General features: G+C 52.9%; 84 protein-coding genes and 1 pseudogene (1 of these 85 running past the window's edge). 7 read left to right on the top strand and 78 right to left on the bottom strand.

Annotation, left to right across the window (positions count from 1 at the left end; genetic code table 11):
- From C162_RS02325 to C162_RS02285, 9 genes are all read right to left on the bottom strand, one after another.
- On the bottom strand, positions 1–210 hold the 5' portion of the coding sequence (locus C162_RS02325; protein WP_063828970.1) for a GntR family transcriptional regulator. Its footprint begins 243 nt before the window's first position; 210 of the gene's 453 nt are visible here — the first part of the coding sequence; its start codon is at positions 208–210; its stop codon lies off the left edge, out of view.
- Positions 211–538: 328 nt separating this feature from the next.
- Positions 539–2110 (bottom strand): glycoside hydrolase family 3 protein, encoded by a 1572-nt coding sequence (locus tag C162_RS02320; protein ID WP_036690828.1) that lies wholly within the window; start codon positions 2108–2110, stop codon positions 539–541.
- A gap of 30 nt (positions 2111–2140) precedes the next feature.
- A complete protein-coding gene (locus C162_RS02315; RefSeq protein ID WP_036690826.1) occupies positions 2141–4075 on the bottom strand; it encodes a DUF4838 domain-containing protein in 1935 nt (644 codons plus the stop codon).
- Between the two features lie 326 nt (positions 4076–4401).
- Positions 4402–5568, bottom strand: a complete 1167-nt coding sequence (locus tag C162_RS02310; protein ID WP_036690825.1) for an N-acetylglucosamine-6-phosphate deacetylase — start codon at positions 5566–5568, stop codon at positions 4402–4404.
- The gene (locus C162_RS02305) at positions 5565–6341 is read right to left on the bottom strand and encodes a glucosamine-6-phosphate deaminase (protein WP_036690823.1); all 777 of its coding nucleotides are present in this window, start codon (positions 6339–6341) and stop codon (positions 5565–5567) included. The genes C162_RS02310 and C162_RS02305 overlap by 4 nt, the downstream gene beginning before the upstream one ends.
- 46 nt (positions 6342–6387) lie before the next feature.
- Entirely contained in the window at positions 6388–9444 is a 3057-nt protein-coding gene (locus C162_RS02300; protein ID WP_051493154.1) for a CBM96 family carbohydrate-binding protein, read from the bottom strand.
- 75 nt (positions 9445–9519) lie between these two features.
- A complete protein-coding gene (locus C162_RS02295) occupies positions 9520–11088 on the bottom strand; it encodes an extracellular solute-binding protein (protein WP_036690822.1) in 1569 nt (522 codons plus the stop codon).
- Positions 11089–11131: 43 nt separating this feature from the next.
- Complete coding sequence (locus tag C162_RS02290; RefSeq protein WP_036690819.1) at positions 11132–12001, bottom strand: carbohydrate ABC transporter permease; 870 nt, start codon at positions 11999–12001, stop codon at positions 11132–11134.
- Positions 12002–12016: 15 nt separating this feature from the next.
- Entirely contained in the window at positions 12017–12982 is a 966-nt protein-coding gene (locus tag C162_RS02285; protein WP_084648785.1) for an ABC transporter permease, read from the bottom strand.
- Positions 12983–13243: 261 nt separating this feature from the next.
- Between C162_RS02285 and C162_RS02280 the strand changes: the two genes are divergently transcribed.
- Positions 13244–15538, top strand: a complete 2295-nt coding sequence (locus C162_RS02280) for a helix-turn-helix transcriptional regulator (RefSeq protein WP_036690818.1) — start codon at positions 13244–13246, stop codon at positions 15536–15538.
- Between the two features lie 525 nt (positions 15539–16063).
- Here the strand turns inward: C162_RS02280 and C162_RS02275 are convergent.
- From C162_RS02275 to C162_RS02180, 20 genes are all read right to left on the bottom strand, one after another.
- Positions 16064–18739: an ABC transporter permease gene (locus C162_RS02275; RefSeq protein ID WP_036690815.1), complete on the bottom strand. Its 2676-nt coding sequence runs from the start codon at positions 18737–18739 to the stop codon at positions 16064–16066.
- Positions 18736–19419 (bottom strand): ABC transporter ATP-binding protein, encoded by a 684-nt coding sequence (locus C162_RS02270; RefSeq protein ID WP_036690812.1) that lies wholly within the window; start codon positions 19417–19419, stop codon positions 18736–18738. The genes C162_RS02275 and C162_RS02270 overlap by 4 nt, the downstream gene beginning before the upstream one ends.
- Positions 19420–19501: 82 nt before the next feature.
- The gene (locus C162_RS02265) at positions 19502–20491 is read right to left on the bottom strand and encodes a sensor histidine kinase (RefSeq protein ID WP_036690809.1); all 990 of its coding nucleotides are present in this window, start codon (positions 20489–20491) and stop codon (positions 19502–19504) included.
- A complete protein-coding gene (locus C162_RS02260; protein WP_036690807.1) occupies positions 20478–21164 on the bottom strand; it encodes a response regulator transcription factor in 687 nt (228 codons plus the stop codon). Before C162_RS02260 ends, C162_RS02265 begins: the two co-directional genes overlap by 14 nt.
- A gap of 36 nt (positions 21165–21200) precedes the next feature.
- Entirely contained in the window at positions 21201–22445 is a 1245-nt protein-coding gene (locus C162_RS02255) for an MFS transporter (RefSeq protein WP_036690806.1), read from the bottom strand.
- A 123-nt stretch (positions 22446–22568) separates the two neighbouring features.
- Positions 22569–24062, bottom strand: a complete 1494-nt coding sequence (locus C162_RS02250; RefSeq protein ID WP_036690804.1) for an N-acetylmuramoyl-L-alanine amidase — start codon at positions 24060–24062, stop codon at positions 22569–22571.
- 155 nt (positions 24063–24217) lie between these two features.
- On the bottom strand, positions 24218–25210 hold the full coding sequence (locus tag C162_RS02245) for an alpha/beta fold hydrolase (RefSeq protein WP_051493153.1): 993 nt from the start codon (positions 25208–25210) through the stop codon (positions 24218–24220).
- 122 nt (positions 25211–25332) lie between these two features.
- Positions 25333–26940 carry a bifunctional metallophosphatase/5'-nucleotidase gene (locus tag C162_RS02240; protein WP_036690913.1) on the bottom strand — a complete coding sequence of 536 codons (1608 nt, stop codon included), beginning with the start codon at positions 26938–26940 and terminating at the stop codon, positions 25333–25335.
- A gap of 22 nt (positions 26941–26962) precedes the next feature.
- On the bottom strand, positions 26963–27790 hold the full coding sequence (locus tag C162_RS02235) for a carbohydrate ABC transporter permease (protein WP_036690803.1): 828 nt from the start codon (positions 27788–27790) through the stop codon (positions 26963–26965).
- Positions 27791–27802: 12 nt separating this feature from the next.
- The gene (locus C162_RS02230) at positions 27803–28687 is read right to left on the bottom strand and encodes a carbohydrate ABC transporter permease (protein WP_036690801.1); all 885 of its coding nucleotides are present in this window, start codon (positions 28685–28687) and stop codon (positions 27803–27805) included.
- Positions 28688–28772: 85 nt separating this feature from the next.
- Complete coding sequence (locus tag C162_RS02225) at positions 28773–30068, bottom strand: ABC transporter substrate-binding protein (protein ID WP_036690797.1); 1296 nt, start codon at positions 30066–30068, stop codon at positions 28773–28775.
- A gap of 630 nt (positions 30069–30698) precedes the next feature.
- Positions 30699–31544, bottom strand: a complete 846-nt coding sequence (locus C162_RS02220) for a response regulator transcription factor (protein WP_036690794.1) — start codon at positions 31542–31544, stop codon at positions 30699–30701.
- Entirely contained in the window at positions 31541–33391 is a 1851-nt protein-coding gene (locus tag C162_RS02215; RefSeq protein ID WP_084648784.1) for a cache domain-containing sensor histidine kinase, read from the bottom strand. Before C162_RS02215 ends, C162_RS02220 begins: the two co-directional genes overlap by 4 nt.
- 162 nt (positions 33392–33553) lie before the next feature.
- On the bottom strand, positions 33554–34360 hold the full coding sequence (locus C162_RS02210; RefSeq protein ID WP_036690789.1) for a 4'-phosphopantetheinyl transferase family protein: 807 nt from the start codon (positions 34358–34360) through the stop codon (positions 33554–33556).
- Positions 34347–35330: an acyltransferase domain-containing protein gene (locus tag C162_RS02205; protein WP_036690785.1), complete on the bottom strand. Its 984-nt coding sequence runs from the start codon at positions 35328–35330 to the stop codon at positions 34347–34349. The genes C162_RS02210 and C162_RS02205 overlap by 14 nt, the downstream gene beginning before the upstream one ends.
- A gap of 27 nt (positions 35331–35357) precedes the next feature.
- Positions 35358–36035, bottom strand: coding sequence for an MBL fold metallo-hydrolase (locus C162_RS02200; RefSeq protein ID WP_036690782.1), 678 nt, complete (start codon positions 36033–36035; stop codon positions 35358–35360).
- Positions 36036–36233: 198 nt separating this feature from the next.
- Positions 36234–37649, bottom strand: coding sequence for a 6-phospho-beta-glucosidase (locus C162_RS02195; protein WP_036690779.1), 1416 nt, complete (start codon positions 37647–37649; stop codon positions 36234–36236).
- A gap of 13 nt (positions 37650–37662) precedes the next feature.
- Complete coding sequence (locus C162_RS02190; RefSeq protein WP_036690777.1) at positions 37663–39540, bottom strand: glucose PTS transporter subunit IIA; 1878 nt, start codon at positions 39538–39540, stop codon at positions 37663–37665.
- A gap of 26 nt (positions 39541–39566) precedes the next feature.
- Positions 39567–40118: a DJ-1 family glyoxalase III gene (locus C162_RS02185; RefSeq protein ID WP_036690762.1), complete on the bottom strand. Its 552-nt coding sequence runs from the start codon at positions 40116–40118 to the stop codon at positions 39567–39569.
- 14 nt (positions 40119–40132) lie between these two features.
- Positions 40133–40690, bottom strand: coding sequence for a DJ-1 family glyoxalase III (locus tag C162_RS02180; protein WP_036690746.1), 558 nt, complete (start codon positions 40688–40690; stop codon positions 40133–40135).
- A 221-nt stretch (positions 40691–40911) separates the two neighbouring features.
- On the opposite strand from C162_RS02180, the gene C162_RS02175 reads away from it, so the two are divergent.
- Together C162_RS02175 and C162_RS02170 are read left to right on the top strand one after the other, a co-directional pair.
- The gene (locus C162_RS02175; RefSeq protein WP_036690744.1) at positions 40912–41874 is read left to right on the top strand and encodes a LysR family transcriptional regulator; all 963 of its coding nucleotides are present in this window, start codon (positions 40912–40914) and stop codon (positions 41872–41874) included.
- A gap of 146 nt (positions 41875–42020) precedes the next feature.
- Positions 42021–43397, top strand: coding sequence for an MmgE/PrpD family protein (locus tag C162_RS02170; RefSeq protein ID WP_235218332.1), 1377 nt, complete (start codon positions 42021–42023; stop codon positions 43395–43397).
- A gap of 29 nt (positions 43398–43426) precedes the next feature.
- Here C162_RS02170 and C162_RS02165 read toward each other — a convergent pair whose 3' ends face one another.
- From C162_RS02165 to C162_RS02030, 28 genes are all read right to left on the bottom strand, one after another.
- Positions 43427–43924: a DinB family protein gene (locus C162_RS02165; RefSeq protein WP_036690741.1), complete on the bottom strand. Its 498-nt coding sequence runs from the start codon at positions 43922–43924 to the stop codon at positions 43427–43429.
- 73 nt (positions 43925–43997) lie between these two features.
- A complete protein-coding gene (locus C162_RS33995) occupies positions 43998–45773 on the bottom strand; it encodes an ABC transporter ATP-binding protein (RefSeq protein WP_051493152.1) in 1776 nt (591 codons plus the stop codon).
- Between the two features lie 23 nt (positions 45774–45796).
- Positions 45797–47581, bottom strand: a complete 1785-nt coding sequence (locus C162_RS02155; protein ID WP_036690740.1) for an ABC transporter ATP-binding protein — start codon at positions 47579–47581, stop codon at positions 45797–45799.
- Positions 47582–47778: 197 nt separating this feature from the next.
- Positions 47779–49311 carry a methyl-accepting chemotaxis protein gene (locus C162_RS02150; RefSeq protein ID WP_084648781.1) on the bottom strand — a complete coding sequence of 511 codons (1533 nt, stop codon included), beginning with the start codon at positions 49309–49311 and terminating at the stop codon, positions 47779–47781.
- 190 nt (positions 49312–49501) lie between these two features.
- Entirely contained in the window at positions 49502–51058 is a 1557-nt protein-coding gene (locus tag C162_RS02145; protein WP_051493151.1) for a stalk domain-containing protein, read from the bottom strand.
- 241 nt (positions 51059–51299) lie between these two features.
- Positions 51300–52886: an FAD-dependent oxidoreductase gene (locus C162_RS02140; RefSeq protein ID WP_036690739.1), complete on the bottom strand. Its 1587-nt coding sequence runs from the start codon at positions 52884–52886 to the stop codon at positions 51300–51302.
- A gap of 27 nt (positions 52887–52913) precedes the next feature.
- On the bottom strand, positions 52914–53831 hold the full coding sequence (locus C162_RS02135) for an ROK family protein (protein ID WP_036690738.1): 918 nt from the start codon (positions 53829–53831) through the stop codon (positions 52914–52916).
- Between the two features lie 236 nt (positions 53832–54067).
- On the bottom strand, positions 54068–54901 hold the full coding sequence (locus C162_RS02130) for a MurR/RpiR family transcriptional regulator (RefSeq protein ID WP_036690736.1): 834 nt from the start codon (positions 54899–54901) through the stop codon (positions 54068–54070).
- Entirely contained in the window at positions 54888–55625 is a 738-nt protein-coding gene (locus C162_RS02125) for an N-acetylmannosamine-6-phosphate 2-epimerase (protein ID WP_083677642.1), read from the bottom strand. The genes C162_RS02130 and C162_RS02125 overlap by 14 nt, the downstream gene beginning before the upstream one ends.
- 98 nt (positions 55626–55723) lie before the next feature.
- Positions 55724–57253: a DUF4127 family protein gene (locus C162_RS02120; protein ID WP_036690734.1), complete on the bottom strand. Its 1530-nt coding sequence runs from the start codon at positions 57251–57253 to the stop codon at positions 55724–55726.
- On the bottom strand, positions 57246–58982 hold the full coding sequence (locus C162_RS02115) for a protein O-GlcNAcase (protein ID WP_051493150.1): 1737 nt from the start codon (positions 58980–58982) through the stop codon (positions 57246–57248). The genes C162_RS02120 and C162_RS02115 overlap by 8 nt, the downstream gene beginning before the upstream one ends.
- 18 nt (positions 58983–59000) lie before the next feature.
- Positions 59001–59819, bottom strand: coding sequence for a carbohydrate ABC transporter permease (locus C162_RS02110; RefSeq protein WP_083677643.1), 819 nt, complete (start codon positions 59817–59819; stop codon positions 59001–59003).
- The gene (locus tag C162_RS02105; protein WP_036690731.1) at positions 59819–60700 is read right to left on the bottom strand and encodes a carbohydrate ABC transporter permease; all 882 of its coding nucleotides are present in this window, start codon (positions 60698–60700) and stop codon (positions 59819–59821) included. Before C162_RS02105 ends, C162_RS02110 begins: the two co-directional genes overlap by 1 nt.
- An 85-nt stretch (positions 60701–60785) precedes the next feature.
- Positions 60786–62108 carry an ABC transporter substrate-binding protein gene (locus C162_RS02100; RefSeq protein ID WP_036690729.1) on the bottom strand — a complete coding sequence of 441 codons (1323 nt, stop codon included), beginning with the start codon at positions 62106–62108 and terminating at the stop codon, positions 60786–60788.
- A gap of 240 nt (positions 62109–62348) precedes the next feature.
- On the bottom strand, positions 62349–62873 hold the full coding sequence (locus C162_RS02095) for a TlpA family protein disulfide reductase (RefSeq protein ID WP_036690725.1): 525 nt from the start codon (positions 62871–62873) through the stop codon (positions 62349–62351).
- The gene (locus C162_RS02090; protein WP_036690724.1) at positions 62870–63589 is read right to left on the bottom strand and encodes an ABC transporter ATP-binding protein; all 720 of its coding nucleotides are present in this window, start codon (positions 63587–63589) and stop codon (positions 62870–62872) included. Before C162_RS02090 ends, C162_RS02095 begins: the two co-directional genes overlap by 4 nt.
- Complete coding sequence (locus C162_RS02085; protein WP_036690722.1) at positions 63582–64403, bottom strand: ABC transporter permease; 822 nt, start codon at positions 64401–64403, stop codon at positions 63582–63584. Before C162_RS02085 ends, C162_RS02090 begins: the two co-directional genes overlap by 8 nt.
- 2 nt (positions 64404–64405) lie before the next feature.
- Entirely contained in the window at positions 64406–64954 is a 549-nt protein-coding gene (locus C162_RS02080; RefSeq protein ID WP_036690720.1) for a nitrous oxide reductase accessory protein NosL, read from the bottom strand.
- Positions 64951–66318 carry a right-handed parallel beta-helix repeat-containing protein gene (locus tag C162_RS02075; protein ID WP_036690719.1) on the bottom strand — a complete coding sequence of 456 codons (1368 nt, stop codon included), beginning with the start codon at positions 66316–66318 and terminating at the stop codon, positions 64951–64953. Before C162_RS02075 ends, C162_RS02080 begins: the two co-directional genes overlap by 4 nt.
- A gap of 221 nt (positions 66319–66539) precedes the next feature.
- Complete coding sequence (locus C162_RS02070; RefSeq protein WP_051493149.1) at positions 66540–67931, bottom strand: erythromycin esterase family protein; 1392 nt, start codon at positions 67929–67931, stop codon at positions 66540–66542.
- A 96-nt stretch (positions 67932–68027) separates the two neighbouring features.
- Complete coding sequence (locus C162_RS02065) at positions 68028–68858, bottom strand: phosphoenolpyruvate hydrolase family protein (protein ID WP_036690716.1); 831 nt, start codon at positions 68856–68858, stop codon at positions 68028–68030.
- Positions 68859–68884: 26 nt separating this feature from the next.
- Positions 68885–70102, bottom strand: a complete 1218-nt coding sequence (locus C162_RS02060; RefSeq protein ID WP_036690714.1) for a Tm-1-like ATP-binding domain-containing protein — start codon at positions 70100–70102, stop codon at positions 68885–68887.
- Positions 70103–70176: 74 nt separating this feature from the next.
- Positions 70177–71376 carry a phosphoenolpyruvate hydrolase family protein gene (locus C162_RS02055; protein ID WP_036690713.1) on the bottom strand — a complete coding sequence of 400 codons (1200 nt, stop codon included), beginning with the start codon at positions 71374–71376 and terminating at the stop codon, positions 70177–70179.
- Positions 71377–71387: 11 nt separating this feature from the next.
- A complete protein-coding gene (locus C162_RS02050) occupies positions 71388–72140 on the bottom strand; it encodes an energy-coupling factor transporter transmembrane component T family protein (RefSeq protein ID WP_036690711.1) in 753 nt (250 codons plus the stop codon).
- Between the two features lie 3 nt (positions 72141–72143).
- The gene (locus tag C162_RS02045; RefSeq protein ID WP_036690709.1) at positions 72144–72992 is read right to left on the bottom strand and encodes an ATP-binding cassette domain-containing protein; all 849 of its coding nucleotides are present in this window, start codon (positions 72990–72992) and stop codon (positions 72144–72146) included.
- The gene (locus C162_RS02040) at positions 72968–73777 is read right to left on the bottom strand and encodes an energy-coupling factor transporter ATPase (protein WP_051493160.1); all 810 of its coding nucleotides are present in this window, start codon (positions 73775–73777) and stop codon (positions 72968–72970) included. The genes C162_RS02045 and C162_RS02040 overlap by 25 nt, the downstream gene beginning before the upstream one ends.
- 29 nt (positions 73778–73806) lie before the next feature.
- The gene (locus tag C162_RS02035) at positions 73807–75297 is read right to left on the bottom strand and encodes a class I adenylate-forming enzyme family protein (protein WP_036690706.1); all 1491 of its coding nucleotides are present in this window, start codon (positions 75295–75297) and stop codon (positions 73807–73809) included.
- A 7-nt stretch (positions 75298–75304) separates the two neighbouring features.
- Positions 75305–75856: a biotin transporter BioY gene (locus C162_RS02030; protein WP_036690703.1), complete on the bottom strand. Its 552-nt coding sequence runs from the start codon at positions 75854–75856 to the stop codon at positions 75305–75307.
- A 250-nt stretch (positions 75857–76106) separates the two neighbouring features.
- Between C162_RS02030 and C162_RS02025 the strand changes: the two genes are divergently transcribed.
- On the top strand, positions 76107–77084 hold the full coding sequence (locus C162_RS02025) for a biotin--[acetyl-CoA-carboxylase] ligase (RefSeq protein ID WP_036690700.1): 978 nt from the start codon (positions 76107–76109) through the stop codon (positions 77082–77084).
- Between the two features lie 111 nt (positions 77085–77195).
- Here C162_RS02025 and C162_RS02020 read toward each other — a convergent pair whose 3' ends face one another.
- From C162_RS02020 to C162_RS01940, 16 genes are all read right to left on the bottom strand, one after another.
- Positions 77196–78908, bottom strand: coding sequence for a beta-L-arabinofuranosidase domain-containing protein (locus C162_RS02020; RefSeq protein ID WP_036690699.1), 1713 nt, complete (start codon positions 78906–78908; stop codon positions 77196–77198).
- 20 nt (positions 78909–78928) lie between these two features.
- On the bottom strand, positions 78929–82051 hold the full coding sequence (locus C162_RS34950; RefSeq protein ID WP_063828969.1) for a family 43 glycosylhydrolase: 3123 nt from the start codon (positions 82049–82051) through the stop codon (positions 78929–78931).
- A gap of 85 nt (positions 82052–82136) precedes the next feature.
- Positions 82137–82484 carry a hypothetical protein gene (locus C162_RS02005; protein ID WP_036690693.1) on the bottom strand — a complete coding sequence of 116 codons (348 nt, stop codon included), beginning with the start codon at positions 82482–82484 and terminating at the stop codon, positions 82137–82139.
- Positions 82485–82840: 356 nt separating this feature from the next.
- Positions 82841–84664, bottom strand: coding sequence for a cache domain-containing sensor histidine kinase (locus tag C162_RS02000; RefSeq protein ID WP_036690690.1), 1824 nt, complete (start codon positions 84662–84664; stop codon positions 82841–82843).
- Positions 84661–86127: a response regulator gene (locus C162_RS01995; RefSeq protein WP_036690686.1), complete on the bottom strand. Its 1467-nt coding sequence runs from the start codon at positions 86125–86127 to the stop codon at positions 84661–84663. The genes C162_RS02000 and C162_RS01995 overlap by 4 nt, the downstream gene beginning before the upstream one ends.
- Positions 86128–86228: 101 nt before the next feature.
- Complete coding sequence (locus tag C162_RS01990) at positions 86229–87833, bottom strand: extracellular solute-binding protein (RefSeq protein ID WP_156949516.1); 1605 nt, start codon at positions 87831–87833, stop codon at positions 86229–86231.
- A 114-nt stretch (positions 87834–87947) separates the two neighbouring features.
- Positions 87948–88853 carry a carbohydrate ABC transporter permease gene (locus C162_RS01985; protein WP_036690685.1) on the bottom strand — a complete coding sequence of 302 codons (906 nt, stop codon included), beginning with the start codon at positions 88851–88853 and terminating at the stop codon, positions 87948–87950.
- Positions 88847–89797, bottom strand: a complete 951-nt coding sequence (locus C162_RS01980) for an ABC transporter permease (RefSeq protein WP_083677646.1) — start codon at positions 89795–89797, stop codon at positions 88847–88849. Before C162_RS01980 ends, C162_RS01985 begins: the two co-directional genes overlap by 7 nt.
- A 138-nt stretch (positions 89798–89935) precedes the next feature.
- Positions 89936–90154 (bottom strand): hypothetical protein, encoded by a 219-nt coding sequence (locus C162_RS01975; RefSeq protein WP_036690677.1) that lies wholly within the window; start codon positions 90152–90154, stop codon positions 89936–89938.
- Between the two features lie 47 nt (positions 90155–90201).
- A complete protein-coding gene (locus C162_RS01970; RefSeq protein ID WP_036690673.1) occupies positions 90202–91380 on the bottom strand; it encodes a Ger(x)C family spore germination protein in 1179 nt (392 codons plus the stop codon).
- A gap of 18 nt (positions 91381–91398) precedes the next feature.
- A complete protein-coding gene (locus C162_RS01965) occupies positions 91399–92502 on the bottom strand; it encodes a GerAB/ArcD/ProY family transporter (protein ID WP_051493147.1) in 1104 nt (367 codons plus the stop codon).
- 34 nt (positions 92503–92536) lie between these two features.
- Positions 92537–93961 carry a spore germination protein gene (locus tag C162_RS01960; protein ID WP_036690672.1) on the bottom strand — a complete coding sequence of 475 codons (1425 nt, stop codon included), beginning with the start codon at positions 93959–93961 and terminating at the stop codon, positions 92537–92539.
- Between the two features lie 74 nt (positions 93962–94035).
- Positions 94036–95001, bottom strand: coding sequence for an NAD(P)/FAD-dependent oxidoreductase (locus tag C162_RS01955; protein ID WP_084648779.1), 966 nt, complete (start codon positions 94999–95001; stop codon positions 94036–94038).
- A 246-nt stretch (positions 95002–95247) separates the two neighbouring features.
- The gene (locus C162_RS01950; RefSeq protein ID WP_036690668.1) at positions 95248–96057 is read right to left on the bottom strand and encodes an AAA family ATPase; all 810 of its coding nucleotides are present in this window, start codon (positions 96055–96057) and stop codon (positions 95248–95250) included.
- 400 nt (positions 96058–96457) lie between these two features.
- Positions 96458–97207 (bottom strand): AIR synthase related protein, encoded by a 750-nt coding sequence (locus tag C162_RS01945; protein ID WP_036690665.1) that lies wholly within the window; start codon positions 97205–97207, stop codon positions 96458–96460.
- Complete coding sequence (locus C162_RS01940; protein ID WP_036690657.1) at positions 97204–98094, bottom strand: AraC family transcriptional regulator; 891 nt, start codon at positions 98092–98094, stop codon at positions 97204–97206. Before C162_RS01940 ends, C162_RS01945 begins: the two co-directional genes overlap by 4 nt.
- A 136-nt stretch (positions 98095–98230) precedes the next feature.
- Here C162_RS01940 and C162_RS01935 point away from each other — a divergent pair, with 136 nt between their 5' ends.
- Positions 98231–99529, top strand: coding sequence for an alpha-glucosidase/alpha-galactosidase (locus C162_RS01935; RefSeq protein ID WP_036690655.1), 1299 nt, complete (start codon positions 98231–98233; stop codon positions 99527–99529).
- 495 nt (positions 99530–100024) lie between these two features.
- On the opposite strand, the gene C162_RS01930 is transcribed toward C162_RS01935, so the two are convergent.
- The 4 genes and pseudogenes from C162_RS01930 to C162_RS37420 form a co-directional block, all read right to left on the bottom strand.
- Positions 100025–100798 (bottom strand): ABC transporter ATP-binding protein, encoded by a 774-nt coding sequence (locus tag C162_RS01930; protein ID WP_036690652.1) that lies wholly within the window; start codon positions 100796–100798, stop codon positions 100025–100027.
- Positions 100799–100843: 45 nt separating this feature from the next.
- Positions 100844–103465 (bottom strand): annotated as a pseudogene (gene ppsA / locus C162_RS01925) (phosphoenolpyruvate synthase).
- A gap of 313 nt (positions 103466–103778) precedes the next feature.
- Positions 103779–105086 (bottom strand): BNR-4 repeat-containing protein, encoded by a 1308-nt coding sequence (locus C162_RS01920; RefSeq protein WP_200869163.1) that lies wholly within the window; start codon positions 105084–105086, stop codon positions 103779–103781.
- A gap of 956 nt (positions 105087–106042) precedes the next feature.
- Positions 106043–112438: a rhamnogalacturonan lyase family protein gene (locus tag C162_RS37420; RefSeq protein ID WP_036690650.1), complete on the bottom strand. Its 6396-nt coding sequence runs from the start codon at positions 112436–112438 to the stop codon at positions 106043–106045.
- Between the two features lie 260 nt (positions 112439–112698).
- Here C162_RS37420 and C162_RS01910 point away from each other — a divergent pair, with 260 nt between their 5' ends.
- Positions 112699–113598 (top strand): DUF1835 domain-containing protein, encoded by a 900-nt coding sequence (locus C162_RS01910; protein WP_051493146.1) that lies wholly within the window; start codon positions 112699–112701, stop codon positions 113596–113598.
- A gap of 287 nt (positions 113599–113885) precedes the next feature.
- Here the strand turns inward: C162_RS01910 and C162_RS33990 are convergent, their stop codons facing one another.
- A complete protein-coding gene (locus C162_RS33990; protein ID WP_051493145.1) occupies positions 113886–114497 on the bottom strand; it encodes a lysozyme inhibitor LprI family protein in 612 nt (203 codons plus the stop codon).
- Between the two features lie 244 nt (positions 114498–114741).
- Between C162_RS33990 and C162_RS35850 the strand changes: the two genes are divergently transcribed.
- Positions 114742–115343, top strand: a 602-nt coding sequence (locus tag C162_RS35850; protein WP_036690886.1) for a TrmB family transcriptional regulator, incomplete at its 3' end; no start/stop codon positions are given.

Raw genomic sequence — 115343 nt, 5'->3', positions numbered from 1 at the left:
CAACCGCTGATCCTCCATTTCTTTGTAAGCTCTCTGCGCAGTATTTGGATTAATCTTTAGCAGGGCAGCCAGCTCTCGCCTAGACGGTATGGTCTGGCCAGACTGGAGAACGCCGGTTACGATCTTCTCCTTAAACAGGCGAACGACTTGAAGATATACAGGATCACGACTATTGAAGGGGATTGCGGCCCATTCGTTGACTTTGCTCACAAGCGACACCCTCTTATCTTCACATGTGTGTGTACTAAGTGGTGCATACACTACAAGATGTATTATGTGGTTAATACACTCGTTTGTCAATCGGTTGTGGTTCAAAAAAAACCGTTGAATCTTTTCAGATCAACGGTTTCCCCAAAACTCAATTTTTGCCCTATACCTTTTAAAGTGGCGTAATTAACAATTGTGGCTTCTTCCCTGCAGAAGCCGCATTTCCTGGGCAACCTCCTCTGGCTTCGCGGTTACGGGAACTGTCGCTTCTACGCTCACTTCACACTTCAGCGGTACGAGCTGGCTGTTCACTTTACGGAGACGTTCTTCATTAACCGGCTGTTTCAGGCCTCTGAATAAGCACTTCCGCTAGAGCCTGAAGCGAATAATCGGAGGTGGAGCATAGCAGAATGCTTCCGGCGTTATGCGGCAGGTGAGCATCGTCATACGGGTTACGCAGCACCAGGTTCAGCAGCGGTCCTGCAGCGGCAAGCTGTGCGGCAAGTTCGAGCTGTCCCTGGAACAGATGGGCATTCAGCGTTCCTTGAATCACGAAATTTCCGGCGGCCTTGGCAGATAAGTCTGCAATCTCCGCAGCTTCAGGCTTCATGCTGCAATACGCAACCTGCACGGATAAGCCCCGGGCTTCCAGTAACGCAGCCAAGCCGATGTCACTACCGCCGGAGTTATCGGCGATGGTGAGCTGCTCCTGGCGCGGCAATATTAGCATATATTGATGCGTGGCAGTCAGCGGCAGCAATTGCTGCGGATCGCGGCTGATCTTGACCGTGCGGCGTGCATATTGCAGGGCCGCCTCATTCCAGCTCTCACGCGGGATGGGACGGGCCGCCGCTTGATACTGCTGGAATTTGGTATAGAGCTGGAGGATACGGTTGACCGATTCGTCAATTCTGGACTCTTCGATAACGCCGTCCAGAACAGCCTTGCGGATGCCGGCCATGACACGCTCCTGGAATTCCGGGGTATGACACATCAGAATCATGTCATTGCCGGCCAGCACCGCCAGCACTCCCACCTCATCTGGATTGAAGTTCTTCTTGATCGCTCCCATCTCGATGTCATCGGTGCAGATGACACCCGCGAAGCCCAGACGCCCCCGCAGCAGCTCTCCGGCGAAGAACGGGCTGAGCGAAGCAGGCAGCCCCTGCGACTCGGGAATAGCCGGAAAGACGAGATGGCCCATCATGATCGAATCGGCCCCTGCTTCGATGGCACCGATGAATGGCAGCAGCGGCCCGTTCATTAATTCCTCTATTGTGAGTTCGCATTCTGGCAGGACAACGTGGGAATCCCCGCTAACTTGTCCATGACCGGGGAAATGCTTGGCCGTCACGGCTACCCCCGCCTCATGCATTCCGCGGATATATGCCTTACCGAAGGCGGCTACCGTTTCAGGGTCTTCGCCGAAGGAGCGCACGCCTACGACCGGATTATCTATATTCGTATTCACATCCAGCACCGGTGCCCAGTTCATCGGAATGCCGAGTGCGTGGAGCTGGCTGCCAATGATTTTACCCTGGAGATAAGCGCTCTCAGCATCCAGGCTTAATCCGGCGGCACGGTTGCCGGGGATGTAAGGATAAAAGGTCTTGAACTTGGAGAGCGTGCCTCCCTCCTCATCGATCGATACATAATAAGGCTGCGGAATGCCGGAGTCTCCGGCAATGGCCTGAACCTCCGCCATCAGCTTCAGCGTCTGCTGCTCATCCTTAACGTTATGGGGGAACAGGCCAATCCCGCCGAACCGGTTCTGGGACATCCGTTCACGGTACTCTGGCTCCGCCGCTGTGGAGGGGGTTCCGACCACACACATCAGGGATATTTTGTCCTCCAGACTCATGGCTGCCGGATCTTGTAGTGAATTTACTTCATTCAGCTGCATAACTGCTCCATCCTCCTGTCGGTTTGTTTGCTAACCCTCGCTGTGGACAAGTCCCAGCTCTTGATAGAGCGTCTGCTCCAGATAATCATGCAGATAAAAGCGTGATTTCACGAAGTGCTCGGCCATATCCCGTGGCTGGTATTGCAAAAGAGCCTCCAGCATCCGGGGCCGGACCGCTTCGCGTCCGTTATGGTTACGTGTGTAATTGTTCAGCAGGGAGCGCCATTCCGCGCTGTCGCCCGGGTACAGCTCCCAGCGGTAGGCATACTTGTGGATTGCCCTGGAGCGGTCGGTCGCTACCTCGAAATCGTGCATGATTGCGATTAGTTCAGCGTAATCCTTATTCTTCTGGACATTATCAATCAGCTTCCAGATGATATCGTAGTAATCCTCCAACAGGTAATTGCCAAGCTGTGCATGGCCTGTATCTGGAGTTATTCCATGGAACAGCTCCAGGAAGCGGTCGATGAACGTATCGGCATCCGCATGCCGGTTCCAGGTGAGATCGGCATGAAGGAGCATCGGGTACCAGGTGGTCTCGAACACGCCATAAGGAACGCCAAGGCTGAAGGGACCAGTCCAGTTCGTTGCCACCATACAGCGGATATCCAATTGCTCTGCGGTCTCTGCCCACTGAAGGAGATTGTCGGTCCGGTTATCAATCACCGGGTAGTTCTGATGCTCCGCCCAGTCGAAGCTGCGGACCGCAGGAGCACCCATCACCTCAATGCCCAGCGCCCTGAACTTATTGGTCAGGGAAGTGACTTCCGCTTGTATGTTGCGGCCGTTATAGATCCAGATCATCGCTGCACTGCGCGGATCAAGCTTCGCCAGCTCTTCAGGCGGACACTTATCCAGCATGTCATGCCAAAAGATCGCCTGCCGTCCCCGGCTGGCCGTGAATTCGATTAGGCGGTTCAGGAAGGAGATAAAAGCCCGTTCCCGCACGCCGCCGAACGCTTCCCGGCACGCTTCACATTCACACAGGCTGTAGACCTCGTCACAGCCGAGATGGATATAACGCGATCCGGGATGGGCATCCATCATCTCCGCCAGCAGGCCGGTGATTAGTTCATAAGTCTGCGGATGGGACGGGCAGATCTCGCCGGTAGACTCCTCGGTCTCCCGCAGATGCTTCCAGGCATCATGGCGCAGCACATACTCGAGGTGGCCGAAGCTCTGCTGCAACGGGATAATCTCGATATAATGCTCATGGGCCGCAGCCTTGAGCGCCTCCAGCTGTTCCCGGCTAAGCGAGTGCTGCGGATGAGCGAATTCCCGGTGCGTGCTGAACGGGAACTTGTCCTCGTATTCTATGAGCACCGCGTTCGTCTTGTAGCGGGAGAACTCAGCCAGATATAGGGTCAGCCGCCCCGGCTTCGAGAAGGTCTGGCGCAGATCGAAATTCATCACTCGCAGCTCCGTATCCGGCCAATCTGAAATAGACACCGCCGGAATATCGCTATCACCATGCAGGCTCTGCAATTGGAGGAGTGTCTGCAGGCCGTAATAGAGCCCGGGGGCGTCCAATGCGCGGATAATGGCTCCGTTTGCACTAACCTCTAGAATGTAGCCTTCCCTCCGGCCCTTCAGCGCGGACAGCTCCGCCTCAGCAAGATTAGAAGCCGAAGCCCCGCCGTTATTCAGACCAGCTTCTCCAGGCGCGGCCCAGGCGGCATCCTGCCTGGAAGCTCCGGGTTCAGTGTGCGTTGAAGTGCTCCCAGTGATCCCAGTGCTTTCAGTTTCCTTGCTTTCCGCAAACCCCTCAATCAGCAGCGAGTATCCCTCACCTGCTTCCGGAGCGGCGGAGGTGACTTCCCGGCCGGGAAAAGCCCGCCGGCAATGAAGCCCCAGCCGGGGGTCTTCCACTTCCATAGCCAGCCGCAGAAGGACTTCCCCGCCTGCCCGCCATGGCTTCTTGTCTGTCATCCTTATCTGCTTCGGCTCGGGTATTAAGCTAAGCATCGCTCTCTCCTCCTAGTACCTCGTCTGGTTAATTTTATGGATCGGATCAATAAGGCGAAGCTACCGCGCCACCCCGGTCCGAATGTAATCGATTTTTCGATTACATTTGGCGTATGCGTCGCCCCCGGTCCGATTGTAATCGGTTTTTCGATTACATTTGGCGTATGCGTCGCCCCCGGTCCGACTGTAATCGGTTTTCCGATTACATTGGGCTCACGCGTCGCCCCCGGTCCGACTGTAATCGGCTTTTCGATTACAATGGGCCTACGCGCCGCTCAGAGTCCGACTGTAATCGGTTTTTCGATTACATTTAGCCCATGCGCCGCTTAACCCTTACCGGCCGCTGCAAGCCGGCCGTTCTTCCATACCGCCTGGATCTCCAGGTCTCCGCCGCCGTTCTTGCGGAAGCCGATCAGATCCGCTGGCCTACCTGCGGTAAGTCCGGCAGCCTGCGGAAGTTCCAGCAGTTCGGCCGGGTGAACCGAGGCGCAATCGATGGCGTCCGCAAGCGGCACCAGCCCGGCCCGGGCCAGGTAGGCTACCTGGTCCGCCAGCATCATCGCCGATCCGGCCAGCAGCCGTGGATGGCCGGCCAGATGCAGCCGCCCTTCCGGCGTCAGCACTACGTCGCCGCCGATATGCAGCCGGTAGGCCCCCGGTGCCATGCCGCTCAGCGAGACGGCATCGCTGACGAGAATCGCCCGGCTCTGCTTGACCCGCAGAATCACCTTCAGCAGGGCATCCGGCAGATGGCAGCCGTCGGCAATCATGCAGCCATACAGCTCATCGGCAGCCAGCTGCTCCCACAGATAGTGAGGATGGCGCGGGAGTGTAAGGTGTGTGCCGTTGCCCAGATGAGTGGACATCACCGCGCCTGCGGCCACTGCTTGCCGGATCTGATCCGGCGAGGCGGCCGTGTGTCCGATGGAGACCCGGATGCCGGAGGCGCTACACCGGGAGATGAAGGCTGCGGCTCCCGGCCATTCGGGCGACACAGTAATGATCCGGATCAGTCCCTCCGCCGCTTCCTGCCAACGGCAGAGTGACTCCCAGTCAGGCGGGCAGATATGCTCCAGGGGATGCGCCCCGCGCGGACCATCCTCCGGCGACAAGAAAGGCCCCTCCAGATGGATGCCTGCGATCTGCCCGGCGATATCCGGCTGTATCTGCACGGCTTCAGCAATCGCGGACGCCGCCTGGGTAAGCTGGTCCGGCCCATTGGTTATCAGGGTCGGGCAATACGAGGTGACTCCCCGGGCCAGCAGGCGGCGTGAGAGTCCGGCTACAGTCTCTGGTACAAGCGGCAGCGTATTGAAGTCCAGGCCCCAGCCGCCGTTCACCTGCAAATCGACCAGCCCCGGCGCAAGCCAGGGCCAATCTGCCATATGCGGGTTCTCGGCCAGCGTATGAACCGCTTCAATGACTCCACCGTTAACGTGGACCTCAATCGGCAGTCCGGTTCTGTAATGTCTTCCCGAGATCACACCGTTCATGAGCTGAAGGCATCCCGGTCCGTGAACAGCGTAATGGCGGGATGTGTCCGCAGTACGCTCGCCGGACACGCGGTACTTATCGGACCATGAAGCGCAGCCTGAAGCGCGGCCCGCTTAGCCAAGCCGGGAACAATGGCGAACAGATGGCGGCCTGCCATCAGGGCAGGCACGGTTAGCGTCAGCGCATGGGTAGGTACATCGTCCAGGCTGGCGAAGCAGCCGTCATTTACCTGCTGTGACCGGCAGGCTTCGTCTAATTCGACCGCTTTAACAAGCAGCCGATCGGCGAAATCGGCTACAGGCGGATCATTGAACGCAATATGCCCGTTCTCCCCGATGCCGAGACAGACGATATCAATAGGAGCTTCATTCAGCAGCGCCGCGTATCTCCGGCACTCCTCTTCAATATTGCCCGTCCGGCCTAGCAGCTCGATCCGTCCGGGATTGACTCTGCTGAACAACCGTTCCTGCAGGTAGTTGCCGAACCGCTGTGGCGCATCTTCCGGCAGGCCGATATATTCATCCATATGAAAAGCGTGTACCCGGGACCAGTCAATCCCCTGTTCCTTCACCAGCCCTTCATACAACTCATTCTGTGACGGAGCCGCTGCAAATACGATACGGACCGGAGTCGTGGACTGCTTCTGCAAGTCTCTGATGCTATGCCCGACCGCTCCTGCGGCCGCTGCTCCCATCTGGCTGCGCTCGTTATAGACGAGAACACGAATACGCTCTACTAAATGCTCCTCTGCCGGAATGAACCTCTCTTCCATGATGAGCCCTCCTCCTTATGGGGGCGGGAAGACCGCCCCCTTTCTGTTACATTCCGCTATTAACCAACAAATAAGGCTTGTTATCCGAATTCTCTGAACTGGCCAGCGTTACAACGATTCCCGATGTATTAGGATCACTCCACTGGAAGGTTGGTGTAAGCCCCGCTGCCGTTGCCGTAAGCACATAAGAAGTTACATCCGCACTGTACCACCCAGCCCCGGTGACCCGGACCGTTCCGAGGTTAGTTCCGCCGCTGACGGGACGTTTATTCCACGTAATGCCGTTCTCGGTCCACTGCGCTCCGGTGTACCCTTTCAGTGCAAGGGTAACCGGAGAAGCCGGGGCAGCAGTGACATACACGTTCATAGTTACGGTCTGCACCGCCGTCCCGGAGAGATTCAGCTCAGCCTTCATGAAGGCGATGCGGTCCCCTCCGCCCTGTCCATTCGGCAGATCGGCAATCTCCAGCACAGGCTCCTGCCCGAAATTAACGGAGGGCTGATGCTCATGGACATAAGCATCCATGGTCACCGGAACCACCGGATCTGCCAGAGCACTTTTCTCGATACGCAGCAGATACAGATCCACGGTTCCATCCTCGTGATAGACTAAGACCGGCACATCAACAGGCTCTGACCCGATCGTAACGGACGCAGCCGTTCCCGATGCCACGGTCATCCCGTTAATCCGTACTGCATCCGTTGCCTTGGCGGTAACCGGGGTGACCTGTAACGAAGATACATTGCTTTTGACTGTTACGGTATAGGCCTTGTCACCCGCCGCGAAAGGCTTGTCCCACTCTCCTACAGATAACGTTAATCCGCTAAGCCCGCCATGCGGCAGCAGCGCCGTGGTGTGAGGCAGGTCATGGGCGCTGGCGTAGTAATAACCGGGAGCCTGAACTCTTCTCGGCTCGAGCCCGGCTTGACGGCCGGTCGGAATCGCCTCCGAGGTGAAGGCTGCCCGTCCATCCGCGCCCGTAACTGCCGCTGCATAACGGCCCGCCGAATACGTGAAGCGGCCTTCTATTGCAGCTCCTGTAAGCACTTCCCCTGTCGCATAGTCACGCACCTTCATCGAAGCTTCCGCAGCGGCTCCAGTGTAGGAGAGCTGCATATCCGTCACAATCATCGGCTTAAGCGCCGTACTGCCGGTGACAGCAGACACTTCACCAGATAACGGGCCGATATTGCCCGCCAGATCGCGGGCAGCCACCCGGTAATAGTAGGTGGTGTCCGGGAGCAGTCCCTTGTCCTGATAATTCAGGCCCCGGGCAAGTCCGGCGATATCCGCAGAGGTTGGCGTGAAGCCGGAGACCGTGCTGCGGTAGATGATGTAGCGATCTACCTCTAAGTTGTCAGTCGCCATTCCGTAATTCAGCCGGATGCTCTGATACTCACTGGCAACAGCGGTTGGAGTACCCGCAGGTGCAGATGGGGCTTCATGGTCTTCCGGCGCTGTCCAGAATACGCCGCCCGGTCCCCAATACGAAGGCAATGCCCGGTAGGAATCATAGTGATGGACAGCAATTCCGCCGAAGGAGCTGCTTAGCCCGGAAGCTGCATTGACCTTATCCAGCTCGGCTTCCATATGGGTGCGGCCTTCCTCCTGGAAGGTAATCGTCTCCGGGTCGCCGCTGTTTGCGATATCCAGCGTCTCCACTCCGATGACTACAGAATTCGGCTTGCCGATGGCCTCGGCATAGGCCAGCTCACCGGCAGCCCCGGCAATGATGCCTGCGGTTCCGTCTGCGGAATCGCGGTAATCCATGATCGAGATATAATCGGAGATGTCCTGGATATGCTCAGACAGCCATTTCGTTGTGCCGTTCCACTGGATATTCGCTCCCTGCTCGGAAGAATCGTACCATTTGGGTACAGCCGGGCCGAAGGGCAGCCGGATACCGGCTGTATCCCGACGGTCAATCATTTTGCGCAGACCATCCAGGTATTCGTTCTGCAGGAACTTGCTTGGAGCTTTGAAGTCCGGGGAAATATACGGCTCGATGTCCACGTTGATCCCGTCAAACTTCTCATCCTCCTCCGCCGCTAGATTGTAGTTGATAATCTGCTCAATCTCCCGCACGGCATGATGGTGGTAGCGCTCATAAGCGCCCATATAAGCCGGGGAGGTTCCGCCCGCCACAAGGGCATGAACACTTAAGTTCCGCTCATGCGCCCAGCGCATGAAGGAGCGCAGCTCGTCCTCCTGCTCCTCCAGCGCCCGGTATCCGGCATAATTGCCCACAGCCAGATACAGGGTCGTGACCGGCTCTGATCCAAAGGTCGCGGTGTCCGTTACGAAGGACTCCAGCACCTCACGCGAGCCCGGATTCAGCAGCAGCTTATAGCTCTCCGGCTCCCAAATCCACATGGCCCGGTCCTGATCCGGCAGAGGAACCGCAGGCTCATGGGTACCGGCACCGACCTGCGCATAGACGGTCGCACTGTAGCCGTAGCGTCCGGGCGCATTCGCGGCCCGGGCCTCCAGGCTGATCGTGCGGTCAACGATGCCTGCCGTACTCCATGAATATACATATTCCGTGCCGTTATAGGCGGCTTGCTGCCACGGTCCCCGGTTCACCCGGACCTGCACGTCCGAGACCGGCGTAGCCGATTCTGCCTGAACGGTGACCGCCACCTGTCCAGTCACAGCAATCCCTTCGTCCGGACCGGTAATCGTCACTACTGGCGCAACACCTGCGGGGTTGTTGGCCTCAAGGGTTACGGAGGAACTCCACACTCCGTAGCGGGTGGTGGTATCCAGCCCGCGTGCCACCAGCTCCACCTCACCGCTATACCGGGAGGTGTCGAGCGTATAAGACCAGCTGCCGCTGTCATCCCCGTCCGGGTCCTCCAGCAGCGCTTCGAACTGGGCCGTCCCGTTCACATATAACCGGACATCATACAGTCCGGTATAGGTGCCGCTGACCTCCACCGGCCCGCCGGAGGAGACATATCCCCCGGGCGGTTCATCCAGTGTAATGGTGCCTGCGGCCCGGGCTGTGCCCGGGACCGCCACTGCTGAAAGAACCAGAATCAGACCTACCAAGGGTAGAATCCATCCAAACCGTTTACCAGAGCCGTGCAGCCATTGCTTCATAAGCGGCGCCTCCTTATAATGGTCAAGCGAATACCCTGAATGCCTTGCCTGTGCTTCAGCGGTTCTGCCCTGCAATTACTTGCTGCTTAATTGAATATTCTGAACGCGGTCATACGCCTCCTTGTAAGTCGAGAGCAGTTTGTCGACGCCCAGATTATTGATCTCCTCAACATATTTATCCCAGTCCTCCAGCTTGCGGGAGCCGGTCACGAACTTGGCGAAGCTCTCATCGCGGTGCTTCTTGATCGCCTGTCCGGTGATCGAGATGACTTCATTCTCCTTCTCGGTGAAAGCCGGACGCGGCTGCATGTTGGCCGGATCATACTTGACAGCCTCTTCATAAGCATGCTTCAGGTCAGCCGAGAACAGGGACAGATGGGCATTGAAGTCAATCCACGTATACGTTCCGCTGGTCTGAAGTCCCGTCTGCTTCCGCATTTCAATCACATCGGTGAATTCCGGCTTGAACTTGATCGTCTCGCCTTCCTTCACATACGTCTCGCCTTCCACACCCCAGCTGCTGAGCATCCGGCCTTCTTCCGAATAGAAAAAGTCCATATAACTCATGATATCTTCGATATTCTTGGAGGTTGAAGCTACCGTCAGGCCGCCCTCCATGTAATGGAAGTAAGGGTTCAGCTGCTTGCCGCCTTCAAGCCCTGCGGGAGGAGCCATGAACTGCATATTGAATTCCGGATTCTCCTTGCGCATCGCATTATTGAAGAAATCCACCCGGCTGATGTAATCCACGGTTACAAAAGATTTGCCGGTAGAGACCATATCCTGCCACTGCTTGGTCTGCAAGGACAGGAAGTCCGGCGGAATCAGCCCTTCGTCATAGAACTGCTTCCACATGCCGACCATTTCCTTGTAGCTGTCCTCAGTCGGCCCATAGCGCCATTCTTTTGCATCGAAATCGTAGTAAGCCCCTTCGCCTGTCCCATAGTTGACCGTCATATTCGCATTCATCTCATCCGGGATCTGGCCGTAACGGACCGACAGCGGGTAACTGTCCGGGTATTTGGCCTTCAGCGCCTTAAGGGCCGTATGCAGCTCATCATAAGTAGCAGGAGCCTTAATCCCTTCCTTGTCAAAAACATCCTGGCGGTACATCCAGATCATCCGGTTCGTCTCCCCGAAGCCCTGGTTAGGGAACATATACATTTTGCCGTCGGCGGAGAGTGCCGCCTTCGCCTCATCCGGGTACTGCTTCATCCAGGCGGTCAGATTCGGCAGCTTGTCCATGTACTCCATCAGGTCTACGAGTGCCCCCTGCTGGCCGAACTTGTTCGATTCCTTGCGGTTGGGCATGTACATCAGATCCGGCAGCGCATTGGAGGCCACCGCCAGGTTCAGCGCTTCAGCCAGCTTCCCGGAAGGCGTCTGCACCTCCAGGGTGGCGCCGGTCTGGTCCTTGATCCAGCCCCACACCGGCCAGTCCTTGGAATACGGAAAGGTTGGGTTGTTGTCCAGCAGTGCGGTGAAGGTATGTGCCTGCTTCGTTCCCGCAGTGGCGGCTCCAGCTTCTCCGCCCGGTGCAGCCGTGGCAGCAGGTGAGGCATTATTGTTATTGCCCCCGCTGCAGCCGCTCACCAATATTGCCGCTGCCGCGAGGGGCAGCAGTACAGACTTCCATGTGCTCATTCATCATCTCTCCCTTTAGTAGTGGTTATGGTTCAGGGCCGGATCAGCCCTTGACTGCACCGATCATGGCGCCTTTGACAAAATACTTCTGAACAAACGGATATACCGTGAGGATCGGCAGAGTAGAGACCATAATCGTTGCATATTTAAGCGACTCTTCAACCACCTGGTTGTCTCCCCCGATTCCGGTCACATCCCCGGAGCTTGCGCTTCCCGCCAGCACCAGATTGCGGAGCAGCACCTGGAGCGGGAACAGATCCGGGGTGCGCAGATACAGCAGCGGATAGATGAAGTTATTCCACATTCCCACGGCATAAAACAGGGCAATGGTGGCGAACGAAGCCTTCGACAGCGGAATGATAATGCGCATGAATATCCCGATATCATTCAATCCGTCCATTCGCCCGGATTCCTCCAGCTCCTTGGGAATGCCGGAGAAGAAGGTCCGCATCAGAATCAGATTCCAGGTGCTGACCGCGCCCGGCAGGACCATGCCCCACACGGTATCCACCATATCCAGGGAGCGGACCACAAGGAAGGTCGGGATCATCCCGCCGCTGAAGAACATCGTGACGACGATCAGCATGGTGAAGGTCCTGCGCAACGCCATATCGCGGCGGGAGAGCGCATAGGCTCCGGTAGACGTAACCACCAGCGAGATCAGAGTGCCGAGCACGGTGTAGATCAGCGTGTTTTTGTAGGCCGTCCAGATCTTCGGGTCTCCCAGCACCAGCTCGTACATCTTCACATTGAAGCCCTTGGGCCAGAACGAAACCGTGTTCTTGATGACATTGACATCGCTGCTCAGAGACACCGCAAGCATGTGCAGGAACGGGTAGAGCGTAATTATCACAACCATCAGCAGAAAGAACGTGCTGATCACATTAAACCAGGAAATTCTCGGTGATCTCATCACCACACCCCTCCTCTACCATAGACTTGTCTCACTGACACGGCGGCTGATGTAATTGGCGCTATAGATGAAGATCAGGCTGATGATGCCCATGAACAGGTCAATGGAGGCACCGTAGCTGAAGTTCCCCTGCTCCATCCCGACCCGGTACACATACGTGCTGATGATGTCGGCCGTATCGTAGATCGCCGGGTTCTGCATGAGGAACACCTTCTCGAAGCCAATCTCCAGCACCTTGCCGATATTCAGAATCAGCGTGATGACAATCGCCGGTGAGATGCCGGGCAGTGTGACATGCCATATTTTGCGCATCCGGCTGGCCCCGTCCATGTCGGCTGCTTCATAGAGCTGCGGATCGATTGCCGTCAATGCCGCCAGATAGATGATGGTCTCCCAGCCGATATGCTGCCAGATCTCCGACAGAACATAGATCCCCCGGAACATTCCCGGCTCATTCATGAAGTTAATGGGTCCGATTCCGAAGGTGCCGAGCAGATTGTTAATCAGTCCGCCCGTCGGTGACAGGAACATAATAACCATGCTCGCCACAATAACGTTGGAGATGAAGTGCGGCAGGTAGCTGACGGTCTGCACGAATTTTTTGAACGCGGCCTTACGGACTTCATTCAGCAGAATCGCCAGGATCACTGGAGCCGGGAAACCGAACACCAGCTTGTACAGGCCCAGGAGCAGAGTGTTCTTCATCAGCGGCCAAAAGTCAGGATTCTCAAAAAACATCCGGTAATACTTGAACCCCACCCAGTCGCTGGCCCAGATTCCTTTAAACAGATTATAATCCTTAAACGTAATGACGAGGCCGAACATCGGTGCATACCGGAAAATCAGATAGTAGAGCAGGCACGGCAGGAACAGCAGCCATAGCGTTTTGTTATGGTTCCAGGTCCGCAGCAGACGCCCTTGACGCCGGTATGGAGTTTTTTCCTTTCGCAGGTTGTCAGGTACTACACTCGTTTGAGCCATAGGCATTCCCCTCTTGTTCTTAATGATGCAGCTCACTTAATGTCAGCTTACTTCCCCTCTGCTTCCGGGGCTTGTCTCCGAATTATAGCGGCAACCCTTTGGAAAGCGCTATCAGCATGTTATATAACTTTTCTCCCGATCTGCATATTTCCCGGTTAAGGTGTATAAATCGGTAAAAGTGCATATTGTGCGTGTCAGCTTTGGGCCGCTATGATAGGATAAAACGATAACCAAGCGGCTGCACCTGAAGGGGGAATACATATGAAGAGACCGCTTACCAGCCAATTTGCCCTTAGCGGCCTGTTCGTTAAGCTCATGCTCAGCTTCCTGAGTGTCATCCTGCTGCTGGCTTCATTCAATCTGTTCTCTCATCTATATCTTAGCGGGAAGGTCTATCAGGAGGTGGTCCGGCAGAACGAGCAGAGTCTGAAGCAAGCGGTGGACGGGTACGAGAATCACTTCCGGCTGACCCAGAATATGATTCTGGCGCTGACCCAGTCGGATACGTGGACGGCCAATCTGGGCATTCTCAGCCATCTGAAGGAGAATCGGCGTTACGATATTGTCAGCGAGGTGAAGTCCGATCTGATGACGCTGAACGGGAACCCTTTTCTGCATATTGAGAATTTCATTCTGCATTTCAAGGCGGAGGGATATGTGCTTGAGAAAGAGGGGCTGAGTACCGCGGCCGATATGTTCGGCAAGTATTATTACAGCGGGGAATATCCGGCGGACTTCTGGAGCGCTCAGACCATGGACAACCAGTATCTGAAGGTCCTGCCCGCCGCCTCCTTCACAGAGACTACGATGAATTCCTCGCGTCCGCTCGGGCGGCTGATGCCGGTCATGATCAAGGCCATTCCTTATGAAGAGGTCTACGGCATTGTGATGCTGAACCCGCAGCGGCTGGAGCAGGCGTACGGGGATTCCGGGAAGAATCCCTTCTATATAATGGATGCGCAGGACCGTCTGCTCTTCTCCACCGCAGAGACGGAGCTGCCGGCTCTGGAGTATGCCGTTACTGCAAGCTCACATGAGCGGATCGGGGACAACTATTATTTCTATCAAAAAGGGGCGCAGACCGGCTTCACCTACGTCCGGGTCACCGAGGTTGCCGCCATCGCGAGCGGGCTGCGCGGCATGCGGGTGCTGCTCGCCGTTCTGCTCACTGCTGCGGTGCTGGTCAGTCTTCTCTTCTCCCTCCTGTTCAGCTACCGGCTGAACCAGCCGCTCCAGCGCCTGATCGCCGCGTTCGACCGCAAATCGGGCGGCGCTCCCGGCAAGGTGAGCAGCGTTAAGGAGTTCGCCATTATCGGCGACCGCCTAAGCTCGATTATGGAGAACAACCGGTTCATTCAGAACGATCTTGCGAATAAGAACTCGCTGGTCCGCCAGTATGCCTATACCCATAAGGTTAAGAATATTCCGTTGAACGCAAGCCTTGGTGAGCTGGAGGATGCCCTGCATTCCGAGCGCCCGTATGCCTCCATCCTGTTCAAGCTCAGCTTCACCCGCCTGCCGGAGGAGCCTGAGGAGCACACGCTGGCCCTATGGCAGTTGATTCAGCGGCTATTCACCGGGGAGGAATCCGAGAACGTCGCCTTGCAGCCGGAGCAGGATCTGCTCTTGCTGCTGCTCTTCGATCCCGGCCCGCAGAGCGGCATTCTTCAAGTGCTGGGCACGCTGCAGGAGCTGCTGGCAGATGAGCCTTCCCTCTACCTCACGATAGCAGTCAGCCCGGTATATTCAGGGGAAACACCGTTTACGGATGCTTACCATAACTTGTCCGGGTTGCTGAAGGAACGCAGACTGAACGGGGAGACACAGATTATTGTAGAGCCGCGGGCCTCGTCGGCCAAGGCCATTCATCTGAAGGTCACACACGGGGAAGAGCTGCATACCCTGCTGCAGTCCGGCAGCGAGGAAGCGGTGTTCGGCTGGCTGGACCGCCAGCTGGAGCAACTGCAGAATAAGGATGCCGCTGCGGAGGATTTCCGGGCTTTTGCTGCGGGTGTATCAGAACAGACAAGCAAAACAGTCATGAAGCTGAATCTGCCGGAGCTTGAAATAGGGCTGGTTGCGGCTCTGTCCGGTGAGCCGTTCGCCGCCTTCTATTCCTCGCAGCAGTATAGTGAATGGCTCCGGGAGATTGTGACTCCGGTACTTGCGGTGATCCGCAGCGGCGCGGAGACCCGGGACCCGGTCATCAGCTTCGTGCTAGAGTATCTGGACAAGCACTACGGGGAGGACATTAATCTGAACCTTGTCGCCGACAAGCTGAATCTGACCCCCGGCTATCTGTCGAGCATCTTCAAGGAGAAGACCGGCATCAACTTCAGCGAATATCTCAACACCCTGCGGATTGAACAGGCCAAGGCGCTGCTGATGAACATCGACCTGCGAATCCAGGATATCGCACTTCAGGTCGGCTACCAGAATGTGAACTCGTTCATCCGTATGTTCAAGCGTGCCTCCGGCTTAACGCCGGGTGAGTACCGCAAGCGGGCTGCCGGGGATCTGCCGGTACAGGCTCCGGCTTCGGGGGAGGAATTATAGTTCTTTCTGAAAATATAAGAATTCTATGTCTCGCTGAAACGGCACCGATTGTATTCGGATTTCCGCATACATTAGGCCCGCCCGTCTCTTCGATAGCAATTGTATTCACTTTTTCACATACAATCGAGTGTCTTAGAATTACGTGGAGGAATAAACAAGCGTGCCCCAATTACTGGCACGCTTCATGGAACAACGATTACGGGCAAGGATCTTCCCCGCCCATATAAATACGGATGACCGCATCGATATATTGCATAACCTCGGTAGTCGTTCCGTACACCCGCGTAGACTGTCCCTCCTGCTCCCATTGTAAACCCTTCACTATACGTCAGGGTCAAGCTTGAGAGTTATGGGATCACCTATCGTCACCTGATTTTTTAGCAAACAAGTGAAAAAACGTACCTTCATTTACCGCTTTCCGTCGGATTTACCGAAGCAAGTGGACAAAATCCAACTGTTTGCCGCTAAGCGTAACGACCCGCGTGCATGCCCCTACCCATGCATGGAGTTCTAATCTACTTGCTATCAAGTCATATCATCCCGCAGCGCATCAATGATATTCTCCCGCTTGATTGTGCTAACCGAATACAGCATGGTCACGAATACGATCAGGAGCACGCTGAACACACTGATGCCGATGCTGGCCCAGGGGAAGATATAGTCAATCTGGTCCGCGCCGCCAATGAACATCCCCCGGTAGATTAGCCAGGAGAAGACCAGCCCGATGGGAAGCCCGGATATAAGCGCCCTCATGCCATAAAAGGCACATTCGAAATTCATCATCCGCTGGAAATTGCGGTCAGACATCCCGATAGAGCGGAGCATCGCCAGCTCCCGGCGGCGCAGCTTGATGTTCGTCGAGATTGTGTTGAACACATTGGCAATCGCAATCAGCGAGATCATGATAATGAAGGTATAGGCAAACACGTTGATGATGAAAATCGTATTGCGGCTCTCATCCATCATCGCATACACATTATACAGCTTATATTCATCCGTAATTTGTGCACCTTGGATGGTTTTCTCCATCTCCGCTACCGACTGTGCCGGGTGCTTGGAGCGAAAGGTCAGGCCCTTCACTGCCGGCGGACTGTCCGCTGCTTCAAACTTGCCGATGAGTGAATAAGGAGCAATCACCCGGAAGAAGAAGGGCTGATTGGAACCGGGGCTTCCCGTAACCGGCAGCGTATCCGGCGGTACGGTCTCTACGAACGTAACCGATACGTCATGTCCCTGCTCTATCTTCGACCCGTCCTCTGATTTGGGGGTCAGGGTCAGGATAGAGGACGAACTTTTGAACAAATTACAGAACCCGTCAACCTCCTTCAGCCGTTTATCGTCGGCAGGACTCATCAATTTGGCAACGGCGATGAACTTGGCGTCCGGACCCGTATATTCCGCTGCGGGTAAGCCCAGCCCTTCAAGAATCTTCAGATAGGCGCTGTCATCCAGAAACTGCAGGTCGACGGGCAGAGATACCTGCTCATCCGAGCGGACCGGCGAAGGAACAACTGCATTTCCTGATTTTCCATCATTTCCCGCTTTCCCCGCGGCTCCCGAAGCCCCCTCTTCGCCCCAATAAGCATCCGAGAGATCGCTTGCCTGAGCTATCCCGGTCACTTTCATGAGCGTCTGGTAGGAGCTTTCCCAGATCCCGCCTGCGGTTCTGAGCTTGTCGTAGAGCGCCAGCATCTCACTGTCTTTCATAGATTGTGTGGCGAAGCCGATATCATAGGTGGTGAACGCAACTGCCCGCTCCGACATTTGCTTCATATATGTGACAAAAGCGCTGGCCGATATAAACAGCACGACGCTTAACATGAGCGACAGCACAATGCTGCGGTAGCGTTTCTTGTTTCTTTTGAAATTCTTAAGCGCAAGGGTGCCTTCGAGGCCGTAGATACGCTGCGCCCGCCCGGATGTCTTCACGGCCTTGGCTTCAACCTTAACCTCGTTCGACTGGCGGATACTCTCCATCACGGGAGTGCCTGCCGCCTTCCTGGCCGGAATATAGGCTGAGATCAGAATCGTGATCATGCTCAGCGCAGCTGCACAGGCAATGGCTGGAATGGACACCTGCAAGGTTAAAGGGACATGGGAATAGAGGATATTCCCGAAGTTCTTGGATACGACCGTTAGTACAAGTCCCATGCTGCCTATTCCCAAGAGAATGCCAACCGGTATTCCGGCAGCACCAATACACAGACCTTCGAACAACACGGCGTTACGCAGCTGCTTCGCTGTGGCTCCCACCGATGAGAGAATGCCGAACTGTCGTGTGCGCTCATTGAGGGAGATGGTGAAGGCGTTGTAGATCATGAAGATCGAACCGGTTACGATGATAAAAGCTACAATCCCCCCGACCGTGTACAGCAGAGCGGTGAGCAATTCATCGCTTGAGACGCCCATGAAGCGCAGCACATTATCGTTGTAGACGTAAGCATGGCCTGCGGCGGTGCTGTTTGCGTAAGCCTTCACTTCACGCGGGTGCTTCAGGCTAACATACAAGCTGAAGCTGTCCGCCCGTTCTGACGGATTAGCTCTGGTAATCAGGGTATAGCCTGGGGCAGCGGACTCCTCAAAAGCAGGTCTGGCGTAGATTCCTACAACCTTGTAGGTCTGCTCTGCCCGGGGCACCAAAGCTTCTGCGCCTTTCCCAGACTGGTCTCCCGCCAAAAAGACATCATGCTGGTTCAACTGCTGGTTGCCGTACATCCGGTCTCCGACAGCCAGTGTGAGCGTATCGCCCTCAGCGAACTTGATCCCGCCATTCGCCGCCAGATGGGAAGGGACTAGAATTTCTCTGCTGTTATCTGGCATTCGTCCGGAAACCATAGTGACAGGCAAGGTACCCGGGGAAGCTTCATCTTCATTAAAGCCTGCAATAAACAGATAAGGCTTATCCGGGTTCTTCCCGCCACTAAGTGCCGCGTAGCCGATATTCTCGAAGGATGCCGTACTGGATACGGCCTGATCGTGTGCCCGTTCCTGCACGAAGGCGGAATCTACAGCCGGGAACCCGATATGCCAGCCGCCGTATTTGGCGATGGAACCCTGGATCATATAGCTCTGCAAGGACACGGCGAAGGTGGAGACGGCAGTGATCATTGCGGTAGACAGGATGACTCCGATAATCGTTACGATGGTCCGCGTGCGGCTTTTTTTGAGGCTCTGGAGGGTAACCTTGTTGAAAATATTCATGTCCGTACCCGTTCGTCCCGCACAACCCTGCCGTCGGAGATGCCGATAATGCGGTCTGCCTGGAGGGCAATATTCTCGTCATGCGTGACGATGAGCAGGGTCTGCCGGTACTTCTGATTGCTTAATTTCAGCAGATTGATAATCTCATGTCCATTCCGGCTGTCCAGACTGCCCGTGGGTTCATCCGCCAGCATGACCGCCGGGGCATTCATCAATGCGCGTCCTATAGATACACGTTGCTGCTGTCCGCCCGAGAGCTGATTCGGCAGATGCGTTCTCCGGTCAGTCAGCCCCAGTAGCTCAAGCAAGTCGTTCAGCCGTTCCTCGTTGACCTTGCGTTTGTCCATCAGGATCGGCAAGGTGATGTTCTCCACCACATCCAGCGTAGGAATCAGGTTGTGGAACTGGTAGATCAGCCCGACCTGCCGCCTGCGAAAAATAGCCAGCTTGTCATTGCTCTGGGCATACACATCCTGTCCGTCCAAATAGACGTTGCCGCTTGTCGGCACATCGACACCGCCGATGATATGAAGCAAAGTGGATTTGCCGGAGCCGGAGGAGCCAATGATCGCCGTGAACTCCCCCTTCTCAATCGTCAGCGACACCTCGTCCAGCGCCGTAACCCGATTGTCTCCTTTCCCGTAGATCTTACTCAGCTTCTCAATTCTCAAAAACTCCATACTGCAATTCTCCCTTCACCTGATTTATCCCTATCATAGAGCCGCAAGCTTACATCTCTGTGACTTTCAGGTGAGAGATCTGTCACTTAGGGAAACGAAGCCTGAAGAGCGCACCGCCCTGCGGGTGATTATGTGCGGTAACGCTCCCTCCCTGCCGGGTGATAATCAGCTTGCAGAGCGCAAGGCCGATTCCGTAGCCGGTATGGTTAGGGCTGCTGCCGCGATAGTACCGGTCGAACAGCCGGGGGATTTCTTCCTTGCTAAAGCCCGGGCCGTTGTCATGCACCGTAAGCTCGGTGTACAGCGGATTGTCTGAGCAGATCAGCTCAATCTTCCCGTTCTCTCCTGCACTTTCCAGGCAATTCTTCAGGATATTCTGGATCGCTTCCGGGAGCCAGGCCGAATCGCCTTGGATCACTGCTCCAGCAGGGCAATCTATCCGTAAGTCTACATTGCGCAGCTCCATCTGGATTAGGAACGGACGAACAGCGGTGCGGAGCAGGCCGTTAACGGCGATAGGCCCGCTTTGAAATACAACAATGCCCGCATCCAAACGGGATAACTTAAGCAAGGAGGTAATCAGCCAATCCATCTGCATCAGCAGCTCCTCGGTCTCCCGTATAAAAGCTTTCCGCTCCTCTTCCGCAGGACTATTCGCAAGCAGCGTCATAATCAGGTTCACTGAGGTAAGCGGGGTGCGGAGCTGGTGGGCGATGTCAGCCAGTGAATCGGCAAGATGCCCCTTTTCCTTGATCAGCTCGCGGTTCTGATCCCGGATGCGCTGCGTCATTTTGGTAATCTCGCTATGTAAAATGGATAACTCGCCTTCTTCCGCATCAGCGATGAACAGATGGTCCGCATTATGCAGCACCCGGTCAATCTGATTAGAGATGCGCGCAATGCTCTTGTACCGGGCCCTGGTGAACAGCAAAAATGCTGTGCCGAAGGCAACAGCACAACCAGTGGCAAGGAACCCCGCTGCCGTATGTAAGGTGAACCCGATGGTAATCGCAACAGCAGACATGATGATATACAACAGGCTGAAGTGCCGGATCTCTTTATTCCGCAGCATCGCTGCACCCCAGCCGATATCCTGTTCCCCGCACCGTCAGAATGATCTGCGGACTTGCCGGATCACTCTCGATCTTCTCCCGCAAGCGCTTGATATAGACAGTTAGCGTGTTGTCATTAACAAATTCGCCCGCTGCGTCCCATAATTCGTCGAGCAGCCTGCTTCGCGTAATAATATTCCCGGGGTTGTTCACAAACACCAGCAACAGGCGGTATTCCAGAGCTGAGAGGTAGACCTCCTTGCCCTGCCGGGTTACAACACCGCTTGCCGGATCTAAATGAAGCCCGCCGATGTCAAAAGCAGACCCGGTCCGTCTGCTCTTCCGCAACGCCGTTCCAATCCGCGCAATCAGTTCACGCGGGCGAAACGGCTTGGTAATATAGTCATCCGCCCCCATGTTCAGCCCGGTAACCACACTTGCCTCATCCCCGGAGGCCGTCAGGAAGATGACAGGCACCTCCCTTGTGGCCTTGATCTCCGTGTACACCGTAAAGCCGTTCCCGTCAGGCAAAGCAATATCGATCAGTGCCAGGTCAAACGGATTTCCGCCAAGCATGGCCACAGCCTCACTCCGCGTAGCGGCATGGGTAACTGTGAAGCCTTCTGAGCGGAGCAGCAGCACGAGATTTCTGGCTATGGCCTGATCATCCTCAACCAGTAATATTTGCGGCATTCTTCAGGGCCTCCATTTTTTTAGTCTGCTTCCTATTTATTGTGCAGCCTGTGCCTGATCCGGCGCCTTGTGCTTCATAATCGGCAGCATCATGAGTGCACCCAGAAGGAACAGAATTCCGGCTCCACTGTAGATGGTACTAAGCGGAAAGGCGCTCTTCAGCGCACCCGCCAGCGACATAGACACCACCATCATCCCGACGAACATCGGATTCAGCACCCCGTTGACCCGGCCGACAATCGAGCTATTAGACCATCTCAGAATCATCGTGCTGATCCCGATATGAATGCAAGGGAACATCAGCCCGTTCAGGAACTGGATCGTGAGCGTAAGCGGAACGCTTGTTGAGAACCCGACGATGGTGGTGCATACGGCACCTGCCAGCATCCCCATGGCGAGCAGCAGCTGGGGCGGAACTTTTTTGGCGAAGGCGGCCACCAGCCCTCCCCCGATCAGCATGGCTGCACCGTTAACCATAAGCATGTACTGGAGGAACTCCTTGCTTCGGCCCAGCCGCTCGGTGACGATGAACAGATTCAGTGCCTGGGCTGCGCCCACGGCAAGTCCCGCCAACACAAACGCAAGTCCGAGCATCCGCAGCACCTGACTCTGCCAGACATACCGGAAGCCCTCGGTGAAGTCCTTACGGAATTGCCCCTTCGCGGTAACTGTCCCTGCTTCCATATGATCCTCCGGCAGACGAATAAGCACAAGTGCTGACAGCAGAAAAGCCACGCCCATTACAGCGATGGAGATCTCAAGGCCGAAGGTGCTGTATACGAAAGTGCCTAACATTGGTCCGAGGACCATGAAGATAGCCATCAGTGATTGGAAGAGCGCCATCCCCTGCTGCAGCTGTTCCTCCGCCACATGGAATTTAAATAACCGCATGCTTGAAGGCTGTGAGAACTGCGACAGAATGGCCGAGATGAACGCGACCAGATACACCGATTCCCAAGAACCGAAGTGAATACTGAGCAGAACGGCGAATACCGATACCGCAGACAGGGAATCACACCAGATCATCGTCCGCTTCGGGCGCCACCGGTCCGCAAAAGTCCCTCCAATGAAGGAAAAAACAAAGATAGGCGCAAATTCAGCAACGCTGATCAGCGAAATGGCGTAGGGATCATTGTTGGTCCTCTCCGCAACATACAGCAAAATAGCAAAATTACGTACCCAGATCCCGATCTGCAGCAGCACGCTGGATAACAGAATCGTCTGGAGGAACTTGTTACGGAACAGGCTCGGTGGATTTGCGCTTTGGTCATACCGATTCAATCGTTTAACCCCCTATTGATTCATAAAATACGCTCAGCTACTTAAGTCCGGGTTCTCCTTTCACTGTCTATATTATACGGAGCGGACCGCGATCTTTAAAGCTATAAATGCGGGGACGGAGTGTCAATTCACCCCGAAATATTCCTTCAGCCCCGCTACGAGTGCTGCCGCTACCCGGTTCTGGAAATCATCGGAGAACAGGGCGGCTTCTTCGGCAGCATTGGACAAGAAGCCTACCTCAAGCAGCGTAGCTGGCATGTTGGAATATTTCAGTACGATATATTTGTTATATTTAACCTTGCGGTCTGTGAAGCCGGTTGCCCCCAGCAGGTGCTTGTGCATGATATCGGCAAAAGCTCTACTCTCTTGACTGTAATAATAGGATTCGGTGCCGCGCACCTCAGGCCGTCCTTCTACCGAATTGGCATGGATGGATACAAAGGCATCCGCCTGAAGCTCATTGGCCATCTCTGCCCGTCTTTTATTGGCCGGATAGGTATCATCGCGGCGTGTCATTACCACCTGGAAGGCCGGATCCTTCAGCAGCAGGGCTTCCACCTTGAGAGCCAGGCTCAGATTAAAGTCCTTCTCCAGCGTCTTGGTGATTCCGATCGTACCGGGGTCCGCAGCACCATGTCCGGCATCAATAACAATAATCTTCTTGCCATTGCCAGGTTGAACCGGCTGTACAGGAAGAGGCTCCGGTGAAAGAGTGTTCAAGTCAACGACCAGGAGTCTGTAGGCTGCGTCCTCCTCTATGTAAGTGGTGTAACGTGAAACTGCAGTCAAAAACAGGGTGACCCGTACCGTGGAAGCGTCTGTCCCTGACAGCTCGTAAGCCATCCTGCTGACACCCGGGACTCCAGTAATCGCCTGCTCCCCTGATAGAGTACTGCTATCCCACAAGACGGTTTGTAAGAAATCTGCGGAGAATGACGTTAAGGGAAGCTCCACCACGATCTGCAGTGGTTCGTTTCCGGTATGTACGGATGGCTGGACATCGCCGGTAAAAGCAAGCATCAGGCGGTTATCGCTGAAGCTGAGCCCGCTCAGCGTTGAAGTCCCCGTTGCGATGACGGGCAGGGCCGCCGGAGGAGCTGTGCCTTCAGGATTTGCCGGGGCAGCGATCACTGCCGGATCTGTAGCAGGCCCGGAATCCGGCTGCACTGCTGGAGGTCCCGCTGAAGTTAAGCCCACCACCTTGCGGCTGTTGTCCCAGCTCACCTGGACGCCCATGGCTTCGCTGATGAATCTTAACGGGACAAGCGTGGTTCCGCTATGGTTGCGGGGCGCTGTGGACAGCGAATGGGAGGTTCCATCGATCAAAGCCTCCTTGTGGCCAATGGTTAGTTCAACGCTGCCGGATTCCTTCGGAATGGTTACGGTTCCAGCCTGTTGATTCCAGATGACCCCCATCCCCATATTCTCTGCAATGATCCGCAGGGGAACCATTACACTGCCGTTAATAATTTCAACCTTGTCTTTTTTTTGCATAGGGATTGCCTGACCGTCCAATACTATCGTGGGGCTTGTCTTCGCAGCGGCTTTGGCCTGACCGCTGAGCGGGAAGCACAAGAATAGCGCTGCCAGCAGGAGGAACCAATTACATTTTTTCATGCGTGCATCTCATCCATTTCATCTGATAGTAGAATTGCTGATTCTTAAATTAGACTCCAATAATTGGAATTGGTTGCGGAATTGAACATTTACAATTGGGTAAACACAAAAATGCGGCGCCCCGTGGGGTACCGCATAATAATATTCTATACTCTTTATTGGACTTGCTTTAATTGAACGGTCTTCATATATTCCTTGAATTCCTCGGCGATTTCTTTGTACTTCGTATGGTGCAGGTAGTGGGAGCCTACCATTGGGATCAATTTACCCTGTGAAGACTGCTTCGCCTGCTCCTCATGCAACGGAATCCACTGCTTGTTGTGTTCGTTATTGGATTGCGCGAACAACAGCACCGGCAAATCCTGCGGGTAGGTCAGCTTTGAGCCGTTTTTGAAATTGGAACCAAGGTGGCTAAGCTCATTCATCAGCGTTGAATTACTGCCGTGCACGGCAGAGATGAATTTCATCTGTTCTTTGGTATGCTCATCATAGTCAAGCGATTTAAACGAATCTCCGCTGAGCTTCGTTAGCAGCCGCATCACACCTGAATCTTTAGCAAACTTCATCGCTCCGAGAGGCAATTTGACATCCATGCCAGGCTGGTTGGGAACACTACTGTCAATCCCTACAAAAGCTTCAACTTCATTCGGGTATGCATTCACATAAGACACGGCATAAAGTCCCGTGATGGAGTGGCCCATCAGGATGTAACGCTTCAGACCGAGTTGCTGCACCGCTTCATGAATTTCGCTGATGATATTCTCTGTCGTTCTTTCTTTGTCCGTTTCATCACTGAGACCGTAACCGAAAGGTTCAATTGCCACGACTTTGTAGGAAGGTGACAGTTCATCAATCAGCGGCTTAAAGTCCAGTACAGGCGACGGGGTCCCTTGCCCCGGCAGGAGAACGATAGTTTGCTCCCCGCTGCCTTGAATAGACACATTCATCTTTTTGCCCTCTACATTTACGTACTGCCCGTACGTTTCAATCTTCTTCTTATCGCTTCCGTTACTGATTACATTGACAACATACGTGATGCCTATGAGCAATACCAGTGCTGCGACAATGCCCCCGAGTATTTTCAACCATAAGTACCGCTTCTTGCGGCCCTTAGTCTCAGTGTTATTCTTTCCGGCCATCTCTGCCATGTCCATCTTCTCCTGTCTATGTCTCTGTTGATCCACCTTAGCGGTATATGTAGAGTCTACTTGAGCAAGATGTCCTCAACATGACGGCATTATGAACGGAGTATGAACACGGCTTCGTTGATTCAATCCATCCCGGTAATTGACCAGTTATGATCGACCTCCGGTACGATCGTCTGGCGCTCCCGGATGTAATGAACCAGCAACTCGCGGACGCTGCAGTCCGACTCCCAGTGCTTGACAGCGCTGACTAGTCCCGAAGCCTTCAACAGGCTGCTATAGCGGTAATTGTTGACGGCAAGCTGTAGCTCGTCCGTATCGGCAAGCGGTCTGTCCCGGTAGGCCAGATGGATGATCCGCTGGCCTACCGGCTGCGAGATGTCGATCTGATAATTAATCCCGGCGAACATATCGTATAGGTAGCTCGGCACCTCAGGATCGGCAGTAATATTCGTGTCCCCAGGTTGCCACTGCCGGAAATGGGCTGCCGAAGCTTCCATATAAGCTTTCAGCTCCTTGCCGGTGACAGTAACGACATACAGCACATTGTCAAAAGGGTAAATGCGGTAGACATCTGCATACGTCAGCGGTCCCTGCTTCAGATCCGCGTTGTCGTTGAACAGGCTAGTAGCGGCAACATCCGCTCCGCTGGCCTCCAACATGGCCCGCTGGATCAAGGTAATGACGGCCGTATCCTGCACTCGTCCTGCCGGAAGGCCGGCAGTCTCTTCGGGCTGGAAATCGGCGGCTGCATAGCCCAGAATGCCGCCCTCCCCTTCTATGGAAGAGCCACCACCGCCATCGGCGATGAACCGGAGGGTCTCTTCATGCGCCCCGGCAACCATACTGCGCAGTTCCGGGTCCGGCTCCCAGCCGCTCATATCTACCACCGTGACCTCCCGGCTAACGACCTTGGGCTGTCCGCCATCAACCTCAACCGTCAGGTCGAAGCGTACCACTTCCCGCCCCCGTTCCCGGGGCCCTCCAATGACGGTATTTCCTATACGCTGGTTCACGGTAATATGCATATGGCCGACCAGCAGCACATCTGCTTCAGGAACAAGCTCCGCAATCCGTCCGGCGGCATCCGAGCCGCCCTCTTCATCGAATTCTGCGACCATACCCGCATGGGCGCTGATCACAATCAGGTCCGCCTTCCCTTCCGCACGGAGAGAAGCCGCTATCGCCTGCGCGGTCTCGGCCATATGACCGAATCTTAGGCCCTCAACCTTGCCTCCGTCCCAGCGCGGAACGTTGGGGTTCGTCAGACCGATAACCGCAATCCTGATGCCGTGCTGTTCTAAGATCACATATGGGTCTGCAAAGGGTCTGCCTTCCGTGTCCCAGACATTGGCAGCAAGCACCGGGAAGCTCAGCTCCTGCCGGATTCGCTCTATCAGGCCAAGGCCGAAGTTGAATTCATGGTTGCCCAGGGTCAGCGCAGCATAGCCCATGGCATTAAGTGCTGACGCAACCGGATGCCTGTCCTCCGGCCGCTTATTGTAGACATCGTCAGTCAGCATATTTCCCTGGAAGACGTCACCGTTATCGATCAGCAGAATCTCCGTTCCGCTCTCTCTAAGTTCGCGGACATAAGCGGCTACTCTGGCGAGTCCGTCATTTACGGTATCGAGTCCGTCTTCATAACGGTAGCCCCACAGATTGCCGTGAACATCCGAGGTAGCGATAATCACAATCTTGCGCAGGTTACGGCTTGCTGCCGGTTCCATCATCTCATTCACCCTTCTTCGTCTCTTATTTCAGAATTGCGCCTGCGGTGAAGCTCTTCTCCATCTGGTCGCTGAACAGCACATAAGCAAGCAGAATCGGCAGCGTAGAGATTACCATTGCTGCGGCCAGCGGTCCCCAGCTAATGCTGTACTGGCCGCTGAAGTTCATCAGCCCGAGCGGCAGCGTCCGCAGCGATTCCTTCTGGATGAAGGTTGCCGCCATCAGCAGCTCATTCCACACGGCGAGGAACACGAAGATTGCAACCGAGGCCAGCGGCGGCTTCAGCAGCGGCAGCACGACCTTGAAGAAGGACTTCACTACCCCGCAGCCGTCAATGAACGCTGCCTCCTCCAGCTCCTTCGGCATGCTCCGCAGGAATGCTGACAGCATATAGACGCCAATCGGCAGATTTACAGCAATGTAAGGCAGGATAATCGACAGCCGGGAGCTGAGAAGGCCGAGATTCTTCAGGATCATGAACAGCGGAATCAGCGTAGCATGAATCGGCACCATGACCCCCATGAGCAGAATGAACAGAATGAGTCCGTTATATTTGAATCTCATCCGTGTCAGCGCGTAAGCCATCATCGAAGCGAACAGCAGCACGCACAAGAGGGTAATCAGCGTAACTGACACACTGTTGAAGAAGTATTGATTCACCTTGGCGCTTACCCAGGCCTCTGAGAAATTGCTAAACCGCCATTCTGTGGGGAGCGCCCAGACCACTCCGCCGATAATCTCCGAATTATCCTTAAACGCACTTACCACAAGCCAGTATAGCGGGAACAACTGGAGGACGGCAATGAGGATCATCAACAGATAGATGCCTGTATTTTTCGTAGTCTTCAGCATGTCCGGTCCTCCTTAATATTCAATTTTTTCACGGGTCAGCACTTTGTTGAGTACCCAGGCGATGATCAGACACTCCAGCACCATGAACACGGCAAGCGCACTGCCGTAGCCGAAGTTCTGCTTCAGGAACGCTTCCTGGAACATTTTCAGGGCAATCATTGTCGTGGAATGCAGCGGTCCGCCGTTAGTCATCACATACACACTCTCAAAGGTCTTGAGCGCGTAAATCACGTTCAGCACGACGCAGATCCGCAGCACATCAGACAATAACGGAAGCGTGATATAACGGACTGCCTTCCAGCCGACAGCGCCGTCCAGCTTCGCGGCCTCATAGTACTGCTCCGAGATGCCTTGAATACCGGCGAACAGGATCAGCATATTATAGCCTACATAATGCCAGGTTGTTACGATCAGGACTGATAAGAGAGCTGTCTTGGTATCTCCAAGCCAGGCCTGCGCCCAGCTGCCGAGGTGAGCAGCTTCCAGCAGTGTGTTCAGCATCCCGATGTTCGGATCGTAGATTTTGACCCACAGCAGACTGACCATCGTCGTTGACATGACCACCGGGAAAAAGTAAATATTGCGGAACCATTTGCGTCCCTTCATTTTGCGGGAGACCAGCAGGGCCAGGCCGAACGAGAGCGGAAGCTGGACGAACACGCCTGTCAGCAGGAAGGCCACACTGTTCCATACCGCCTTCCAGAAGCTTTTATCCGCGGTGAACATCTTGGTGTAATTGTCCAGGCCCACGAAGGCCATAGGGTTAATCCCGTCCCACTCCTGGAAGCTGTAATACGCCGTCATGAGGATCGGCACGAAATAGAAGACCAGAAATACGGTTAAGCCGGGCACTAGAAACAAAGCGATTAATTTCTTATCCGAGAGCGCTCTTTCCATCACTATCCACCTATCAGAGTGCAGAAAAGCGATGCGGTCCAAGAGACTGCATCGCCTTTCCCCTATTATATTTGTAAAGCGTGTCTTACTCTGCCGAACGAAGCAATGTTTCCAGCTGGGCCGTGTATTCCTCAGGCGTCAGATTGCCGCCATAGAGCTGCTGCGTCATATCACGGTATTCCTGACCTGTATCTGCCGACAGCAGGCCGAACCACATCGCCTGGGTTTTTGCTGTTTTGCTGATATCGGAAGCATAAGCGGAGAGCTGCTCATTCTGCGACTCCGACTTCACTTCGCTTGATGCATAGCCCGGCAGGCCTTTGCGTACGAACTCATCATTGAGCTTAAGGGACAGCTTGATGGCGAATTCCTTGGCTTTGTCAAGGTGCTTGGAACTGTTGTTCACGAACAAGGAGTAAGGCGCCGCCGAGTTCTGGAAGCCGATCGTCGCACTGTAGACATCTTCTGCACCAGTCTTCGGGAATGCGATATATCCGAGATTATCGCCCATGGCCTTCGACAGCGCGCCGAAGTTGAAGCTGCCATCAATCCAGATCAGAGCCTTATCGTTCTTGAACAGCTCCTGGGCATCCAGGTAAGCCGAGCCGAGGAAGCCCTTCTGGAAGGCATTACTGCTAACCAGAGTGGCTATCTGCTTCGCTGCATCTACAAATGGAGCATCCGTAAACTTCGCTTCGCCTTTAATCGCATTATCGAAGGCGTTAACGTCCTGACGCGCTACGAGCAGATTGTACAGCAGATCGCCCTGCCATCTTTCTTTGCCGCCGAGGGCGATAGGGATGATCCCTTTATCATCGGCCTTGGTTACAAGCGCCTGAAGATCGTCCCAGGTTGCCGGAGGCGTAGCGCCCAGATCGCTCATCAGCTTTTTGTTATAGTAGAAGACCAAGGTTGTACTGATGTTGGAAGGAACGGAATAGATATTGCCGTCTTCCTCCTTCACCAGCTGGTTGTCCAGAAATTTCGCGCCAAGTCCCGTGGAATCCAGGGTGTCGTTCAGTGGGGCTACCGTTTTCGATTGCAGCACTGGTGTCCGGTAGGACTTCCCGGCATGCTGCTGGAAGACATCCGGAAGCTCATTGGCAGCCAGCGCAACACTGATTTTGGTCTTGTAGGTCTCATCCTGTATGTACTCATAATTCAAATCCACGCCGACTTCCGCTGCGGTAGCCTCGGCAGCAGCCTGATACATCGGATCTGCATCGAACATCCATAAGGAGACAGATTCCTTGCCTTCCGCCGCTTTTGCATCCTGTTTCTGAGTTGCCCCTTCGTTACCATTGGCTCCTCCGCAAGCACTAAGCACTATACTGCTAAGTGCGATGGATGCTGCAACTACCCCAAGCTTTTTTCCGAACATTTGTGTTGGACCACCTTTCAATATTTCGGGATTTGACTTACAGGTATCATCTTAACAAGTGAACCGCCGTGTACGAATGGAGATATATTGGTTCTAACAGTAAAATTTTTAGGTATGTCAGATTACTTTACACTCAATTTACGGGGCGTTCCCATGTTTACGGCAGCTTTACACAGGGTTGACTTTAACCGACAGAAAAGCAATCAGGAACAAAATTACCCAGCGGGTGAAGGATGCGGGTGCCTTCTCTGACCAGCCGCTTGTAAGGAGCAGTATTGTTGCACTTCTTGCAGGATTTCTCTATAAATGTTACGGGGTTGAAGTACAATGTTGCATTTTTTGCACAAATTTCGGTGGTTAGAGCGACTTAACGTTGGATTTGTTGCATTTCATGCAGGATTTCGGTATACGTCGCTTCTATTGAGCAGTATTGTTGCACTTCTTGCAGCATTCCTCTATAAATGTTACTGGCTGTGAAGAATGAGGACCACCTCCCGGCGTAGCAGCACCCCTTGTGTTCGGTTTTTTGATTACATTCGCGTACAAACCTATTCGCAGACGGGTAAATCATAATTTCTTAACATAGAAAAGCCCGGCTGCAAAACACCGGGCCCTGCCTACAGTTGCTCTTTATGTATCTAAATAGGAGCCGTTGTATACGGTATTAGGGGTCATTCCGTAACGTTTTTTGAAGCATTTGCTGAAATAGAACGGGTCCTTATAGCCCACCTGCCGGGCTATCGTCGCAATCTTGGGTGCCGGGGCTTCCTCCTCGGAGGTCCCCTGGCTAAGCAGCTTCATGGCTTCGCCAAGACGGACGTTCGTCACATATTCCACAAACGACTCGCCGGTCTCCTTCTTGAACGCATGGCTTAAATAGCTAGGGTTCACAAACAGGGCGCTGGCCGTACTCTGGAGTGACAACGTATCCTCGGCATAATGTGCCGTCACATAGGCGATGGTCTTGCCGATTAAGGCGGTGCTGCTGCTCTGCCGCTTCTGCGCACGGGTATCGCCTGCCTGCGGCGCCTGCACATCCCCGGCTTTGATTCTGAGCCGGTTGATATAGCGCTCTGCCTCCCACTTCTCTGTCAGCTGCGTCCGGATCGTGCGGAGAGCTTGTTCGACAGCATCCTCATCGACGGGCTTCAGCAGATAATGGTCCGCTCCAAGCGAGATGGCCTGCTGTGCATAAGAGAAATTATCGTAGCTGGTGATGAAAATCAGCTTAGCCGCCGAATTCAGCTTACGGACTTCCCCGATGAATTCAAGCCCGTTCATATTTGGCATCTCAATATCCGTAATGATGAGATCGATATGCTGCTCCCCGATGATCTGCAAGGCGGCCGAGCCGTCATCGGCTTCTGCGGCCACCTCGAACCCGGCGGCTTCCCAATCCACCAGACGGATCAGCAGCTGCCTGAAATAATACTCGTCATCCACAATCAGGACGCGGGCTACCGGTGCTGTGTTCATAGTCTGAGCGTCCCCTCTTCCTGTTCGTTCGTCTGCTTAAGCAGCGGCAAGCGCAGCTTCACTTCTACGCCCCGGCCCGGCTCAGAGGTTAGCAGGATTCCATAAGCCGCTCCGAACCGCAGGCGGATACGGTCCTGAATATTCCGGAGTCCGAAGCTGTATCTCTCCGCGCTGTCATGCTCCGACCAGATCAGCCGCTGCTGCTCTTCGCTCATGCCTTTGCCGTTGTCACGGACGGTGAAGCACAGCAGATTCTGTCCGTCCGTGCTTTCCGCTGCGCAGGTAATTTCACACCAGCCGCCGTCCGCCATTCCTCTAATGCCATGGTGTATCGCATTCTCAACCAGCGGCTGAAGCAGCATGGTCGGCACCAGGCAGGCTTCCAGTCCCGGCCCGAACGATATCCGGTAGTTCAGCTTAGGGAATCGGATCTGCTGAATATAGAGGTAGCTCTCCAGATGCTTCTGCTCCTGGGCCACCGTTATCAGCTCCTGTCCGTTGCTAAGCGATATCCGGTAGAACTCACCCAGCACCTTCAGCATCTTACTGATGTCCTTCGCCCCCGACATCACAGCCATCGCACGGATCGTGTCCAGTGTATTGTACAGGAAATGAGGCTTGATCTGCGAATAGAGCAGCCGCAGCTCCAGCATCCTTTTGGTCTGCTCTTCCGTCTCCACCTGGACCATCAGGCGCTGGATGCGCTCCACCATTTCATTGAAGGTAGCTCCCAGCCGGCCGACCTCGTCCTCGGAATCGGCGGCCGCGCGCCGCTCCAGATTCCCGCTGCCCACCTCGACTATCACCTCGCTAAGCTGGCTGAGCGGCCGGGTCAGCCGGCGGGCGAACAGAATAGACAGAAGCACTGCTGACAGGATGCTGATCAGGCCGAACCCGGCCAGCAGCAGGGCTATTTTCCAGTACCCGTAGGTTAGCTCTGATATCGTCACCAGCTGGACGATCTTCCAGTCATAGGGAGCGAGACTCTGCATGGATACTAAATAACGGTCTCCGGCGACCTCCTGGGTCCGGGTCCCTTGTGAGACTGACTTGACCCAATCCGTAAGGGATGCCTCCGCGACCGGCTGGTTCACCCTTGAGGCTTCATTCGCAGAGATGATTCTTCCGTTCCGGTTAATGACCAGCGTAGCGCTCTCCGGGTTCTGTTCATTATGATAGAGGCGGGCAAGTGTCCGCTCGTCAATGTTGACATAGATATAGCCCAGCGGGGTACCCTTCTCCATGCTCTTAATGACCCTGCCCACACTGATCATATTCTTGTGCTTCATCCCGGACAGAAAGGCAGGCGTAAGCGAATCCGCCCAGACCGCCCCGCCTCTGGCTGCATCAATCTCCGCCCGGGGATAGATTCCAAGACTCTCCCGGGTCACTCCGGTCAGATTGGAGGTGTAATAAAGGTTGCCGTTCAAGGATTCAATAATAACAGAATCAATATTCGGTTCGGTCACCAGCATCGCAGCCAGTGTATTGTAGATCGACTTCAGTGCAGCCACATCATTGCCGTCACCGGTATCTCTGCTGAGCAGCTTCTGGGTGTCCTGATTGATCAGCACGAACTTCGTGAAATTCTGGACCGACTGGAACACCGTCTCCATCGACTGTTTGACCAGCCTCACTTCCTGCTGTGAGCTTGCCGTGGTTCTCTCCAGGGTCTGATTGAAGACAATCCGCTGAATGCTGACCATGAAGATCACCAGTGCCAGCAGGACAATCAGGAGGTTGCTTAGCAGAATCTTCCGCCGCAGCGGCATACTGCCGCTGAACAAAAAGGGCAGATCCGCCCTTAGCCTCTTCAAGAGGGATGGATATGGCATGAACCGCTTCATCGTTCCCTCCGTTACATGTATGGTTGTACATGTATTATACACAAATTACAACAACAGAAAAGCAGCGTCTCCCCATAACTTAGAGAAACCGCTGCTTGCGGGGAGTTGCGGGTAATCAGATAGAGGACCGAATAGCCCAGTTGCTTCCGGGCAGCATAATGCTCACCTCTCCGCAGCCTTTGCAGTGTTAGCAAGGCTTTCAGGCAACAGCCCCTGCAAAGCTTGCAGCAGCCGGGATTCCGTAGCATCGGTCATGGCTTTGGCCGGAAGCACAAGGGTATATACATATTCATTGCGGAGGACAGATACCGCCTTGAATTGCGGGAAATTCTTGAACTGGCTAATGATCCCCTGCCCGCTCCGGCTGCACTGTTTGATTTCGAACAGCTCGGTAGGAACGGTGAACCCGGTCTGAATCACCTTGGACATCGCTTCCTTAGCTGTCCAGAGTAAGGTCAGAAAGAGCGGCGTTGCAAGCAGGGTACCCGGCTCATTGTTCAGTTCTTCCTCCTGACTGCTGGTGATTCTTCTGATGGCCTCCACGGCCTTCTCGTCCACAAGCTCCATATCAACGCCTGCCAGTAGACGCGAATCATAATCCACCGCTGCTCCCAGCGTATCGCAATGGGTAATGCTCACCCGGCGGGTGCTTCCCGCTACAAGCGGCTGGCACAGAATGCCGTGTTCGATCTGAATCCCGGCCAGATCCTCCTGCTCACCAGCCACGGCCATTTTGGCTGCCAGCTTACCCAGCAAATAGCTATTGCGTCTTCTGGGATAATGGAAGCCGTAATACTTCTTCTTCTCCTCCGCGCTGAGATAATCGAGTGGCCCCCCCTCCGGCGGCAACGAAACCAGACTCAGCTTCAGCGGGTAACATCCCTCCTCTCCTTCCAGCTCCAGTTGAATTCGTCTCACGGTCTCGGAGAGGAACACATGGTATGACTTTGGCAAGCTAGTAAATTGCATCTTTAGTCCCCCTTAAGGTATCATTCACAATCTCATTCAGCTTCTTCAGCTCGCTGGCCATCGGCGTAATCACTGAGCGGACCTTATGGGCCAGCGGCTTGCCGAGAATATACTTGCTGAAGTTCTCCAGTGTACCCGACGGGCTCAGATCGAGCAGCAGCCGCGGTCCGCCGGCAGTCAGACCTTCCAGTGCCGTGCGGAAATTCATTGGCTTCCTCACCACATCCCACAGGAAGGATTCATCCACCGTCTGCACCTTCCCCCCGGTCATGGCCGATACCAGTGTCACTCCCCGAGCAGGCTTCTTGTAATCGAACTTTTGCATATATGTACGGTAAGGCTTTTCCAGTTCATCGATGAATGCGGAATGAAAGGCGTAGTTCACAGGCAGCTTCAGGCTGGCTACGCCCTGTTCTCTGAGGAACTGCTGGATTTCGGCGGTATGCCCGCTTCTGCAAGCGATGGTGAAGTGACTGTCGAAGTTAACTGCGATCAGCTCGGAGCGGGTGTGAAGCTTCGCGTTCCAGTGATAGAGCTGCACATGATCTAGAACAGCAATCATCGCGCCGTTGTCGCAGGTATCCTCGAGTAGCCGTACTTGCGTAACAATCAGCTCCAGCACCTGTTCAGGCGTCAGTACCTTGGCCACCGCCAATGCCACATACTCCCCGAGACTGACTCCCAGCGTGCAGCGCGGGGTTATTCCCTCAGCTTCCAGAGTCTCCGCCAATGCGTATTGCACCATGAAGATTGCAGGGTGGGAATAGACAATATTTTCGAAGCTGGCGCCCTTACCTCGTGAGTTCTGATACAGTTCTTCGATCACGCTCTTGCCGGTCAGCTGATGAACAATCCGGTCCAGGCGTTCCATCGATTGCCGGAATACCGGCTGCTTCCCGAACAATTCAAGCCCCATCTTATTATATTGCGAGCCTTGCCCCGAGAACATAAACACGATTTCGCTGTGCATTTCCGTACCCCCTGATTGTAGAGCGGCTTATTTGAAATCAAGCAGTCTGGCATTATTCTTACGGTTCCTGAATTTCACAAAATGATTGATATCATCAATCTGGAAATACAGATTATTTTTGTAGAGATAGCTCATCTCTTTGCCTGGCGGATCGCCGAAGGAATGTCCCGGGTATACCCGGGTGCTGGGAGGAATCAGCCGGATGAGCCGGTGGATGCTGTTGAACATATCCTCTGCCGAGCCTCCGCTACTGTCACATAAGCCGCAGCCTTCAATAAATACCGTATCCCCGGAGAACAGATGGTCCTGCCCCCAGTAACAGACACTTCCCTGCGTATGTCCGGGCGTCACAAGACAGGTGATTCGTGAATCACCGATACGAATGAGGTCCATATCCTCGACGGTGCGGAGCCTGTTGCAGCGGTATTTATAGTAATCGGCCTCGGTTTTGGAGATGTAGACAGTAGGACGATAGAGCAGTTCAAGCTTCTTCACCATATTGGTATGATCAAAATGAGAGTGGGTCAGCAGAACAGCCGTGACTGTGGCCTCATGCGAATCCAGAATACGGATCATCTGTGATACATCCCAAGACGGATCAACCACAAAAGCTTTGCGGGAGGTCTTGTCAATACCGAGATAAGCGTAGTTCAGGAAATTCATACATTGTGTTTTGATCGTAAACAGATCATAGGTTGCTTCCATGCCTGCCTCCTTGAAGATTTGATAGATCTAATTTCCATAATTTACAGGATGGATCTATTAAATTATCATCTACTTTTTCACGAACTGTCAATGAATGTTATTGCTTCCATAACAAAAAGCCTGCAATCTAACATTGCAGACTTTTTGCTATGGAAGCATATAATTTATTTTATAGCAATTCATGTTTTTTATTGTTATCTACAGATTCTCACCATGACTGGCGATACAGTCCTTATACCAGTAGAACGAATCTTTTCTGACCCTTCTTAAGGTGCCTTTGCCATCATTGTCTTTATCAACGTAGATCAAGCCGTATCTCTTCTTCATTTCACCTGTTCCGGCACTGACCAAATCAATGCATCCCCATGGAGTGTAGCCAATCACTTCTACCCCATCTTCCAGAATGGCTTTTTTCATCTCATCCACATGACGCCTGAGATAGTCAATCCGGTATGGATCATGCACTGAGCCATCCTGATCAAGTGTGTCAACGGCCCCGAGCCCATTCTCTACTATAAAAAGTGGTATTTGGTACTTGTCATACAGCAAGTTCAGCGTAATTCTTAGGCCGACCGGATCAATCTGCCAACCCCAATCACTGGCCGGCAGCAGCGGATTCTTGTACCCGCTGATCTCATTTCCCTCGCTCTTGTCCTGGTATGTGGGATTAGCCATCACAACGGAGCTGGAATAATAGCTGAAGCCGATATAGTCTACAGTTCCTTCAGTTAGAATCCTTGCATCCTCCGGCTCTGTCTGGATTTCCAGATGATGCTGCTTCAGGAAGGCATAGTACGCCGGCGGGTACTTCCCTCTGACATGAACATCAAGCAGAAAGTAGGCTTGTTGAAGCTTTTTGACATGAGCCAACACATCATCAGGATCACAGGTCGCAGCGTAAGACGTTGGATGAAGGAACATACCGCCTATTACGAACCCGGGATTGATTTCTTTTCCCAGCTTGACAGCCCTTGCACTGGCTACCAGCATATAATATGCTGCCTGGTACATTGTCTGCAGCTTATTCTCCCCTTCAGCCCATTTGATACCACCTGGCTTCCAGGGCTTCCGCACAATCATGTTGATTTCATTGAAAGTCATCCAATACTTGACCTTGGTGCAGTATCTGGTATAGATGGCTTGGCAGTAACTCAAGTAGAAATCAATCAATTTGCGATTGCGCCATCCTCCGTATTCCGTCACCAGATGATATGGCATCTCGAAGTGCGAGATAGTGACTACCGGCTGAATTCCGTAGGCTAGGCAAGTATCGAACAGGTCATCATAGAACTGCAGCCCTTCCTCATTCGGCTCTGCTTCATCCCCGTTCGGGAAGATCCGGGTCCAGGCGATACTGGTTCTGAAGCATTTGAACCCCATCTCATGGAACAGCTTGATATCTTCCTTATAGCGGGAATATAAATCACTTGCCTCATGGCTGGGGTAGTACACATTCTCTTCAATTCCATCGGTAATTCTCCGCTCCACACCATGGGCAGCTGCTGTCATTACATCTGCAACACTGACACCCTTGCCGCGCCGGTTCCAGCCCCCTTCAACCTGATTGGCTGCTACAGCGCCTCCCCACAGGAAGTCTTCTGCTAACTTGCTCATGACGTCCCCTCCTTCAGACTTGAATGCGCAGCAGGTGCTGAGTCGGGGCAACATGACCGGCAGCAACCTGTTCTACACCTTGATAATCAAATGTATTAGAGATAATAATGGGAACGACGGTATCATATCCGGCTGCCCGGATCGCTTCCACATCATATTCCAGCAGCACATCACCTTGCCGGATAATCTGATCCTGCTGCACATGTGCAGTAAAGTGCTTGCCTTTCAGTTTGACCGTATTGATTCCGACATGTACCAGCATCTCAACACCTTCATCGGACATTAGACCGATCGCATGACGGGTTGGAAATAAGGATACAACCTTTCCGTTAAACGGGGCATATACCTTTCCATCCACGGATTCAACGGCCGCTCCGCTGCCCAGAGCAAAGATCGGATCGTCAATTGCTGAGATATCTTTGATTGTTCCATTAATAGGGGAGCAGATCATAAGGGGGCCTGCCGGACGGGCAGTTCCGCTGGTCACAGGACTAACCGGTGTGGCAGGAGTCCCGGAAGCTGCATTAGCGGTTGCCGGTATATCCTCTTCTATGCCCCAGATCAGCACAGCACCCATAGCAAGAGTAATACTGATTGAAATACCAATTATGATGTGAATGTAGCTGTCCGCAATATACGTTGGCAATGCCAGGATGCCCGGCAAGATTAAGGCGGTAGCACCGCCGCCCCAGAAGTTGATATAAGCGGCTCCAATACCACCGGCTAACATCGCACAGATAAAGGGTCTTTTGTACTTTAGATTAAATCCGAAGATCGCCGGCTCCGTGATTCCAAACAATGCGGTTACACCGCTGGATAATGCACTTGACTTGCTGGCTTTATGTTTCAATAAAAGGAATACCCCAAGACAAGCCCCGGCTTGAGCCAGATTCCCTGTCAGATTCGCCGGAGAAATTACGGAATAGCCGTACTCCGCAATTAGCTGGCTGTTGATAGGTGTAATCGCATAGTGCATGCCGAAGATAATCAGAATCGGTCTGAAGGTTCCGAACAAGAAGGAGCCTATGACACCATTCACGGTATACAAATAGGTAACAACTTCGGCTACACCCTTGCCGATGTAGGTTCCAAGCGGCCCGATGGCAATCAGTCCCAGGGGAACCATAATGAATAGCACAAGCATGGGTACGAATAGAATTTTGAACATATCCGGGATACGTTTATCTACGAATCGGTATACATAACTCATTACCCATACTGAGAGGATGACCGGAATAATGGTAGATTTATAATTCACCAGCAGCAATGGAAGCCCGAAAAAGCTCAAGCTGGTAATTCCTGTCTCCGCTGCTTTGGCCGCACCCTCCATAATAGTAGGGTACATATACGCTCCTGCGAGAGCAACCGCCAAATATTCGTTTGTTCTGAATTTCTTGGCTGCACTAACCGCAAGGAAGAAGGGGAAGAAGTAGAAGATCAGATCACTAATCAGGTTAAATGTTACATACGCGCCGCTTGTTGTCTCCAAGAGCTTCATGGTAGTCAGAATGGCCAGTACAGACTTAACCATCCCGCATCCGATCAATACTGGAATTACAGGCCCGAATATACCTGCAATCGTCTCTACAACCCGTGATATCACATTCTTTTTCTGCTTCACACTCTTGACTTCAATATCTAAATTCTCCAGATTGAGTCGTTCACTAACTGCATCGAATACGATTTTGACTTTGGCACCAATTATGATTTGCAGCTGTCCGCTGTTGAACTGGGCTCTGAGCACACCTTCCAATCGATCAAGCGCTTTCAAATTGACCTGAGATTCATCTTTCACATTGAATCTCAATCTTGTCGCACAATGGGTGGCATACGTAATATTATCCTGACCTATGTTGGCAATAATCTCTTTTGCCAAATCTTCTGTTGTCATAAATTCCCCCGCCTTCTTAGCTGTCTTTACTTGCCCCCGGCCAGATGGTATAACATCTTCTCACGTAGAGTTGAAGTATCCTTACCGAAGATTTCTGCAATCTTATAAGCGAACGGATAAGGCGTTGCCGGCCCCTGGCTCGTAACAAGATTCTGATCTGCTACAACAACCTGGTCTTTGAAAATACCGCCAATCAACTTTTCCGCATAGCCTACATATCCAGTTACCTCTTTGCCTTCAATGACTTTAGCGTCGGATAAGACAACGGTTCCCGAGCACATTGCAGCAATGTATTTGTTGTTCCGGTTGAAGTCTTGCACCATTGCAATAACTTCCGGATTCTCTTTCAGATTCTGTCCGCCTGGCCGGCCGCCCGGCAGAACAACCATGTCGTACGCTTTAACTTCTTCGCCAAAAGGCTTGTCACCCTCCACATAAATGCCGTGCATGCCCTTAACCAGCTTGTTGCCGAAAAAGAATGTATCACAGGTCAGTCCGGCTCTTCTCAAGATATCTACAATGGTTAATGTTTCGCCTTCTTCGTAACCCTCTGCCATCAGTACTGCTATTTTACTCATGATGTGTATTCCTCCTATTCAGCATCAAATGCATTGAAATATACCATGCGGTTTTTGACAGCCATACTATCTCCACCTAGTGCATCTACCAGTGCATAAGCGAATGCATACGAGGTTGCCGGTCCCCGGCTTGTGATCAGGTTCCCGTCAATGACAACAACTTCTTCCTTAAAGGTGCCGCTCGTTTCAATCTTGTCCTCATAACCGACATAAGCGGTGAAATTCCTATTCTCAAGCACCCCTGCTTTGCCTAGTGCAAGAGGAGCTGCACATATGGCTCCTACAAATTTCCCCGCTTCATTCATCTCTTGAAGCAGTCTGATGACCCGGTCGTCATCACGAAGATTAGCCGCTCCCGGCATGCCTCCGGGCAGTACGATCATGTCGTAGCTTTTAACATCGTCACTAATAATTGCATCTGCTTTGACTACAATGTCGTGACTGCCGCGAATGAGTTCACCTGCTGTACTGAACATATGGCACTCGATCTGCGCCCGTCTCAAAATATCCACAATGGTCAGTGTTTCACTCTCTTCAAATCCTTCTGCCAGTATAACTGCAACTTTGCTCACGTCCATACCCTCCTGTTATTTCAAATGTCTGCAGGACTACAGTGGCCTGCTTACGCTTACAAACGCTAAGGTAGCCGCCTTTACATTCATAATTTAGCACGAAGTTACGCAACCTCAAAGCACATATATGCTGCTTGTATGTAACTATTAGCTGCAGTATGATAATACCGTTACTATCAATTACCATCAAAATCTCGAATGGATCTATTCAGGAGGTACTCATGCTCAATAACTATAAATACTTTCTCGCTCTGGCCGAAGAGCTGAACATTTCAAATGCAGCCAAACGTCTCTATATTTCCCACCAATCCTTAAGCAAATACTTAAAAGGCCTGGAAGAGAAGCACGGTGTTGCTTTTTTTGAGAGGAAGCCCAAAATAACTTTAACAGCCGCCGGAAAAATCATGCAGAACACCTTGCGTCAGATTGAGCTTCTGGATCAAAATATGGAGAATCAGCTCACGGACCTCAAGGAGGATAAATCGGGTACCATCCACTTCGGCATCACTGAAGGACGCTATCCCATTATTGTTCCAAAGCTGTTAAAAGAGTTCTACGATCTTCATCCCAAGGTCGAGTTAAATATTCATCGAAAGACTTCACCGCAGATGCAGGAGATGGTAATGAACAATTCGCTGGATCTGTTTCTGTCTGGTGTTGATAATATTGTTACTTCTCATGTGAAGTACGAGACCATTCTCCATGAGCAAATGTACATTGTGATCTCGGACAATTTGCTGAAGCAGTATTTTTCGGATCAATATCCGGGTTGTATCGATACGTTTACCAAGGGTGCCGACCTTAGACAGTTCCAGCATGTGCCGTTTGTGCTGAATAAGAAAAACTTCAATTCCCGTATTCTGCTGGACAAGCATCTGTCTGAACTGGGGATTTCACTCAACTGCATTAATGAACTGACTCAGCCTGACATCCATCATCTGTTGTGTGCCGAAGACTATGCAGCCAGCTTCTGTCTGACGATGTATCTCAGCGGAATCGACGGGCTTAATGAGTCGGGTAATACGAACTCCCATCTTCATGTGTTCCCTATTTCGGACTTTGCTTACTTTAACCCGCTGGCGCTGATTTATCATCGAAATAAAATTTTCCCGTCCTATACGGAGGACTTAAAAAAAATCGTAAAACGCTACTGTAACCCAGCTTCGTATCTCCAGCAGTCGTAAAGTTGCTTGAATCGCTCTATGCATCCAAAAGTTGAGTTAGTGCAGTTAACTTGTGCTTGAGTAAAACAACACCGCAACCTTATATTTTGTTATGTAAACTTCAGCAAATTGAAGTCAAAATAACGAGGTGGATGGTTGTGAGTTATATGATTGATGAACTGGCGGATTATGTGGCCCGTCTCCGGTATGAGGATCTATCCGCAAGGGCTATAGAGGTTGGTAAACAGGTGATCCTTGATGCTTACGGGAATATGGTGTTCGGCCGTTACTCCGAAACAAGTGAGCGCATTATGGAGTACGCGCATATGGCAGATAGCATCAATATGAAAGAGGAACCGGTTACTCTTATCGGAGAGCAGGAGGTCCGCACCAGTTCAGATACCGCAGTGTTCGTACATACGATGCTGGCGCGCTGCGCAGATCTGGATGATGGATACCGCCACGCTATGGGGCACCCCGGCTCTGTGCTGGTTCCCCTCCTGCTTACTATGGCTGAGTTGTACCACAACGACGGCAAACAGATGATTACGGCAATTGTGGCAGCATATGATGTGTACGCCAGGTTAGGCGAGGCGATTAATCCCTTTATGTACAGGGAAAGGGGCTTCGATGCTACGGGGGTATGCGGTGCGGTCGCGGCTGCAGCTTTGGTAAGCAAATTAACGGATGCTGATGCCGTCCGGACCAAGGATGCCATGGGGATTGCTTCGATGTTCACAGGTGGACTAATAGAATATCAGAACGACGGGACTTCCGGTAAAATTCTGTGCAGCGGCTGGGCTGCGCTAACAGGGATGAGGGCTGTAAGACTGGCAGCTTGCGGATTTACCGGCCCGGATGCTGCGCTTGAAGGGAAGTACGGGTTTTTCCAGGCGTTCAAGGGGACCAGCGGTCATTGTAATACGGGTCAGGTGCTTGAGGAATTGGGTCAAAACTTCAAAATAACCAGTATCTATTTCAAACGTCATGCCTGCCAGCGAGGGCTTCATGCCACAATGGATGCCATGCTGGAAATGCGGAAGAGGTATGATCTCACACCTTCGAAGATAAAATCCGTCGATGTGAGAACGTCTTCCTTCGTCTATCGTCTAAATAATCCCAAACCCAAGACAGCCATAGGAGCTCAGGCCAGCACACAGTTTACTTCAGCTGTAGCACTCAAGTATGGCCGCATGGATTCAGAGGCTTTAATTTTCAGAAGCTTTGAAGATCCTGAGATCCATGAGTTGGTTCAAAAAATAACAGTCACTCTGGATGAGGAAGTACAGCAGTATTTGCATGAAAATCCGACGCATTTTTGTGCGGCACGTATTGTGTTGACATTACATGACGACAGTACGTACGAGAAGTGGATGCCTGTTCCGCTTGGCGATATAGAATCCCCATTCGGCTGGGAGATGCTTGAACACAAATTCAATCAACTGATTGCAGATACGCCGTGCGAAAGAACCCGGAAGGACAGAATCGGGCTGATCAAAAATCTTGAGAACGTCAGCAATGCCGCTATGCTGCTTCGTTTCTGAGAGGAACTGTTGCTTCGTTGCACTGTTCCTCAGGCAGGATACCCGCCCCCTGGCGGAGGCCATGCTCCCTGCAGACGGCGGAGCAGAACAATCTCCCCCAGGTGATAGGAGTTATGGGAGGCGATATTGCGCAGCAGCCCGCCCTTGGTCTCCCCTGGAAAATGGGCTAATGGCTCGTCAAGCTGGGCGGTCTGAGCGATGGAAACCGCCTTCTCGACCCCTTCCAGCAAATGCGTGATCGCTTCTTGAAGCTGGGACTCCTCTGATGGGGCCTTCTCTGCAGGCCAGCTCTCCTGTACGCTTGTAGGCCGCTGCGGCTGGCCGCCCTCCAGATGGGTCAGCATGAAATCCTGCCAGTAGCCCATATGCTTCACCAACTGATAGATGGAGTAGGGAATTCCCTCTATAGTATAACCTGCAAGCTCCAGTGTCAGATCCGGCAAAGCCCGGGCGATCGGAATATGTCCGCGCTCCCCTACCAAAGATTTCACCAGCGCTTGACCAAAAGCCTGATTGGATTCGGACATCAGTATGCTCCTCATATTAATTGCGCGAAATATAATTTACCGAAATCAAATATAGCCGGATTCTAACGCTTTGTCAATAAGCATCCGCCTGTACCTTAAACATCTGGAAGTAATGTCCCTGAAGGTTCATCAGTTCATTGTGAGGGCCAGCTTCAAGAATACGGCCAGCTTCCATATAATAGATGCAATCCGAGTCTCTTACGGAGGACAGCCGGTGCGAAATTACGATGACCGTGCGGTTCATTGCAGCTTTGTCCATCAATTGCATCCACTTATATTCTGAGATGGAATCTAATGCACTTGAGGGTTCATCTAGAATCAACACGGAATGATCTCTGTACAGTGCGCGGGCCAATGCCACCTTTTGATTTTGACCGCCAGATAGAATGATCCCCTCCTCTGAGAATTCTTTGGTTAACTCAAGCTCTATCTTGCTCTTATCCTTTACAAATAAAGAAAAATCTATGTTGTCCAATATATCCATCATTTTGTCAATCTCTTCTGCTGTAGGGTTAGACTCAAACAGAATATTCTCAATCAGTGAACAAGCATAGCTGTTATGATCCTGAAACACGGTATCGAACTGAGACAGGTATTCTTGTCTGTTGAATGTTTTAATATCAGTCCCTTTAAATTCTATTGAACCTTTGGTGGCGTCGTATAAGCGCATCATCAGCTTGATTAAAGTACTTTTTCCTGCACCATTCTTACCTACAATCGCTATTTTCTGTCCAGCTTTAATGGCAATGTTTATATTGTTCAGAACATCGGACTGATTATTATAGCTAAACGACACATTAGTCAATTGAAGAAGATAAGGTGATAAATTGCCCTGCGGAATCCCGGAATTCCCGTCTGTTACCTTGTTTATATAGTTGCAAAAGGCACGGAACCTTTCTATGTAAATGTTATGCTCCTGAAATGCCTGGATTCTCTCCATAATCTTGCCGAGATTGCTGCTCATAAGCGCAACCGCTTCTTTAATCGCGATAAAATCCCCTGCGCTAAGTGTCTGTGTAACGACGATTTTATATATGAGGTACAGCAGGATCAGAGTGTTATTAATATGAGTAAAGGCATCGCTAACTAAGTACAATTTCGTAAACCGGTTACTGAATTTCTTGTAGAGTTCAATTATATTTTCAACACCTTCTAGAAACAGGTCCTTAAGCACTACATGAATATTGGTTATACGAATATCTAGCGCATTGTCACGAAGATAACTGGTCCGGAGCACATAATCCATTTTTCTTTTTTCGGGGATGATGGCATGGGTTCGCTCCATTCGTGCCTTGATCATCCTTGTTCTGACAAACGAATCTCCAAGAATAGGAATAGCAACAAACAGCAAGATTAAAGGGTCACTAGTCAAAATAAAAATACCGGAAAAAGTTATGGAGAAAATCGTTTGGCACAGTTGAAATAAACTATCTAAGAAGTGAATAGGCCTTGTTGAGCTTTCTTCTACAGAATAGATATATTGGTTGTAGTAATCCGTATCATCATAGCAATTGATATCTACCTCATTAGCCTTCTTAAAAGCAACATGCTGAAAACCGGAAATGATGATAGGGTCAGAGCGTTTCACGTAATATGCCCAGGCAGAATCATAAGCAAGTTTAATGGTTTTGCAGCCAATAACAATTGCAACCATAATCATCATTCGTCTGAAGTCAAAATCATTCATTAAAGCGTCTAAGATTACTTTGATGGCGTACACCTTAATGAACCAAGTATCGAAAGCAACCATTAATGCGGTTAGTATGATGCCAGGGATCCTGATCCAGTCATATTTGAAAATTGATTTCAGGTAAAATATGCTGTTGCCAAGAGAATATTTCTTGCTCATCTCATTTCACCGCCCGCTCTGTACTACAGGTATTTTTCTGCTTGAAGTCTATAGAGTTCTGAATATTTCCCATCCTGACTCATGAGCTGTTTATGTGAACCGCTCTCCTTGACCGTGCCTTCATCAATCAAATAGATCTTATCTGCTGATTTTGCAGCTGTTAAACGATGGGAAATAATAATAATCGTCTGATCATGGAAATGCTCTAAAATGTGATTGAACAACTGATATTCAGCTACAGGATCTAACGAACTGGTCGGCTCATCAAGGATGATAAAATTTCTTTTACTCACAAAGATTCGGGCTATAGCCATTTTTTGATATTGCCCTTTGGATAAGCTGAGTCCATCGGTACTAAATTCAGAGGTTATGTACGAATTCATTAGTTCTTCGGGCGTACGATCCAGGTTCAAATCAACCTCATGAATGGCTTGCCCGATTTGCTCGGACACAGCATCTGCAGATGTATCCACTTTGTCCATAAGTATATTTTCCGCTACTGTACATGAATAATATTGGAAATCCTGCTGCACTACTGAGAACTGCTTACGATACTGCTGAAGATCATGCTTCCGAATAGATTCCCCGTTAATGGTGATTTCACCCGAATAATGGTCATAGAGACCGAGCAATAACTTGATGATAGTGCTTTTTCCTGAACCATTTACTCCTACCAAAGCTATCTTTTCACCTGGATTAAAACGGAGGTTTATATTTTCTAACACTGGTTTATCATTTGCTGCATATCCAAAGCTTACATTTTCAAAAGCGATAGTATTGCCGGTGTTTAATGGAACAGGTAATCCTTTTCGACACTCCAAAGACTTATCCGGTTGCAAAAAACGAAATAACTTATTTGCATATAGCTGATATTCTTTGAGTGAGGTAATGACTTCGGTCAAGCCGAATAAATAGCCCGATAAACTATATACTGCAATTGTTATAGGAATTATATTAGCAGCCGAGGTCCCGCTTTCACTGTGAATTAATGAGAATAGAAGAACTGCCATGGTTCCCCAATATAAGATGACCTCCTGATTAAAAACTCTCAAGAATTGCAGAGCGCCTGTTGTCCAGCCATACTTTTTCGTGGAGTGTAAGATTTCCTTTACAGCATTATCGTACAAATTCAACAAGATCTTCTGTATGGGGTACAACCTTAGCTCTAACGCATATCTTTTCATATAAAAGGTTCTTTCAACATATTTCTTCTTTCTATTGGGCGAGAGGATGTCCTGGTCAAACTGGTATTGCGTCTTTATTAATGTAGTATTGATTAAAAAGGCAGCACAGACCGTTATAATTACTATAGCTACAAGTTCAACATGCATAACTCCAATGACTGAAACGGTTGCGATGATCCCCACTACATTCGATAACAAATTAGAGATTAACAATATGCTCCCCGTCGTTCTCTGCTCAACCTGATTGATGGCAAAGGAAAAATCGTTAAGATAAGCTGCGTTGTCCAAGTTTTTAGTATCTGTGTGCATTATCGTATGTATTAACTTTGCAACTATTTTTTTGTGAAGAATCTGCCGGGCAACGGGATCTATTTTGCTGTAATACAAGGATGTACTTATTCCCCCAAGCATGACCACGGCTTGAATGAATATAACAGGGATTATGATCTCCACAAATGATTTATTCGTGCCTATACCGTTCAATACGACTCGGATTAAAATAACCGAACTCAAAAAGTTGCATACAACACCAAATATATTGTTGAAGATTGTATAAGACGACCAAAGTGGTATAGATTTATAGGTTAACTTCAACATCTCTACATAGCTTCTAAACAATTCCAAGGAAGTCCCTCCGGTTCCACTTCAGACTAAACTGTAATCCTATATTGTTATTGTATTCCTTTGTTTTTTTTCAACAACCTTACAGATTATAGGCTTTCGGTTAGCGCGTTCCGAAATTTGCAACACAAAAAAAGCGAAACGCTTGAGGCTCCATTTCGCTCTTTGATCTCAATTATAGTGTTCCATTCCATGAACTCTTATAAAGTACGCAGAATATTTAACAGCTCCTCCGACATCCGGCTCACATCTTCAATCGACGCATTGACCTCTTGGGTTAGAGCGGCCTGGGCTTCGGTGAGGCTGGACATGCTGTTAATCCGTGTAATGATGTCGTCAACCTTCTCATTCATCTGCTGCATGGTGGTTTCAATGTTACCCGATGCCGTCTTGCTGTGCTCCGCGAGCTTCCTCACTTCACCAGCCACAATGGAGAATCCCCGGCCGTATTCGCCCGCATGGGCAGCTTCAATCGCAGCATTCAGTCCAAGCAGGCCTGTCTGGTTCGAAATCTCGCTGATGAATTGGGTGATCTCCTTGGTCTCCCCTGTCTTGACCTTGACTTCCATGGCGGCCTTGTGCGATTGCTCCTGGACCTCAGCCATGTCCTGAGCCTGCTCGGTAACTGACACGATGCCGCGGACGATCTCATTAATCGCTGCCAGCAAGCCCTCCATCTGTACATTGACCTGCCGTACAATTTCCTCTTTGGTGACTTCGTGGGTAACATCCCGGATCGTACCGGCAACTCTCAGAGGGATGCCCTGCTCATCGCGAACGGTTTCACCGCCAGCGTGGTACCAGCGGTATTCGCCATTTTTGGAGCGCAACCGGTAGTTCACTGCATAGTCCGTCTGCCCTGTGTAATCATTCAGATGATGGGCGAAGGCATCCAGCGTGGGCTGAAGATCCTCGGGGTGAAGCTGGTTGCTCCAGCTGCTTAACAGGTTCGGGAAATCATGCTCGCCTTCAAAACCAATCGTTCTGCGGAATTGCTCCGACCACCAGAACTCATTATCCGGGTTGACCGGATCGCCTGCGATAACCACCATATCCCAAGGGGCTTCCACCAGGGCACGGTTCACCAGATCATAGCGGACAACCAGTGCGCTCAGCTCGTCCTGCTTGATTTTTTTATCATGTATATCCAGCAATGCTCCAGCTACCATAATAGGTGATCCGTCAGCGGCACGTACGGTTGTGCCCGTCGCCTGGAACCATTTGTACTCGCCTGCTTTCGTCTTCAGCCGATACTCGATGTCGTATTTGATCGTGCCGCTCCGGTCCAGCATATGATCCGCGAACAGCTGCAGTACGCCCTCTTTGTCCTCGGGATGAAGGCAGTTGGACCAGCTCTCCAGCACATTGGGGAAATCATGATCATCCGTATAGCCGATCATCCGGCGCAGCTCATCAGACCACCTGAACTCATTATTAGGGTTCACCGGATCACCCTCATACACATCCATTTCCCACAGGGAGATCTCAATTGCTTCAGTGATCATATTTAATCTGACCTTATAGTAATCCTCACGCTTATGTATCACGGACGTTAGTCGCATTAACAATGCTTGCAGTTCACCTGGGGCTGTAGTGGAGTATGTATCGGCTTGCTCCTCTTCCTTACGTTCAGCCCGCTCCACATAGTTTCTTAATAGGTCGATCAAATGATGGTCTGTTTGGGGCGGCGGTCCTGCGTGTGTATTTCCTTTGAATCTGTTCAGAATAGGCATGTTCTCTCAGTTCTCCTCATCTCATGGTGTGCGCTGCTTGGGAAAGCTAGATTGAGTATATAACACGCATGAGATTTAATATATAAATTTATATTTAAAAATTAATATAAAACAGCGGCAGAATAAGACTTGACAAAAAGTCTCAGACTGCCGCTGTTATTTGACTAATGTATAGTGGTTTCCCGTTAAGTTAGTTCACTTGTATGCTTTGCAATATGTCATTGAATTCCGCCTTGGCTTGTCTGCTGATTTTCGCTGGAAAAGTTGACAACAAGGTGTAGATTTCATTATTCTGCTCAAACAGAATCATTTGAAAATCGAGCTTTCCATCTGCATCTCCCACACTATAGACCAACTGCTTTGCATCGATTTTCCCTACCTTTACAGATTGCTCAGTGATTTTCGACGCATCCTTCTTCGCTATATCTTTTTTGAGATAGCTGACATATTGTTCGAAATTCATATCCAGATAATCCTTACTATAATGACGAATGGTAAGCGTGTTATTCTCGGGCGAGACCATAACAAGCTGGAGATCTCCAGCAATCTCCATAGAAACCGGTATTTCTTGCCAATCCCCGTATGCGGTAATTTGGATTTTTGTATCCTTGGTTGTAAAAGGCTGCTTCGTAGATATTGTGGCGGTCTGAATCTCCGCGAGCCAGTTCACCTTCGCATCCACGGCTTCGCCGATGAAACGTAATGGAACGTAAGTGCTCCCCTTGATGTTAGCAGGGGCTACGGTCAGTTTTTTCTGATTGCCATTAATCTCAGCAGTAGTTGAACCCAGCTTAAGCTTGATCAGCGTACCCGGTTTGCTTCCTTTAATCGTTTGCGTTTTGGAATCCCATTCAACCTTCAGTCCCAATGCTTCAAAAATAGCGCGGAACGGAACCATGACTGATCCATTTTGCTGGATAGGCGGAGCTTGGAATGTAATACGCCCGCCATTCAAATGCACCATGATTTCGTCAGGATTTGAAGGCGGTGCAGGTTCTGAAGTATCTTCATCAAGCACTTCGACGCCTTTGGCAGCGAGCTCGGTCAGGATTTGCTGTGCATCTGCATTCAGAGGATTATTGCTGACGGAAACCTCCTTAAGCTTCGGAAGTGTAGTTAAGACGCTAATGTCCTCGACCAGATTATTCTCAAAGTAGACATGCTCCAGCTCCGGGTGATTTCTTAGCGGTTCAAGAGACTGGATTTGGTTATCGCTTATGATTAACCAGTTCAGCTTGACTAATGATTGAATGGGCTTCAGATCTTTAAGCTGATTATTGCCGGTTAACAAATCTGTTAATTGGGTTAATCCTGCTAGTGCATCAAGCTTCTCTATGTTGTTCGAATCAAGATTAAGCTGCTCCAGCCGGGACAACTCCTGCAACGGCTCCAGCCCAGTGATCTGATTGTCGTTCAGAGCCAGGAAGGTGATTTTATGTAGATTTTGAAGGGGCTCAATATTGGTAATGCCAAGCCCTGGGAGCATTAAGCTTTTCATATTAACAGCGTGCTGAAGTCCGCTTAGACTGTTAATTTTCTGCTCAGGATCACTAGGATAGAGAGATGTTAGGGTCTGCAGATCTTCTTTGGTAAGGGGAGCGGCCGGCTTCTTCAGCTCGACACGAATCGCCTGTTCCAGATTCTTGTCTGAGATGAGAGCGGCTTCTGCAAATACGGATGGAATAGAAACGAAGCATAGCAGGAAAGCAAGTACAGCAGTTGATACAAGTTTGATTGTCTTACACAAAATAAATTCACTCCTTGAATTGTCATTGCGACTAGATTCGACATTTCTCTACCATTTCCTTCATAGCATAAGTGTTTAGTGTATTGAACTATTCTTAGGCCAAGAGGAATCCGCTGGATTTCCAATTGCTTGCTGCCAGGTAACATCTACTAAGTAGACCATACCAAAAAGGCACCCCGCTGACGGGGCACCTTACCTTAGATAGTGGTTGAGCTAGGATGGATTGCTGGAGCATGTGCGTTTAGGTCTCCAGCTCCTCAGGGGTCCAGTGCAACTGGACTCCGAGCGCAATCAATTGCTGCTGATAGGCCTCTAGATGCTCCGCTAATTCCCTGACTGCCGATGGTTCGACCTGTTTCCTGATGGCATAGGCCGCGAGGGTGCCTGCCGCCTCGCCGATATTCCATTCTGTGGGATGCAGGCGGTAGCAGCCGTTCGCAATCTGGGTCATGGATATGTTCTTGCAAGCCGGGAGCAGGTTCTTGACCCGTACTGGGATCAATGATCCGAGAGGAATCTCATAAGGATGATTCGGGATATAAAAGGTACGCTGGCTCACTGTCGTGGGATGAAGATCCAGATGATAGCTGCCTACCCCTACGCTGTCCTTATAACGCTTAGGCCCGGCTGGTCCGCGCAGTTCCTTGCTCACATCTTGCTCGGCTACTGTGTACAGCCCGCGAATACGCCGGGATTCCCGGATATACGGGGCTTTGGCCAGCCCATCCTCCGTGCCGAGCATATCCCCGCGCAGCCTCACCCCCGGGTAACCCTTCCCGCCGTCCAGGCGGGGCGCTTCAGTCTGAAGCCAGTACACGAGCGAAAGGGTGAGCTGCCGCGCTCCTTCCAGATGCCGCTCCTGTTCCTCTGGCGATACGCCGATAATAGGCCCGGCATAGTAATCGTTCAGAGCCCAGTTCAGCAGAGTGACTTCGCCGTCATTCAGCGGCTCGGTCCAGATGGCCGGGTCCACGATCCGCCGGTAATCCCAGAGGGAGACAATCCCCTGTTCATTCGGGAACATCGTGAACTGCTTCAGCTTGCTCGTATCTTCAGCATCTGAAGCAAACCAGCTTAAGATTGGATACTGCGAGAACGATGGAACATATTCACGCCAGTAATCATAATCTCTTGGTCGCGGAATTGTATAGTCTCCACCCTGCACATAGTCCACCGCCGCCACATGGGTAATCGATTGCATGTCGAGCGGGTCATGGGTCTCCAGAGCGTGCGGCTCCCCTGTCTCGCTGCGGGCTTCAGCGCCGCTGACATGCTCCACTCCAGCCAGCGGCAGCAGATCACCGCACTCCGTGGCATCCAGATAGTAGTCGCCGAGCAGCCTGATAAGGTTTCCGCCCGGCTCCTGCCGGACAGTCACTCCAGTAACGTAATCCCCATCAGTATCGGCCGCAACCGGCACCGTGTGATAGAGCACCTCAATCCGTCCGGTGTTCACATACGGAGCCAGCATCTCCTGCAGAACAGCCAGTGCCACCTTCGGTTCATGTGCTAAACGGCTGACCCAGCCGTTGCCGGGATTCAGTATAGGATTACTCCTGGCAGCCTCCGTAAGCGGATAATTCCGCCTGTAATACTCCCTGACTCTACTGCGGAACTCCCGGTAAGATGCAGTACTGCCCGATTGCTCAATCCAGCGGTGCTCATCCGGCGGCACGGCCTGGGAGGTCAATTGCCCGCCCAGCCAGTCCGTCTCCTCTGTCACAAGCACACGCAGCCCGGCTTTGGCTGCGGCCAGTGCCGCCGCCGTTCCTCCAAGGCCGCCGCCGATAATTACTACATCCGAACGCTTCTCCTGTTCGCCAGTCATTTCTCCATCTCCTCCCTGCCGCAGCAGTTAGATCTGCCTTACGCCTTCGTCCCGGCGCAGCCCTTCCAGAGCCAGCCGGGCCGCGCCGAAGCAGCCTGCCCGGTTGCCCAGCTCTGCCGGTACAACCCGGGCGGCCAAACTGTCGCCTACCTTCCCGGCCAGCAGCGGCCACCAGACCGCGCGGCTCTGAATGACCCCGCCGCCGATAATAATCAGCTCGGGGTCTACCGCCGCCCCGATGTTAGCTGTCACCAGCGCAAGATCCGCTGTGAAGCGCGTAAGCACCGCCAGCGCTGCCGCATCGCCCTGCTCTGCCGCCGCCATAATCTCCCGCCCGTGCGCATACGCCCGGCCGGTCTCCTCCAGTGCCAGCCGCAGCAGCGCCTGGCCGGACACATATTGCTCCGCGCAGCCGAGCTTGCCGCAATTACAGGCGCGACCTCCCGGCACCAGCACGCTGTGCCCCCAGTCGCCGCCACTCCAGGCGGCTCCGCGCAGCAGCCGGCCTTCCGCCAGATTCGCCCCGCCGACCCCGGTGCCCAGGGTCAGCATAACCAGGCTCGCCCTGCCGCGTCCCGCGCCCAGCCAGGCCTCGCCCAGCAGCGCAGCGTTGGCATCGTTATCGGCCGCCGCAGGCCGTCCGAAGGCAGCTGTTGCCCACTGCACAAGCTGCACCCCTTGCCAGCCGGGCAGATTACTGGTGGCGTAGACTACCTCGCCCGTATCTGCGTTCACCCTGCCCGCCGAGCCAATCCCCAGCGCTTCCACGGCAGGATGCTCCGCCAGCAGCTCCTCCACCAGACTGTGGATCTGGCTTAGAATAACCTCCCGGCCCAGCCGTGCCTCCGTGTCGCGCCCGGCTTCCGCCAGAATCGTCCCGGTTTCATCGGTCACAAGCCCCTTGATGCCTGTCCCCCCGATATCCACTCCTATGACTTGCCTCATTCGCGCCACCTCCACTACTGCGTCTGTACCATACGGTAACGGCTCATCCATCGTTACAGGAAAGGTACTGTTATAGCGCTAAAGTGTCAGCTCTTAAGTGACACCTCATATGTCACACCTCATATGTCTCCATTCGCCTGCTGTCTGACGGCATACAGCATGATCCATGAGGAGCAAATACACTTGTAATCGGTTTTTCGATTACATTTGGCCGTCCGCCCTATTTACCCCGCACTCTAATAAATCCGGTCAATAACCGCCCGGGCGGTCAGCTCCTTCATCCGCTTGGTCTCATCGGCATGGAGCTGCTCCAGCCTCTGGCAGAGCAGGTCGATAATGAACAGCTGGGAGACCTTGGCCCCTACGGAGCCGCCTTCCAGCGGCGATTCCTTCCCGGCCGTCAGCAGCACAATGTCGGCAATCGAAGCGATGGGAGACTTGGCGTAGTTAGTCATGGCAATGACTTTGGCTCCATTCTGCTTGGCCTTCATCAGCATGTCATTCGTATCCAGCGTACTGCCCGATACACTGATGCCAAAAGCGACATCGCCCGGTCCCATCGTCACAGCCATCATCGACTGGATGTGGCTGTCGGAGCTGGCTTCGACCCGCCGCCCGATCCGCAGGAAGCGGTTCTTGGCGTCCAGCGCCGTGATTCCTGAAGAACCTACGCCGAAGAACTGGATATACCGGGCCTGATCCAGAGCCTCCACTGCCCGCTGCAGCTGCTCCCGGTCCAGCATGCCCAGGCTGGATTGCAATACACCAACCATCAGGGCATACAGATGGTCAGCGTAATCCCCCTCGCCAGCCCCCTGCCCGCCGTCCGCCAGAGTCTGCCGCTTCGGCAGCCCCTGGGCCAGCATCAGCTTGAAATCCTGATAGCCCTTGAAGCCGATTTTGCGGCAGAAGCGCATCACTGTGGTCTCACCCGTTCCGGCAAAATCAGCCAGCTCAGTCACAGACAGATAGATCAGATTATCCGGATGCTCAAGCACACACCGGGCTACCTTTTGCTCAGCTTTGGTCATGGATGGGTAATACGTGTTGATCCGGTCATTCATTTCCATTACGGTTCATCCTCACTTTTCTCGCCGCTGCTGCGAACTGCCGGGTGATCAGCTGCGGCCGGGTAATTGCGGAGCCTACCACCACCGCATAGGCCCCCAGGTCCAGCGCCGCTTCCACCTGGGCGGGCTGGCTGATTCGGCCTTCGGCAATAACTGGAATCTTCAGCCGCCGTGCGGCCTGCTCCAACAGCTCCAGATTCGGCCCCTCCTGCTGGCGGGAATACGGTGTATATCCCGATAAGGTGGTCGAGACACAGCTGACCCCAAGCAACTCAGCGTATAACGCTTCCTCCAGTGTGGAGATATCTGCCATAGAAGCAGCCGTGCTTGCCTTCAGCAGGTCTATGATCTGCTCCAGCGTACAATTCTCCGGCCGGGTCTGCCGGGTCCCGTCAAAAGCTATAATATCCGCTCCCGCTTCCAGCAGTTCCTCAATCTCTCTAAGCGTAGGGGTAATATAGACGTCCGAATCCGGGTAATTGCGCTTCACGATGCCGATCACCGGCAGCGCAACCGCCTGCTTGATCGCCCGCACATCTGCTGCTCCGTTCGCCCGGATGGCGATGGCCCCGCCTTCCGCTGCTGCCACGGCCATCCGGGCCATAATCTCCGGCCCGTGCAGCGGCTCATCCGGCAGTGCCTGGCAGGAGACAATCAGCCCCAGATGCAGGCTTTCCAGTATATTTTTGCTCAGGGTCCCCACCCTCTCTCTTATAGTCTGCATAAATTGAACCTGCTACAGCTCCTCCAGCTCCAATATTTCTCTACGTCACTCTTCCCTGTCTGTATTCTTCAAGTTCAATTTATATCATCTTCCAGCCCTCACGAGGGGACATACTCTACTGTCAAGCCCACCTCGAACATCCGGTTCCAAGGCATATAGCAGTCGGTGATCTTAACGCTCCCCGATGGACTGTCAATCCGTACAGCCAGTTCCTTACTCAGCCGTTCCTGCACACGGGCAGCTACGCGCCCGCGCGGTCCATCCAGTTCGTATTTGCCATAGCCCATCTCTTGCACAGGGCCATCACTTAGCTCTCCGCGCACTACTGAACAATAGCATACATCTTCGGCATAGCGGAGCGCCAGGAAATCCAGATGCCCTGGTGTACGGCCGTAGATCAGAAAGAGCATCGCCTGCGAGATTACAGTTCCAAGTGAGTTGGAGCTGGTATTCCAGGCGGCGTAACCGGCCAGATCGAACAGGAGATTCTTCTGCCGCAGCAGCTTAACCAGCTTTTGGTCTCCACCATTGGCATACCCGACATCTGCTACAGCCACCGGTATCTTCCGGTCACGAAGCAGATACTCCCCATACTCCACCAGCTCCATCAGATTCCGGTAGATATCATAGCTGAAGTAAGCATGATGCTGCGACACCGCCTCCGCCATCGTCTCCCCCGGTGTACTGACCAGCAGAACCAGGTCTGCCTCGGCAGCACTGGATGCGATCAGTCCACCTGCTGCCAGGATCTGATACTTCAGCGTCTCATAGAAAAAGCGGTCCTCGAACAGCGGCGTCACGAACGCCCCCTGCACAGCGGACAACCGCGGGTAGATCATCGGCCTCCGCTCTTCGGCCATATTCAGCATCCGGGCAAGCAGCGTGCAGCCTACTTCATCTGCTCCTGGATACATATAGACCTTAAGCTCCAGATCAAGCGCCGTGATCCGTGCCCGCATTTTCTCCTGATCCTTGGCGGTATGTCCGTACGGAGCCGAGTCATCCTGCGGCACAATCATGAAGTCGATTATCCCGTCCCGTACCAGCTCCAGCGCCTGCTTATTCGCTTCGATATTCATTGCTCTGCGGCCAAGATAATCCTGCAGCACCTCTGGCGGGAGCCGGAGATCAATATCGGCCAGCTCACGGATCTCCTCATCTGTGGCAATGCCCAGCTCCAGCCGGTGGCCGATGAAGCCCTTGCGGAAGATCTCCCGGCCCCAGTCGGCATAATAATCCGGCTCCTCATCCGAGAGCGAGTACTGCGGACAGCGCATAATCAGCTGGAATGCATACAGCTTCAGCTGCGGATAATGCCGCCGGATCTCCCGCAGCCGCTCCAGGCGTGCAGTCAGCTCTTCAAGCTCCAGCTGGTGCAGCCGTGAGGGAATAATGCCGCCGTAGAGTAGAGTATCCAGCGCGACCACCGCGCCGTCCGCTCCTTCACAAGCAGCCTCGATCCAGGACCACAGCCGCTCAACATCACCCGGACGTTTCTTCAGGCCCATAATCCCGGCGGGTGGACGCTCTACACTATAATCTGTTCCCTGAGCCAGCAGATAAGGGAATTCATAATTGCAGGGCCGCTCATCCAGCGGAACCAGAATCAGCTTATGATGTTTAGACATGCTGGTCCTCCTCCTTTGTCTCCACCTTCATCTCTGCCTTGATCTCCGCCTCTATCTCCGGCAGCTCGATCCCCAGCGCTTCAGCCGCACGCACAGCCGGATCACTGCCGAGGCGCACACCATAGCTGCGGCAGATCTCCAGACACGTATACACTTCTTCCCAATCCTGCTGCTCCAGCGGGTTCTCCAGCTGTCTGCGCACAGCCCGCCACAGCACAGCATCCGCGATCGCCCGGCGCAGCCAAGGCCCAGCTTCTTCGATAAATTTAGCTTTGTCTAAGCCGCTAAGCCGCACGGCTGCCTCCTCCAACCGGCTGAAATAAGCGTCAAGCCGCTCCAGATCGCGCTCCGCCAGCGCATCGTCCAGCTCCGGGTAGCCGCCGGAATACAGGCGGTTATTCAGATTCTGGCGGCAGAAGAACATCATGTCCTTCGCAAGCGCTCCGGCGAATTCATGCACGGACAGTTCCCAGGACAGCTCCGGCATGTAGCGCTCGCTGTTCCACATATAATGGGCCATCGTGCCAAGCGTGATCTTGGAGCATTCCCACTGATTCATCGGATTGGCAACGACGGCTGTATGCCCGTACCTGCCGAGCCGGGAGCTGCGCCCGCGCACCAGATCGAGGAACAGCCGGTCCTTATCACAGTCATTCACCGGAATATTGTCCCACAACCACAGCTCATGCCCGTAAAATCCATGGTTATCCTCCGCATGCCTCCGTCCGATCTCCGGGGCGAAGACAAAATAGCCGGTCCAGAACACTTTGACAGCAGGATGAAGCTGCTCGCGGATGTCCTTCTTGTACTCCGTATTCCAATACGACCAGTATTCCGATGGACACATAGCCAGGGTGAAGTGCGGCAGACATCCGGCTAAGTAATCATTGACCCGGTTCGTCACATAAGCATGTGCGGTCCCGGAGCGCTCCAGGAACTGCTTGTTGTCACCTTGGAGCACATAATCTATGTCATCCATTAATAGTGCGAAATGGCGCACTCCAACTGCGATCATAGCAGCAAGTTTCTCCTCCAGCTTCGCGAAGTCGCCTTGGCTGCGGAATTCCAGATCATTACCCGGGCTTATACAATAGTAGAAATCCACCAGATGCTTATCGCATTCCTGCTTAAGTTCATGAATCTTGGTGAACATATCGTCCGGGTACGGCTCACGCCACAGCTTCCGGTGATAGGGATCATCCTTCGGCGCGTACATGAAGGCGTTCATCCGGTGCCCGCTCATATATCTGACCGAATCTATCCGGTCCGCGAAGCTCCATGGCACGCCATAGAAGCCTTCAATAATACCCCGCACCGGAAAAGAAGGCTCATCCTCCACCGTAACCACCGGCAGGCGGCAGCAATCCTCCTCCACGATAAGGAGCCTTGTCAGCGCATCCAGCCCGTACTTCAGCCCCCGCCGGTTAGACGCAGCGACAACAAGCTTAGCATCCTCTCCAATCACCAGGCGGTATCCATCCGCGGCAATCCCGCTGTCATACTCCAGCATCAGCTGCGCATTGCCCTTATCGGCGGTAGCTACGCCCGGTCCCGCCGGTTCCAGAATTACGATGTCTCCGCCTTCTTCCATCAGACCGTGGATATCCTGATTCATGGCATACCGCGAGGCCAATTCACAGCGCAGCTGCGGGCCCTCTATCACCAGCTCTTTCCCTTGCGTATAATAGTCGCGGAACAGATACTGGCAGTCCCGTAACGAAATTCCCATTGAGTTGTGCCTCCTTAGTTAGCCTTTTATAGCTCCAGCAATCCCTTCCATATAATACTTCTGCGTGAACAGGAACACGAGGATGATTGGCAGCACCGAGATCATAGTTCCGGCGGCAATCCAGCCGAAGTTATAGGAGAATTGCCCGTTCAGATACGTCAGGGCCGCCGCGAGCGGATACTTCTGCGGGTCGTCCAATACGACAATCGGCCACAGGAAGTTGTTCCAGAAGGCCATGACCTCCAGCAGCCCGATGACGGCAATTCCCGGCTTGACGAGCGGCATCACCAGTTGGATGAAGATCCGCAGCTCGGAGGCCCCGTCCATTTTACCCGAATCCCGGATGTCTGCCGGAATACCCAGGAATGTCTGCCGCATCAGGAAAATATTGAACACAGACACCGCAGCCGGAAGAACAACGCCGAAGAATGTATTGCCCAATTGAAAAGCTTGAATCGTCAGATAATGCACAATCATAGCGGTGGCCGACGGAATAATCATGGTCGAGATCAGCAGCGTGAAGACCAGGCTCCGGCCCTTGAACCGGAAGGCTGCCAGCGGATACGCTGTCAGACAGGACAATATAATGTTGAACACGACTCCCAGCAGCGTGATGATGACCGTATTTAGAATGTAACGCGGGAAATTCATGAAGTTCCACACCTGCACATAGTTGTCGAATGCAATGAAGGTGGGCAGAATCGCCGGCGGGTTCGCAAACACGTTGCGCCCCGGCATCAGCGAGACGCTGAGCAGCCACAGGAACGGACCCATCATGAACAGGGCAAGCAGGATCAGCAGAAGATAAGTAATCAGAACACGTAAGCTACGCGGCATCAATAGGAATTCACCCCGCCTTTCCGGTTCAGCCTGAATACGAGTATACTAAGCGCTCCCACCATCACACTGACGATCAGCCCGAGCGCCGAGGCATAGCCGAAGTTGAATTGCTCCAGCCCTTTTTGAAAAATATAGACGCTTGAGGTCAGCGTGGACGTTCCCGGCCCGCCCTTGGTCAGAATGTAGACCTCATCGAACACCCGGATCGCGCCCATGACCGAGATTAGTGTGCAGAACAGAATATGAGGGCGTAATAGCGGCAGCGTCACATGTACAATCAGCCGCAGCGGCCCTGCCCCATCCACTCTTGCGGCCTCATACAGATCAGCCGGAATGCCCTGAAGCCCCGCCAGATAGAGCATCATGTAATAGCCGAGGCCCTTCCACATCGTAATGAACATCAGGACATACAGCGCCGTGCTGCTTGTGGATAGCCAGGAGACCTGTTCACTGATCATCCCTGCCTTCAGCAGCAGGTAATTGACTACACCGTTATTGCCGAGCAGCCAGCTCCAGATCAGCGCCACCGCAACCATCGAAGTCACGACCGGTATATAGTAGGCGGCCCGGAACATTTTGACTCCAGGAATCCGGCTGTTGACCAGAATCGCCATTAAGATCGAAATGATCTGAATCACCGGCACAATCAGCACATACACCAGTGAATTCCACAGTGAAATCAGGAAATTATGATCCTGGAAGGCCCGGGTGAAGTTATCCAGACCTACATAATTCGTCTCGGCAATGACCGAATAATCTGTCAATGAGAGCGGTACTCCGTATATAATTGGCCAAAAGGTAAATACCGCCAGAAACAGCAGCCCCGGCGCCATAAACGCCCATGCAGTAAAAGATTCAGACCGAAACCCCTTGTACACCCGCTACACCTCCCACTCCTTCAAATACCCTCAATTGATATGAATCGGGGGAGAAACTCCCCCTTATCAGCTATGCTTCAGCAGCTTAGGAACCCTGACTGATAATATTATTGACTTCCTTCTCTACCTTGTTCAGCGTCTCCTTGATGTCTGCTCCGTTCATCAGAATCTCCTGCAGGCCCCGTGCCAGTGCAGAGTTAATATCTGCGGCGCTTGGGACGCCGACCATATAATCGGTAGCCTTGTCGAGACTCTGCGAGGAAGCCACCTTCGCTTCAGCTTCGAGTGAACCGTCAGAGTCGGTGAAGAACGGATCTTGAATCGACGCCTTGCTTGACGGCAGTGTGTTGGCCACCTTGGAGAAGGCTGTCTGGTTCTCGGCGTTCGTAATGAAGGCGGCGAATTCGACAGCCTGCTGCGGGTTCTTCGACTTTTGCGGCACCGCCAGGTTCATGGAGTTGGAGAGACGCAGATTCGCTTTGCCTGTCGGCAGCGGGACAGCGATGGTGTTCTTGTAGACATCCGGCGCGGAGGTCTTAATGAAGTTAATGAACGTCGGGCCGGATAGCTGGAAGGCCACCTGCTCACCGGAGAAATACTGGATTTGCTTGCTGAAGTCCGCATCCTCCTTGAGTACCACGCCTTCCTTCATCAGATCGCGCATCTGGGTGATCATGGCCTCGGCTTCCGGCGTATTGAAGGCTGCAGCCGTCTTGTCCTCGTTCAGAATCGGGATGCCGTCAATCGGGAAGAGCTTGGAGACCAGCTGCTGCGCATATCCCGCAGCCCCGGTCTTCTCATGAACCTGGCGGGCCCACTCCACCAGCTCCTCACGGGTCTGCGGCGGACTGGCAGGGTCGAGGCCGGCCTTCTCTACCAGCTTTTTGTTCATGAACAGCACCTCTGTGCCTGTGTACCAGGGAAGTGCGTAAGCCTGGCCGCCCAATACCGTAGAATTATAAATCCCCTCGAAATAACTCTTCGCCTGCTCATCCGTCAGGTACTCGTTCAGATTCAGCAGCGCTCCCTTACTGCCTAACTGGCTGGCGAACTCGGTGTTCAGATTCACGACATCGGGACTCTTGCCGCTCGCTGTACTAGTCAACAGCCGCTGCGAGATTGCATCATAGGGATAGTCCTTCCACTCCACCGTCACCCCGGGGTGACTGCTCTCATACTGGGTGATCAGATTATTGAAGTAATCATTGAACGTAGGCTGAAGTGCAATCGTCCAGAATTCAAGCTTCACCGGCTCTGCCGCAGCCGTAGCTTCAGCGTCCGTGCCGGGTGCTCTGGTGCTTCCGGCATCCGGTGTCCCCTTGGTATTGCCATTTCCTCCGCAAGCCGCAAGCAGCATAGACATGGTCAGCAGCAGCGATACTGTGAAGCCCTTTCTGTTAGTTCCCACACCACATTCCCCCTCAGATTAAGTGTAAGGCGAGCACCCTTTCCGCGTCAGGATTCCTGACTTATTGCTCCCTCTTGGCATAGAGTATAGCAGAATTTGGATTATAATAAAGTATTTTTCCTAAAATAAAATATAAAAAGAAATAATTTTTCTTTTTTTGTATTCAAAAAAGCCTCCGCCTGCACCGGAAGCATCTTCCCGGCAAGCGGAGGCTGTAGTTAGAATAGAATATCCCCGTCATTAGTCAGCTCCGGCCTCAGCCAGCCATTGCTTGAGCGTATCGAGATCGCCGATCTCTCCGACCACGACTCTGCTTATCTTACCCGTCTTATTGATGATATAAGTTGACGGCAGTGCATTGACGCGATATGAAGCAGATATCCTACCGGTAACATCGATAATTACGGGAAAAGAGAATTGATGCTCCGCCATATACTCCGATACCGTCCCCTTGGATTCCCCTGCGTTCACGAACAAGGTCTCGACTGGAAGCTCAGCGGATTCGCTAAGTACATTCAACAACGGCATTTCCCGCATACAGGGCTTGCACCAGGTAGCCCAGAAGTTAAGCAGCACGACCCGGCCCTTGTATTCACTAAGACTCACATTCTCCCCCTGCAAGGTTACCGTTTCGAACGCCGGAGCTGAAGCACCTGCGGTCATTCTCCCGGCCGGAGGCTGGCTGGACTGCTGAAGGTACACCCAGATTCCGGCAGCAAAGGCAGCGGCAATAATCACCAGAGTAACGATCCGGCACAGCTTCATCCCAGCCCCAGACTGTGGTGAAAGGCGGCGTACAGCGAACCGAACTCTGCCCGGATCTCTGCTGTCGTACCTGCCCCCACATGTTTGCCTTGATTCAAGAAGACAATCTGATCGGCCACCCGATCCGCAATCTCCAGTTGATGGGTGGAAAAGAGGACGGTATGCCCCTCTTCCCGGATGTCCTGTAGCAGCTTCACGAATTCGTTCATCCAGAACGGGTCCAGCCCGTTGGTCGGCTCATCCATAATCAGGAGCGGCGGCTTCGCCAGCAGCGCTTGCGCGAACAGCACACGCTGGCGCATCCCCTTAGAGAAGGTGGTCACCAGGCTGTTGCGCTTATCCGCAAGCCCGACTAGAGCCAGCACCTCCTCTACCCGCTCTTTGCGTCTGGGAATCCGGCGCAGCGCCGCCCAGAAATTCAGCAACTCCTCCGCAGACAGCCCGTGGCTGAACTGATAATCATCCGGCATATAGCCGATTTGCATGGAAAAGCGCTTGCGCGATTGCTTCCACTTCAGCCCGTTTACCGTAATTTCGCCGGAAGTCGGCTGCACTATCCCGGCTACCATCCGCAGCACCGTGCTTTTGCCGGCTCCATTCCCGCCGCACAGGGCAAGTATACTGCTGCCGGGAACCTGGAAGCTGATCTCTTCAACCAGTGTTTGCCGCCCTATGACCTTGGAGATTTGCTTCACCTGCACCAACGGGTTATCCACGGGAACGCCCCCTCTCCCAAATCCAATATACCGCTAAGATGGACAGCAGCACCCAGGCCGCGCAGACCCCGAGGAACAGCAGACTGCCGCCCGGGCGGCTAATCCATTCCACCCACTGATAATATTCCGGTCCCAGGACCGACCCTCCGCCCAGCTTCACCACCACGAACAGGCGCACCAGCTCAGCCGGATTCAGAATCGTCAGCACAATCAGAGCAGGCTTGATCCAGAGATACGGGAGCAGGCCGAGGCCTGCGATCAGGAACGTCGGCCAGCCGATTACGGCGAAGAACCAGACCGCTACCGAGATCGTCAAGGCCTGCCAGCGGTTGCGGGATAACGAGCCGATGAAGAGGGCAAGCGTCAGGAACAGCAAGACCAGACCTGCCGAGAAGGCCAGGAACAGGAAGTAAGTCTCCGCCGCAAAAGCCATCCCGAGCAGGCCGCTGACCAGCCCCATCAGCCCGTAGCCAAACGCAACAATCGTCAGCAGGACTGCGGCCAATCCGGTATATTTTCCCAGAACAAAGGATAAGGTTCCAATGGGATAGGTGGATAAGAGCTGCCAGCTTCCGTCTTCCCGTTCTGAGGTCAGTGAGAAGGAGCCCAGAAATAACGTCATCAGCGGCAAAAGATACAGAATCAGGCTCAGCATGGAGCCCGTAACCGCAGTATAGCCTTCGACTACGTTATTCGCATGGATCAGCAGCAGCCCGAGACTGAAGGTGCAGAATAAGACCAGGAAAGAATAGGCCCACGGGTTGCGGAAGCCCATCTTAAGCTCTCTGCGGGCAATATGCAGGATGTCAGCCATACTCACATATCCGTCTCTTCGGAATGCGTGCCTTCCTCTGAGCTATGCTCCTCCATACGACCTTCCCCGCTCTGCATGCCCATGTTCATCATATCCTTGTTCTGCTTCCATTCATGGGAGGCCAGCTCTCCGGCGGTCAGCACAGTGCCTACCCCCTGCTCCTTCACGAACGCTTCTGCTGCCGCCTTGTCCTTGAAGCTGATCACTCCATAAGCCATCGGCGTACGTAGAGAAACGTCATATACATAGCTCGCCTTGCTGAATTCAACCCAGCTCTTGTCATTATAGTCGCGGACATAATCCATTCCGATCTGCTCCGTGCCGTTGCTCTTCTTCCACTCATTCATGCAGCCGATATCATCGAACTTGTAATTCTTGCCGTCCTTGGTCGTTAGCTGAGTGGCGAAGGCATCATCTTTCACCTGCATATTGCAGACCACACAGATGTCGACGTCTTCATTGATCGCTACCGGCTCATACTTCTTCTGCCCGCAGGCCGCGAGGATCAACAGACTCATTGATATCATCAAGACCAGACTCCATCGTTTCATAATCGCAGTACCCCCAAGTATATTATTGTAATGACGGACAGGAACAGCAGCAGCCAGCCCGCAACCATGACCGTGCCTTGTCCGCCTGCCGCCTGATTCGTGCTAACCGTACCTGCTGCAAGCTGCATGAGCGGCGCTGCATCCGTGGACCACCCTGCCGAATCACCGGTGTACATATCGCTCAGGAAGGTCATTCCCGGTGAATGGAAAAACAGCTGATACGCTGCATTCCCCGCAACCAATTGCTGATAGAAGGGGTTAATCGCATACTTCAGGTCGCTGACCCCATCCCCCGTGAGATCCAGTCCGCCAAAGGCATCCCAGTAATTCCCGTTCATGTGATTATCCCTGCTGCCTGTGGCCTGGGCCTCAATGACGTTCGCTACAAACCCGTTACGCTCGAAGCGATTGCCCTCGGCATTCTCGAACTGCACGCCGATATAGTTGCGGAGCACCAGGTTCTGCTGCAGCTTGTTATCCGAGGATTGCTGCATATAAATCCCTACCCGGTTGCCTTCCACCCGGTTGTTCATAATCGCTGAATTCCGCACATCGTAGAGCAGAATCCCCTGTGAATGCACATTCCGGCTCTGCTTGCGGAAGGAGTTCCCGGACACCACCACATCCGTAACACCCATCACCATCGCGCCGGTTATGTTATATTCCCCGGTGTTGTTAGTGATCTTCGAGCCATTGATATACATGCAGTGGACCCCGTACCGCAGATAAGCAAGCTTGTTCTGATCCACCACCGTATTGCGGCTGTTCTCCAGATAGATGCCATCCCGCAGATAAGCGATGTCGTTGCCCAGGATCACAGCGCCGTGAGAGTTATAGAGATCGATCCCGTTGCCTCTCGTCCCCGGTGCTTCTCCTTTGGGGATGAACCAGCTTATTGTGTTATCCGAGATCACCCCGCCATCGGCTTCACGCAGCAGTATTCCGTACCCTGCCGAATGAATTACCAGTCCCTTCAAGGTGACCCTGTCCGCTTCAACGCGTACAGCCGCTGCTTCCCCGTCATTATTCTGCTGAATCTTCAGGTTCTCAAGCCTTACACCGTCTGCAAGGATCTGCACCGCTGCCTGCTCGTCCTTAGCCGTATGCAGTAGAATCGCCTTGCCGTTACCGTTAATCGTTACTCGCTTATCCAGCCGGACCGGACCGGAATAGGTTCCCGGAGCCAGGGTGATGAGATCTCCCTCACGGGCTGAATCAATGATGGGCTGGAGCGGAAGAGCTCCGCTGTTGGTGTCTGCGCTTACAATGCGGCTATGATTGAAGGAGAAGAAGAACAGACCAGCAATCATCAAGACAAGAACCCTGAAGCCGATGGAGCAGTCGTACCTTTTCTGTACAAGCATTGTTCACCCCCATTGTAGGATGGTTTCTTGTGCAAACCCGCATTAAGTGTAAATAAAAGGAATTAAAGTGCCTATAGCCCGAACTGGCTATACCGGCTGGAGTCTGTGACTATTCTGTGATTTATATCATATCCTCTCTGCTATGAACATTCGAAAAAGACACTCTTTAATTAAAGAGTGCCCATTTCCAGCTAATATAGAAGCTTTTACATGCTGCAAGACTAATCTTTTATGGGGGTGGACGGATGAAGCTGCTGAATGAGCAATATTCCGTCATATTGTTCGCGCGGAATCATTTTCTCGTCCAGGACTCCCCATGCCTTCGCTGTACGCGGGGTGTACATCCATTCCGTGGACGCGCTTAACGTGGTGTCTCTTAAGTTGATAAACTGCGCAGCGCCTTCGCCTACACCTATAATCTCTTCAAGACTTCCCTTGTCATGCGGCGTAACCTGCTCCACCTTACCGTTGTTCTTATGCGCACTGCCTTCATAAGCATACAATCCGATCACATAGCCTTCCTTCTTCAAGGGCCAAGGCAGCATTTCCCCCATTGTAGGATAGGGTGTCTGATCATAACCGAAGCCATTGTGCTCGGTAATCATCGTAGAATTGTTTTTACGGATATGGTAGTTGTGTCCCCACAGAATGAGCTTCTCGCCCGGATACACTGTGTTAGCAAGCCATGCTACATTCCCAGCCATTACGCGGTCCCGCTCATAGCTCCCCTGCTTCACCTGATTCTCCTGATCTACCCCCGCCAGCAGTTTAACAATATGAGGATGGTAATACTCCAGCATATCTATCCGGTTCTGAAGCACACGCTCAAGGATCTGAACCAGCTTGGGCTGATTAGGATGTACTGTGCTTAATGCTGCTGCATGATCCTTCACGAAGGCCTGGAAAATCATATATTTGCGCTTGATTGCCTCCTTCTGGGCGGCATATTCTCCGATATCATCAATCATATTAAGCTTCAAATACCATTCTTCCGTCTGGGCAAAGGCTTGGGCTTTGGCAACATCCACCCCGGCGAACCATTGTGTAACCAATGTAATAAAAGAATCTGTAACGGCTTGGGAGTCAAATCCGGTCAGTATGAGCGGATGATCTGTACGGCTCTGCTCCGCTATGTACTCGAACAGCGGCAGATTCTCTTCCACCTGCCATACGCCGTATACGGAATTCTCCATCAGCTGTTGCGGCTGTAGCTCATTAACCTGTGTATACGCTGCGGTTGCATCCGCCAGATTGGACTCGAAGGCGATGACGTTATAGTCCAGCTTTTCATGCAGATACTTAATTAGTCTTACCTTCACCGAATTATATTCGGCTGCCCCATGCGAGGCCTCGCCCAAGCTCACTATCCGTTGATCCGCCAGAATCTGCTGAAGAAACGCCAGATCGGAATAGGTGTCGCCCTGCTCCGGCTTAATGGTTGTAATGGTGTTCGCAGTGGCCCGGATGCTATCCTTCCAGGCGGCCTCTGCGGACAACATGCTCGTAACGTCAGTTGCCGGCACTCCTTCTGCATGTACAGCTTCCCTAACGGTCATTAGAGTGACACTGCAGAATACGGCTGACAATACGGCTTTGCGAAGCAATGGATTCATAATGATAAACCTCCCCTTGTATATGACATCAGCTTAACAAGGGAAGGTTAAAACGAGCGTGGTGTCCTGTTTAAAATTAGGTTAAAGCCAGCTTTCTTATTGCCCAATCGCTTTGAACGACTCGGTCTGGCGGGTAATTCCCTGCTCCGCGGCGAAGCGCTCAATGCTTGATGCGCCGAAGAATCCGTGGATGCCCTTCGTGCGCTGAATGACATAAGCCGCATCCTCCGGCTCGGCAATCGGGCCGCCGTGGCAGATAATCATAATCTCCGGGTTGACCGCCCGTCCGGCTTCGATAATCGCTTCAATACGCTCTACACAATCGTCCAGCGTCAGCGCGGTAACTGCGCCGATGGTGCCCTTGGTGGTGAGGCCCATGTGGGCAACCAGAATATCTGCGCCTGCTTCTGCCATGGCCCGCGCTTGTTCAGGATCAAATACATACGGGGTAGTCAGCATATCCAGCTCATGGGCGATACGGATCATTTCGACCTCCAGGCCGTAGCCCATCCCGGTCTCCTCCAGATTCTGCCGGAATACGCCATCGATCAGACCCACGGTAGGGAAATTCTGCACACCGCTGAAGCCCTGCTCCTTCAACTGCTTCAGGAAGACCTCCATCACCCGGAATGGGTCGGTGCCGCATACTCCTGCCAGAACGGGAGTATCCTTGACGACAGGTAACACCTCCGAGCCCATCTCCACCACAATCTGATTGGCGTCGCCATACGACAGTAAGCCTGCCAGTGAACCGCGTCCTGCCATTCTGTAACGGCCGGAATTATACACAATCAGCATATCCGCTCCGCCTGCCTCACTGCTCTTGGCAGTAATCCCCGTACCTGCCCCGACACCAAGAAGAATCTTCCCCTCCTTCACCTCTTGCTTGAATCTATCCATAATCTCAGCTCTGGTCTGTTTATTCATTAGTAGCTCCTCCTTAATGTGTTGGTTCAGGCCTTCGCGGCCTGCATGAGATCAATCAGCTTCCGGGCTGCGGCCTCAGCAAAGGCAGGATCATTAATCGCCAGGTCCATTTCGATCAGTTCAACCCTTGAGCGGTCCACCTGCTGGCGCAGCGTATGGAACAGCATCCGGTCCTCTTCAGGGCCATAGAAGGGCTGCCCCTCCACATCAATGGCTGAAATGCCGCCAAGCGGCAGCATAAGCACCGTGTTATCCGTCGCCATATTAAGCTTCTCGGCCAGCTTCCTGCCGATCCGTTCATTCTCCTCCACAGTCGTCCGCATCAGCGTAACGGTCGGGTTATGATGATAGAAATTGCGATCCTTGAACTTCTCCGGTACGGTATCCGCTGGGCCGAAGTTGCACATATCCAGGGCGCCCACCGAGACGACCTGCGGTATACGGTTGCGGCCTGCCGCCTCCAGGCGGTGCGGCCCTGCATTCAAGACGCCGCCGATCAGCTCATCCGACCATTCGGTGGTGGTTAAGTCCAGTACCCCTTCAATGAAGCCCGCTTCGATCAGCGCCTCCATCGATTGTCCGCCGATTCCGGTTGCATGGAATACCAGCACCTCGTAGCCGCGATCCTCCAGGTATTTGCGCGCTTCGGTCACACACGGCGTAGTCACTCCGAACATGGTGGCTGCTACGAGCGGCTTTTTCTCCGGTTCATGAGCCGCTTCGAACGTGAGCATGCCCGCGATTGCAAACATCGCGTTGCTGAATATTCTCGTCGAGATCGAATTAAGGCCTGATACATCCACGACAGACGGTATCATCATAATATCGCTGGTCCCGACATACGGGGCGGTATTTCCGGAGGCTACCGTCGACACCAGTACCTTCGGTACACCGATCGGCAAGGCTCTCATCGCAGGGGCAACCAGTGAAGTTCCGCCGGTGCCCCCGAAGGAAATGATGCCGTCGAATTTGCCCTCCTGATATAACCGGGGAACGAGCTTCTCCAGTCCTTTGGACAACACTTCTGTAGCTAATGCCCGGTCCTTCTTCGCAGCAAGCTCGTCCAGCTCCATCCCTGCGGCGGAAGCGACCTCCCGGTTAGACACCTCAGGAAGGAAGGCTGGCTCGAATACACCAGTATGGATCATCAGGGCTCTGAGGCCAAGCTCCTCTGCAAGCTTCTTGATGTACAGGTACTCTTCACCCTTCGTATCAAACGTTCCAGCTATAGCGATCGTCTTCATTCTGCTGCCTCCTCGTATACGAATCATAGATTCATCATACCGGGCATGTTTATGAATGAAAACGCTTTTATGTTCTATGTTTTTGTGTTTAGGTTAGATTTGTACTGCTTGGGCGAGCAGCCCGTCAGCTTCTTGAACATTCTGCTGAACTGGGCATAGTCGGGGTAGCCGACCATTGCGGACACCTCGGATAATTGCAGGTGCGGGGCCTGGAGCAGTATAGCAGCCTTTTGCATACGGAAGCCGACCAGATAGCTCTGGAAGCTGCAGCCCATTTCCTTTTTAAATAAGCTGCTCAAATAACTGCGCGACACATGTGCCACCTTGGCCAGATCCGCGAACACCACTTCCTCGCTGTAATTCTGGGCGACATATTCTTTGACGAATTCTACGTAATCATAATGCCGGGTGATGCCGCTGAGCATTTTAACCATGAGATCATCCTCATCCAGCTTCCCCAGGCGCTTGAAATCGCGGGTAATGGCCGTAATCGACTGCTCGGAGGGAATCCGTTCAAAGGCAGAGCCGCCAATGTAGCCCATAATCTGCGTGTTGCTGCTGTACATGTACTGGACATCTACCGGAGTCTTGACCGGACCGCCGTAGATCATCTTAATGACTTCAGGCTTAACCTCCCCGCAGGCAGTGAGAATGCGCAGGGCTTTCGCCTTGGCAGCTTCCAGGGAGACCACTTTTCGCGCCCCCAGCAATCCGCCTACGGTCAGGCCAAGATGCACACAGATTACATCTGCCCCCGCTTCGGCCATCTGGACGCCTTGGGCTTCGTCGAAGACGAAAGCCACCGTGAACAGCTCCTGCTGATGAGCCAGACGTATAGCCTCAACCTCCCTCTCATAGCTGATGCCGTCCTCCTCCAGTGCCTCTCTGAACACCCCGTCGATCAGACCGACCGTTGGATAATTATTCACTCCCGCGAAGCCTCTGGCCTTGATCTCATCTATGTATAGAGACATTTCTCTCGTTGGATCATTTGCATTCAGCCCGAACAGCACCGGAGTGTCCCTCACCAGCGGCACAATCTCCTTCGAGGCAAAATCCATCACCATCTCATTGCTGTTGCAGAAGGGCAGGAACCCCGCCAGCGAGCTTCTCCCCATCTGCCGGAACTTGCCGGAGTTCAGCATTAGAATGAAGTCTGCTCCGCTGTCAGCGGCAACCTTGGCTGTAATTCCCGTACCTGTCGAGACGCCGATAATATGGTTGCCTTCGCGCAGCTCTGACTGAAGCCGCTCCAGTATGGCTGTTCTGTTCAAGCTCTATCTCCTCATCTCTCTAGCAGAATTCCCAGCAGAATATATGTAATCATGATCCCGCCGGCTGCATAATCCAACGGTGTATATTTTAGCACCCGATAGGAAGTCCGACCCTTCCCGTTGCCGTAAGCCCTTGCCTCAATCGTCATAGCCAGCTGCTCCGCCCGGGCAAGGGTGGTTGCGTGCAGCGGAATCACTAGTTGGATGTAAGCCTGTATCCGGTTAAGGCCTTTGGTATCCTTGATATCATACCCTCTGGCCTGTTGCGCCACAAGAATACGGTCCAGCTCCTGGGTAATGGTGGGGATAAAACGAATAGCCAGCATGACCGTCAAAGCCAGCGCCTCTACCGGAACGCCCAGCCGAGTTAACGGCTTGCACAGCTGTTCCAGACCTTTGGCCAGATCGAGCGGCTTCGTCGTTAATGTCAGGATAAGAGCAAGCGAGACCAGCAGCAGAATCCGCCAGAGTGCGAACAGCTCTTTCCCGATCCCTTCCTGGTTGAACAGGAGATGATAGACCATTGGCAGCAGCAGGATGAGCAGAATCGGCCGCAAAGCCCGTAAGAGTAATCGAAGCGAAATTCTGGACAAGAGGAGCTGTCCTCCCGCCAGAACTGAAGCCGCAATGTATCCGGTAATCGCCTGGAGATGCATACTGCCAATTGTGAAGGCTACAAGAATGAGCAGCTTCGTTCGCGGATCAAGCCGGTGAATGACAGAGTCTGAAGGGAGATACTGCCCGAGTACAATTTTATCCGTCATCGCTCAGAGACCTTTTGCCTGCCACATAGCACTCACCATTCGAAAAATCTCTGCTTCCCTACAGCTTGCAGGCTGGGGCTTCGCTCCAGAACATTCTTCGATGATTCTCAAGAGCTGAATCGGCTCCGGCACAGGCAGACCGGCTTGTTCCATACGCTCCGCATGCTCCAGGAACAGTTCGTTTACCTCCCAATGTCCTAACAAGCGGCCCTGCCCCATAATCATCACCTCATCCGAGTATTCGGCAACATCCTCCAGCTGATGCGACAGGAACAGGACGGTCCGCTTGTGCTCTTCCTGCCAGCTTTTTAGCCGCCTGAGCAAGTCGTTCTTGTTCGCGGGATCAAGCCCTGCGGCCGGTTCATCCAGAATAAGCAGCTCCGGCCTGGCGATCAGCACAGAAGCAATAGCCACCAGCCGCTTAATCCCTCCGCTGAGCTGTAAAGGATGCTGCGGAAGCAGTGCTGCGGGTAAGCCCATCTGTTCCATAATCTGACGGATCGCTTGCTCCACGTTCGCCCCGGATTCCCCCTTCATTCTGAGCGCAAAAGCCAGCTCCTGATTCACCGTTGCCGCAAAGAGCTGCTGCTCCGGATACTGAAAGACATAACCGATATGCGGCACAGCCTTCGGCCTGCCTTGCTGATCCTTTGGCAACGGCTGCCCGCGATAGGTATATTCGCCTTTACTGATCGGCAGCAGACCCTTGAATACCTTGGCGAGGGTGGATTTACCGGCCCCGGACTGGCCGGTCACCGAAATCCATTTCCCCTCCTGGAGCGTGCAGCTTACGGATTCAAGAATATCCTTCCCGTTCATCTTCACATTTACATCCTGCAATGCGTAGACCATATGCTTCTGATCGTCTCCTTCCATTCTGCGTGTTGCGGGGCGTCCAGCCCGAGGGCCTGAAATAATCTGACGGTAAAAGGAGGCGCAAGCTGCTGCTCCGTCATGCTTACACTGCTGAACAATCCAGAGGGCGTCCCGTCAAAAGCCAGCTCTCCCTGGCTAAGCAGCAGCACGCGGTCAGAAGGCAGAATCTCATCCATATGATGGGTAATATGGATGATCGTCAGCCCTTGCCGGTGAAGCGTGTGCATCACCTGAAGAAGGTCCTGCCTGCCCTGCGGATCAAGCATCGAGGTGGCTTCATCCAGGATGAGGATGGAGGGCTCCATAGCCAACACGGCTGCTACTGCAACCCGCTGCTTCTGACCGCCCGACAGCTGATATGGAGCAGCGTCCATATAGTCCTCCATATGAACGGCTTGCAGTGCACGGGTTACCCTGCCGAACATTTCGATTCTTGGGACGCGCAGATTCTCCAGCCCGAAGACCACCTCATCCAACACGGAAGCCGTAATGAACTGATCGTCAGGATTCTGGAAGACCAGTCCGGCCCGCTCGCGGATGCTCACAAGATCCTGGCGGTTCAAGTTACTCAGCGCTCCCATCCGCACCTCTCCTGCGTTTGGCAGCAGCAATCCGTTCATCAGTTTGGCGATCGTGGATTTACCGCTGCCGTTCGCGCCGATTATAGTAACGAACTCGCCTTGGCGTATATCAAAGCTGAGCTGACGCAGAACCGGCTGCCCTCTCCGGTACGCAAAGTCTACCTGGTCAAAAACGAGCATGGGTGATACTCCTTTCTGCACGGCCTTCTTCATGTCAACTCCTCTGCCGCGCGGTTCTTCATGAGCTGGCGGGCGATTTTGCCGGAACCGGTGTAGCTGAATTCCTCTACGCTAATCAGCTGCTTCGGCAGCTTATAGCTAGCCAGATAGGGGCGGCAATAAGTTCTGATCTCATCGAGTGTAAGCCGTTCCTGCCCCTGCCACTGTATCATTAACGTTACCTGCTCCCCCCAGCGTTCATCCGCTATGCCGAACACCATCGCCTCCCTGATATTCGGATGGCGAAGCAGCACCGCTTCCACTTCTTCCGGGAACACCTTGAGTCCCCCGCTCTTGATCATGCTGCCCGCGCGTCCGGCCAGGCGTAGATGCATCTGCCGGTCCTGATACACGTAATCCCCTGTGCGCAGCCAGCCGTCCCGGAATACCCGCGCCGTCTCTTCCGGCAGGAGATGATACCCGGAGAAGATCATATCGCTGCGGATGTACAGCTCCCCCACCGTGCCTAGAGGAACCTCGCGGAATTGTTCATCACAGATCATTAGCTCTACACCGCTGAACGGCTGGCCCAGAGAGTCCTGCGGCTCCGCTCCGGTAAGCTCCAGATAGCTGATGTAGCTGGCTTCAGATGAGCCGTAATACTCATAGAGCCTAACTCTTTTGAACTTCTCGCGGCACTTAGCTATTGAAGACACAGGCCATTTGCCGCCGGAGCTAATCAAGGCCAGGATGGATATTATAGCGTTACTTGATTCTGCTTGGCGCAATAACGCCTCAGTCATGGCAGGCACAACGAACAGAATCATATCCGGTACGCGGGAGCACAGGGTGAGTACGCGCTCTGCATCGAATTCCGGAAGGAGATGGAATGTGGCTCTGCTGTACAGGGATTGCAGCAGGGCGAACAGCGACAGCGAATGAACGAACGGCCCGGGCGCAAGCACATGTTGCATCCGGTTCAGGCTGAACGCCTTATCTGTAGCCTCCAAGCTGCTTAACCACGACAGATGGGTTCGCATATACCCCTTCGGGATACCTGTGGTGCCTGAGGTATACCCAATGAACAGCAGTTCAGGGTTATCTGCTGCTTCAGCCACCGGATCGAAGCCAGCCACCCAAGCCTCATAGCTGCCGGAGACCTGTTCCCTGCTGAAATATAGCTGGGGAATTCTACTGTAACGACCAGTCAGATCAGCTGCGAAGCCTGCCTCACTGACAAGCAGCCCGGGAGCGCATTGCCGGATGACCTGCTCCAGCGCTGCTGGAGACCATTTCGGGTCCAGCAGCACGGGAATGCTGCCTGCGTAGATAGCACCAAGAACAAATTCGGCGAATTCCATGCGGTTACCAGACAGAAGCGCAATGGTCTGATTCGAGTGTCCGCCCTGCCGCAGACCGCTGGCAATCTGCTGAACCCGCTTTGTAAGCTGCTCATAGGTACGTTCATCGTGTCCATCTGAAATTGCAATGCGGTGAGGGACGAGTGCGGCACGTTCCAGAATGTGTTCTGCCAGATTCATCGGGATCTCACGCCCCCTTCTTCTCCTCAACCGGACTGAATGCCCGGAGCTGCATGGTGATGACGGCGGCCAGCAGAGCCTTGATCAGATCTCCGGGCAGAAAAACCGCAGACCCGGCAAGTCCGGTCCACAGCGGTGTATTCGTGATCCAGGCCATGGCAGAAGCGCCGATCAGATTAACGAGCAGAACGCCAAAGATCAGATTAACAGTGAACAGCTTCCAGGCCCGTACTTTCGGCCAGACCGCTTCAGCGAACCAGCCGATCAGCCCCGCCGCCAGCGGCCAACTGAACAGATAGCCTGCTGTCGGTCCAACCAGGATAGCCAGCCCGCCGCGTCCGCCTGGTAATACCGGCAAGCCTAAGGCGATGAGGATAAGGAAAATGATCAGGCTGAGCGCACCCGTCCGCCAGCCCAGAAAACAGCCGGCCAGCATGACGCCGAGCGTCTGGGCAGTGACAGGTACAGGGATAATGCCGAGGGATACGGGCGGAATCAAACCCAGTACCGCGATAAGCGCGGCGAATAAGGCCGCATAGACTAACTCTTTGATTCTCAATTCAATAACCTCCACGAGATAAGATACAGGAATTGGACGGCCTTCCGTTCACGGAGCCCAGCCAACAAGCTGAATTATAGTGGAGGATGGTTTTATTGTAAACCTAAAAATATTTTTAGGTTCACAATTGAAGTGTGTACGATGCACTAAAGAAATAACGAAAAGTCTTAATTTTTCTAATATCAGCTAAGCATGTTAATATACTTAAAGAGATGAGCTCGGAACGTTATACTTGTGGAGGGTTATAGGCATGACAGTCAAAGAACATATCCTGGCCTTACTGGACAGCAATAAGGGTGAATACTTCTCCGGGGAGGACATCGCCGGGCGGTTATCCGTAACGCGCAGCGCAGTCTGGAAGGCCATCAAATCGTTGCAGACCGATGGCTATTCCATTCAGGCCGTCACCAATAAGGGATACTCCCTGTCCCCGCAGACGGACATTTTGTCCGCCGCAGCAGTTGCCAAATACCTGGATGCCAGGGGACAGAAGCTGCGGCTTGAAATCTTCAAGAGCGTGGTTTCCACGAACGAGCTGGTGAAGGCGCTGGCTTCCGGCGGAGAAGCGGAGGGCAAGGTCATCCTCTCGGAGGAGCAGACCGCCGGGCGCGGCCGGAAAGGCCGGCCTTTCTTTTCCCCTGCGGGAACGGGCATCTATATGAGCATTCTGCTGCGTCCCCGGTTGTCGGCGGCAGATGCTACACTTCTGACTACCTCTGCTGCCGTTGCGGTCGCTCTGGCGATCGAGAGCATGTCCGGCTTCAGTACGCAGATCAAATGGGTGAATGACGTATTCATGAACGGTAAAAAGGTGTGCGGAATCCTCACCGAGGCTTCCCTGTCCCTGGAGAGCGAGTGGCTGGATTATGCCGTGCTCGGAATCGGGATCAATGTTACGCTGCCGTCGGGCGGCTTTCCCGCAGAGCTGTCAGGGGTGGCAACCTCTATCTATGAGGCAGCTAATCCGCAAGGGGATTTGCGGAACCGGCTTACAGCCGAAGTGTTGAACCGCTTCATGGGCTATTATGAGCAGCTTAAGGAACGGCTGTTCCTGCCCGACTACCGCCAGCGCATGATGTCCCTGGGTGAGACGGTCATGGTTGTTAAGGAGCATCACGAGCAGGAAGCAACCGCTGTCGATATCGATAACGACTGCCGCCTGAAGGTCCGGTATCCGAATGGCGAAGAGGAATATCTGTCGAGCGGCGAGGTTCGTATTCTGCTCTAACGCATGCCAAAAAACCGCACCCCGCAAGCAAAGTCTGCGGAGTGCGGTTTTTCAATTGCGGCTTATTTATGGCTTACGCTACAAATATGGCTTATTGCTCCAGTGCTGAAGTCACTTACTCCCTTGCGCCTGTTGGGTAGGCCCGTAATTGGCTGCTCCAGTAAAGTGAACATCTTCCTGCGTGGGATACACTTTCGGGATGCGCAGATCCCGCTGATACAGTCTCAAATGCTCTCCCCGGGGAGCGATATCAACGACATCACAGCCTCTCCAGGATACCTTATATTCCTCGCCCCGCACTGTCTCCTTCACCACCACTGTGTCCAGCGGATGCGTAAGCTCCACAGTGTCCCCTGCTCTTACACTACGGATCACAAGCAGATTGCCTTCTCGTACGGCTACGCATACGGCTCCATTTACCCTCACCGTGAAGTCCGTTCCCATCCAGTCATAGACCCGTACCGCAACATCGCACGGCTGCTTGGCTGTAATGGACATATAGCCCAGATCGGGATATCTCATGGTGACGGCAGCCTCGTCCGTCTCCTTATCCACCGGCATGTTGACGAATACCGTGCCATTCTGGAATTCCACCGCCCGGTTCCATACGAGCTCCAGGGCTACCGGAGCCATGCCGACGCAGCAGCCCGCAATGGAACGGAATTTGGATAACGACATGGAGTTCACGAGAGAGCCCCCGGTGAAGCCCCCGATCATTCTCTTATCAATCTCCCTGTAGGTTATACCTGCTTCGTCAGGCCGGGTGTTGTCTGTGACTACGTAGGAAGATACCTTTAGCTGATTCTCCACCAGCTGGTTCCGCGCATACAGGGTCATATCCTCCCAATATTCCTCATATCCGGCCAGAATCAGCTCATTCGCACATTCGATCATGTCCTTGATGCAGCAGGTTTCGCAATGCTCTTCATGCAGCGGATGCCACTGGGCATATTCAGGCACCCAACCGAAGGAGGAAGACAGGCTGCGGATATAATCATAGATCCCTTTGCCTGCGGTAATATACCGCTCCTTGCTCGTTACCCGGCCCAGACGTACCAGACCGGAAGCTACCCAGCCTGCGGAATGGACATGGCCGAAGAATTCCATTCTGTAATTGAAATAACGCGAAGGTCCGAGCAGGTGGTTGGCGAGACCCGTCGCCAGATCAAGCGCAGCCTTATCTCCGGCAATCTCATATCTGCGCACCAGGGAGTGCAGGACAATGGCATTACGGATCGCCAGCTCCCCCCGGCCGGTATGCCTGGACAGATCGAAGCCGCCGTCCTTCAGATACACATCATTGGGGAATTCGTATAGGGGCTCCTGCTCATCATAATCCCCCGACCAGAACGTTCGGACCTTCCGCTCAATCACCAGGGAGCGCATTCCCCTGACCAGCCCGGCCGCTCTGCTCTCCGCCTCCTTATCCCCGGGATCATTCTCCAGCATCCGGTTCAGCGCGGGAAGAATATAGCCCATTTCGTGAAAAGAGCTATGGTTCGTATGCGTCCACGGATAAGGCTCATGAAAGCGCAGGCCGTGCTCCCCCCAGGACTTCATCAGATGACGGTAAAAGGATTGCTGCACCGCAGCGCCTTCCCCCGTCTTCAGCATTTTGCGCACCGCATCTATAGCCTCATACCAGGAGCCGACCAGCTCCGCATCGTCCACCCGGCAATGGGCAGCCTCGGCAGGCTTCTTATGCGGCAGTACAAGCCAATAGGGCAGGTTGTCTTCCTGCGCATCTACCATCGAGGTCAGATAACCCAGAACGAGCTTGGCATTCAGTAACGGCGTGAACTTTTCGTAAGCTTGACTTGCCATGTTGTCTATCCCTCCGCTGCTTAATCTCCGGTAACACTGACCTTGAAGTCGTCGAAGTCGATAGACGCGTTCGCGTAGCCGTCAACGCCGAACAGTTGTCCGGTTAGTGTGCTGCCGCCGGTATGGCGGAAGGCGAAATCCGTAGCGGCCGGAACAGATTCATTATTGATATAGACGCTGTAGGTCTTGGCGTCCCAGTTGGCGACCATTTTGATGGCATACCAGGTGCCCAGCGCGAAATCTCTCACCTTGACCTTGTTGGAGCCGCCATTTTGCACCAGGATTTTACCGGAATCAAACGCTGTCACCATAGAATAGTTGCCGGTCCCGCTATCATTTCTTACCATAGCGCCGTTGGCATACTGGAAGTTGCTGTTTAACCGGACACGGTACTCGATAACAATCCGCTGATTCCCCTCAGCGTTTACATCGCCCGCATAAGGCAGGAAGAGGTTGGCTTTGCCCGCTACTGAGGTTGTGGTTAGCCGCAGGAATTTATTACCTGCTTCCTCCTGAACCACAGCGGCGGCGCCATTCGTCAGATCCTGCGTTGTAATGCCATAAGGGTATTTGCCGGTTGTATCGCCGGAGAAATCCCGGTAAGCCTTATAGGTTATCCCGTTCTGTGTGGTATTCAGTGAAGCTATCAGGGAGGCTTCCGCTTCAGCAAGTGCATTCAGCTCTGCATTGAACTGCGCCTGCGTCAATCCCGCATTGCCCGCCAACGCCTCTGCATGCTCCACTGCGGCAACGAAGTCAGCATACTTGGCAGCGCTATAATTGCCTGCCCCGTTCCCAAGCGGATAGGAGTTATTAGCCAGCTTGCTGCGAAGCTGATTCACGATCTCATCCAGGCCATAGCCCGGCACAACCTCTACAGAAATCGTGGAAGAGAACTCCTCCCCGCCTATCTTGAGGGTCACAGGAATCTGAACCGTGCCAATGGTACTGAAGTCCAGCCCTGCCGTCTTGCTGTCAGTCACCTGGGCCTGAACGGTCTGGTTGTGGTAGACAGCATTCACAACGCCCGAAAGCGCGGGAACCACGCCTGAAGGTGTCTTCATAGTTGTAGTGACCTGAACGGCATCTGAAGCGGCAATGACAGTTATGCTGTAGGTGGCTTGCTTGCCCCCGGTTGAGGCTGTAATCAGAGCCGTACCCGGTTGAACAGCATTTACTGTATGGGTTGCCGGATCGATGGCCGCCACTCCCGGATTGCTGCTGGTATACTGCGCACTCCCGGTTACATCCTGAACTTCATAATTGTTGTAATGTGCTGTTACCCTTAGCGGTGAACTGGTCTGGCCGCTGATCAGCACAGGCTCCAGACCGCTGAGCGCCAAGGACTGTACCGTTCTAGGATCAGCCTTGACATTAACTGCAGCGGTTGCGGTTTTGCCGTTATAGGTGGCGGTAATGGTTGCACTTCCTGCCCCGGCCGCCTTCACCTGATTCCCTGCTTGAATAATGGCTACGTTCGTATCAGACGAGGTCAGGACCACGCCTGCCGTGACAGCAGAATAGGTAGTTCCAGTTACTGTATAGAGGGGCAGGCTGCGGGTCTCGTTAAGTCCCAGCGTATATCCGGGAGCCCCGAACAGCAGCTCCAAGGTATTCAGCCGGGATACCTCCAGGCTGTCGATGTCCGCCAGATTGTTCCCCTTGAAGAAGCGGAGAACATTGTCTCCCTGCTGAAGATAGATTTTCGCCGTAGAGGCTCCCCAGCGGTTCGCGCCGGAATAGACGATATTCATCGACGCTCCGGGCCCGCCGTTGACCGACAGAATATGAGAGGCATCCCCCGCATTCGCTGAGCCGTTGCTGTTACGCACGGACAGCACATAGAAGCCCGCTTCCGGCACATTGACATTGAACTGGGCATAGTCGAAAGTGTTCGCGAGGTTGGTAATCTTCATCCCGCCGGAGGCGGAGCTTTCGCGCCGGACCGCTGGGGATGAAGCGCCAGCGGGATCTTGCACGAGCAGAGCTTGTTCGGCTTCATAACGAATTCGGGCCGGCTCGCCTGATGGGATTGCTATCGGACTGTTCGGATTAACAGGCTCTCCCAGGTTCGGCGTGTTGTCTGTGTTCCAGGAGAACTTCTGCGCGCGGACATTGCGGGTCCAGCCTGAGCCCGGCCAGCGGGCGGAATGGTAGATGATCCAGTCCTCGGTACCGTCCGGTGAAGTCACAATACTGTGATGGCCCGGGCCATAGACACCGTTCGCGCTTGAGAAGATCGGCTGATTACGCTTGGTCCAGGAAGCGGGATTCATCAGATCGGCGCTGGTGCTGGCGGTAATCAAGCCGAGACTATAGCTGTCTGTCCAGCTTCCGTTGGCGGAGTACACCAGATTGATCTTGTTCCCTTTGATCGTAATCTGCGGGCCTTCATTAATCCGGCCGGGGGAGGTCTCCCAGTCATACTCCGGCGTGGACAGGAGCACGCGCTGCGAGCTAATCGTCCATGGATTGCTCATTCTGGCGATGTACAGATTCTGAAAGCTGCCGTCGGTGTCCTCCCAGCCGGACCAGATGAAGTAGTGCTGGTCACCGACCCTCAGCACAGTGCCGTCAATCGCCCAGCGGTCCGTGGCATCGGTAATCTTACCTTTGAAGGTCCAGCTTCCGCTCATCGGATCGGCACTGGCATTCTCCAGCACATACATGCGGTGGTTGGCGTTGGTTCCGTTATCGGCTGCGAAGTAGATATACCATTTGTACTGGCCGTCCGTATCCTTGAGATAATGCATCTCCGGCGCCCATACATTGGAGCTGTACATGGTTCCTTTAACGGGCGACCAAGCCAGACTCCGTTCGCCTGCTTCAATGCCGGTAATAGTCTTCGATCTACGGACCATAACTCCGCTGGCATTGACAAAGGTGTTGTAATAATAGCCGTCCGTGTGCTTGTATACCCAGGGATCGGCCCCGGTCTGCATGATGACATTGTAGAAATTCGTCACATTCGTTCCTCCTTGTGCAGCCGCTACACTCTCTGGTGCGCTAGTACCCGACTCTTTCGCCGCAGCGCCCCCTCCCCACTGAGGCAGCATGAGCAGGACCACGAGGCTGAGCAGCAGAGCTTTGACGCTTGTTCTGGACCACTTCTGTTCTTTCCGGGCTGAATTAACCGCTTTCATTTTTTCATCTCCTTCTCATAGGAATGATGACTCGGCCTAGCGTCCTCATAATACCTTCCGGGACGGATTAAAAAAATGGACAATCTTAAAATGTTTTTGTAACCGTTTTAGTTGTAAATACTGCCAGTTCAGCGACGAGCCCAGACCCGGTACGGAAACAAACAATTAGATACTTGGCAAACAAATAATTGGATAAACGCAGCTTAATTTCTCGACTTCTGATGATTGCAGAGGAAGAAGTGGAAAAAGAGCAACTGCTGCTCACGGATTCAGGCACTTTAAGTAAATAGGGCTTGAATAAGTGTTGTTTATCCACCTGCTGCGCCCTGGCCGGACGTATCTCCATCAGCAGGTGGACTAAATCCAACAGTTTCCCCTTCCGCCTGTCCCAGAGGGAGAGCTCGCCAGATTCAGGTGCATTAGTGCTCTTCATTTCTGGATATTGCCTGCATTCGGCAAAATCAGGTGCACAAATACCCCTCATTCGCCCGAATATCTGGTATCCGCCGAATTCAAGTGCACTAATGCACCTCATTAGCTCAATTAGCCATTATCCGCCGAATTCAGGTGCACTAATGCACCTCATTGCTCAATAGCTTTGAGCTCAACTCGTCCAAGGTAACATCCACCTTAATGATCACTCTCACCTTCCGACCATAATCATCACTCTTCCCTTCCCACTTGAATCATCCAGAGGCCTTACTCTGTTATAGAGACGGTGTGCGGCTAAGCCCTCCCTTACAGCCAAACAGGGCACCTCCCGCTAAACGGAGGTACCCTGTTCGACACTCACTTGCTATCTCCGCTGCCCGGCAGCTTCGGAATCTTCACGTTCACGATTGTCCCATAGCCTAACCGGCTGTCAACGGTAAGTCCATAACCTTCTCCGAACAGATGGCACAGCCGGTTATGAATGTTCAGCAGCCCGATGCCTTGCGCCGATTGCCCGGTCAGGGCAAGCTCCTTAGGCTCCTGGCCAAGCTTGGCCTGAAGGGCAGCCAGATCCTCAGGCTCCATTCCTCTGCCGGTATCCATAATACTGAAGCACACATCCCCGCGCTCATCCAGGCTCCCGGTAATCTGAAGGCTTCCGCCCTGATCCATCCGCTCCAGCCCGTGATAGACCGAATTCTCCACAATGGGCTGGAGAATCATCTTGGGCGTCTGCAGCACAAGCAAGCTCTCCTCCACATCAAGCGACAAGGAGAATTTATTCTCGTAGCGGATCAGAATAATCTTCATGTAAGCTTGAATGCAGTCCACCTCTTCCCGGATCTGCACAAGATCGTCCTTCTTGATGCTATAGCGGAAGATCTTAGACATGCAGTACGTAATTTGGGCAATCTCCCGGCTTCCATACTCCAGTCCGATGCTGCTGATACAATTCAGCGTATTATACAGGAAGTGGGGGTTAATCTGGCTCTGCAGGGCAGAGAACTCAGCTTGCTTCTGGCTCAGCTCGGATTCGTATAGTCTGGCCTGGGTATTGAACATCTCCCGGGTCATTTCGTCCATCTCGTCCATCATCCGGTTAATATCCTGGGCCAGCAGGCCAACCTCGTTCGTGAACCGGACTTTGATCCGGAAGCCTCTATCCCGCCCTGCCACCTTCTTCATATCCATGACCAGTCCCATCAGGGGACGCATCAGATTGCTCATGAAGAAGCTGCCGGTTAGTATCATGCTGACAATGATGCCAATCCCCACGATAATGCTGACCTTGCGCATGGGGATCATATCGGCCGTCAGCTCCTGCACCGGAATCATACTGACCACCCGCCACCCGTCAGCCTGCTCCAGCCCCTTAACCTGAATGAGAACCTCCTTACCGTCAATCGTTGATTTTATCCCGTTAAGCAAATGGTTCTTATCCATAGACAGCACATCTTTGATCACATTGCCCCGCGCATAGGAATTGGTGGAGGCAACCACCTCGTCCCGGTTATTCAGAATGGACAAGGTGGAGTTCTGCGTTAATTCCGTATTCGCGACCAGCCCCTGCATTTTGTCCATATTGACCATCACCATGCAGTAACCTGTAATCTGTGAGAAATGAACACCGCCGATGGACTCGACAATGGGAGCAATATAGAAGAACTGTTCCGTTCCTGTCCGGTCATCCTTCAGAATAGCAGTGAACTTCCCCTTCTGGCGAAGCGCAGGATCGTTCTTGTACGGGCGGATAAAGCTGTCATACAGGTTAATATAAAAAATATCGCCACTTGCAGAATCCTCGCTGGAGAGTCGTCTTCCCTGGAGGTCATTGATCATGATACCGTTCACATACGAATTGAAGGACCGCATATATTCCATTAGATCCAGAGCATAGGGAGCGCTGTCGAACGCCCTTTTGTAATCGTCATCGGCTATGGTGAACTCCTGAATCAGCTTGCTGTTGACCGCAATGCCGGTGCTGACCCGGATATCATTGAATACAGAATCAATTTTGCGGCGGGTCTGCTCAATCATCTGGTTGCTATACGTGACCGCCCTCTTTTGCGTCAGCGCAGAGAAATTAAAGAAGAAGTAAAATTCCATCACAGTAAATATAACAATGGAGCAACAAAAGAACAGCCATAGTTGATGCTTCAATTTCACCTTGCGGGTCTTCATAGCCTGCGGCTCCGTTCGGCTTCCCTTTTCCTGAATTTGGCGGGCGTCATCCCGCAGTGCTTCTTGAACACCTTATTGAAATAATAATAATCTACATACCCGGACTGGATGGCAATGCTCTCTATGGACAGGTCTGTCTGCTGCAAAAGCCCGCGGGCTTTCCTGATCCTCAGCTCGGCCACGTATTCAGAGAAAGTTTTGCCCAGATTCTTCTTGAACAATTGACAGCAATACACCTGATTGATGAAAAATTGGACCGACAGCTCCTTCAGATACAGCTTCTGTTCGTAATTCCGGTCGATATAGGCGACCATCCGGTTGAAGCAGGAGAGAATATCCCCTTCCTGCAAAGCACGGCTGTTCCCTTGCCGGAGTACTGTAAAAACGTCTTGCAGGAAGCTGCACAGCGATCCCAAGTCCTCGAACCGCTCCTTCAGCTCGGCATAATTCAGGAATTCCAGCTCCATGTCCCTAAGCTCCTCCGAATAAGAACTGCTCAGAAGCCCGACGGCCTGATTCCATAAGTAGACAACCTCGCTCATGCCCAGCTGATGAAGCCTGAAATACTCCTGCAAGCCCGCGGTGTAGGACTCGATGCTGTCGTATTGATTACCATAAACTATAGATTGCAGCTCATCGATACAAGGCTTCACCAGAGGCAGTTTGGGATTATAGTGAACCGCGCCGGAAGCTTCATCCACGAATACCCGGGAGGCCGCCAGCTCGGCTTCCTTGATCAGCTTGCCGATCTGCTTAAGCCCGCTGCCGATGCTGCTGATCCCCACCACAGAAAACCCTGGACTGCCCGCGGCCGCAGGCCATTCATCTGCAATTCCTTCAAGCTCACTCTTCTGCTCTGTGATTAGAACCGCCAGCAGGGTGCTTGCTCCGTTCTCTACCTCCAGCAGATGAACCGGCAGCCCGTCCAGCTTCAGCAGTTCGCTGAGCTTCGGTCTGTCTGACTCATAATGGACAGCAAGCACCTGGCAGCAGCCTGCATTCATGCCGGCAGGAAGGCAGCGCCTGATCTCATCTTCATCTGCCGAGGTAAGCGCATCCAATAGAAGGTGATTGCGCGCCGCACTTCGCCGGGAGAAGTGCAGGGCGAGCTTCGCCAGGAACGAATCGGTCATATCCACATCAAGCGGCTTCAGGAAATAATCGAGTGCCCCGAAGCGCAGCGCTTCCTGGGCGTATTCAAATTCCGCGTATCCGCTTATAATGACAAATTCAGTATCTATTCCATGTGCTTTGGCCCGCTTCATCAGATCGAGTCCGGAAATCTCCGGCATCCGGATGTCTGTGACCACCAGATCCGGCTCCTGCAAGGCAATGGCTTCCCACGCCTGGGAGGCACTTGTGAATTGTCCCGAGATTTCAAAGCCATACTGCTCCCAGTCAAAGGCATTGCTGATCCCTCTAATCGCCCACGACTCATCATCTACAATAATGACCTTGTACATGGATATCCTCCTGAACCTGTGAATTCATCTGGGCTTACCCCGTAAACGAAATGCGGATAAACCACTTCTATCATCCTCGTGGTTTATCCGTATATCAAGATTTATTTGGTGTTTGCTGTGACTTCCCTGTAGTTCTTCACATTCTCATCCTGAACCGCCTTACCGCCGGCGTCCATATACTCCTTCACCAGCTTTTCGTATAAGGCATCGAACTCGGCCGCCTTGGCCACGATCAGCCGGTCAATCATCTGCTTGTTCATATCGCCCAACGTCTTGCCGTATTTAATATTGGCTTCGTTCGGCACCCCGTAATAGAAGGAGGAGTAGCCGTCTGTAGTATTGATTTTGTACGATTCCATCGCGAGCTCCTCATACTGCTTATCCCCGGAGGCCAGAGCTGCGGCATAGGTTTTGACATTCTTTTCGGTGTCGCCCAGCTCAGCGCCGTTCACAATCATCGTATAATCCATGTTCAAATTACTCATCTGCATTTTCTCGCCGGTCTGTGCAATCCCTTGCGGGATGCCGTCTTTCAGCGTATGATGAATGCCTTCTTCACCAAACTGCAGGAAGAACATCACCTCCGGGTCCGCCATCCAGTTCAGATATTTGACCGCCAGCTCCGCGTTTTTGCTGCTTTTGGGAATGAAGGAGAAGATTCCGTTCTCATTATATACCTCTTTGAGGTATTTGCCTTCAGCATTCTTGAAGGTATCCACCGGAACATAGTGGGCATCCGGCGAGTTTTGCTTCAGCGGAACACGGATTTTCTGGGTCATCGGATAATCCCAGTTGGCTGCATAGAAGCCTACCTTGCCGTTGGTGACATCGGCATCCGCCTGCTTGGTGGTTTTGTCCAGGGCAAAGTCGGGGCTGATCAGCTTCTCATTATACAGCTTGTTCAGCCATTTATACGCATCCTTGTTGCCCGGCTTCAGCCAGTTTGGCGTGGTGACGAATTCCTCCTCTGACATCTGGCCCCAGAAGGATTGAACCAGGTTGCCGAACGTGTAGTTCATGCCCGCTGCCGCCGTTGCCCAGGGAATGACGCCGTTCACATTGCCCGGATTCTTGTCGCGGAAGGCCACCAGCGTCTCGTATAACTCATCTTTGTTGGTTGGAAGAGGCATCCCGAGCTTGTCGAGCCAATCCTTACGGATGAACATCCCGTTCCAGGCCAGCAGGGTGCGCTTACCCGGAATCGATACCTGCTTGTCGTTATATTTACCGTAAGCGAGAACATTCTCCCCGAGATAAGCCTTCAATTGCTGGCCGTGGCTCTCCAGCAGCTCGTCAAGCGTGTAGAGACCGTCGCTTTTGGCAAAGCGGGTGACCAGCGTCCCGTCATAGGTGAAGGAGATGTCCGGAGCCTGGCCCGCAGCCATTAATACGTTCAGCTTATCAACCTCCTGGGACCGGGGAACGGGTACGTATTCAACAACGGCGTTATTCGGCTTGCCGAAATGCTCATTCACATATTTCGTCCAGAAATTATTATTCAGATCCGGCTGGCCCTGAACCCCTCTGTCGAACACCTCCACCGTAAGCTTTGCAGGAGGATCAGAAGGGGACTTTGCTGCATTAGACGACTCCGGCGCGGCTGTCTCTTTGCTCTCTTTGTCACTTTCGCCGCAGCCCGCTGCAACGCCGGCCAGCAGCACGGTGCTGCACAGAACGGCCGATATTTTCTTGATGCCTGTCTTCACGGTATACCACCCTTTCATCTCTTATCATGATAGTAATCCAGATTATAGCTTCCTTGCCCAGGCAGCTTCAACTTCCGCCAGCTAAGCATTCCCCCTTCCCTGGAGTGTACCGCTTCAGCCCTTGATCGCGCCTGTCATTACACCGTCTACGAAATACTTCTGCAGCTTGGGGTAGATCAGCAGAATCGGAATGGTGGTGAACATGACGCTTGCGGCCTTCAGCGACTCCGGCACAATGAATGAGCCGATACTGCCCTCGCCGCCCTGCTGGCTGTCGAGCTGCTGGTTGGCTGAGATGATCTGGTACAGCTTGAGCTGCATGGGATAGAGCTCTTTTTTGGTAATATAGAATAAGGCATCCTGGAATCCGTTCCACCGGTCTACGGCATAGAAGAGGCTTAAGGTGGCAATCGAAGGCAGCGAGAGAGGCAGCACAATCCGCAGAAGAATCCCCAGATCCGAGCAGCCGTCAATGGACGCTGATTCCTCCAGACTCTCGGGAAGCGAGCTGAAGAAGGTTTTCAGGATAATCAGATTAAATACACTCATCGCACCCGGCAGCACCAGACTCCATATCGTATCCATCATCCCCAGATTCTTGATCAGGATATAGGAAGGAATCAGGCCGCCGCTGAAATACATGGTGAAGACCAGTGCGGACAGCAGGAAGTTTCTCCCCCATAGCCGCTTTTTCGTTAACGGATACGCCGCACAGATCGTCAGGAACATACACACCACGGTGTAAAAAATCGTAAGGACAATACTATAGCCCAGCGTATACAGCATATCGGCATCGCTCAGAATCGTCTTATACGTCTCAATAGTGAAGTCTACCGGCCATAAGCTTACCTTTTGCGAGATAATCGCTTCGTTGGAACTAAATGACAGCGCTATCATGTATAAGAACGGGACAATGCAGGTGAACGACAAAGCCACAATAAAGACTATAATCGCAATATCTGCTACACTTTTTTTCCGGCCAATCCGTCTGGTTGTTATCGTGCTTGCCGCTCTCACCATATCCCATCCTCACCCAATTTCTTCGCAATATAGTTGGCACCGATCAGCAGGGTCAGACCTACCACGGACTGGAACAGCCCGACGGCCGTTGCCTGGGAGAAGTCTCCCGAGCTGATACCGACTCTGTACACGAAGGTGCTGATGACATCGGAATATTCGCTGACCAGTGAATTCCCCATTACAAACGGGCGGTCGAATCCGATCGATACCATTCGGCCAATCTGAAGAATCAGCAGAATGTTAATCGTAGATTTAATGCCGGGCAGTGTAATATGCCACATTTTGCGGAGTCTGCTGCAGCCGTCCATATCGGACGCTTCATACAGCTCCTTGTTGATGCCGGTAATCGCCGCGAGATAAATAATCGTCCCCCACCCGATGTTCTGCCATACCCCCACCGTAATATAAGTGACCAGCCAAGGGGTCTTCTGCGACAGGAATTCAATTTTTGACAGGCCCAGGTTATCCAGAAAAAGATTAACCATCCCGCTGTTAGAGAACATCAGATAGACAATCCCGCCGATAATCACCCAGGACATGAAGTGAGGCAGATAGAGAATCGTCTGCGTTAATTTCTTGAACCTTGCCATACGGACCTCGTTAAGCAGAATCGCCAGGATAATCGGGGCCGGGAAGCCTGCCACCAGATCCAGCACATTCAGAACCAGCGTATTTTTGAGGGCACGGTAGAAGCTGTCCTGCTGAAAAATAAACCGGAATACATCAAGTCCCACCCATTCGCTTCCACTCGTCCCCTGAAAAATATTGTAATCCTGAAACGCCATAATCAAGCCGTAAATCGGGGCATATTTAAAAATGGCAATGTACAGGAGTGGCAGCAGCAAAAGGATGTAGAGTAGGGCATCTCTCCTGATCCTGAGCCAAAAGGTGTGTTTTCGCGTGAGTCCGATTTGATCTTGCTGATTGTTTAAAACCGCTTTCATTTCTCCCATCCCTCCGGCTGTATTAAGGAGCTCTCTTGTTTTTCATTATAGTCACCCGGGGAAATAAGAAAATGTAATCGCTTAAATGAATTTGGTAAAAACTTAAAAGACAGCCCCGTGAAGGAGCTGCCTTAAGCTTCATTTCATAATCAGATCGATTCTGCCGAACAACAGCTTCACCAGCTCGGTAGGACCCGGCAGGCCCGGTTGTAATAAGAGCAGAATGGTAAGCCCCGCCGTAGCAAGGGTGATGCCTGCGATAACCTTTCTGGTTTTCTTATCCTTACTGCCCCGGAATTCAAAAACGATAATTGAAGCGGACAGCAGCAGAATGCCCAGGATCATTACCAGTTTCATGCTTCCCACTTCCTTGTATGGTTGCTGGAATTAAGGCGTAGCCTCTGTCAGTCAGCCGATTGCTCCGGGATGCCCTGAGGGCCGGTTGATCTTCCGTTACCAGTAATACTTGTCTTGGCGGAGACATCCACCTGTAACTGGGGGTACATTGCCTCCCACTGGTCTTTCTTCTTCTTCCACTCTTGCGGGTAATGTCTGCGGAAGGTATCGGCGAAGCGGAAAAAGTCAGTCTTCTGCTCTTTTTGCGACATGTGGAGTGCTTGCTGGGCGAGCTCCTTCAGTTTGTCTTCCCACGCCTGATTCAGCTCAATCATCTTCACCGGATCGGTCAGATTGGCATCGGTTGTATTCATAACCACCTCGCCCTTGGCCACAATCCGGATCTTCATCAACCATTCCCGGTTCACAATTCTCGGGGTTAGAGTGGTGGTTATACTCGTAGGCTGAATCGAGAAGGTCCCCTTCTGCTGATCCAGCTTAACCGGTATTATAATATTATTCAGTTCATTAATCATCAGCAGCACCCCAAGGCTGACCGGTTCTTTCACGGTGAGTGCATAGCGGCCATGTTTATACAGGCTTATTCCTTTGAGTAAGGGTGTAGTAGCATTAGGGCCGTCCTTCGGTTCTGGAGGAGCAATCAGAATACGGGTTAAAACAGCCGAACCGCTGGCACCTTGAATGGATTGGGACAATTCCAGCAGGGTCACGCGCGTGCCCAGGTTCATATTCGCCATTTCCCGGAGGGATTCGGAGGTGCTCCGCTCCAGCGGGTCCAGCAAGGCAAGAATATCCTTGGCAGATTCCTGGCTGGAGAAGACATATGCATGCTCACGGAACTGCGGATAACGCAGGAGAAAGTCGATATACTCGCGCAGCCCCTGCTTTCCTGCCTCTTCACTGATTACAATGACCTCACACTGGCCCCAGAACATATGCCGGGCCACCTTCCGTTGCAGCCGGTTCAAGGCTTCCGCAATGTTATCTCCTTCAGCGGTGCGGATCATAGTGACCCCGCTTGCGCCTTCCCCGGCTCCGCCGCTCTCTGATCCGCCTCCGCCCTTGCGCGGGATGAAGATCTGGGCCGTCAACTGGGCCTGCCCCTCCTGATAATCCACACCTGTAGCCAGCACGATCGCCAGGTCATTGATCTCCGTCCGGTCCCAGCAGCCGGTCAGCAGTATACTGCTTAGCAGCAGCATGATTAAGGTCCTGCAGCCCCGCATAGCCCTCCCTCCTTATCTTCATCCTTTGTTCTGCCGCTTCAGCCCCCTCTTCAGCAGGGCCAGTCCATAGACTGCGGCAGGAAGCCCGACCAGGAACAGCATGGTATATATATTCGCTGAAGCACTCACCAGCGCAGCGACCCCTGAGGCACCGGACACTACCCAATACGAGAACAATATACTTAAGAACGCCAGCGGAATCACCAGCGGTTTATAATCGTCCAGCCCGAACCATTCTGCGGCCGAAGCGGCGAAGATGTAGAAAAAGACAGAGATTTTGACAAAAATCCCGAAGATCCAGATCGCAATAATCAGAGCCTCGATATGCTGCAGGAAATCGGCAATGGTAATGTAACGGGCAGCAATCATCACCGGATAAGCAAAGCTGTCCGTCAAATCCCCCATCAGCAGCAGGCAGAACAGATTGGTAAGACTCATCGCCGCAGTTGTGACCACAAGTGAGACCAGCATTGTCCGGGTAAGGTGTTTCTTACTGTTGACATAGGGCAGCAGAAAGGCCAGCACAATATATTCACTGAACCATGCAGCCGGAGCGACGGCGCCTTTGATAATGGGCACGAATCCTTTCTCCATGAACGGAAGCAGCTCGGCGGGCCGCAGCTCCCCGGTCAGAAGGACAAAGATCAGGCAGAGCATCACCACCAGCAGCGTAACGAACACCTGCGCGGTTCGGCTGACCACCTCAATCCCCAGCCTGACATTGATCGCACAGACGATAACCATGGAGCTTATAATAACAAGCAGCGGCGTCTTAGGAAGCGCATTATTCAGAATAAACTCGCCATATTCCAGGATAATCAGACCGTTCAGATGGGGCAAATAGAGCAGAAAACCCAGCCCGATTAGCTTGCCCGGCAGCCAGCCGGCGATCAACAGACTGGACTGCATAATGGTCTTTCCGGGATACAGCCGGTTAAGTCCAAGCGAGATCCCAATGACCGTTGCTCCAATCAGCGAGCCCAGGATGGGCGATAACCACATATCATGTCCCGCATAATGCATGGTAATCCCGGGGACAGACAGAATAGCTGTAGCGAGAATGGAGGGAAAGACCAGAAAGGCCAGCTGGGTAACCGATATTTTCCCTTTGTCAGTCAACATAAGTATCCTCTTCTCTGTTGAAGTCCCGCTGCCCTCATTTGCTCCGCGGCTGCGAAATCCACAATACATCCTTCAAGCCCTTGCTGAACGTTGGAGCTGCCGGTGACAGATAAGGTCTGCCGAACGAACGCAGACTGCTAAGATGAATGACGACCAGGATGATGCCGAGCATTACGCCGATCAGCCCCAGCGTGCCTGCCAGAACCATCATGGGGAAGCGCAGCAGCCGGGTCGCGATGCTGGCGGAATAACGCGGAACCATGAAGGAAGCAATGCCCGTAATCGCCACAATAATGATCATCGGAGCAGAGACAATTCCCGCAGTGGTAGCAGCCTGGCCTATAATTAGCGCGCCAACAATACTGACAGCGGAACCTATCTGCTTCGGCAGCCGGACTCCGGCCTCCCGCAGCGCCTCGAAGGCGATCTCCATAATGAGCGCTTCCACCAGGGCCGGGAAGGGAATCTCCTCTCTCGCCCGCGCGATACTCAGCAGCAGCACGGTGGGGATCATCTCCTGATGGAAGGTGGTGATGGCTACATAAGCTGAGGGGAGCAGGAGCGACAAGGCATAGAAGATATATCTGAGCCAGCGGACAAAAATACTCATGTAAATGTTCTCGTAGTAATCCTCAGGGGATTGCAGCATGGAGAACATGTTAATCGGGGCAATCAGACTGAAGGGAGTCCCGTCAATCAAGAGCGCAAACCGGCCCTCCAGCAGATTGGAGACCACCACATCCGGTCGCTCCGTAGCAATCATCTGCGGAAACGGCGAAAAGGGCTGGTCAATGATGCCCTGCTCAATATACTGGCTCTCCAGCACATCTTTGATATTCAGGCGGCTTAGCCGTTTATTAACTTCAGTGACCAGTCCCGGCTGGATAATACCTTCCACATATACGAGGGTAACCTTCGTATTACTGTACTCTCCAATAGTACTGGAATGCAGCTTCAGGGCTGGTGTCTTAAGCCGCATACGCAATAGAGACTGATTCGTAGCCAGAGCTTCAGTGAAGCCGTCACGGGCACCGCGCACAGTGGATTCAGCCGCCGGTTCTTCGGGAGTCCGGGTGGGAACCTTGTATAGCGGATAGCCCTTACCCGAAGCCTGGCCGTCCAGCAAAAGCACAGCTTCACCGTCCAGAATCGCTGTAACGGCTTGTTCTACAGTTCTAATCTGTTGAATCGAGGCGACAGGAACCTCAGCAGACCCGTCCACTGCCGGTTCAACTGCAAGGCCGGTCTGCTCCAGCGGTACCAGTAATTGCTGCTCCAGCCGCTCCGTATCACATAATCCTGTACAGTATACACAGAGCGCGGAAGTACGTTGAACAGTCAGGAACGAATGGAACACCACATCCTCACAGCCATCAAAAACGCCGCGCAACACCAGTTCATTCTCTGCCAGCAGCGGGGTCAGTTGGGTCTTCGGTTCTGCTTCCGTTGCAGTATTCATCTGTACTCCCTCCCTGCTCTACCCTTTGAATTTCATATTCATAGTAAAGTTATCCTTTGCTACAAGGGGAAGAATTATGCAAGCCCGGCCTTCCAAGCTTCCCGGTTCAGCTCGCCGTTCAGCGCTGCAGCAGCCAGCGCGCCCGATGCGGCAGCAGCTATGGACTGATGCATCATCGTGGCAGCATCCCCGGCAGCGTATATTCCGGGTACGCTGGTCTGACCGGACTCGCCAACCTCCAGGATACCCTGCTCGGATATCCGGCAGCCCAGGGTATGCGGCAGATCCGTTCCCGGAGCCAGCTCGGGCCGGAAGAAGATGCCTGTACAAAGAAGCTCTGTTCCATCCATAAGCTTCACATGGTTAACCATGCCCTCATTGGATGAAATCTCATGAATCGGAGCAGCGAATAACGGGATATCATGAGCGCGCAATTCTTCGCGTTCCGCTGCTGTGAGCTCATCAGGGCCATTCGTGCAGACCGCGAACTGCTTCGTCCAGCCGTATAACAACGGCGCAAGATGCATGAGTGCAGCCCCTCTGCTGATGACCACCAGCGGCTGATCTCTTAATTCCCAGCCATCACAGTACGGGCAGACAAAGGCGCTTTTCCCGTAGACCTCGGCAAGCCCGGGAATATCCAGCCTGAGATCCTTCATACCTGCGGCGAACAGCAGCTTCTTACTGGTCAGCTTAAGACCTGAAGCTGTCTCCAGCATGAAGGCTCCATCCTCACCGGTAACGGACACAACTGTATCTTCAACATGTGAGACCGACGGATAAGCGCCAAGCTGTTCTATGGCAATCCGCCGGAGTTCAAACGGAGCAATCCCGTCCCGGGTCAGGAAGCCATGCGCTTCCCGGGTGACCGCATTACGCGGACGCCCCGCATCTATGACAATCGCCCGTTTGCGTGCCCGGCCCAGCATCAGCCCGGCATTAAGCCCGGCAGGCCCTCCTCCGATAATGACTACATCAGCATTGGCTGCATCTGCTACATCTGCATTTGCTGCGGCATCAACGTTTTCCAGGTTCTTCATTTGTAATTCCTCCTTGTGTGTGGTGGGTAATGTGTGCGGGTGTGTGACGACAGGTAATTTTACGGATATTAGAGACTTCCATAGTCTTTGAATGGCGCAAAAAATTAGACCCCGTATCTCCATTGCTCACCTGCGTCGCCAATCTGTAATACACATATGCATCGCTTCGATTAAGGACTATGCGTATCTATAATAACTTTAAATTTTAATGATGTCAATTCCTGCGCTTCTTGGCGCTTATCAGCTTCATTCAAACAAATGTTTATGCTGCTTGAAAAATTGATAGAAAGATTGTACATTCTCCAGTTCATACCACTCCGCAGTCTGCAAGGGGCTGGCATCCAGATTGTAGACCTTAGCATGCAATGTTCCCAGAATGAAGGGGGAGTGTGTGGCAATAATGAACTGGTTATCGAAATACCGGGCCAGCTCATTGATTTGCTCCGCTATTCTAATTTGGTTGGCAGGCGACAGCGACGTTTCCGGCTCGTCCAAAACATACAAATTCCCCGGCTGCAAATTCTCCTCGAAGAAGGCCATTGAGGTTTCGCCGTTGGAGTATTTTTCCTGTGAGAATTGGATGTTATCGAGTTGCTTCTTGAACGCGTTCGAGGATTCATATTCCGCTGCCTGATTCTTGCTCATCCCCCCGTTCCTCTGCTCATACACCATACTCTCACGCAGCACGGAGGCTTGCTGGATTTTTTTGATCTCATACAAAATATCCTCAGACTTTATATAACGGCTTCCCTTCGGAAGCTCTCTGATGTTACGCTCCTGCTCATCTTGCCCTAACCGGTAACTACTCAATTCCAAGAAGCGCTGAGCGTAGATGCTATGTCCGTAGCTGGTCATTCGCTCAGCCCCGGGTAATCCAAGCTTGCTGGCGATCACATTAAGCAGAGTGGATTTTCCGCTGCCGTTATTTCCATATAACACTGTAATCCGGTCAAACACCAGCACCTCGCCCGCGATAGGTTTAAGTACATAATCCGGGTAGATGTTAGGATTTCGTTCGATAACCTTGGAGAGCTTGAAGCTTCGTAAGTAGATCATGAGGGACCCCTTTCTCGCTGAAATGGTAACCTTGGTCAACAGGGTGGCAAAACCGTTCCACTTGTTTGATTACTAGTTTATACTACTACTGCCCATTGCGCTTGGGTAGCGGCTGAGCCTGGGATGTGCATTGCGGGAGCGAAGCTAGTTGGATTTCATCCACTTGCATAGGAACGTATGGGCCACGCTGGGGGAGTAATTGGAAAAATGGCACTTAAATACTCACTCGTTACCCGATGTGGCCCAATCAATGAGCAGCAGATGCTGTTTTTCCACTTATTTCGCAGCATTCCGCAGAAAGCGTAAAATTAAGATACGTTTATCCATTTGTTCCCGGAAAGGCTAATGTCGCTTAATCAAATCCGCCTTCTTCGCGCTGAATTCAGCTTCCGCAAGCCGGTCAATCCTGCAAATAACCGATAATCTCCATTTTGCCGCCTATTCTGGACTGAAGTTCTCTAATCCTACGTTCCTTTGCCGCAAAAATCACTGCTGTCGCCGGCCCCCCGGATACCTGTAGCTTATCCGCTATTCCAGGCACCGGCCGGAAGCCGCAGCTGTTCAGCTCCGCGAGCAGCTCCGCTTCATACCCTGCTCCCCTAGAGCCGACCGGGTGAATGTCATGGACCTCCGGCGCAGCTGCCAGAAGCTGAAGCTGCCGGATGGTACACTGGCTTGCTTCCTGCTCCAGAACAACGCTTCCGACCAGCGGTTCGCCCAGCATCACGATACAGTCTCCGCCCTGTGAACAGCCCAGCTTCAACTGCGTCTCATCCGCCTCCCCGATCACAGTGATTCCGATACCGGTCTGACAGGTCACGAAATTATCCTCAGTGCTGCCGTTCACGTGGGCTGCAGTCAGTCCGGCTTCCTCAAGCAGCTTGCGGATGCCCCTTATAATCTCATTCCCTGTAGGCTCCTTCTCTACCGCCAGGGTATCGATGACAGTTAAGATCTCAGCCCCCACAGACAGTACCTCCATTACTGCAACTCTGGCAGCATAATAGCCTGCAACAGCAGGGGGAGTCTGCACCGCATCCATCGGCTTATTCCCGATGCTGGCGCTGGAGTCGCAGCCGATGACCAGCAAGCGGCCCCCCTCTCTTCGCACAATAGTCAGATCACGGATTCGCTGAACTTGCGGTTTCATATGCTTGATCCTCCTGTATCTTTTTCGTTCCCGTTCCTAAGTCCTATCCGGTATTCGCTCGGCGGCATGCCGGTAGCTTTGCGGAATTGCTTGGAGAAATACAAGGCGTCATTGAAGCCGACGGAAGAGGCCACTTGTTCAATCGTCAGCATGCTGCCCAGCAGCTCTCTGGCCTTGTCCATTCTGATTTTAAGCAGGAACTGCTTGGGAGACAGGCCGGTCCGCTGCTTGAATGCCTTGGATAAATGCACCCGGTGATAGCCAAGCGAGGACGCGAGGTGATCGATGCTGATTTGCTGATGGTATTGCAGCGAGATCCAGCGGATCGCCTGGTCGATCTGCCGGTCGATCATCTCCGGCATCCCGGACGGATTCGGCGGCAAGGCGCTTAGATTATCCCGTCCGAACTGATGCAGCAGCAGCCGTGCCCAGCCTGACGCCTCCAGACTCTCCAGCCGCGGATACGCGGATTGCTTGAATGCCTGCCGGATACGTTCATATAAGCTATGCAGCTCAGGGACGTTGCCGGAAGACAGAAAGGGCTGCTCCCTGGTAATGCCCACGGCTCTAAGCAGATCCAGAACACCAATCCCCTGCAGGGCTACCCACGCATAATGCCACGGAATATCCGGGTCAGCCTTATAGCTGAATAAGGACCCGGGCATAATCACGAAGGTATCTCCCGCCTTGCACTCGGCCGCGAATGTCCCGCACTCGAACAGGCCTCCGCCCTCCAGAACGGTATGTATTAAGTAGAAATCATGTACAGACGGTCCGATGGTATGTCCGGGAAGCGGTCTCCCCTCGCCGCTGAACAGCACTGACAAATCCTGCTCCTCCGGTATCAGGTTAATGGCCAGAGTGAACTCGTAATGATCCGGATTCATGCAACATTCCTCCATATCTATCTTGTCTTTCTCCATAGGCGGGGCTTCGGTTCTATTCTATAGTGATTATAGATGAATCAAGCGAAAAAAGCTTCTGAAACCTAATATCCCACAACCAACAGGAGGTTAGACTCTTATGTCTAAAGTTACATTTATCGGTGCCGGAAGTACAGTATTCGCCAAAAACGTCCTTGGAGATATCATGGCTACGCCCGCTCTGCAGGGCTTCGAGCTTGCCCTATATGATATCGATCTCCAGCGTCTGAATGACTCTGCCAGCATGCTCCAGAATCTGAAGAAAAGCAGCGGCAGCACTTGTACAGTCAATACGTATACCGACCGCAAGGAAGCACTGCGCGGTGCCAAATATGTAGTCAATGCCATTCAGGTCGGCGGGTACGATCCTTGTACGATTACGGATTTTGAGATTCCCAAGAAATATGGCCTGCGCCAGACCATTGCGGACACGGTAGGCATTGGCGGCATCTTCCGTAATCTGCGTACCATTCCGGTTATGCTGGATTTTGCAGCGGATATCCGTGAGGTGTGCCCGGATGCGCTGTTCCTGAACTATACGAACCCGATGGCCGTTCTGACGAATGTCATGAACACCTATGGCGGCGTGAATACTATTGGACTCTGTCATAGCGTGCAGCAGTGTATCCCTGGATTATTCGACCACCTCGGCATTGACAAGACAGGGGTTCAAGCCAAAATCGCCGGCATCAACCACATGGCCTGGCTGCTTGAAGTCACCAAAGACGGCGAGGATCTGTACCCGGAGATCAAACGGCGTGCGGCCGAGAAGCAGCTTGAGCCTCACTACGACATGGTCCGCTATGAGATGATGCTGAAATTCGGCTATTACATTACCGAGTCCTCCGAGCATAACGCCGAGTACCATCCATACTTCATCAAGCGTAACTACCCGGAGCTGATCGAACGCTTCCAGATTCCGCTGGACGAATATCCCCGCCGCTGCGTGGAACAGATTAAGGAATGGGAGCAGATGCGCGGAGATCTGGTGAATAACCAGGATCTGACGCATGAGCGTTCCCATGAGTATGCCTCCTACATCCTTGAAGCCATGGAGACGGATGTGCCGTTCAAGATCGGCGGCAATGTGATGAACACGGGGCTGATCACCAATCTGCCGCGTGAAGCCTGCGTCGAGGTGCCTTGTCTGGTGGACAGAAGCGGCGTAACGCCAACCTTCGTAGGCGATCTTCCGCCGCAATGCGCAGCGCTGAACCGGACCAACATCAACACCCAGCTCCTGACCATCGAAGCCGCTATGACTCGCAAAAAGGACCATATCTACCACGCCGCTATGCTGGACCCGCATACCGCCGCAGAGCTGTCGATGGACGACATTGTCAGCATGTGCGATGATCTGATCACGGCCCATGGAGACTGGCTGCCGAAGTATCAATAAATTCCAGGCTATATTTTAGGCATACCTCCATAACAAAAGCAGCGATCCTCCGTTAAAGGAGAATCGCTGCTTTATATTTTTGAGCCGAGCCCGATTGCTGAATCGTCTCTACTTCACATAAATTCGGATTTGATCCGGTGCTGTTCTCGCAAGAACGCGGTAGCCTTCAGCAGAAGCGGTTCCAGATCTTCATGCCTTGAGTGGATTCATTCCCATTCGCTAAATGCCAAGAACCGGAAAATACAGTTTCTCCCTTTCAACCAATGATATGAGAATTCACGTGTTCTTCAAGAACGACTGTACTACAACCCTCTGCATGTGAGCAAGCCCCGGAAGCGGTCTGATTGCATCCTTCATCTGCCATAAGTCATTCCTCCTAATATTGTGGTTTATGTGGTCCTACCCTACACAATATTGCGGACTTGATGGAATGGACACGGCATGTCTCCCGGGTACAAAACACTATTTGTCATGGATTCCTGGAACGCCTCTTGTTCAACTGAGCGTAAGCCATCTCCGGTTATGGTGCTCTTGCACCTCAACCGGGGTATCGAAGAAATCGCTGAGCACCTCAGACTTCAGACACTCCGTCGTCTCGTCCGCTTTGTAGATTTCCCCATTCTTAACCAGCAGGGTATGGGTGAAGCAGGGAGTAATCTCCTCGATATGATGGGTCACATAGAGTAAGGTCGGCCCCCCCTCCTGCTTGGTGATCTTCTCGATCATCCTCAGCAACTGCTCCCGCGCAAAAATATCCAGTCCCGTACAAGGCTCGTCCAGGATGAGCAGCTCAGGGTTTGCAATGAGCGCCCGTGCGATAAGAATTTTTTGGCGTTGTCCCTGTGACAAGGTATCATAAGTGCGTGTGGCCAGGGCCGAGCAATCCAGGAATTCCAGCAGTTCCTCTGCCTGCTTCACGTCCTCTTCTTCTGTCTTATCGTATAGACCAATCGTGGCGAACTTGCCGCTCAGAATAATGTTCAGCGCCGTCTGATGGCCGTACAGCTTCTGCTGTAAAGAGGTGCTAACCCAGCCGATCCGCTTGCGCAGCTCCCTTAGGTCCACATCGCCGAAGCGGTGGCCCAGTACCTCTACTTGACCTTGGATTGGCCAGATGTAGCCGTTCACGACGTTCAGCATGGTCGTCTTGCCTGAACCGTTCAGACCGACGATGCACCAGTGCTGTCCCTCATGTACCTGCCAATTCATATCATGGAGAATCATTGTCTGCTCACGCCGCCAGGATACCTTTTCAAGCGATATAATCATGTTCTTGGTGTTCCCCCTTGCCTCGTAGTAGTCTTTAATGAAATATTATAGCAGCTCAACATATCCTGTGCTTCCATCCACGCGAATGCGTTGCCCTTCTTGAATCCTTAAGGTCGCATTCTCCACGCCGACCACGGCAGGCAGGCCATACTCCCGGGCGATCACTGCCCCATGTGTCATCAGCCCGCCGACCTCGGTGACCAGCCCTTTGATGGAGACGAACAGCGGCGTCCAGCTGGGGTCTGTAAATGAGGTGACCAGGATATCCCCTTCCTCCAGTTCTGCCTCCTCCATATTAAGGATCACTCTAGCCCGTCCTTCGATTACTCCTGTAGAGACAGGTAGACCTGCCAGGGCGCCGGGCGGAAGATCCTCCCGTCTGTACCGGCCGGACAGAATTTCACCCTCTGAGGTGATGACACGGGGCGGCGTAAGCTTTTCGGCTAATTTGAATTCGTCCTTGCGTCTCTTAATCAGCTCGTCATCGAATACACCAGTGCGAACGGCCTCGTATAGCTCCTCGAATTGCAGGTAGAAGATATCTTCCTTGCCATGGATGCTCCCTGCCTGCGCGAGCCGCTCCGCTTCCTGCATCATCGCCTGTTTGTATACTAGGTAACGGCTGACCATCCCGTACTTCGGATATTCCCTGTACCCGATGTAATGCCGGACCAGCTCAATCCGTTGTCTGGTTTCCCGCATCTTGTCCTCACTATCCGGCAACAGCCGCAAGCGTTCCATGATGTCCCGTTCCTTCTCCCGTGCTTCCTTAAGCCCCTGCTGGAACTTCTGTCTGCCGGCCCCCGGCGCGAACTGCCGGATATTGCTGAGAAGCATAGGAATCAGAATGACCGGGTTCTCACTCCAGCGGGTTCTGGTAATATCGATCTCCCCGGTGCAGCGCATCCCGTATTTGCCGAGATACTCTGTCAGCGCTGCATAGGCAGCTTGCCCGCCTTCTATCGCAAGGAGTCCGGCCAGGAAATCCCCGTCTTGTACGTGCTGCTGCAAATAATCGGTCACCTGCGGAAAAGGGCGGATGACATCGGCCACATCAAGCAACGCAAGGCCCATGGCTGAGGTAATATTATTGTCCACCGATTGCGATAAGGTATCTGCTGCGTTGATTTCGCCGAGCCATTCCTTCAAGTGCTCATTCAGCCAGGCCGAAGCATCCATAGCAGCCATGAACACTGCTGTACTGCGCGGATCGAACAACAGCCGCTTGAGTTCCTTAATATCCCCACGGATAAAATCAAACAGTTCCGCGCCGGATTTTCCCTGAATGGCCTGCTTCAATTCGTCAACCGAGGCTTCGTTATTCTTAATCAACTCTGTAACGGTCGCCGGATCAGACTTGAGCGGTGCCTGCTCATGGGGATCGGGTATGTCTGGTTTGCTTTTACCGGGACTGGCGGAGGGTTGAAGCTCTGGCGATACGGGTATGAAATCTTCGCGTTCAAGGATCGTCAGCAGCGCGTCTTTGACTAAAGGATCGGACTTCCCAAGGGTATCAACAATCGTCTGTCTGGCAGGTGAGGCCAAATAAGCGGTGACATCAACGAACAGCCTGGAACCGGCTACCCGCATAGGGGCAGGAGTAACCATCAGATGAAAAGACAGGCCCAGCGGCTTCATCGCGTCCGTCATCATTTGCCCATGGCCGACAGAGACATATGCACGGTTCTCCTGATCCCCGGATTCCGGAATGGGATATAACGTAGTGACCGGCCGGCTCTGGACGATATAGAAGATATCATCGGCCAGGCACCATTCGATATCCTGCGGGCCCCCGAAGCTTGCTTCAATGCCCCTTCCGATCCGGGCAAGCTGCACAATCTGTGATTCCGTGAGCGTCTCAGCCCCTTGCTGCGCAGAATCAAGCTGCCGGAGTTCCGTGCCGCCTTCCGGTAAAGTGTAGACCGCCAGCTTTTTGGAGGCAATCCGCTTCTCAACGATGTTCTCATCCCGCACCTTGTAGACATCCGCAGATACGATGCCCGAGACGAGCGCTTCACCCAGACCATACCCTGCGTCGATCGATAGCAGCTTGCGGTTATTTGTAACAGGATCTGCAGTGAACATAATGCCTGAGGCCTGCGGGAAGACCATCTTCTGTACAATGACAGATAAATAGACTTGTCTGTGATCATAGTCTTACTGCATGCGGTAGATTACCGCACGGTCTGTGAAGAGCGACGCCCAGCATTTGCGGATGTGTTCCAGAATGGCGTCCAGGCCTATTACATTTAAATACGTATCCTGTTGACCGGCAAAAGACGCATGCGGCAGATCCTCTGCCGTTGCACTGGATCGCACCGCATACGCCGTACCGTTCCCAAACTGCGCGAGCTGCTGTGTAACGGCTGCCACAACCCCGGGCGGAATCTCGGATTCTTCAATCGTCTCGCGGATCGCTCTGCTGATGTCCAGGAGTTGCGCCGGGTCTTGGCCTTTGGCTTGCATCACCGTTAACCGTTCCAGCAAAGCATGATACGCTTCATTATGCCGGATAGCTTCCTGATAACCCTCTGTCGTCACACAGAACCCCTCTGGCACATGGATGCCTTCCATTCGGGACAGCTTGCCCAGGTTCAGCCCCTTCCCGCCAACCAGCAGCAGTGGTACATTGTCCATGTCCTTAAGCCTTAGAACCAGTGATTGCATCCCTATCTCCCCTAACATGTGAAGTAGAATCTGTAAACCGTTAATAAATCGAGCGGAAAAATAAATTGACATGCGTGTAGCGGCGTGTTAAGATAAAAATATAAGATGTCTTATTTTTGTTCTAAAATAGTTAAAAATAGTCGCAGTTGATTATATCATCGTGTATGTATATATGCAATATGAAAGAACCCGGACATTCGCCCGGGTTCTTTTTTTGAATCTATTTCTCCCTGAAACGGTACCGTACTTTAGAAGGACGGCAATGCCTTTTCCACTTGCTAGATAGCTAGTGGTGAAACCCGCCTTGCCCAGCCTAGTTATTTCGCCCATAGTAGAGCTTAAGGTTCGTTACATCTACCAGATACAAGGTGTCAATGCCCTTCGGACTGCGGTCTACGGCCAGCCGTTCAACCGGGATACCCGGTGCAAGCGAGCTCTCCGTCCAGCCTCCGCCGGTATTCACTGCCATGAACGCCCGGTCAGTTCCGCTGCTTTTGACATAATAGATTCTGGCTGCTGTTCCGGTCCAGGTCACATCGATCGCCGCGTTGGTAGGAGCAGCGTTATAGACGGTCTGCAAGTTCCAGCCTCCTGCACCGTAAGTCGCCTGCTTCACAGCAAAGCTTGTGCTGCTCTCCTCACGGTAACGGTAAGCGATCACCGGACGATCCGTTGAATCAAGCGTCATCTTGGCGCTCTGTACGCCCGGACCGCCGGGGTCGCTGCCACTCTGCACATAGGCTTCGCTTGGAGCCATAGGCTGCACAATATCTGCCGTAGTCAGGGAGACTGGCGCTGTAACCGGAGTTCCGTCCGCTTTGCTGAATATGCCCGTGGACGGGCTGTACTTCAGATAGGACAATTGATGGCGCAGCGGGCTGGCGGCGAAGTACGCCCACTCGAACAAGATATGCAGATCGCCATTCGCGTCAAAGACCAGGTCATCCGGATAGACAGACCGGTTCAGATGCGCCGCAATGGTCTTGACCTGAGTCCATACGGAGTCGGCATTGTTCCAGCGCAGCAGAACAGCCTCTCTTTTGCCAGCCAGGTCTTTATCGACACGCACCAGCAAATACAGATCGCCATTCGGAGCAGTCGTCACTACCGGATAGGTTACCGTCATACCTGCAGGCAGATCGGCCGAGTGGTTCTGCGGAATTCCGCCCACGGTATCTGAGCGGTAATAGCGCCAGGCATTGCTGTGCATGGAAGCAAAAACGTGGAACCGCCCGCTCCCGTCCCTCGCCATAGAAGGCTGATTATGCCCGAGATCGTCCAGATATTCTGCAGGGGTTGTCCCGTCCATGAGCGGAAGCTTGCTCCATAGTCCGTCGTTGTCTCTTCTTGCAATAGCTACCGTATGCTTGCCGGGGATCGAACCCGGACCATTATAGGCCATATAAGCATACTCATAGCCCAGCCCATAAGTGGCAAGAGGAGACCACCAGCCGGCCTGATTGCTGGAATCCATCGGAAAAGGTACCTCCTCCAGCACAGCCGCCGCGCTCCCCGCTCCCGCAGGTACTGTGGTAAGCAGCAACGTCATTACTAGAGCAAGCATCCAATGTTTGATCCGCTTTGTCTTTCGGTACTTTTGTAACTTTCTGATCTGCTTCAACTATTTACGCCTCCTTCATCTCATCGCTTTCCGTACATAAATAGATAGATACTGAAATAGATAGATACCTAGCAGCAATGTGAACGTATCAACAAATACAAACCTGTCCAGGTGTAAACGCATACATATATCTCCGGCCCCGCCTCCTCTTTCAGCAACTATTCAGGTATTAGTTTGCTTGGTACTGCTGGTTATCACTGTGTGCTACTGTGCGCTTAGATGCTGCTGTTGCTGGCCCAAGAATAGCATGCTGATTAAAGGATTGTTACTGTACTATTGCAAGATAGCTGTAACTGGGGGCTTTTATCGTAATAGCTGCATTAAGCTGTATGAATTCCAACGCCCGCTCACTCTCCTGCTACTATTGACGGCGTCCAGTGTAGGAGGGGTATTAGTGCTCCTTATTTGCTCACGTGCATCGTATCCGCTAGATTCGGGTGCATTAATGCACCCTATTTGCCCGTTTTGCTGACATTCGCTGAAATGAAGTGCACTAGTGCACTTCATTTCAGCATAACACCCACTTTATGGCGGATTCAGGGGCACTTCTGCTCTTCATTTGCTTGTTTGGCCTGCATCCGCTTAACTCAGGGGCACTAGTGCTCCTCACGGCTCTCCTTCGGCCGCCCTCGGCTACTCACCTAGCCCATTCTATTCGGTTTTTCGCTTACATCCGGACTACAGGACCTCGCACCTGCCCAGTGTATTCGCTTTTTGACACACATCACTCCTTAGGCCTGCGACTGGTGAAATCTGGTGTACTCCTGCTCCTTCTGACGCTCCTCACGGCGCTCCTTCTGGCTCTCATCCTAAAGCTCCTCCATCCACACTCAGCCCAAGCTACTAAATGTATCTCTTAAAGCACAAAAAGCCCGGTTTCCCGGGCTTTTCTAGAAAATTTCACACGTTCACGCAATCACATCACCACACGCATCATTCGCTCTTCAGCCAACCGCTCACTTCCGTACCGTTACTATCAACTTCGCGGATCTGGACTCACCTGCCGCGTTGCGCAGGACGGCTTCGTATTCATAGGTTCCGGGTGTTTTGCCGGAGATTGTAGATACTACGGACTGGGCATCCGGGGTATGCGCCTGTAGAGTCTGGGTATCAACCAATACGCCATTCTCATACAGCTGGTATTCCACCGCATTCGTTCCCCACCACAGATTCATCGTAACCGCATAGCTGCCGTCCCCATCCCAGTTATCACCCGATAATACCGCTTGCCCAGGGGAAGCATCGGTGACTGTCACCGTCAAGGGTGCGCTGGTCACCGATCCGTGCGGGTTGCTCAGCTCCAGCGTATAGACATAAGTCCCATTCTGCCTGCCGGAAATATCGATCTGTACAGACTGGGCAGACGGTGACTGGTCTGTAAGTGCGCCTTCTTCAATCTTTTCTCCATTCTCAAAGAGCTTGAAGCGTGTGCCATTATTGCCCCACCAGAGATTCATCGTAACCGTATAATCGCCGTCCCGCAGCCCCGTATCATGCCCGTTATTATCCGACAATACAGGCATACCTGGAGCGCTGTCCGCAAGCGGAATACTCTGGCTGATCCATGCGGCCCATCTGGTGAGCACATTCCCTTGTTCCACTGTAAAAGCCGCAGCGGCCCCAGAGCTGACTTCCTGGCTGTATGCTGCAAGCAGCGAGCGGGCCTTCGACCCTTCACGCGCCCCTGCCGCTTGCTCCGACTGCATAAGCTTACCAATTAGTTGCTCTGCAAGCGCTGCCGCACCCGGGTCAGCCGATTCACCCGCGAAGGTACGGGTCAATTCAGCCAGACTCGCAAACGTAGCGTAAACACTGTAACTGAAGTCTACATTAGTCTCACGGCCTGCAAAATCACTAACATTGGCCGTCACCCTATGCAGACCGGGTTCAAGTGTATACGCAGGTGTATTCAGTAACTCGCCGCTTGGTTCCGCTACTCCAGACACCGAATCGGAAGCCGTATAGCTAATCCCGACCTGCTGATCAATCGTATACTGTGTCTCTCCCTGAATGACAACCGCCGGAGGCGATAGGTCAACAGCCACCGCCAGTGTCTGCCCCGCCTCCTTATTACCGGCTTTATCCACACTCCAATAGGTCAGGGTATGCTTGCCCTCCTCACTTATCGTCAGCTTGCTGCCGGTCTGAAGCTCTCCGCCGTTCACCTTGAAATACGTCTGGTCAACCCCGGACTGCTCATCGCTCGCGGTGAACGTCACTTCTGCCGCCGATGTGTACCAGCCGTTCTGCTCCGCTCCCTTCACTGCCGCAGCCGTATGCGGCGGGGTCTGGTCCGTTTGCTCTCCTTGAAGAGTAACTAAGGCGGACAACGGAATGTTCAGCTCCTTCACAAGCCCTGCTACCAGCTCAGATACCTTAATCGCACCGTTCATCTGCAGATGGGTATTGTCCTCCGTGGTTCCCGTCCACATGAAGATGGACTTGGTGCCCTCTGTACCCAGCTCCTGAAAATACTCCCAGCTGGCCTGATTCAAATCCACCAGCAGCGTCCCCGTCTCCTGCGCCGTTTCCTTCATCGCCTGTACGTAGGCCGGGAAGCTTTTGTTCAGCACCTCACCGCTGAAATCCCTCCGGTTCACTGGTGTAACTACTACTGGAATCGCACCTCTCTGCACAGCACCGTTAATATATTCTTTCAGATACACCTTGAACTGCTCCGGGGTAAGATAACGTTCCGGCCGGGACGGCGTCGAATCATTATGCGACCACTGCATGAACAGATAATCCCCTTCATGAATGCCTAGCAGAATATCGTTTAGATATCCGCCGTTCAGAAAGGTTTTGCTGCTTAGTCCGCCGACTGCCCGGTTATCAATGACAATCTTGTCGGTGTCAAAATAACGGCCCAGCGTCTCGCCCCACCCCGCCTGCGGACGGTAGTTCTCCGCATAATTGGCCACGGTGGAATCGCTCGCCAAATATAGAGTCGGCTTATCGGCCGCCCCCTGCTCCGGCAGGCGCTCAATCTTCAGCGCGTTGATCTTCGGCGTACTGCCGGAGAAGCTGAAGTTAAATGCGCCATCGATCAGGGCGACATCATACGTCACTTCCTTGAATTGGCCTGCCGGGATAGTGGCGACCGGCATCTTGTTCATTTGCTCCACTGTAACAGCAGTCTGGGTCACTTCTTGCGTATCCCCAATGGTCATCGTCACCCGGTAATTCGCCGGCTTCATCTCCACCAGAAACGAAGTGCCGTTCACACGGGTAAAGTCCTCGGTTAGCGGATTGCCGGTTCCCCGGTTCTCGTCCTGGACCAGCGCGGTGTCGGCAAAACCATAGGCGTTCCCTTCAATATAAGCCCGTTTGGCATCTACCTTCGTGTAGCCGTCTGCTACGCTGCCGGAGCCAAAATCAAAGGCGTATGTGCTAATATCACCCACAGCCTTGCTGGTCAATGAATCGCGCGCGACCGTCAGCAAATTCACCGCATGATTGATCTGCGCCTGCGAGGCTGTTGTTCCGATCAGCGCCTCGGCAGCGCTCAAGGCTCTATGCACCACAGCTACAGAGGCTTCCGTGTAGGATGCCAGGTCGATAGCTTTAACTTCCTTGTGCAGCGCAATCAACGCCGCCATATCGCCTGCTGCCGCCGGCAGCTTCGTGCCTTCAATTTTTACGTTGTCGATCTGGGTGGTCCAATTCAGCGTGCCTCCTCCTCCTTTTCGCGTACCCAGGAACCGCAAGCCCCTAACGTTATTCGCATACACGCCAGGACTCAGCGGAATATCACGGATCGTCTGGGTGACACTTGGATTAGCGAGACTTGTCAAGGTGAGATCAAGGGTTTTTCCGGCAAAATCAATCTTCAGCTTGACATTCACCCACTGATTCTTGGGAATATTCGTAGCTGTCCCGCCCCCTGGAATGGCAGTGGTGCCGTTACCATAGTCAGGTGTATACGGACCAGTAAAATAATGAATGTTCGTATTCGGACTTGCCGCTCCGGTCTTGGTGAGCAGGGTGAAAATCAGATTCTCATTCGCATCCTGCAGAGTCAGATGCCCCTCCGATGGGACAGCGCCCACATTGCCGGAATGCCAGTTGAAATCGACATTCACAATGTCGCCGTTCACCGCATCGAATAAGCGGAATACCTTGGCGCGGTTGCCGGAGCCGGAACCCGTCACAGACAATACCTTGTTCCCGTTCTCCCCAGTAACCGTCCCCGCCATAGTTCCGGCAGTGCCTGTAGCATTCACCATCGAGTATTGGGCAGCAGCCGGATCGCCCTCGAAATTCTCCTCATACCGCTGTACCTCCGGCTCTGGCTCCGGCTCGGTAATACCGGGATCAATCACGAACGGGGATATGCTAAGGCCCATGTCCTTCACTGCGCCAGCCACCAGACCGGCAATGACCTGTGCCCCATAGGTGCTGAAATGGGTATTATCACTGACCCCGTTCGGATACTTCGGATATTCCCCGGGATTAGCATAGAGGAACAGCTTCTCCGTAGCGGCCAGGCCGATCCGGTTGTAATCTGCAATGCTGAGCTGGCTCAGATCAATTAGCGGGACGTTCAGTGCAGCCGCTGTTTCTTGAGCCGCCTTCACATATTCCGGAAAGCTTACGTTGAATTCCTGAGTGATCGTATTGAAGTCCCTGCGTCCTACCGGCGTTAACAGAACCGGAGTGGCCCCGCGCTGCTTGGCTCCGTTCACATAGCGGGTCAAGTACGCTGCATAATCTGCCGGAGAGGCATAACGGTCAGGGATGCCTATACTTGCATCGTTATGGCCGAAGGAGATGAAGAAATAATCGCCCGGTCTGATCTTCTGCAGAATACTATCCAGACGGCCATCCACCATGAACGACTTGCTGCTTCTGCCGCCGATGGCATCATTCTGGATCGTTACTCCGCTGCTGAAGTAGTTACCGAATTGCTGGCCCCAGCCTTCCTGCGGAGCCTGTATCCCGCTGTAGGACTGCATCGTCGAATCCCCGGCCATATAGATGGTTGTTCCGGTTCCCTGCGTCTTCTCGTGGTACTTCTCGATCTTAATCTCCTGCACATCAGCTGCCTTACCGGAGAAAATAAACTCTAGCTGCCCGTCAACCACTGCAATGTCATAGGAATAGAGCAGTGGTGTTCCGGCAGGGATTTGGGTTAGCGCCAGCTTTTGCACAAATTCAGATTTGACCCCTACGCTCGAGTCTCTGTCTCCGCTGCCCAGCTTGAGCGTCACCTTGTAATTGGCATTCGGCAGGTCCACCGCAAACTTGGTATTCTCCGGCAGGGAAGCATGGCCCGCTCCCAAGGTGATTCCGCTTATGCTCTCGAAACCATACCCCGTTCCCTCCGTGTATGGCGTAGTCTGCACAGAAGTTGTTCCGGCTGGAGGCTCCGTACCGAACCCGAAGTGGTATTGCTGCTCCAGCGGTTGTGGCGCGCCGGTCAGTGTTAGATTGGCTTTGGGAAAAGCGGTGGCCTCCGTCCCGAGATAGAAGCCGGTGTGCGGCGGCTGGTTGTACGCCACATTCTGCCAGGCAATCCCCAGCCGGTACACCGGATCTTGCATGAGCGTAGGGATTCTGTAGGTTGTAGGAATTGTTGTGGTATAGAGTCTGTACTCCGTGCTGTCTTCACTGCGCAGCAGCAGCTCTTCACGCCAATCGCCCAGCAGGTCCGCCTGAAGGGCCGGGTTGCCTTTGGTATGATTATTGGTTAGCGCACCTGCTGCCCGAAAAATCTCCTTCAGCTGCTTATTCCGGTAATCCCACTTGTAAATCAGCGGAATGCCTTGCGCGGTAGTGTTATTCCAGTCGTGGTCGAACAGCTCCCGCTGAAGATCCCCATCCCACCAGATGGCGAAATTCGCGCTTCGCGGTACTTCATTCTGTTCATAGATCACCTGACCGTCAGCTGCGTAGCCTCGGGATAACGGGTCCATCTGCCCGTTCACGATGTTGGACGCCCAAGACTCATAGCCGGGATGCTCCGGATCGATATCCGCCGACATGCCCCGTCCGGTATCTTTTCCGGTGAATTGGCCCCAGAGGATCTCGCCTGTTGCGGCATCGCGCATCTCCAGCCCGTATGCAGCATCCTTATGCTCATGCACACTTACGACCTGATACCCGTCCCGGTTCGGATCGAGCTTCCCGGCATGCATCGCATCTCCGTGACCAAGCCCGGTGCTGTAGAGCAGTGTGCCGTCATCATCTATCGCCAGCGCACCATACATGATCTCATCTCTGCCGTCACCATCTGTATCCAGCACACTAAGGTTATGATTGCCTTGTGCTTCGTATTGTGCGCCAGCCTCGTTCGTGTCGAAGTTCCAGCGCTTCACCAATGCGCCATTCGTGTAGTCGTAGGCGGTAAGCGTTGTTCTTGTATAATAGCCACGGGCCATAACCACGCTTGGCTTCACGCCGTCCAAGTAAGCAATTCCGGCGAGGAACCGGTCGACGCGGTTACCATATCCGTCTCCCCACGCGCTTACATTGCCTCTTGGCGGATCATAGTCCACGGTGGATACAGCAGCACCCGTCTGGCCGTCGAACAGCGTCAGATATTCCGGCCCGCTGAGGATATAACCTCCGTCGTTGCGGTAATCCTTGGTGCCGTCACCGATGACTGTACCCTGCCCGTCTTTGGTACCGTCTGCCGTTTTGACCACCACCTCGGCTTTGCCATTGCCGTCCAGGTCATACACCATCAGCTGCGAATAGTGCGCCCCGGCCCGGATGTTCACGCCAAGGTCAATGCGCCAGAGCTTGGTGCCGTCCATTTTGACCGCATCGATGTAGACGTTCCCTGTATAGCCAGCTTGTGAATTATCCTTCGAATTGCTGGGACTCCACAAGAAAACGATCTCATATTCCCCGTCCCCGTCCAGATCCCCAACAGAGGCATCTCCGGCGTAATAGGAATACGTCCCCCCGTCTTTGGTCCGGCCACCCTCAGGCTTATCGAGCGGAATTGGCAGATAGGAGTTATGCCACACCGCCGCCCGCTCGGGCTGCATCTCCTCCTTCCCGGCAACAATCGTTGAAATCTGATATTGCGAGCTGTCCGCCCCCGTAGTATCCACATAGTTGGTAGAGTCTACGATCGGTGCCGGGTTCACCTTCATCCCGTTCTTATAGACATTGTAAGCGATTTCATCTAAATCCGTATTCAAGTACCTCCAGCTCACAAAGACGCCGCCATCCGTCAGAACTGCCACCAAGCCATGGTCCAGATATTCTGCCTGCCGGGCAGGAAGATTTCCAGTAGAAGCTGCATGTGCCGGTGCGGGCGGGAGAGCAAGCGGTAAGACCAGCAGACAGGATAATAAGAATGTGAGCAATGATTTCTGAACAGACCTCTTTTTTCTACCCATGGGCTTAACTCCTCCTATTATTCTAAAATCAATTTAGAAATCAGGGGAAACTTGTGCAGATGCTCTCCTAGTTGTCTTCCAGCTTGAGCTTGAGCGCCCCCGCCTCCTTTCCTGGTATCATTCATATGGAGCGTAACAAATAATAGGGATCCGTTCTGCTCAAAAAAAAGCACTTTCAGCCTAGAATCGACTTTTATAACGGGTAAGCTGGGTTCCAATATGTGGTATTATGGTGGATATGTTTGGTTAGGAGAGTGTTTATGGCAAAGGCACACGGAGTTTCAAATGAACGAATGGAACAAGAATTTGTACATATTCTTTTCGGCATGTCGGATGCAGGTTCCTTAAAAGTAACGCTCAGTGCTATTGGTATACGTGAGACTAACCACGTACTGGCTTTTAATGAATTATTCTCAATTGGGCCTTTATCAGGATTGGACACAGTACCCGGGATGCAGAACAGGCATCTATGGATGATGGAACGTGATGAGGAGTACAGTATTATCCAGCATCACAACCAAGAGAATCGGCTTGTCCATATGGTTCAGACCGTGAAGAGCATCCCGCACCACAAGATCATCGTCATTTGGGTGGCAGATAATGCGCATGACCAGACTGGGCTGCGTTTCGTATTGCATGTATTGCGGGAGCGTATACAGCCAGTGCATATGGTTAATGTGACTGAGCTATATCATTCAGCCGCAATTCATAGCACAGAGGGTTTCGTACCCTTTTATAGAGGTGCAATCGATCGGGAGAGTTACTTGTCTATCGTGAAGAAATATAGTCAAGGCCTCCCTCTTGAATCTGATCAGAGAAGGAGCTACGAATTGGATTGGCTCAGGCTGGCGGAGGAAAATCAAATGCTGCGTCTGTGGAAAGATGCCGCCATTATTAGCTGTGATGAAAACGCGCTGGATGAGTTAATTCTGAGGTCCGTTATTGAACTGGAAGTGGAGCAAGAGCGCAATCAGGTCAGGAAGGGGTTTGTAAGTGCAGCGAGTGTCTTCATCCGCGTGTTCGAAATCTCGCAGCAGTTCTTGGGCACTTCATTTATACTCCATAGAATGCGGGTATTGGTTAACCGGGGCGTCTTGGTGTCCCACGGAGATTCAGGGGATTTGAATCAATTCTTGCTGAAGCGGGCACAAATTTATTAAGTTACAAGATTTAATTTAGTACGCTTAATCGCACTCTGTACAACTAAATCGTCTAATTTACCGCCTATTATCCGCTTAACTGCATTTCATACAATTAAATTTGCTTCTATACCTGTTTCTACACCATTCGGGCAGATTTAGTTGTACAGCCTACAGTTAGAAGAGAAAATCTTTCCTTTTCACCGTTTTTAATTGTACAGAATACACTTATCAATTCATCAGGTCATTCAAATGGGCAAAAAATAGCGCAGCGGCCCTCCTTACGAGAGAGCCGCTGCGCTATTTGATTACTTCATATACAACTCCACCAGCTTATAACAACGCTCCTTCGTCACTGAAGCCAAGGTCGCCGCGTACTCCAGCCCCTCCATCGTTCCGCCCTTATATTTGGCAGCCGCTTCTTCTGCTGTCTTATCGCGTTCCTTGATCCAGCTTAGCTGCTCCTCTTTCAGTTTCGCCATTTCGGCTTCGGGAAGCTGCTCCTTGAGCGTCTGGTAGATTTCATTCAATGCCTTGTCCCAGCGTTCATGCTCCTTGGAGGCGGCCGACTTCATATCAGTCATGACGCCGCTGTCCGACAGAGACTTCAGATCACTAAGTCCTTCTTCAATCTTATCCAGCTTGTCAAAATAAGTCTGCCGCAAGGGTTCCCCTGCCGACGCACTGGCCTTCGGCGTGGCTTCCGGTGCGGTCGTCTGCGCTGGTGCCTGTGCCGTAGCTTCCGGTGCAGGCTCTGCGGTAGCTTCAGTTGCGGGTTCAGGCGTAACCTCCGGGCTTACCGTCGCTGCCTGTCCGGTCTCTGGAGTAGCCGCCGTACTGCCATTCGCCGCCTCGTTATTGCCGCAGCCAGCCATTAGCAGACTGGAGATGAGCATGGTTGTTAGAATTGCTCTCCGCATAAGTCCTCATCCTGTCATTGGTTTATAGTCGAGACTCTCTTGCATACCGGCTTTTCAAAAGCCGTCTTGAAAGTTATTACCTGATTTCACCCGGATATAATCATTTTTTTGAAAGGCCTGGGGACGCGGACAGCCGGATATTGCTGCTTGACAGCATTTTAGGATCGGAGTAGTATTTTGAAATACCTCTACATACAACAAAAAACAACGAAGCATTACACACTCACAGAAAGGCGGTTCACTCATGATTGAAGCATTACGCAAGCTTGGCTTATCCGATCTGGAAGCCCGCTGCTATCTCGCGCTGCACGGCCAGCCGCCCTCCTCGGGCTATGAGGTCGCCAAGCAGGTGTCCGTGTCCCGGTCCAATGTATACGCCGCGCTGCGCAGTCTAGTCGATAAAGGAGTCTGCCGGACAGTCGAAGGTGAGCCGGTTACCTTCGCTGCAATTCCGGTCCGGCAGGTCGTTAAGCTGCTTCAGGCGGAATTTGAGCGCACAGCCCGCCTGCTGGAGAACGAGCTGACCCACCTGCCTGCTGTACCGCCCTTCTTCAGCAACTGGAAAGGAGACGCACAGGTCGTTCTGGCGGTAAAGCGCCTTGCTGCCAATGCCAGCGCAGAGATTCTGGTAGATATCTGGGCGGAGGATCTGCACCGGATAGAAGACACACTGCATGCCGCCGAAGAACGGGGCATTGCCGTCCACCTGATGGTGATAGGTGACATAACTACAGCGCTGTCGCGTGTCATTGTACATAGCGTACCGGCAGGCGGGCCGAAGACCGCCCGGAATTTCTCGCTCCTGCTGGATAAGGAGACCTCGCTTCTGGGCAGCTTCACCCGCCA

It is taken from the genome of Paenibacillus sp. FSL R7-269 (assembly GCF_000517865.1).
In the GTDB taxonomy this organism is placed as follows: domain Bacteria; phylum Bacillota; class Bacilli; order Paenibacillales; family Paenibacillaceae; genus Paenibacillus_AQ.
This window is presented reverse-complemented; position numbering and strand designations above follow the sequence as displayed.

Coding starts and splice junctions, on each gene's coding strand:
- C162_RS33995 (WP_051493152.1), bottom strand. CDS start 45,773: ATGAGCAAGAAATATTCTCTTGGCAACAGCATATTTTACCTGAAATCA.
- C162_RS02085 (WP_036690722.1), bottom strand. CDS start 64,403: ATGGCTGACATCCTGCATATTGCCCGCAGAGAGCTTAAGATGGGCTTC.
- C162_RS02260 (WP_036690807.1), bottom strand. CDS start 21,164: ATGCCGCAAATATTACTGGTTGAGGATGATCAGGCCATAGCCAGAAAT.
- C162_RS02170 (WP_235218332.1), top strand. CDS start 42,021: ATGATTGATGAACTGGCGGATTATGTGGCCCGTCTCCGGTATGAGGAT.
- C162_RS02140 (WP_036690739.1), bottom strand. CDS start 52,886: ATGACTGGCGAACAGGAGAAGCGTTCGGATGTAGTAATTATCGGCGGC.
- C162_RS34950 (WP_063828969.1), bottom strand. CDS start 82,051: ATGAAAGCGGTTAATTCAGCCCGGAAAGAACAGAAGTGGTCCAGAACA.
- C162_RS01930 (WP_036690652.1), bottom strand. CDS start 100,798: ATGATTATATCGCTTGAAAAGGTATCCTGGCGGCGTGAGCAGACAATG.
- C162_RS01950 (WP_036690668.1), bottom strand. CDS start 96,057: ATGATCTACTTACGAAGCTTCAAGCTCTCCAAGGTTATCGAACGAAAT.
- C162_RS02035 (WP_036690706.1), bottom strand. CDS start 75,297: ATGAATCTGGCAGAACACATTCTGGAACGTGCCGCACTCGTCCCTCAC.
- C162_RS02125 (WP_083677642.1), bottom strand. CDS start 55,625: ATGCAGACTATAAGAGAGAGGGTGGGGACCCTGAGCAAAAATATACTG.
- C162_RS02290 (WP_036690819.1), bottom strand. CDS start 12,001: ATGAGATCACCGAGAATTTCCTGGTTTAATGTGATCAGCACGTTCTTT.
- C162_RS02265 (WP_036690809.1), bottom strand. CDS start 20,491: ATGCTGCGGAATAAAGAGATCCGGCACTTCAGCCTGTTGTATATCATC.
- C162_RS02235 (WP_036690803.1), bottom strand. CDS start 27,790: ATGCTGAAGACTACGAAAAATACAGGCATCTATCTGTTGATGATCCTC.
- C162_RS37420 (WP_036690650.1), bottom strand. CDS start 112,438: ATGGGTAGAAAAAAGAGGTCTGTTCAGAAATCATTGCTCACATTCTTA.
- C162_RS01935 (WP_036690655.1), top strand. CDS start 98,231: ATGTCTAAAGTTACATTTATCGGTGCCGGAAGTACAGTATTCGCCAAA.
- C162_RS01985 (WP_036690685.1), bottom strand. CDS start 88,853: ATGGTGAGAGCGGCAAGCACGATAACAACCAGACGGATTGGCCGGAAA.
- C162_RS02315 (WP_036690826.1), bottom strand. CDS start 4,075: ATGCTTAGCTTAATACCCGAGCCGAAGCAGATAAGGATGACAGACAAG.
- C162_RS02275 (WP_036690815.1), bottom strand. CDS start 18,739: ATGAATATTTTCAACAAGGTTACCCTCCAGAGCCTCAAAAAAAGCCGC.
- C162_RS02025 (WP_036690700.1), top strand. CDS start 76,107: ATGACAGTCAAAGAACATATCCTGGCCTTACTGGACAGCAATAAGGGT.
- C162_RS01955 (WP_084648779.1), bottom strand. CDS start 95,001: ATGAAGAACCTGGAAAACGTTGATGCCGCAGCAAATGCAGATGTAGCA.
- C162_RS02135 (WP_036690738.1), bottom strand. CDS start 53,831: ATGAGGCAAGTCATAGGAGTGGATATCGGGGGGACAGGCATCAAGGGG.
- C162_RS02040 (WP_051493160.1), bottom strand. CDS start 73,777: ATGCTCGTTTTTGACCAGGTAGACTTTGCGTACCGGAGAGGGCAGCCG.
- C162_RS01940 (WP_036690657.1), bottom strand. CDS start 98,094: ATGAATCCGGATCATTACGAGTTCACTCTGGCCATTAACCTGATACCG.
- C162_RS02310 (WP_036690825.1), bottom strand. CDS start 5,568: ATGAACGGTGTGATCTCGGGAAGACATTACAGAACCGGACTGCCGATT.
- C162_RS02150 (WP_084648781.1), bottom strand. CDS start 49,311: ATGCCTATTCTGAACAGATTCAAAGGAAATACACACGCAGGACCGCCG.
- C162_RS01975 (WP_036690677.1), bottom strand. CDS start 90,154: ATGAAACTGGTAATGATCCTGGGCATTCTGCTGCTGTCCGCTTCAATT.
- C162_RS01995 (WP_036690686.1), bottom strand. CDS start 86,127: ATGTACAAGGTCATTATTGTAGATGATGAGTCGTGGGCGATTAGAGGG.
- C162_RS02280 (WP_036690818.1), top strand. CDS start 13,244: ATGAAGAGACCGCTTACCAGCCAATTTGCCCTTAGCGGCCTGTTCGTT.
- C162_RS02220 (WP_036690794.1), bottom strand. CDS start 31,544: ATGAACACAGCACCGGTAGCCCGCGTCCTGATTGTGGATGACGAGTAT.
- C162_RS02020 (WP_036690699.1), bottom strand. CDS start 78,908: ATGGCAAGTCAAGCTTACGAAAAGTTCACGCCGTTACTGAATGCCAAG.
- C162_RS02185 (WP_036690762.1), bottom strand. CDS start 40,118: ATGAGTAAAATAGCAGTACTGATGGCAGAGGGTTACGAAGAAGGCGAA.
- C162_RS02240 (WP_036690913.1), bottom strand. CDS start 26,940: ATGATGGAACCGGCAGCAAGCCGTAACCTGCGCAAGATTGTGATTATC.
- C162_RS02070 (WP_051493149.1), bottom strand. CDS start 67,931: ATGAATCCATTGCTTCGCAAAGCCGTATTGTCAGCCGTATTCTGCAGT.
- C162_RS02115 (WP_051493150.1), bottom strand. CDS start 58,982: ATGGGAATTTCGTTACGGGACTGCCAGTATCTGTTCCGCGACTATTAT.
- C162_RS02300 (WP_051493154.1), bottom strand. CDS start 9,444: ATGAAGCAATGGCTGCACGGCTCTGGTAAACGGTTTGGATGGATTCTA.
- C162_RS02120 (WP_036690734.1), bottom strand. CDS start 57,253: ATGTCTAAACATCATAAGCTGATTCTGGTTCCGCTGGATGAGCGGCCC.
- C162_RS02215 (WP_084648784.1), bottom strand. CDS start 33,391: ATGAAGCGGTTCATGCCATATCCATCCCTCTTGAAGAGGCTAAGGGCG.
- C162_RS02210 (WP_036690789.1), bottom strand. CDS start 34,360: ATGCAATTTACTAGCTTGCCAAAGTCATACCATGTGTTCCTCTCCGAG.
- C162_RS02075 (WP_036690719.1), bottom strand. CDS start 66,318: ATGCTTGTACAGAAAAGGTACGACTGCTCCATCGGCTTCAGGGTTCTT.
- C162_RS02110 (WP_083677643.1), bottom strand. CDS start 59,819: ATGCCGCGTAGCTTACGTGTTCTGATTACTTATCTTCTGCTGATCCTG.
- C162_RS02060 (WP_036690714.1), bottom strand. CDS start 70,102: ATGAAGACGATCGCTATAGCTGGAACGTTTGATACGAAGGGTGAAGAG.
- C162_RS02080 (WP_036690720.1), bottom strand. CDS start 64,954: ATGAAACGATGGAGTCTGGTCTTGATGATATCAATGAGTCTGTTGATC.
- C162_RS02000 (WP_036690690.1), bottom strand. CDS start 84,664: ATGAAGACCCGCAAGGTGAAATTGAAGCATCAACTATGGCTGTTCTTT.
- C162_RS02320 (WP_036690828.1), bottom strand. CDS start 2,110: ATGCAGCTGAATGAAGTAAATTCACTACAAGATCCGGCAGCCATGAGT.
- C162_RS01965 (WP_051493147.1), bottom strand. CDS start 92,502: ATGTTGACTGACAAAGGGAAAATATCGGTTACCCAGCTGGCCTTTCTG.
- C162_RS02250 (WP_036690804.1), bottom strand. CDS start 24,062: ATGAAAAAATGTAATTGGTTCCTCCTGCTGGCAGCGCTATTCTTGTGC.
- C162_RS01910 (WP_051493146.1), top strand. CDS start 112,699: ATGGCAAAGGCACACGGAGTTTCAAATGAACGAATGGAACAAGAATTT.
- C162_RS02050 (WP_036690711.1), bottom strand. CDS start 72,140: ATGACGGATAAAATTGTACTCGGGCAGTATCTCCCTTCAGACTCTGTC.
- C162_RS02230 (WP_036690801.1), bottom strand. CDS start 28,687: ATGGAAAGAGCGCTCTCGGATAAGAAATTAATCGCTTTGTTTCTAGTG.
- C162_RS02130 (WP_036690736.1), bottom strand. CDS start 54,901: ATGGAAATGAATGACCGGATCAACACGTATTACCCATCCATGACCAAA.
- C162_RS02225 (WP_036690797.1), bottom strand. CDS start 30,068: ATGTTCGGAAAAAAGCTTGGGGTAGTTGCAGCATCCATCGCACTTAGC.
- C162_RS33990 (WP_051493145.1), bottom strand. CDS start 114,497: ATGCGGAGAGCAATTCTAACAACCATGCTCATCTCCAGTCTGCTAATG.
- C162_RS02190 (WP_036690777.1), bottom strand. CDS start 39,540: ATGACAACAGAAGATTTGGCAAAAGAGATTATTGCCAACATAGGTCAG.
- C162_RS02245 (WP_051493153.1), bottom strand. CDS start 25,210: ATGGCAGAGATGGCCGGAAAGAATAACACTGAGACTAAGGGCCGCAAG.
- C162_RS02175 (WP_036690744.1), top strand. CDS start 40,912: ATGCTCAATAACTATAAATACTTTCTCGCTCTGGCCGAAGAGCTGAAC.
- C162_RS02205 (WP_036690785.1), bottom strand. CDS start 35,330: ATGCACAGCGAAATCGTGTTTATGTTCTCGGGGCAAGGCTCGCAATAT.
- C162_RS01980 (WP_083677646.1), bottom strand. CDS start 89,797: ATGAAAGCGGTTTTAAACAATCAGCAAGATCAAATCGGACTCACGCGA.
- C162_RS02200 (WP_036690782.1), bottom strand. CDS start 36,035: ATGGAAGCAACCTATGATCTGTTTACGATCAAAACACAATGTATGAAT.
- C162_RS02095 (WP_036690725.1), bottom strand. CDS start 62,873: ATGAAGCTGTGCCGGATCGTTACTCTGGTGATTATTGCCGCTGCCTTT.
- C162_RS02195 (WP_036690779.1), bottom strand. CDS start 37,649: ATGAGCAAGTTAGCAGAAGACTTCCTGTGGGGAGGCGCTGTAGCAGCC.
- C162_RS02065 (WP_036690716.1), bottom strand. CDS start 68,858: ATGAATAAACAGACCAGAGCTGAGATTATGGATAGATTCAAGCAAGAG.
- C162_RS02305 (WP_036690823.1), bottom strand. CDS start 6,341: ATGGAAGAGAGGTTCATTCCGGCAGAGGAGCATTTAGTAGAGCGTATT.
- C162_RS02295 (WP_036690822.1), bottom strand. CDS start 11,088: ATGAGCACATGGAAGTCTGTACTGCTGCCCCTCGCGGCAGCGGCAATA.
- C162_RS01945 (WP_036690665.1), bottom strand. CDS start 97,207: ATGAAACCGCAAGTTCAGCGAATCCGTGATCTGACTATTGTGCGAAGA.
- C162_RS02045 (WP_036690709.1), bottom strand. CDS start 72,992: ATGGTCTACGCATTGCAGGATGTAAATGTGAAGATGAACGGGAAGGAT.
- C162_RS02285 (WP_084648785.1), bottom strand. CDS start 12,982: ATGGCTCAAACGAGTGTAGTACCTGACAACCTGCGAAAGGAAAAAACT.
- C162_RS01960 (WP_036690672.1), bottom strand. CDS start 93,961: ATGAATACTGCAACGGAAGCAGAACCGAAGACCCAACTGACCCCGCTG.
- C162_RS02165 (WP_036690741.1), bottom strand. CDS start 43,924: ATGTCCGAATCCAATCAGGCTTTTGGTCAAGCGCTGGTGAAATCTTTG.
- C162_RS02005 (WP_036690693.1), bottom strand. CDS start 82,484: ATGAAGAGCACTAATGCACCTGAATCTGGCGAGCTCTCCCTCTGGGAC.
- C162_RS02270 (WP_036690812.1), bottom strand. CDS start 19,419: ATGGAGTTTTTGAGAATTGAGAAGCTGAGTAAGATCTACGGGAAAGGA.
- C162_RS01970 (WP_036690673.1), bottom strand. CDS start 91,380: ATGCGGGGCTGCAGGACCTTAATCATGCTGCTGCTAAGCAGTATACTG.